The organism is Pseudomonas sp. B1-22, assembly GCF_050474425.1.
Classification (GTDB): Bacteria; Pseudomonadota; Gammaproteobacteria; order Pseudomonadales; family Pseudomonadaceae; genus Pseudomonas.
This window is the reverse complement of sequence record NZ_JBCHVH010000002.1, coordinates 892,524-1,002,965: the sequence shown is the minus strand read 5'-3', so window position 1 is coordinate 1,002,965 and position 110,442 is coordinate 892,524. Positions and strand designations below refer to the sequence as shown.

The window sequence follows — 110,442 nt, the reverse complement described above, 5'->3', positions numbered from 1 at the left end:
CCGGCATGATGTAACCGTGCTCGTTCAGGCACTTGTCGATCGAGGCGGTATAGATGAGCACGTCCGGATGCGCATCGTTGACTGCCTTGATCCCTTCCGGCGCCGCCACCAGCACCATGGCGCGGATGTCCTTGCTGCCGGCTTTCTTCAGCAGGTTGATGGTGGCGACCATGGAGCCGCCGGTGGCCAGCATCGGGTCGATGATCAGCGAGCGGCGCTCGGCGATGTCCGGCGCCAGCTTTTCCAGGTAGGTGTGCGCTTCGAGGGTTTCCTCGTTGCGCGCAACCCCGACGGCGCTGACCTTGGCGCCCGGAATCAGGCTGAGCACGCCGTCGAGCATGCCGATGCCGGCGCGCAGGATCGGCACCACGGTGATCTTCTTGCCGGCGATCTTCTCCACCGTAACGGGGCCGGCCCAGCCTTCGATCTCGTAGTTTTCCAGCGGCAGGTCCTTGGTCGCCTCGTAGGTCAGCAGGGCGCCTACTTCCTGGGCCAGCTCGCGGAAATTCTTGGTACTGATATCGTGACGGCGCATCAGTCCGATCTTGTGGCGGATCAGGGGATGACGAATCTCGAGTACGGGCATGGACGGGGTCTCCGGACGGGCTGGCAAAAAAATTGCGGTAGCGTAATGCATCCTAGCTATCTTGGGCCACGATTGTCGGGGACTTTCGTCCGCTGACCCTTGCCCCAGGGCACGCCGATAGGTACCTTTGCGCACTTTTTCACCGGAGAACCCCCAATGTCCGTCGATCTCGCGCACATTCGCCAAGTCATGGCCGAAGCCGACTGCCTGTACACCAATGCCGAGGTGGAAGCCGCCATCGCCCGCGTGGCCGAGGCCATCAACGGCTCCCTGGCCGAGACCAATCCGGTGGTGTTCTGCGTGATGAACGGCGGCCTGATCTTCGCCGGCAAGCTGCTGCCGCTGCTGAATTTCCCGCTGGAATCCTCCTACCTGCATGCGACCCGTTACCGCAACGAGACCACCGGCGGTGAGCTGTTCTGGAAGGCCAAGCCGGAAATCTCCTTCATCGACCGCGACGTGCTGATCATCGATGACATCCTCGACGAAGGGCACACCCTTTCGGCGATCATCGACTTCTGCAAGCACGCCGGTGCCAAGCGCGTGCACACCGCCGTGCTGATCGACAAGGACCACGACCGCAAGGCCCGCCCGGACCTGAAGGCCGACTACGTGGGGCTGTCCTGCATCGACCGCTACATCTTCGGTTACGGCATGGACTACAAGGGCTACTGGCGTAACGCTGCTGGCATCTTCGCCGTAAAAGGCCTCTGACGATGAGCGGGCCGCGTTTTCTCGACAGTGCGCTGTTCGACGAGGTCGCGGCCAAGGCCGCTGCCAGTCCACGGCGCCGGCAGAACCACAACTTCCATGAGCAGACCGAGCCTTGCCATCGCCTGCTCAATGCGCTGCAGCCGGACAGCTACATCCCGCCGCACTGCCATCGCCACCCGGACAAGGCCGAAAGCCTGCTGGTGGTGAAGGGCGCGCTGGGCCTGCTGATCTTTTCCGACAGCGGCGAACTGCTGACTACCCGCGTGCTGCGCGCGGGTGGCGAGTGCGTCGGCGCGGACCTGCCGCCAGGTACTTTCCACGCCATCGTGGCGCTGGAGCCGGACAGCGTCATGTTCGAAGCCAAGGCCGGCCCGTTCGTGCCGATGAGCGAGAACGAGCGTGGACAGTGGGCGCCGCGTGAGGGTGAGCCGGGCGCGGCCGAATACCTGGCGTGGATGCGCTCCCAATTCCCTGCCTGATTTTCGCACGCGCGTAGGAGCGGACTCCGTCCGCGATCGACTCACCGCCGCTCCTTTTTGTCAGGGTGTTAGGCGAACACATCGCGGACAGAGTCCGCTCCTACGCCAAGTCATGCATCGAGTAGCGTCGATGCATGCATGGGCTGATTCGCATTTTTGCCGATGCATGCCCCGCCTATCCTGCGACCCTCACTGATATCCGCCTGAGGTTCGCATGTCCCGTCTCCTTTATATCGATGGCCAATGGCAGGCCGCCGACAGCGGCGCCGTCCTGCGCCCGATCGCGCCCGCCACCCGTGAAGCGCTGCCGGAAGCCGCCTGTGCCGGCGCATCCGACGTGGAGCGCGCCGTCGCTGCCGCCAAGCGCGCTTTCGCCGACTGGCGCCAGACCTCGGCAGCCCAGCGCGCCGGTTACCTGCGCGCCTTCGCCGAGCAGCTCGACGCCCGCCGCGAAGCCCTGATCACCCTGCAGATGCAGGCCAGCGGCAAGCCGCGCCTGGAAGCCGAAATCGACATCGGCGACGCCATCGCCACCTTCGCCTACTACGCCGAGCTGGCCGACCAGCTGGACGCCCGGCAGAACGCCGAAGTCGCCCTGCCGGACGCCGGCTACCGCTCGCAGACCCGCTTCGAGCCCATCGGCGTGGTCGGCCTGATTGTGCCGTGGAACTTCCCGCTGGTGACCAGCGCCTGGAAAGTCGCGCCGGCACTGGCGGCGGGCTGCACCGTGGTGCTCAAACCCTCGGAAATCACCCCGCTGATCGAACTGGTGCTGGGCGAGGTCGCCGACGCCATCGGTCTGCCGGCCGGCGTGCTGAACCTGGTGCCGGGCCTGGCCGATGCCGGCGCGGCGCTGTGCAGCCATCCGGGCATCGCCAAGCTGTCCTTCACCGGCAGTAACGTCGTCGGTCGCAAGGTCATGGAAGCCGCCGCCGCGCGCACCCTGCCGGTGGGGCTGGAGCTGGGCGGCAAGTCGCCGATCCTGGTGTTCGAGGATTGCGACCTGGACGAAGCCGTGCAGTGGATCATCGCCGGAGTCTACTGGAACGCCGGGCAGATGTGCTCCGCCACCTCGCGCCTGCTGGTGCAGGCGTCCATCGCCGCGCCGCTGCTGGAGAAGCTGAAGGTTGCGGTGGAAGGCCTGCGCGTTGGCGATTCGCTACTGGGCGAGACCGACATGGGCCCGATGACCAGCGAAGCGCAGTACCGCAAGGTGCTCGACTACTTCGCGGTGGCCCGCGACGAAGGCCTGGCCTGCCTGACCGGCGGCGAAGCGACCGAGGGCTGGTTCATCCAGCCGACCGTGTACACCGACGTACCGGCGGACAGCCGACTGTGGCGCGAGGAAATCTTCGGCCCGGTACTCTGCGTGCGCACCTTCAGCGATGAGGCCGATGCCCTGCGTCAGGCCAACGACAGCGACTTCGCCCTGGCCGCCACCGTGTGCAGCGCGGACGTTGCGCGCGCCCAGCGCGTCGCCGAGAACCTGGAGGCCGGCAACGTCTGGCTGAACTCGCCGCAAGTGGTGTTCCCGCAGACCTCCTGGGGCGGTGGCAAGCGTAGCGGCATCGGACGCGAGCTGGGTCCGTGGGGCTTGTCGGCGTTCTTCGACATCAAGCACATCACCGTGCCGCGCTGATCGGTGCTGCTCCGTGCTCCAGGCGCAGGTCCTCCACCAGCGCCTGGAGCGCTTCGTTGTGCCCCGGTTCGTCACGCACCACCAGGCTGTGGGTGATGCCGTAGCCGAGGCTGTCCGGCAGCAGCGCACGCATCTCGCCCTGCTGCACCCAGCGCTCGGCGTAGTGGGTCGGCAGGTAGCCCAGGTGAGTACCGGCGCGTACCGCATGGAGTACCGCTTCCATATGCTGGGTGAAGGCGGTGCTGCGTTGCGGATCGGCCGGCAATTGCACGTCGGCTACCGCATAGCCGTGCTGAATCCAGTTGCAGCTTTCCAGCTCGGCGGCGTCCGTCACGTCCTTGCCGAACAGCGGATGCTCGCGCCCGCAGAACACCGCCACCCGTTCGTGGTACAGCGGCTCGTAGCGCAGGTTGGGCAGGCGCCGGCTGAAGCAGGCGATGGCCAGGTGCAGGCGGCCGCTGAGCACCAGGCGCTCCAGCTCGGTGGACGACTCGATGAGGAAGTGCAGGCGAACGTCCTGGTCGCGGCGATGGAAGCGCGCCAGGGTCTGGTGGATGCGCGCGCCGGGCAGGGTGGCGACGTTGTCGGCCATGCCCAGGTGCAGCTCGCCGACCAGACGCCCGGCCAATGACTGTACCTGATCGCGGAAGTCACCCAGCGCGGCGAACAGGTTCTGCGCGTAGTCCAGCACCCGCTCGCCTTTCTCGGTCAGGCGGAAACCGCTCTTGCCTCGCTCGCACAGGCGATAGCCCAGGCGGGTCTCCAGGCTGGCGATGTGCGTGCTGATGGTCGACTGGCCCATGCCCAGCTCGCCTTGCGCCGCGGAGAAGCCGCCGCAGCGCACCACGCAGGCGAAGATGCGCAGCAGGCGCAAGTCGAGGTCGGAGACGTTGTGCAGCATGGTCTGATCGGATCCTTTCGATGCGAGAGGTTGTTCATGTCGAAGGCTATCAATGTATCGGCGGCCATGCCATGCGCGCCTGTCGTGGTGCTTCGGGTGCGTGCTAGAGTGCTCGGCCCTGTTCCGCGGAGGTGATGATGTCCGTTCGCATTCCGGGCGCCGCGTTGGCGCTGGCGCTCTGTCTACCCCTCGCGGCGTTTGCCGCGCCGATGCACAGCCAGTTCCTGCCGCCGGACGATGCCGGCCTGCGCCAGGGCGAACCGGAGCAGCAGCAACTGCTGCAGGTTACCGAATACAGCGTGGTGCTGGGCAACCAGCGCCAATCCAACCAGCAGCCGATCCCGATCACCACGCCGTCGATAGTGCGCCTGAAAGGCAAGCCGCTGAACAAGGGTGCACAGATCAGCCAGGTGGTGATCAGCTTCGATGCCGAGGGCAAGAGCCTGAAAAAGCCGGTCTACGACGAGAAGACCCGCGTGCTCAGCCTCTACTACCCTCAGGCGTCCTATCCCAGGCTGCTCGACCTGCTGCGCAACGGCACCGTCTACGTGCAGTTCCTCAGCTACGGCAACGGCCATATCTGGGCCGACCTGCACACTGGGGCGGTGCGCGCGCGTTGAGCGGCGCCACCGCGCAGGGTTAAACTGCCCGACCGTGGTGCCCGGCCTGAGCCGATGCCGGCCGCGATTCCCGAGACAGCCGTAGAGAGAAGCGAGCGATGCGTAAAGACAAGAAGCAGGTGATTGGCGAAGAGATCAACGACGACGCCATCAAGCTGTTCCTCGACGTGGAACCGGCCGATGACACCCCGGCGTCCCTGCACAAGCTGGTCAAGGCCTACCGCGGCCTGCGTATCGACGACTTCGAGCGCTTCGTCGGCTTCTTCGTCGAGGCGGGTTACGACCTGTCCGCCAAGGATGCCCAGGGTAATGACTTCATTGCCCTGATCCAGGACCAGCGTCAGGCCGAGCCTTACATCGAAGTGATCAAGGCCGCTCGCGGCTGATCGGTTCGAGTCGCTGGAAAAGCCCGCCTTGTGCGGGCTTTTTCGTTTCTGCCGCCTCTGCAGCCCCTTGTAGGAGCGGGCGATGCCCGCGATCGCGCGCATGGCGCGCTCCTACAGTGGGGCACCGTCGTGCACCCCACCGCCGAATCCCCGCCTAGACTTCTTCCCAGAACGATAACGACAAGGCGAGGACGAAGCCGTGCAAGTACAGCCCTATCTGTTTTTCCATGGTCGCGCCGATGAGGCCATTGCCTTTTACCAACATGCTGTGGGTGCCCAACTGGGGGCACTGATGCGCTTTGAGGAGGCACCCGGCCCCTCGCCGGTACCCGACGGCTGGATGGACAAGGTGATGCACGCCAGCCTGCGCATCGGCGAAACCGAAATCTTCCTGTCCGATGGCCGGGGCGAACACAACGCCACCTTCAATGGATTTTCCCTGCACCTGTCGCTGCGCAGCGTGGTGGCGGCGGAGCAGGCGTTCGCCGCCTTGGCGGAGGAGGGGCGGGTGGACATGCCGCTGGAGAAGACCTTCTGGGCGCAGCGCTTCGGCATGCTCACCGACCGCTTCGGCGTCGGCTGGATGGTCAGCTGCCACTGACCCCCGCACGTGGAACGAACGCAGAAACGAAAAAGCCCGCCAGAAGGCGGGCTTTTTCATGAGCGCAAGGCTCAGGACGCGGCGACGATCTGCAGACGGTCGGCGGTCATCTGGTTGACTTCGCGGTAGACCTCGGCGTCGGTTTCCAGCTGCTTCTCGCGGGCCGGGAAGATCTCCTTGAGCTTCGCGGTCCACTCGGCCGACGTGTAGCGCTCGGGGAAGCAGCGCTCCAGCAGGCCCAGCATGATCGACACGGTCACCGAGGCGCCCGGCGAGGCGCCGAGCAGGGCGGCGATGCTGCCGTCCTGGGCCGCCACCAGTTCGGTACCGAACTGCAGGATGCCGCCTTTCTTCGGGTCCTTCTTGATGATCTGTACGCGCTGGCCGGCGGTTTCGAGGCGCCAGTCGGCCGGGTTCAGTTCCGGGTAGAACTTGCGCAGGGCTTCGATGCGCTGGTCCATCGACTGCATGACTTCCTTCACCAGGTAGCGGGTGAGGTCCATGTTGTCGCGGGCCACGGCGAGCATCGGCAGCAGGTTGCTGGTGCGTACCGAGAGCGGCAGGTCGAGGAACGAACCGTGGCGCAGGAACTTGGTGGAGAAGCCGGCGTAGGGGCCGAACAGCAGGGAGGTCTTGCCGTCGACCACGCGGGTGTCCAGGTGCGGTACGGACATCGGCGGGGCGCCCACTTCGGCCTGGCTGTAGACCTTGGCCTGGTGGTGCTTGACCACTTCCGGGTTGTCGCAACGCAGCCACTGGCCGCTCACCGGGAAGCCGCCGAAGCCCTTGCTTTCCGGGATGCCGGACATCTGCAGCAGCGGCAGCGCGCCGCCGCCAGCGCCGAGGAAGACGAACTTCGCCTTGACCTTGCGGGACTCGCCGGACTGGGTGTTCTTGATGTCCACCAGCCAGCCGTCGCCGTTGCGCTCCAGGCCCACGACCCGCTGGAAGTAGCTGACTTCGCTGCCTTCGCGGCTGGTGAGGTAGCCCAGCAGCTGGTTGGTCAGGGCGCCGAAGTTGACGTCGGTGCCGCTTTCCACGCGGGTCATCGCAACCTGCTCGTCGGCCGGGCGGCCGGGAATAGTCAGCGGGGCCCACTCGGCGATCTTCGCGCGGTCCTCGGTGTATTCCATCGAGGTGAAGGCGTGGTGCTGGCTGAGCAGCTCGAAACGCTTCTTCAGGAACGGAATGTCCTTGCCACGCACGAAGCTCATGTGCGGAACGGGGTTGATGAAGTTGCGCGGCGAACCGAAGGCATCCTTCCCGGCGAGGTAGGCCCAGAACTGCTTGGACACCTCGAACTGGGCGTTGATGTTCACCGCCTTCTTGATGTCGATCGAGCCGTCGGCGGCCTGCGGGGTGTAGTTCAGCTCGCAGAGGCCGGCGTGGCCGGTACCGGCGTTGTTCCACGGGTTGGAACTCTCGATGGCCCCGGATTCCTGCAGTTCGACGATCTCGAGCTTCACGCTAGGATCGACTTCCTTGAGCAGGACAGCCAGGGTTGCGCTCATGATGCCGGCGCCTACCAGCAACACGTCCATCGATTCGTAATCGTTCTGCGCCATTAACGCGTCTCCAAAAAACTATCAGCAGCCAGTTGTGACGGGGGCTTTTCAGCCGCCAGTCCGAATTCTTCTCAGGTCGCGTGCGACCATCCGCGAATGCCGGGAGCCGGGATTGGAGGAGGGGAAAGGTGCACCTTCGCTCGGCAATCCACGGCGGACGATCAGGGCATCCGCAAGTGCATCGGGTGGGCGCTTATGCGCGGCTTCCGGTGCCGAAAAAGCGATTCAGTGCTGCGGGGACAGACGTTAATGGTGCTGCTACCGACGCAAAACTCTTCATTGCTCGCCACACTCTCGTGAAGTAGTGAAAAACCTTCAAATCACGCTCTTTTGGAGGCGTGAAACTCAAAGGGGATCGTCGTTGCGGGCCGGTCCGGTCTCCGTACGGAGCGGGCGGCTGCATCCTTGCCAAGCGTTCTGCGCAACGAACGTTAAGCGCGACGGCCAGTGACCGAGGCGAGTGGCGACTCTCTTTGAGGGGTGGCAGAGGCGAGACACGGTGTGTCGGCATCGTGCGGGGCCCGATCTGGAGGCGTCCTTATAATCGGGGGGCGATTATAACGGCGAAACAGAAAAAAAGCCCTGCACCTTAGACTTTTTTCCTAGGGTTTACCCCTTGATTTGCATTTTTCGCCCCGCCTTGGTGCGCCTCGCCTCAAGGCGGGTCAATACGGCATGTGGCCGCGCCCGTCGGGAACCCTGAGAACGGGTTCCGCGTCCAATGGCCAGGCGCTATCTGCTCGCGCTGACGGCCGGTATACTGCCGGCCCATCGCCAACCCATGGAGAGATGAGCATGCTGCAACGCTTGTTGCTCAGCTTTATCGCTGCTGCCAGCCTGACCCTGACCGGCTGTGCACTCAGCCCGCAACAACTCAACCCGGACCCGGTGTTCAAGGGCCCCGTCGCTGCCGTTGGCCAGGGCCAGCCGGTGGTGGTCAAGGTCGTCGACGGTCGTCCCAGCACCGCGCTGGGTACCCGTGGCGGCCTGTATTCCGAAACCAGCCAGCTCACCGTGCGCAGCCAGGACCTGATTCCCAAGCTGCAACTGCAGGCCGAGACCGCCGTGCGCCTGCTGGGCTTCACGCCCTCGCCCAACGCCTACAACGCACCGCAGCTGACCCTGACCCTGACTGAGCTGAAGTACCAGTCGCCCAAGGAAGGCGTGTATGTCACCGAGGCCGACATCGGCGCCACCTTCCGTGTCGACGTGCAGAGCAGCGCGCGGCACTACAGTGGCCGTTACGGCGCAGCGCTGAACCAGCGCTTCGGCATGGCGCCCAACGAGCAGACCAACAGCAAGCTGGTGAGCGACGTGCTCAGCGATGCCCTGAACCGTGTGTTCCGCGACCCGAGCATCGGCCAGACGCTGAATCAGCGCTGATCGCTGCAAGCTCTGCGCGGAAATGAAAAAGCCCGGCCAATGCCGGGCTTTTTCATGGGCGGCTGAACGCTGTGCGATCAGGCTGCCTGGCGGTACGGGTCGACGTCGCAGAACGGCGCGCGCTCGTGCTGTTCCGGCAGGTCCAGGTGTTCGTGGCCACAGGCCTGGGTGTAGACCATCCAGTGGTCATCCTGCACGTTGAACGACAGTTCGATGACGACTGCCTCGATTTCTTCCAGGTGTTCGATCAGGTAGGTGTTTTCGTGAGGAACGATGTCGAGCATGACGAATCTCCTAGCGAAGGACCGGGTCGGTAAAACCGTAGAAGCCAATCGCGTGCCAAGGCGCGAGGGCGGTCTTAGACCATTTCTCGATAATTCTTACGCTCGTCGTAATTAAGCGTTACGCGCTGGCTGTGATGACTGGCCTGCGGATAAAATGCGCGACGATTGTTTCTCATCCATGACGGGCGATGCCCGTTCATCAGTAGGCTCACCCCCGGCTTTCCTTCGCGATAACTGGTGTGTAGTCCCCAAGCGGAGGTTGTGATGTCGCTGCAGGCGCTCTGGAATCTGCTCCAGGCCCATCCCGGTCGAATCGTGAACGACCTGGCCCTGTTCTTCGCCCTGGCCGGCGCCTGGCTGTTGCTGGCGACCCGTCGGCGCGAGCGCCTGGCCCTGGCGCGTCTGGCTTCCGAAAGCGAAGTGCAGCCGATACCGCTGGACAGCTTCCAGCCGACGTTGCGCCTGAACCGCTTCTTCTACCGCTTCGGCTTCGCCTGCATGGCGTTGGCGCTGGCGGTCAGCTGGTACAGCACGCGGCTGTGATCAGCCACCATTGAAAAAGGCGCCCGAGGGCGCCTTTTTTCATGCCTGCTTCAAGCGGTACTGGTTCAGTACCGGGTTGGCATATTGCAGGATCAGATGCGCGCGCTGCTCGGCGGGGCATTCCGCCAGGCGGCGCTCCCATTCGGTGCGCGCGCGGCGCAGCTCCTCGTCCTTGAACAGGCTGGCGGCGGTGGGCACCTGCAGCGCCGGATCGCGCAGCGCGGAGGCCTCGTAGGCCAGGTAGTGCACCGGAAACAGCCGATAGTTGCCGAGGATCTGCCGGTCCAATTCGGCGGCAAGCTGCTTGGTGTCGCTGAACTCCCCGGTGATCTGCTCGCCGAAGTTGATGTGCACCCGGCCCTTGTAGCCGGTGATGCCCTGCACGATGCTGCGGTCGTCCTCGCCCGGTGCTTTCGTGTATCCGCCGGTGGTGGCGCGGGTGTATAGCTCGCGGGCCTTGGCGGCGTCGCAGGGGTCGTATTCGTAGCTGATCGACACCGGAATCAGGTGCAGCTCGCGGATCACCTCGGCGAACGGCTCGTCCTTGCGGCTCATGTGGAACATCTTGAGGATCGCCGAATCGGTACGGTCATCTCCGTCCTTGGCGCGGCCTTCGGCCTGGGCGATCCAGATCGACTGGCCATCCTCGCGGATCGAGTGATTGATGTAGGCCGAGAGCTTCTGGTACGCCGCCAGCTTTTCGCGCCGGCCGGTGATCGAGCGGTGCACGATGAAGCTCTTGTTCAGGCGCATCAGGTCGCTGACGAACGGCTTCTGCAGCAGGTTGTCGCCGATGGCGATGCGCGGCGTCGGCAGCTTGGCGTGATAGATCGCGTAGTTGCAGAAGGCCGGGTCCATCACGATGTCGCGGTGGTTGGCGATGAACAGGTACGCGCAGCCGGGCTTCAGGCGCTCGACGCCGGAGTAGGTGACCCCGTCGGTGGCGTGCTCGATGGTGCGGTCGACGTAGGGCTCGATCTTGTCCTGCAGCGCGATGACGGTGCGGATGCCGGTGACTTCACGGGCCAGGCGATGAGCTATAAGAGGTCTGAGCAGCCAGCCGAGCGGACCGGACAGACGGGGGAAGCGGTAACGCGCCAGCGCGCCGAGGAAGGCGTCATCGCTCAGCAGGCGTTGCAGGACGGCCGGGACTTCGGCGTCGTTATACGGTCGGATGGCTTCGAACTCGCCCATCATGCTCTCTATGAATTTTTTGTGGGTATCACGGGCCAAGCCGCGAAGTAGACAGCTCGGAGGGTTGCCTGGGGACCGAACGGTCGAACCGGGCAGCCTGAAAGACCGCGCGATTATAAACGGAAGTCACAGGGGAACCAGCGATGCTCGAAAGTCAGGCCTATACCTGCCCCTATTGCGGCGAGCCGGCGGAGGCCGTGCTTGACCTTTCCGGTGGCGACCAGCGCTACTATGAAGATTGTCCGGTGTGTTGCCGGCCGATCCTGTTCCAGCTGTACACCGACGGTGTGGAGTGGTCCCTGGAAGTCCAGCGCGAGGACGACTGATGCAGCGAATCTACGAACCCGCCGACCTGATCGAAGCCGAACTGTTGGGTGGAATGCTGGCCAATGAGGGCATTTCGTCGCACCTGGGCGGGCGCCACCTGCTGGGCGGCATTGGCGAGCTGCCGGGCATGGGCCTGCTGCACCTGTGGGTCGAGGATGAGCATGCCGAACGGGCGCGGGCGCTGATCGCCGCGTACAATGCCGCGCAACCCCTTCCGGGGCCTGCCGATGACAACGAGGCTGGCCCTGGCGTCCTGCTGTGCTGATTGATCCTTCCCGCGCCCTGAACGACTGCCCATGACCAGCCGCTATGCCCTGTTCCGCTGGAACCGTGAACTTGCCCAGAGCGCCGGGTTTCCCGCGGACCTGCAGCCGCAGTGGAACCTCGCCCCCGGCGCCCGCGTGCTGATGCTGCGCGAAGAGGGCGGTGCGCGCTGCGCCGACCTGGCGCGCTGGGGCCTGACGCCGGCCTGGTTGAAGGACCTGTCGCGCACCCCGGCCCATGCCCGCGCCGAAACTATTGCCGAGCAGCCGATGTTCCGCGACGCCTTCGTCCAGCGCCGCTGCCTGCTGCCGGCCAACGGTTTCTACGAGTGGCGCGGCGTGCGCAAGCGGCCGCACTGGATATCCGGGGGCGGGTTGATCTGTTTCGCTGCAGTGTGGGAGGCCTATCCGGTGGAGGGCCATGTCTACTACAGCGTGGCGATGGTCACCCAGGCAGCCGGGGACATGCGCCGGCCGCTGATCCTCGATGAGGCGGAGCAGGCGCAGTGGCTGTCGAACGAGACGGACCGGGCGCGCTTGCTGGAGTTGCTGCAATTGCCCCTGGCGAAGTTGCGCGAGCAGGTGCTGGCGCACTTCGTCAACGATCCCGCGTGCAATGGGCCGGAGTGCCTGACGCCGGCTTGATGCTGGACGACATGTAGGGCGTATAACGTTCGACGTTATACGCCGTTTAGCCTTGGTTTCAGGGCGCGCCGAGTTTGGCCATGGCGCCGACGATAATCACGGTGAAACGGCGTACAACCGCGAACGGTTGTACGCCCTACGCCAGTCGCTTCACACCTTGAACTGATTCACCAACCGCCGCTGCTGCTCGGCCAGCTTGGTCAGCTCGGCGCTGGCCTGGGAGGCTTCGTCGGCGCCGCCGGCCACCTGGTTGGCGACCATGCCGATGTTGGTGACGTTGCGGTTGATGTCCTCGGCCACCGCGCTCTGCTCCTCGGCGGCGCTGGCGATCTGGGTGTTCATGTCGTTGATCACCGACACCGCCTGGGTGATCGACTCCAGCGCCTGGGCCGCTTCGCTGGCATGGCGCACGCTGTCGTCGGTCTTCTCCTGGCTCTGCTGCATCACCTGCACCACTTCGCGGGTGCCGTGCTGCAGCTGCTGGATCATCGACTGGATTTCCTCGGTGGCCTGCTGGGTCTTCTGCGCCAGGTTGCGCACCTCGTCGGCGACCACCGCGAAGCCGCGTCCCTGCTCGCCGGCGCGGGCCGCTTCGATGGCGGCGTTGAGCGCCAGCAGGTTGGTCTGCTCGGCAATGCCGCGGATGGCCACCAGGATCGCGTTGATGTTCTCGCTGTCGCGGGCCAGTGTCTGGACCACGCCCACTGCGCGGCCGATCTCATTGGCCAGTGCCTGGATCGCCGCCGAGCTGCTCTCGACGATGCGCTTGCCGTGGTGCGCGGCCTGGTCGGCGTGGTTGGCCGCTTCCGCCGCGTGGGTGGCATTGCGTGCCACGTCCTGGGCGGTGGCGGTCATCTCGTGGACGGCGGTGGCCACCAGCTCGATTTCCGCCAACTGCTGCTGCACGCCCTGGTTGGTGCGGATGGCGATGTCGGCGGTGTGTTCGGAGGAATCGCTGACGCGCTGCACCGAGGTCACCACCTGGCCGATCATGCCCTGCAGCTTGCCGAGGAAGGTATTGAAGCCCTTGGCGATGGAGCCCAGTTCGTCGGCGCGGTCGCTGGACAGGCGACGAGTGAGGTCGCCTTCGCCCTGGGCGATGTCGTCGAGCATGCCGACCAGCTGGCGCAGCGGGCGGGCGATGCCGTGGCCGACCAGCCAGATCACTGCCAGGCCGATGGCGGCGATCAGCAGGCCCACCAGGGTCATGCCGAGAGTGTCGCCGTCGCGCTGGGATTTCAGGTCGCTCTGCAACAGCTTCAGGTCGCCCAGTACGGCTTCCTGCGGCAGCTGCAGCATCAGGGTCCAGCGCGCGCCGGAATCGGCGATGGTGAAGGGCAGGAACAGTTCGATGTGGCCGTGTTCCTGGTCTACGGAGGTCAGCGGCTGGTCGAGGGTGAGCTTGCCCAGGTTGGCCACTTCATTGGCGTCCAGCACGCTGCTGGCCGGCTCGCCGAGCTTGGCCGGGTCCTTGGTGTAGGCGACCAGGCGGCCGTTGGTGGAGATCAGCGCCATCTCGCCGGCGCCCTTGTAGAGCTGGCTGTCAGCGGCCTTGAGCAGGTCCTGGATGAAGTCCAGCGAGAGGTCCACGCCGACACTGCCCTTGAATTGCCCCTTGACCATGATCGGTGCGTTGAACGAGGACATCAGCACCATCTTGCCGGCCATCTCGTAGGGCGCCGGGTCGACGATGCAGGGCTGGTGCTTCTCTTTCGGGCACAGGTAGTACTCGCCTTCGCGCACGCCGGTGGGCTGCATCTTCTGGCTTTCCAGGGTGTCGCCCATGGCTTCCACGGTCAGGCCGCCGTCCTTACGGTACCACCAGGGCATGAAGCGGCCGCTGGCGTCGTAGCCCGGCAGGCCGGCGTACTGGCTGTCGTTGCCGGCAAAGGCGTTGGGTTCCCAGCCGGCGAAGGCGTCGAGCAGCTTGGGGTTCTGCGCCACGGTCTGGCGCAACAGGTTGGACATGCCGGCACGGCCGATGCCCAGCAACGGCTGGCCGTTGGCGTCGGTCTCGTCGAGCAGGGCGTTGGTGTTGGCCAGGTCGCGCGCGACGGTGAGGGGATACTCCAGCTCGCGCTGGATCTGGCTGACCTGGCCACGGGCCATGGCCACCAGGCGTTCGTTGATCACCTGTTCGAGCAGGGCCTGGGTGCGCTCCTGCACCAACGCCTGGGTCCTGGAACCCGCGAACAGTGCATACAGCACCAATGCCGCGACCACCGCCAAGACGCTGGCCCCTGCCAGCGCCACCACGGAAAACTGGATCGACTTGAATTTCATACGGGTACCCGATGTCCCAGAGCCTGCGTGTGCCTGGTTATCGGCACGACCGGTCGGTTTCATTAGGCACTGCTTGTAATGGGTTGTAACGCCGTTGTATGCCGCCTGTTGCGGGGTAGTTGCCGGCCATCGGGGCGCGGCCTACCATGCGCGCTGTCTTTGGGTGATTGCACAGTTTCAGGAGAGCATATGCCCCGTCTTTTCCGTGTCGCCGGCCTGGCCGCAGCCCTGCTGTTGACCGCCTGCCAGCAGGTGAACACCACCAGCGGGGGCGTCGTCGGCGTCAACCGCCAGCAGACCATGTTCAGCATGCTGTCCAGCGCGCAGGTCGATCAGATGTACGCCCAGTCCTACCAGCAGACCCTTGGCGAGGCCTCCAAGGCGGGCAAGCTGGACGCCAGCAGCAGCGATGCCAAGCGGGTGAAGGCCATCGCCAGCCGGTTGATTCCGCAGACCGGCGCCTTCCGTCCGGACGCACCGTCCTGGAAGTGGGAAGTCAACGTGATCAAGAGCGATGAGCTCAACGCCAACTGCGGCCCCGGCGGCAAGATCATCGTCTACACCGGGTTGATCGATAAGCTCCATCTGACCGACGACGAACTCGCTGCGGTGATGGGCCACGAGATCGCCCACGCCCTGCGCGAGCACGGCCGTGAAGCCATGTCCCGCGCCTACGCCGAGCAGATGGGCCTGGGTCTCGGTGGCGCCCTGCTGGGTCTGGGCCAGGGCAGCGTCGACCTGGCGCACCAGGTGGTCGAATACAGCATGACCCTGCCCAACAGCCGGCAGAACGAGAACGAGGCCGACCTGATCGGCCTGGAATTGGCGGCCCGCGCCGGCTACAACCCCAACGCCGCGATGACCTTGTGGCAGAAGATGGGGCAGGCGGCCGGTGGCGAGGCGCCGCCGGAAATCCTCAGCACCCACCCGGCCGACAGCACCCGGATGGCGAACCTGAAGGCAGCCATTCCGAAGGTGATGCCGCTGTACGAGCAAGCCAAGGCTCGCTGATGGCCTGCCAGGAGCGGCGCGTGGTAGCGCCGCTGTGCAACGTGAACAGGGAGCGCCCGTGAAAATTGCTGTACTCGGAGCCACAGGGCTCCTGGGCCATCACGCCGCCCGCGCCATCAAGGCCGCGGGACACCAGTTGGTGCTGATCCACCGACCGTCATCGCAGATCCAGCGCCTGGCCTACCTCGAGCCGGAGTGCCGGGTGGCCGAACTCTTCGACCACCAGGGCATGGCCCGCGCGCTGAGCGGGCTGGACGCGGTGATCTTCAGCGCCGGCTACTACCCGGTGCGACCGCGACGCTGGCAGGAAGAAGTGGCCAGCGCCCTGGACCTGACCAACCATTTCTACGCCGCCTGCCTGCAGGCCAGGGTGCCGCGCATCCTCTACGTCGGCTCGGCCTTCGCTATGCCGTTGCACCCGCAGGGGCTGCCGGGGCATGAGGGGCTGTTCTACGAGGGCCTGCCTACCGGCAAGAGCGCCTATGTCATGTGCAAGTGGGCGCTCGACGAGCAGGCCCGCGAACAGGCGCGCGGCGGCTTGCCGGTGGTGATCGGGATTCCCGGCATGGCGCTGGGCGAGCTGGATATCGGCCCGACCACCGGCCGCCTGATCACTGCCATCGGCCATGACGAGATGCTTCACTACGTGCCCGGCCGGCGCAACGTCATCGACGCCGCCGAGGCCGGTCGTGGCCTGCTGCTGGCGCTGGAGCGCGGCCGGGTCGGCGAGCGCTATCTGCTCACCGGGCACAACATCGAGATGGGCGAGCTGACCGCCACCATTGCCCGCCTGCTCGGCAAGCCGGCGCCGACGCCGATGCCGCTGCACCGTGCGCGGGCCCTGGCGACCCTGGGACGCTGGCGCTACCGGCTGACCGGGAAGGTGCCGCTGCTGGACGATACGGCGATCGAGGTGATGGCCGGCGGACAGTTCCTCGACGGGCGCAAGGCGCGCGAGGAGCTGCGCTTCGAGTCCCATGTGCCGCTGGAGGATACGCTGGAGCGGGCGATTGCCTGGTTCCACGCCAACGACTATTTGTAACGCCCTGTAGGAGCGAGCTTGCTCGCGAACCGCACGGCGCCGAGCGGCCTCTGTTCGCGAGCAAGCTCGCTCCTACGAAAAGCTCAAAGGAAAAAGCCCGGCATTGCCGGGCTTTTTCATCTCAGGGCAGCGCCTTCTCGGCAAAGGGCCGGTTCTGCAGCCCCATCTGCGCGCGGAAGCTCTCCATGTCGAACATGGTACACAGTTCGAGGATTTCCCCGGTGCTGCTGAACACCCAGAAGCCCATGGCCGACAGGCTGAGGATCTTCTCGCTGGCCGGGTAGCCGAAGGCGGGGCGGGAGATGCTGCCCAGCAGGGTGCTCCAGGTGAACACCTTGTTGCCTTCGCGGATGCACTCTTCCACCACCACTTCCAGGTCCGGCATGGCCGAGCGGATCCCTTCCACCAGCCGGCGGTAGCCGGCGTTGTTCAGCGGTTGCGCGGTGAAGGCGCTCTTGTAGAGGAAGTCCGGGCTGTGCAGCTGCTCGGCCAGCGCCAGATGTCCCTTGTTCCAGACAAGGTCGATGTGCTGGCGGGCGAGCCTCTTGAGATCCTTCTCAGCCATGGTGTGTCCTGTGATTCCTGAAATACGGGGAGAATGGCACGCCACTGTGTATCGATCGTGAAACACAGGCATTGGCCGGCGCGCCAGGCTCCTCCGTGCTCAGGTCAGAGCACCCCGCCCAGTTGCAGCGCATGCCAGACGGCGGCCAGGCCGAGGACGGCGAAGGCGGCGGCGGCCAGGCGGCGGATCAGGTTCAGCGGCAGACGGTCGGCGGCGAAGTTGCCGGCCAGCACCACGGGCACGTTGGCGATCAGCATGCCCAGCGTGGTGCCCAGCACCACCAGCCAGAAGTGCGGGTACTGCGCGGCCAGCATCACGGTGGCGACCTGGGTCTTGTCGCCCATCTCGGCGAGGAAGAAAGCGATCAGGGTGGTGAGGAACGGGCCGAACTTCTTCAGCGCGCCTTCTTCGTCGTCATCCAGCTTGTCGGGAATCAGGGTCCAGGCGGCGACGGCCAGGAAGCACGCGGCCAGCACCCAGCTCAGGGTGGTTGCCGAGAAGAAGCTGGCGACCCAACTGCCCACGGCGCCGGCGGCGAAGTGGTTGGCCAGGGTGGCGGCGATGATCCCGGCGATGATCGGCCAGGGTTTGCGGAAACGCGCGGCGAGGACGAGCGCGAGCAGTTGCGTCTTGTCGCCGATTTCGGCCAGGGCAACGATCAGGGTTGGGACGAAGAGGGATTCCATCAGGCTTCCTAAGGGGGCGGGTCGACTAAGCACCATGACACGCGCCACCTGCCCGCCCCGGGTCAGGTTGCTCGTGTCATAGGTCTTGTCAAACCCGGGCCTGAGCGTTGCAGGCGGGTCGCACGCGCCATGGTCTGCGGACCAAGTGTGTTGACGCGTACCGGGCGAGCTGGGAGCTCGCGGGAGACTACTCCCCTAGGACGGGGCGCATTCTGCCCAAGTCGCAGGACTTGGGCAAGCCTGCAGGTCGGATCATTCGCGGTGGGAGCGAACGTCCATGTCCTCGTAGCGGATGAAGCGGGTGCCGTTCTTGAAGCGGTAGCCCAGCCAGATCGAGAGGAACAAGGGGATGGTGATGTAGGTGGCGACCAGCCCGGCCCAGTCCACGTGCTCGCCGACGAAGGCCTGGTAGTTCTGCCCCAGGGTGATGACCAGGCAGAGGGTGAAGGCGAACAGTGGGCCGAAGGGGAACCACTTGGCGCGGTAGGGCAGGCTGCGCAGGTCGCCGCCCTGCAGGACGAAGGCCTTGCGGAAGCGGTAGTGCGACACCGCGATGCCGAGCCAGACGATGAAGCCGCACATGCCCGAGGCGTTGAGCAGCCAGGTGTAGACGGTCTTGTCGCCGATGAAGCTGGTGAGGAAGCACAGCGCGCCGACGAAGGTGGTGGCCAGCAGCGCGTAGCGCGGCACCCCGCTGACGGACACCTGGCTGAACAGCCGCGGCGCCTTGCCGTGCAGGGCCATGGTGTAGAGCATCCGGGTCGAGGCGTACATGCCGGAGTTGCCGGCCGAGAGGATAGCCGAGAGGATCACCGCGTTCATCACGCCGGCTGCGGCAGCCAGGCCCGCACGCTCGAACAGCAGGGTGAAGGGCGAGGTGCTGATGTCGGTGCTGTCGGTCTTGAGCAGGTTCGGATCGGTGTAGGGAATCAGCATGCCGATGACGAAGATCGACAGGATGTAGAACATCAGGATTCGCCAGAACACCTGGCGGATGGCGATGGGAATGGACTTCTGCGGGTTTTCCGATTCGCCCGCGGCAACACCGATCAGCTCGGTGCCCTGGAAGGAGAAGCCGGCGATCATCGCCACCCCGATCATCGCCTGCAGGCCGCCGACGAAGGGCGCGTCACCGGTGGTGAAGTTGCTGAAGCCGGGACTGTCGACGCCGTGCATGATGCCGATGATGCTGGCCAGGCCGATGGCGATGAACACCACGACGGCGACCACCTTGATCAGCGCGAACCAGAACTCGCTCTCGCCGAAGCCCTTCACCGAGAAATAGTTGAGCATGAACATGATGCCCAGGAACACCACGCTCCAGTAGATACCGGGCACGTCGGGGAACCAGAACTTCATCACCAGCTGAGCCGCTACCAACTCCGCAGCGATGGTCACCGCCCAGTTGTACCAGTAGTTCCAGCCCATGGCGAAACCGAAGCCATCGTCGATGAAGCGGCTGCCATAGGTGCAGAAAGAACCGGAGTCGGGAATGTAGGCCGCCAACTCGCCGAGGCTGGTCATCAGGAAGAACACCATCAGGCCGATCAGCGCGTAGGCCATCAGCGCACCGCCGGGGCCGGCGGTGGCGATGGTGCTGCCGGAGGCGACGAACAGGCCGGTGCCGATGGAGCCGCCAATGGCGATCATGTTCAGGTGGCGGGGCTTGAGAGAGCGCTTGAGGTGATGCGGCTTCTCTTTCGGCCCCATGGCGAATGTCAGCTCGACATCGTCGTTGATTCTGCGATTCACGGGTGTCCTCGATCAGTCTGGGCGTGCAGCGGCGCGCCGGTCCATGGCTCGCTGCAGTGTAGTGCGGGCCTTGGGTCAGCGCCGCCGGGCACTGTAGATGCGGAAGCCGTCGGCCTCGGCCAGGGTCTGGCAGGGGCCGAGGTGCTGCTCGATCAGCGGCGGGTACTTCAGGAAACTGTTGGCCACCAGGCGCAACTCGCCGCCGGACGCCAGATGGCGGGCGGACTGGCGCAGCAGGTGTTCGGTGGCGGCATAGCTGGTGTGCACGCCCTGGTGGAAGGGCGGATTGCTGACGATGGCGGCGAGCCCGGTGGGCGCGGCGTCGATGCCGTCGCCGGCGATGACCTCGCCTTCCAGATGGTTGGCGGCCAGGGTCAGGCGGCTGCTTTCGATGGCGAAGGCGTCCACGTCCAGCAGGGTCAGGCGGCTCTGTGGATAACGTCGTTTGAGCGTGGCGCCGAGCACCCCGGCACCGCAGCCGAAGTCCAGCACGTGGCCGCTCGGCAGGCCGTCCAGTTGCTCCAGCAACAGCGCACTGCCGCGATCCAGACGGCCGTGGCTGAACACGCCGGGCAGGGTGACCACCTGCAGCGGGCCATCGGCCAGCGGCAGTTCATAGCGTTGCGCCAGGGCGTGCAGGTCGGGCGCGGCCGGAGCGCCGTCGATGTGCGCATGCCATAGCTGGCAGTGGCGCGCGCTGTCCAGCTTGCTGGCGCGGCCGAATTCGCCGAGCTGCTTGCTGGCGCGTTCGACGCCGGCGCGCTTCTCGCCGACCAGGTACAGCTCAGCGTGCGGCACGCAACTCGCCAGCGCGGCCAGCAGGTAATCAGTGAGTTCGCGGGACTTGGGCAGGAACAGCACGGCGGCATCGAAGGTGCCTTCCGGGGCTGTCGCGCCGAAGTGGCAGCGGCCCGAATAGCGGGCTTCGAGCTGGCTGGCCTCTCCGGCGTTCCAGCTCCAGCCCCGGGCCTGCGGCAGGTCGCCAAGCAGGGCGTCGGCGGGCAGGCCGGCGAGCAGGACGCGGCCCTGGAAGCGCTCGATCTGGCGCAGCAGCACTTCACTGGTGGGGGCGTTGGACATGCGGCCTCCTCGAAAAAAGGGCGGAAGTTTAACAGGGCTGCGTTGGCCGGGCCTAGGCGAGCCGCACCTCGCCGTTCTTCCAGAAGTCCTCGCCACGCAGCGCAAGGTGCCCCGCCGCGACCAGTTCGCGCAGGCGCCAGGCGGCCAGCAGGTCGCTGACGAACAGGCCCTCGACATAAGCCATGGTCGGGCCGATCACCGATTGCACCGGGCGCCAGGATTCGCTGGCGCTGTCCAGCAGGATGCGGTCGATGTGCGCGTAGTCGGTGCCGCTCAATTCGCCGTCCAGCCACAGGCGCAGCTCGGCGTTGGCGGCAAGGGCGCGTTGCCAGTCCTCGCCCAGGCATTGGCGTTCGGTGGCATCCACTTCATGGCTGGCGGCCAGGGCGTTGGCCAGTTCGTCGGGTTTGAGCATGGCGATGGCATGGCGGTCGTCGCAGCGGCACTGGCCACTGCCGGCACCGACGCTGCGCAGGGTGACCTGCGCGGGCAGCAGCGCGCAGATGCGGCGCAGCAGCAGTTGCTCGCTGGCGCTGTCGCCGTGCCAGAGGGTGACGATGCTGACGTCCGGGTTGCGCAGCCAGTTCGCGTCGGTGGCCAGCTCGATGGCGATCTCGCGCTCGCGCAGCACTTCGCCGCCCAGCTCATGCCAGAACGCGGCGCGTTGCTGGCAGGGTGGGTTATCCACATCGCTCAGCGGACCGACGGCCAGATCGTCCGGCATCACGCGGATTCTCTTCTCCACCAGTACGCCGGCTTCCACTGCCCGGCGCAGGGCATCGGCGGCGCCGTCGCCGCAGACCAGGTGCAGGCTCATGGCGCCACCACCCGGCGCGGCTCGCCGGCCAAGAAGCCGGCGGCGTTCTCGCTGAGCTGGCCGACGATGCGCTGCCGGGCCTCGCGGCTGCCCCAGGCGCTGTGCGGGGTGAGGATGAAGCGCGGCAGATCGGCAGCCAGCAGCGGGTTGCCATCTTTCGGCGGCTCGACACTGAGCACATCGAAGGCAGCGCCGCCCAGATGGCCGCGGCGCAGGGTGTCAGCCAGCGCCTGCTCGTCCACCAGGCCGCCACGGGCGGTGTTGATCAGGAAGGCGCCGGGTTTCATCAGGTTCAGTTCGCGCTGGCCGATCAGGTTGCGCGTGGCGTCGGTCAGCGGGCAGTGCAGGGTGAGGGCGTCGACCTGCGGCAGCAGCTCGTCCAGCGCCAGGCGGTCGGCGCGCGGCGGGCGGCCGGGCAGGGCGCCGAGCAGCACGCGCATGCCAAAGGCTTCGGCCAGCTTCGCCACCGCGCCGCCCAGCTCGCCGTGGCCGAGCAGGCCGAGGGTCTTGCCCTCCAGTTCGACGATGGGGAAGTCCAGCAGGCAGAACTGCGGTGCCTGTTGCCAGCGTCCGGCGCGGACGGCGGCCTGGTAGTCGGACAGGCGGGTGGCCAGGGCGAGCAGCAGCATCAGGGTGTGCTGGGCCACGGACGGGGTGCCGTAGCCCTGGCAATTGCAGACGGTCACGCCGTGCTGGCGCGCGGCGGCGAGATCGATGTTGTTGGTGCCGGTGGCGGCGACCAGGATCAGCTTGAGGTCCGGGCACTGCTCGAAGACTTCCGCGCCGATACGCACCTTGTTGCTGATCGCCACCTGCGCGCCTGCGAGCCGCTCGGCCACCTGTTCCGCGTCGCTGCGCCCGTGCAGGACCAGTTCGCCGAACGGCGCGCGCAGCGGCGCGAGGTCGAGGTCACCGAGGTCGAGGGAGGCGTGGTCGAGGAAGACGGCGCGAGTGCTGTTCACGGGTAGCTGTACCTTTGCAGTGATTCGGTGTGACGTAAGAGCCTGTTTACGATCTGCTGCGCGTCGGTATAGCTGCGTTAAAAACAGGCTCGGAAGCCGCTTGCGGCTAACGCACTTCAGTGCGGCCCCGAAGGGGCGAGCGAAGCGAGCAATGCTCATTTACAGCGCGTAAACTCCGCTTCCTCGCCTGTTTTTTCCTTGCTCTACTCTAGCTCGCGAGATCCTAAACAGGCTCTAAGGTAGTCAGCCTAACTGTTTTCCGAACGTTCTGCGGAGGCGCGATGTACTGGACGGAATTTCTCACCGTGGCATTCATCCACCTGCTGGCGGTGGCCAGCCCCGGTCCGGACTTCGCCGTGGTGGTGCGCGAGAGCGTGACCCACGGGCGCCGCGCCGGCACCTGGACGGCGCTGGGGGTGGGCAGTGCGATTTTCCTGCACGTCACCTATTCGCTGCTGGGCATCGGCCTGATCGTGTCGCAGTCCATCGTGCTGTTCAACGCGCTGAAGTGGCTGGCGGCGGCCTACCTGCTGTACATCGGCTTCAAGGCGCTGCGCGCGCGCCCGGCTGATCCTGCGGCGGCCGAAAGCATCGCCGCGCCGGTGGCACGCACCGCACGCGGGGCCTATGTCGCCGGCTTCGTCACCAATGGCCTGAATCCGAAGGCCACGCTGTTCTTCCTCTCGCTGTTCACCGTGGTGATCAACCCGCATACGCCGCTGCTGGTGCAGGCCGGCTATGGCGTCTACCTGGCCTGTGCGACGGCCGTGTGGTTCTGCCTGGTGGCGCTGTTATTCAGCCAGCAGCGCGTGCGCGCCGGCTTCGCCCGCATGGGCCACTGGTTCGACCGGGTGATGGGCGTGGTGCTGGTGGGTCTGGGGATCAAGCTGGCGTTTACCGAATTGCGCTGAGCGCGTGGGGTGACACTTTCGTCGTTGTCGGCGAAGGCCGGAGGTGCCGGCCCGATTCGCGGATAAGATCCGCTCCTACGAGAGCCGCGCAGGACTCAATCCGTAGGAGCGGGCCATGCCCGCGATCGCGCCCATGGGGCGCTCCTACAGGGAGCAGGTGCCCACGCCGGGTTCGGAGCGCATTGGCGCCGGGTGTAGGGCGGATAACGCCTCTGGCGTTATCCGCCAATGCGGCGGATAACCCGTTCCGGGTTATGCGCCCTACGGACTGGATGCAGGGCGATTTGGCCGGGCTCAGACCTTGATCTCCGCCAACTGCGCCAACGCCTGCAGGTACTCCCGCGGATTCTCCCCCAGCAATCGTCTGAACATCGCACTGAACGCCCGCCCACTGGTGTAGCCCAGCGCGGCGGCGACGCTCTGCACGCTCTCGCCGGCCAGCAGGCGCGGCAGCGCTTCGGTCAGACGCAGCTGCTGGCGCCACTCCGGGTAGCTCATGCCCAGCTCCTGGCGGAACAGCCGGGCCAGGGTGCGTGAGCTGGCGCCCACCTGCTGGCCCCAGTCCTCCAGGGTATGCGGGTGCTCCGGGTGTTTGAGCAGCGCCTTGCAGATCGCCTGCAGGCGGCGGTCGGACGGTAGCGGCAGGGCCAGCGGCAGGCGCTCCAGGGTGGTGATCTCCAGCAGGATCAACTGCTCCAGCAGCGGCAGCGCCGGCTCGTCCGGCCGCGCCTGCCAGCGGATGCAGCGCAGAATCATCTCCCGCAGTAATGGCGTGACCGCCAGCACGCAGCAGTCGCTGAGGTTCTGCGGGCAGGCGTCGCCGCGGATGAACAGGGTGCGCATGTGCACCTCGCCGGACATGTGGATCTCATGCCGAATGCCTGGAGGTATCCACACCGCGCGGGTCGGCGGGATGACCCAGGCGCCCTGGCGGGTAACCAGGCGCATCAGGCCGCGGGCGGCGTAGAGCAGCTGCGCCTGCGGATGGTCATGGGGCTCCACGTGGTGGCCGTCGACGTAGTCGAGGCCAACGGCGGCGAGGCGTGAGTGCTGGGGAATGTCGAGGTCCATGTCGGGTTCTATGACTTTTCTGTCAGGTCTGCGTTCTCCTGACAACCTAGCATGGACGCTCTTTCCGCCAAAACCGCGAGCCGACGCCATGTCCCGACCTCGAACGATCATCCGCTACGTCAACGCCGCCCACATCATCGACCACATGTTCATGCTGATCTTCCCGGCCGCCGTGCTGGGCATGACGCAGAGCTTCGGCCTGAGCTACGCGCAGATGATCGGCCTGTCCCTGGGCGGCTTCATCGCCTTCGGCGCCTGCTCGATCCCGGCCGGCTGGCTGGGCGACAAGTGGGACCGCCGGCACATGATGCAGCTGTTCTTCTTCGGCATCGGCGCGGCGTCGATTCTCACCGGGCTGTCGAATTCGGTGCCGCTGCTGGTCGCCGGCCTGACCCTGATCGGCGTGTTCGCCGCCATCTACCACCCGGTGGGCACGGCGATGCTGGTGGCCCACGCGCAGAACCGTGGCCACGAGATCGGCATCAACGGCATGTGGGGCAACCTGGGCGTGGCCTTCGCGGCCTTGCTGACCGGCTTCCTCACCGCGCACTTCGGTTGGCGTGCGGCATTCATCCTGCCGGGCGCCGTGGCGGTGCTGATCGGCATCGGTTTCGCCTGGCAGGTGCGCGCCGAGGCGCCGGTGGCGGTGACGCATCCGGCACCGCGCGGCCTGGGCGGACAGAAGCTGTCGATGCGCCGCGTATTCGGCGTGCTGGCGCTGGTGACGGCCACCGGCGGCGTGGTGTTCAACGCCAGCACCGTGACCTACCCGCGCCTGTTCCAGGTGCGTCTTGAAGAACTGCTGGCCTCGCCGGAAAGCCTCGGCGTGGTGGTCAGCCTGGCCTATGCCTTCGGAGCCGTGGCGCAGCTGATCATGGGCCGTCTGCTGGACCGCTTCAGCCTCAAGGGGCCGTTCCTGATCATGACCTTCTGCCAGGGCCCGTTGCTGGTGGCGCTGGCCTATGCCGAGGGCTGGCCGGTGGCGGTGGTCGGTGCGCTGTTTATGTTCGCAGTGTTCGGCCAGGTGACGGTGAACGATGCGATGGTCGCCAATTTCGTCGCGCCGCAATGGCAGGCGCGGGTGTTCGCCCTGCGCTACTTCGTGTCCTTCGGCGCCAGCGCAGCGGCGATCCCGCTGATCAGCTACATCGAGCCGCGCCAGGGATTGACCGGGTTGTACCTGATCCTGGCGGTGCTGGGGGCGGTTACCTTCCTCGCGGCGGTGGTGTTCCCACGTACGGCACCGCATGCGCCGAAGGTGGTCACGGCCTGAAACGAAAAAGGGGCGCCGAGGCGCCCCTTTCTCATGCCGGATTGAAAATCAGACCAGCTCGATCGCCACCGCGGTGGCTTCGCCGCCGCCGATGCACAGCGAGGCCACGCCGCGCTTGCCGCCTTTCTTCTGCAGGGCGTTGATCAGGGTGATGATGATCCGCGAACCGGTGGAGCCGACCGGGTGGCCCTGGGCGCAGGCGCCGCCGTAGACGTTGACCTTGGCGTGGTCCAGGCCGTGTTCGCGCATGGCGAGCATGGTGACCATGGCGAAGGCTTCGTTGATCTCGAACAGGTCCACGTCGTCCTTGCTCCAGCCCGCTTTCTTGAACAGGTTGGTCATGGCGCCGATCGGAGCGAGGGTGAACTCGGCCGGGTCCTGGCTCTGGGTGGCGTGGGCAACGATCTTCGCCAGCGGTTTCAGGCCACGGCGCGCGGCTTCTTCAGCGGTCATCAGGACCAGCGCGGAGGCGCCGTCGGAGATGGAGCTGGCGTTGGCGGCGGTGATGGTGCCGTCCTTGCGGAACGCAGGCTTCAGGCCCGGAATCTTGTCCAGGTTGGCGGTCAGCGGCTGCTCGTCGTCCTTCACCACGGTCTCGCCCTTGCGGGTGGTCACGGTGACCGGAACGATTTCCGAGTCTAGCGAACCGTCCTTGATGGCGGCCTGGGCGCGCTTGAGCGATTCGATGGCGTAGGCGTCCATTTCCTCGCGGGTCACGCCGTACTTGTCGGCGGTTTCCTGGGCGAAGGAGCCCATCAGGCGACCGGTGCGGGCGTCTTCCAGGCCGTCGAGGAACATGTGGTCCTTGATCTCGCCGTGGCCCATGCGCAGGCCGGTGCGGGCCTTCTCGATCACGTAGGGCGCGTTGGACATGCTTTCCATGCCGCCAGCGACCATCACGTTGTTGGTGCCCGCCTTGAGCAGGTCGTGGGCCAGCATCACGGCCTTCATGCCCGAGCCGCAGAGCTTGTTGATGGTGGTGCAGCCGGTGGCGGCCGGCAGGCCGGCATTCAGCGCCGCCTGGCGGGCCGGGCCTTGCTTGAGGCCGGCGGGCAGCACGTTGCCCATGATCACTTCCTGCACGTCCTCGGGCTGGATGCCGGCACGGGCGATGGCTTCGCGGATGGCGACGGCGCCCAGTTCCACGGCGGGAACGCCGGACAGGCTGCCCTGGAAGCCGCCCATGGGAGTACGGGCGCCGCTGACGATGACGATCTCGGACATGAATCTACCTCTTCGCTCTTGTTGTAGGAGCTCGCGTATGACCGGCTGCGCGTCGGCAGGACTGCGTGGAAGCAAGCCATACCCGGGCTCCGGGTAAGGGGGCCGATCGTGAACGATCGGGCGGGGTGGATTCTACCGCGTGACCGGATGTGGCCAAAGAGTCATCGGCAAATCACTCTTTTGACTGATGAACGGACAGGGGGAGGCCTCTAGAGTCGCAATCATCCCGATGTATTCCTTCTAGAAATCCAGCCGTGAGAGTGCCCCGCCATGCTGAAAACCCGTGTCATCCCTGCTGCACAGAATGCCTACCAGTACCCGTTGCTGATCAAGAGCCTGCTGCTGTCGGGCAGCCGTTATGAAAAGGGCAGGGAGATCGTCTATCGCGACAGCGTGCGCTACAGCTATGCCACCTTCAACGAGCGCGTGGCGCGGCTGGCCAACGTGCTGACCGAGGCCGGGGTGAAGGCTGGCGACACCGTGGCGGTGATGGACTGGGACAGCCATCGTTATCTGGAATGCATGTTCGCCATCCCGATGATCGGCGCGGTGTTGCACACCATCAACATCCGCCTCTCGCCCGACCAGATCCTCTACACCATGAACCACGCCGACGACCGCTTCGTGCTGGTCAACAGCGAGTTCGTGCCGCTCTACCAGGGCATCGCCGGCCAGCTGACCACGGTGGAGAAGACCCTGCTGCTCACCGATGGCGCCGACAAGACCAGCACGCTGCCCAACTGCGTGGGCGAGTACGAGACCCTGCTGGCCGCCGCCAGCCCGCGCTACGCCTTCCCCGATTTCGACGAGAACTCGGTGGCGACCACCTTCTATACCACCGGTACCACCGGCAACCCCAAGGGTGTGTATTTCACCCACCGCCAGCTGGTGCTGCACACCCTGGCGATGGCCTCGACCATCGGCAGCCTGGACAGCATCCGCCTGATGGGCACCGATGACGTGTACATGCCGATCACCCCGATGTTCCACGTCCACGCCTGGGGCGTGCCTTACGTGGCGACCATGCTGGGCGTGAAGCAGGTGTATCCGGGCCGCTATGAGCCGGAGCTGCTGTGCAAGCTGATCCGCGAGGAGAAGGTGACCTTCTCCCACTGCGTGCCGACCATCCTGCAGATGATGCTCAACGCCGCCAGCGCCAAGGACTACGACTTCGGCGGGTTGAAGATCATCATCGGCGGCAGCGCGCTGAACCACGCGCTCTACGACGCCGCCAAGGCCCGCGGCATCCAGCTGACCGCCGCCTACGGCATGTCCGAGACCTGCCCGCTGATCTCGTGCGGCTATCTCAACCAGGAACTGCTCGCCGGCAGCGAGGACGAACGCACCACCTACCGGATCAAGGCGGGCGTGCCGGTGCCGATGGTGGAAGCGGCGATCATGGACGAGCACGGCCAGTTCCTCCCGGCCGACGGCGAATCCCAGGGCGAGCTGGTGCTGCGCGCGCCCTGGCTGACCCAGGGGTACTTCCAGGAGCCGCAGAAGGGCGAGGAACTCTGGGCCGGCGGCTGGATGCACACCGGTGACGTGGCGACCATCGATGGCATGGGCTTCATCGACATCCGCGACCGCATCAAGGACGTGATCAAGACCGGCGGCGAGTGGTTGTCGTCGCTGGAGCTGGAGGACCTGATCAGCCGTCACCCGGCCGTGCGCGAAGTTGCCGTGGTCGGCGTACCCGATCCGCAGTGGGGCGAGCGTCCGTTCGCCCTGCTGGTGCTGCGCGACGGCCAGTCGCTGGACGCCAAGGGATTGAAGGAACATCTCAAGCCTTTCGTCGAGCAGGGGAATATCAACAAGTGGGCGATTCCCTCGCAGATCGCCGTTGTTACTGAAGTTCCCAAGACCAGCGTCGGCAAGCTCGACAAGAAGCGTATCCGGGTAGACATCGCCCAATGGCAGGAGGCGGGCAGCGCCTTCCTCTCCATGGTTTGAGTGACGACCGGTTGGTCAGTGCGTGAAGCGTCCGTGCCAAGCAAGCGCTTGGCACGGCGCAGGCCAGTGATGACGGTGCTTCCGGCCCTTGCGACCGTCTAGTCGGGGCCTTCGTAGGAGAAATCACACTTTAGAGGGATCAAGGTGTGTAACGCCGTCGATATAGTCGCCGCTACTCATAACAAAAATCACATGGAGTAGCGTCGATGAAAACCATGCAACATATCTGGCGTCTGGCGCGTTTGCCGCTTGCCGTCAGCCTGGCTTCTACGCTGGCGACCCCCGCTTCCGCCGTCACTTTCAACATCGGGGAAATCGAAGGCTCGTTCGACTCGTCGCTGTCCGTGGGGGCCAGCTGGTCGACGCAGAATCCGAACAAGAATCTCATCGGCGTCAACAACGGCGGCAAGGGCCTGTCCCAGACCTCCGACGACGGCCACCTGAACTACAAGGCCGGCGAAACCTTCTCGAAGATCTTCAAGGGCATCCACGACCTCGAACTGAAATACCAGGACACCGGCCTCTTCCTGCGCGGCAAGTACTGGTACGACTTCGAGCAGAAGGATGAGAACACCGACTTCAAGCCGCTCAGCGACGACAACCGCAAGGAAGCCGCCAAGGCCTCCGGTTCCGAACTGCTCGACGCCTTCGTCTACCACAACTACACCATTGCCGAGATGCCGGGCACCGTGCGCCTGGGCAAGCAGGTGGTGAACTGGGGTGAAAGTACCTTCATCCAGAACGGCATCAGTGTGATCAACCCGTTCGACGTGACCGCCTTCCGCCGTCCGGGCTCCGAGATCAAGGAAGCCCTGGTACCGGTGAACATGTTCTACATGTCGCAGAACCTCACCGATAACCTCTCCGCCGAAGGTTTCTACCAGCTGGAGTGGGACCAGACGGTGGTCGACAACTGCGGCACCTTCTTCTCCCAGCCGGACGTCGTTGCCGACGGCTGTACCCAGAACCTGGCGGTACTGACCAACAACGCCTCCTCGATCCGTACGTTGAACGCCATTCTCGGCCCGAACCTGGCGGTGACCCCGTCGCCGTGGGACGAAGGCCTGGTGGTGCAGCGCGGTCCGGACCGCGACGCCCGCGACAGCGGCCAGTACGGCCTGTCGCTGAAGTACTTCGCCGACTCCCTGAACACCGAGTTCGGCGGCTACTACATGAACTACCACAGCCGTCTGCCGATCTTCAGCGGCAAGGGCGCCGACGCCTCCAAGGTGGCGCAGATCAACCAGCTGATCACCAACATCGCCGCCATCAGCCCGACCCTGGCCGCCCAGGCCGGCGCCGCCGCCATGGCCGGTAACTCCAGCTACTTCATCGAGTACCCCGAAGACATCCATCTGTATGGCCTGAGCTTCTCCACCACGCTGCCCACCGGCACCGCCTGGCAGGGCGAGATCAGCTACCGTCCGAACGCCCCGGTACAGCTGAACACCACCGATATCCTGTATTCCGGCCTGGATCCGGTGGCCATCGGCGGCAACCATGTCTACAACAACGCCTCGGTGCTCAACGGCAGCGCCGGCGAGGACCTGCACGGCTATCGCCGCAAGGAAATCACCCAGCTGCAGACCACCTTCACCCACTTCTTCGACCAGGTCATGGGCGCCGAGCGTCTGACCCTGGTGGGCGAGGTCGGCTGGACCCACGTCGGCGGCCTGGAAAACCAGAGCAAGGCGCGTTATGGCCGCGACCCGGTATTCGGCCCCGGCCCGCTGGCCGGCAGCCTGAACGGCATGGCGACCTGCGAAGCGCTGAACGCCTCCACCCTGGGTACCCCCAACGCCAACAACGTCAGCCGCAACTGCGAAAGCGACGGCTTCACCACCGCCGATTCCTGGGGCTACCGCGCCCGTGCGATCTGGGACTACAACGACGTCTTCGCTGGTGTGAACCTCAAGCCGAACTTGGCCTGGCAGCATGACGTGGACGGCTACTCGCCCGGCCCCGGCGGCAACTTCGAGGAAGGCCGCAAGGCGGTCAGCATGGGCGTCGACGCCGACTACCTGAATACCTACACCGCGAGCCTGGCCTACACCACCTACTTCGACGGCAAGTACTCCACCGTCGACGACCGTGATTTCGTCAGCTTGAGCTTCGGGGTGAACTTCTAAACCGGTCGTTCAACCGGTCTCCGGCCCGCTTCCGTGGCGGGCCATCCGCCGGTCGGTCCAACCGGCCGGCGGTGCAGCAGATACAACCCGCGACCCGTCCCGCAAGGGGCGGCCACCGCGGAGGGCACAGACTCAACGAGGACGATAAACGAATGAGAACAACAAAGATCCTGCTGCACACTGGCGCCCTGGCGCTCAGCCTGCTGGCCTCCCAGGTGATGGCGGCCGTCTCCGCCGACGAAGCGGCCAAGCTCGGCACCACCCTGACCCCGATGGGCGCGGAAAAGGCCGGCAACGCCGACGGCAGCATCCCGGCCTGGACCGGCGGTCTGCCCAAGAACGCCGGCAGCGCCGACAGCAAGGGCTTCCTCTCCGATCCGTTCGCCAGCGAGAAGCCGCTGTTCACCATCACCGCGCAGAACATGGACCAGTACAAGGCCAAGCTGACCCCCGGCCAGCAGGCCATGTTCAAGCGCTACCCCGACACCTACAAGATGCAGGTCTTCCCGTCGCACCGTACCGCCACCGTGCCGGACAGCGTGCTGGCGGCGACCAAGAAGAACGCCACCACCACCACCCTGGTGCAAGGCGGCAACGGCCTGCAGAACTTCCAGACCGCCAACCCCTTCCCGATTCCGAAGGATGGCCTGGAAGTCATCTGGAACCACATCACCCGCTACCGCGGCGGCCACGTGCGTCGTCTGGTGACCCAGGCCACTCCGCAAGTGAACGGCTCCTACTCGCTGGTGTACTTCCAGGACGAGTTCGTCTTCCGCACCGACCTGAAGGACTACGACGCCAGCAAGCCGAGCAACGTGCTGTTCTACTTCAAGCAGCGCGTCACCGCGCCGGCGCGCCTGGCCGGTAACGTCCTGCTGGTGCACGAGACCCTCGACCAGGTGAAGGAGCCGCGCCTGGCCTGGCTCTACAACGCCGGCCAGCGCCGCGTACGCCGCGCCCCGCAGGTGTCCTACGACGGTCCGGGTACCGCCGCCGACGGTCTGCGTACCTCCGACAACCTGGACATGTACAACGGTGCGCCGGACCGCTACGACTGGAAACTGGTGGGCAAGCAGGAGCTGTACATCCCGTACAACAACTACAAGCTCGACGATCCGAAGCTCAAGTACGCCGACATCATCAAGCCCGGCCACCTGAACCAGGACCTGACCCGCTACGAGCTGCACCGCGTGTGGCACGTGACCGCCACCCTGAAGCCGGGCGAGCGCCACATCTACGCCAAGCGTGACTTCTACATCGACGAGGACACCTGGCAGGCCGTGGAGATCGACCACTACGACGGTCGCGGAACCCTGTGGCGCGTGGCCGAGGCGTTCAACCAGTACTACTACAACTACCAGGTACCGTGGTACACCGCCGAAACCCTGTATGACCTGCTGTCCGGTCGCTACCTGGTGCTGGGTCTGAAGAACGAGGAGAAATCCGCCTACGACTTCAACTACAGCGCTTCGGAAAGCGACTTCACCCCGGCAGCGCTTCGCCAGGAAGGCGTTCGCTGATCCCCCGATCCCCACGGGTGGTTCCGCGGTGAGAAAAGACCGGCCTTCGGGCCGGTTTTTTTATGGGCGATCATCTGTCAGATGAATGGGAAGGCTGAATGTCGGAAGACTTCTGGTCATCTTGTGGGCAACGGTAACAAAATCGGCTTCAAATACCGCCCGTGAGCGGCTAGGCTCCGTCCCAACAGAAACAAGAGCTAGAGCAAGAGCCAGGCTGATGACCGACTTCTCGACTCTGCCACGACTGACCGAGGTTCCCGCCAGCACGGGGGGCAGCCGTTTCTTCCGGCCGCCGCTGCCGCATGGCCACGTCTCGCGTTCGCGCTTGTGCGAACGCATGGCGTCCGGGCTGGAGGGCCGGCTGATTCTGGTGTCTGCACCGGCGGGGTTCGGCAAGAGCTCGCTGGCCATCGAGTTCTGCCAGACACTGGAGAGCCAATGGCGCAGCCTGTGGCTGGGGCTCAGTGCCAGGGACAGCGATCCGGGGCGTTTTCTCGAACGCCTCCTCGAAGGCCTGCGCCTGCACTTTCCCACGCTGGGCGAAGAGGCGCTGGGCATCCTGAAGATGCGCCAGCGGCACCAGCCGTTCGCCTTCGAAGCCTGGCTCGACGACCTGCTCGATGAACTGGTGGACAGCCTGTCCGTCGAACGCCCGCTGCTTTTGGTGCTCGACGACTACCACCTGGCCCAGGGCGCGGTGCTCGACCGCTGCCTGCAATTCCTCCTCAACCACCAGCCGCCCGGCCTGGTGCTGCTGGTCACCAGCCGCCAGCGACCCGACTGGCACCTGGCGCGCCTGCGTCTGTCGCGGCAACTGCTGGAATTCAACGAACAGGACCTGCGCCTGACCGCCGAGGAAACCGCGCGGCTGGTTTCCGCCAACGGCGCGCAGCTGGACGACAACGCCCTGGACAATCTGGTGGAGCGCAGCGAGGGCTGGATCGCCGGCCTGCGTCTGTGGCTGCTGGCGCACGGCGACGAACTGGCGGCAAAAGCCCCCGATCTTTCGGTGCATGGCGCCGAGGAGCTGATCCGCGATTACCTGCTGGAAGAAGTGATCGACAAGCAGTCGCCGGAGGTACAGGTCTTCCTCTACCAGACCGCGCGCTTCGAACGCTTCTCCGCCGAACTCTGCGATGCCCTGCGCGATACCCACGACAGCGCGTCGATCCTTCGTCACCTGCAGCAGCACCAGGTGTTCCTGGTGCCGCTGGACGAGCAGGGCCAGTGGTTCCGCTACCACCACCTGTTCTCCGACTTGCTGCTTGCAAGGCCTCTACCCGGCTCCGGCCCTTCGGCAGCGGCGCTGCATCTGCGCGCCTGCCGCTGGTTCAGCGCCCAGGGATTGTTCGACGAGGCCGTGGAGCAGGCCCTGCGCGCCGGCCACCCGGAAGTCGCGGCGAACCTGGTGCAGAGCCTGTCCGAGGAACAATTGCTGGCCGAGCAGAACGTCGCCACGCTGCTGCGCTGGAAGATGGACCTGCCTGACAGCCTGCTGGCCAGTACGCCGCGCCTGATCGTGCTGTACAGCTGGGCCCTGGCGCTGGCCTGCCAGCTGGATGCCGCCGAGGAGTTGGCGCTGCAACTGTCACGCTTCCTGCCGGCTGCCGACCCGGACACCCAGCGCGACCTGATGGCCCAATGGCAGGCGCTGGCCGGTGTGGTCGCCCGTGGCCGCGGCGACATCGCGAGCGCCGAGCGACACTGCGGGGAAGCCCTGCAAGGACTCGGGCCGGAGCGCTTCGGCCCGCGCCTGCTGTGCCTGTCGACCCTGAGCAACCTGGCCATCGTCCGTGACGACCTGTGGCGCGCCCGCAGCCTGAACCGGGATGCCCTGGAGCTGGCGCAACGCTTCGGCAATCCGCTATTCGAGGCCATGGTGCATTACGACCGTGCCCGCGTCCTGCAGGCGCGCGGCGAGGTACTGCGCGCCGAAGAGGAAGTGCGCCTGGGGTTGGCGCGACTCTCCGGGCTGTCGGGGCAGCGCCGCTACGCCGTGCGCGGACGGCTGATGCTCTACCAGGGCTACCTGCGCAGCCTCGCGCTGCAGCCGGACGAAGCGCGCAAGTGCCTGAAGGCCGGGATCGAGGAAGCCCGCGCCTGCCGGGACATCAGCCTGGTCATCGGTTTCTGCGTGCTGGCCAGCCTGGAAGGGCGGCTGGGCAACTACACCCGCGCCTTCGCCCACCTGGCCGAGGTCGAGCGGATGATGCATGTATGGGATGTGCCGCCGGTCTACTACCTGTCGGCCATTACCCTGATCAAGTGCGAGCTCTGGCTCGGCCAGGGGCAGATCGAACTGGCCTCTGCCTGGCTGGAGCGCCTGCGCGACACCTATATCGGCGACGAACCGGCCACGCCGCCGGAGTGTTCGCCGCAATTGCCGCGCAACGTGGAAATGCTCCAGTCCCAACTGGAGCGCCGCGAAGGTCGGATGGCCGATGCGGAAGCGCGGCTGCGCGCTGTGGCCAGCGGCGCCCTGCAAGGCGGTGCGCAGTTGCAGGCGCGCTTCGCCCAGGGCCAGCTGGTCGCCTTGCTGCTGCAGGACGGTCGCGAGCGCGAGGCCTCCTTCGAGCTGGGGGAATGCCTGAATGGCCTGGCCGTGGGCCTGCTGATCCCGATGCATGAAGTGCTGCTGCAGCATCCGGAATGGCTGCGTGAGCAATTGACTGTACGGGCTTCTTCGCCGGCCATAGAGGCCCTGCGCGAATGTCTGCCGGCCCCGCCGGAACGCTGTGCGGTACTCACCGATTGCCTGAGCGGCCGCGAACTGGCGGTGCTGGAACTGATTGCCCAGGGCTGTTCCAACCAGGAGATCAGCGAGCGCCTGTTCATCTCGCTGCACACAGTCAAGAGCCACGCCCGGCACATCAACGACAAGCTCGGCGTGGAACGCCGCACTCAGGCGGTGGCGCGGGCCAAGGAGATGGGGTTGTTGCGCTAGGAGTCCTGGCTCAGGTTCGCAGAGACTGGCGTAGGAGCAACTGTGTTTTGAGCTATTCGCTGTGCTCCCCCTTCGGGCTGCACTGAAGTGCGTTCAGCGCAAGCGCTGTCCCGCGTTCGCGGGAGTGAGGGGGGAATTCGCGTTCCCCTGCGTCATCCCCGCGAACGCAGGGACCCAGAAAGCAGTGTAGGAGCGGACTCTGTCCGCGATTGGCCTGAGGCGGCTCAGCGGGTGGGAAGCGATCGCGGACGGAGTCCGCTCCTACGCAAGCCGGTCCGTGTAGGAGCGGGCCTGGCTCGCTCCTACAGGTAACTGCTCGGACAGGAGTGGCGCGTGTTGCGCCAGGCTCACATCCCCTTCTTCTTCTCCGGCTCCGCCGGCGCACTCAGGTCCAGCCCCTTGGGCACCGCCTGCCCCTTGGCCGGAGCCGCCAGCTGCTTCTGCACGTCATCCTGGATCGCCTGCAATACCGGCAGCAGATCGCGCATGTTCTCGCGCACTTCCGCATAGGCATGCTTCTGCGCCAGTTCGTCCACGCGCATCAGCAACTGCGCACGGACGTCCGCCGGCAGGTGGATGAACAGCTCGGGCATCTGCTTGGACAACTCGGCGCTGTAGAGCACCAGATCCTGGCGGTCGAACTGGGCGGTGAGGCCGAGGTAATCCAGGGCGCTGCTGGTGAGCATCGAAGCGGCGGCCTTGGCTTCCTGCATGCCTTGCAGGCGCACCGGGTTGCGCTGCTCGTTCTGCGCCAGGGTCATCCAGAATTCCACCGTCAGGTTGAACAGGATCGCCTGCTCGCGCAGCGAGTAGCTCATCAACCCCAGCGCCTCGGCGCCATAGGGCTGCTTGGCTGCGCGGAAGTTGAAGTACAGGCGCATCAGTTCCTTGAGCTTGAACAGCACCTCGCGCGCCTCGTTCTGCCGCAGCTCCAGCGGGGCATAGATGTTCAGCTGCGGACGGAAGTTCTCCTCGCTGACCATGCGCTGATAGATCGGCCCGGTGAACTCGCCGCTGCGCCGGGGCAGGCCGTTGGCCTGGGTTTCGTCGATCTTCTTCAGCGCGTCGATCAGCAACTGGTAGTCGGCGCTGGTCCAGGGGCGTTTGATGTCGGGGATCTTCTGCCCGAGGTAGTACAGGTCGGCGCTGAAGGCGGGGCGGCAGAGAACCAGCAAAAGGATGGCCAGCGGCCAGAGCAGACGGCGTGTTAGGTTCGGCACGAACGGGCTTTCCTTGCGCGGGGGAGCGGTCGGCCTAGGTTATCGGGGCCCGGGGCTGGCGTCATCCCGCGCCTTGGTTGGGTGAAGGGGGAAGGGGCGATGGAATCGGCAGCAGTCAGCGCGGTCTTCGAGGACCTGGGCGGCTTTGGCGCGGTGGCGCGTCAGGCCGGCGAGGGCGAGGGGCCGCTGGTGGGGCACCTGCAACGGGCCAATATCCAGTTGGCGAGCATCCCGGTGTTCGTCGCCAAGGGATTGGCCGATACCACGGTGAACGATCTGCTGGACGCCGCCCAGGTGTCGCGACGTACGTTCTACAAGTACTTCCAGGGCAAGCTCGACGTGCTCGAAGGCATCTACCGCACGGCGGTGCAGTTGCTGCTGATGCGCTTTCGCGAGATGCGCACCGACGCTGGCAGCACCGACGCCTGGCTGCGGGCGATGGTCGAGCGCTTCTTCGACTACCACCTGGCGGTGGGACCGATCATCCGCCTGATGCACGAGGAAGCCTTGCGCACCGATTCGCCCCTCGCCGCCCACCGCGCCGAAGCGCATCGGGAGTTGCGCGCATTGCTGGAAGAGCGTTTCCAGGGCGAAGGCGTGCAGCACGCGGTGCTCACCTACCAGGCGCTGATCTGGGCGCTGGAGTCCACCTCGCTGGAGCTGCTGGGCAAGGGCGGTGACATGCCGCTGGGGGAGGTCAAGCAGGTGATCGGTGACCTGTTGGTGACGACGCTCTGCTCACGCACTACCTAGGTTGGGCGCGCAGGCGAACGGGTTGTGGTGTGATCGGTATCCGAGAACAACAAGCACGGGAGTCACTCGTCCATGTCCGCCACCCTGTCTCTGCAACCGCCACTGGCCGAGGGCCTGGCCCGCTACGGTTTCGGCGCCCTGTCGCTGGCCGCGCTGAAGAGTCGTTACGCCGCGCCGGAAACCGGTTCGCGCTTCATCAACGTCGATGGCTTCGACATCCATTACCGTGACGAAGGCAGCCGCGACAAGCCGGTGCTGGTGATGGTCCACGGCGTGATGGCCTCGCTGCACACCTGGGACGGCTGGGTCGCCGAGCTCTCCGAACACTTCCGCATCGTTCGCCTCGACGTACCGGGTTTCGGCCTCACCGGCGGCGGCAGCGACCGCGAGTACAGCGGGGAGCGCCTGGTGAAGGTGTTCGGCATGTTCCTGGATCGGCTGGACCTCAAGCACGTCTCCATCGCCGGCAACTCCCTGGGCGGGTACATCGCCTGGAACTACGCGCTGGCCCAGCCGCACCGGGTGGAGCGGCTGATCCTGATCGACCCGGCCGGCTACTACATGCAGAAGGTCCCGCTGATGATCGCCAGTGCGGTGTTGCCGGGCGCCGGCATCCTGATGCCGATGTGGATGCCGCGCGCGCTGGTGGCCCAGGGCATCAAGGAAGTCTATGGCGATGCGCGCAAGATCAAGCCGGGAGTGATCGACCGCTACTACGACATCAGCCGCCGTCCGGGTAACCGCCGGGCGATGATCGATATCTTCCGTGTGCTGGTGAAGGCCAATCGCGAGGAATTGACCGGCACCCCGACCCGCGTGGCGGAGCTCAAGGTGCCGACGATGCTGATGTGGGGCGAACGCGACCGCTGGATTTCGCCGCGTCACGTGCCGATGTGGCAGCGCGACGTGCCGGGGATCGAGGTGAAGGTCTATCCGGGCGTGGGGCATATCCCGATGGAGGAGATTCCCCAGGAATCGGCGGCGGATGCGCTGCGCTTCCTGCATGCCTGAGCGATGAGTCGTGAAAGAAAGAGCCCGGCCAAGCGCTGGGCTTTTTCATGGGCGGTGCTTTCGTAGGAGCGGACTTCGTCCGCGATTTTTACCCGCTGGAATTCATGTCATTTGGGGATACTACGCATCGCGGATAAATCCGCTCCTACAAGGTAACTCCGTCGCAAAGCGTAGGAGCGCCCCATGGGCGCGATCGCGGGCATGGCCCGCTCCTACAGGGAGCGCTGGGGCGTCATGTAGGACGTACAACCGTTCGCGGTTGTACGCCGTTTCACCTTGCCTTGCATTGGCACCCTGGCGCTTCCGTAGGAGCGGACCTTGTCCGCGAAACCGGCCGGCAGGCCGGCGTTCCTGGAAGGCACCGCTATCGCGGTGATCGCGGAGAAGCTCCGCTCCTACGAGAGCCGAAACGACGGAGCTGACCTGTAGGAGCGCCCCATGGGTGCGATTCGCGGGCCTGGCCCGTGCTTCCGGTGAGCGCCAGAAACAACACCGCCCCGACAATGCGGGGCGGCGTTCAATACGGCAAACCTGTCAGCCGGCGTGCGCCAACGGCTGCGGATCGTACTCCCGGCGTACCTCGTGCAGCAGCTCGAGGTTGTTGTGCTGCCAGGGATGGAAGTCGTCCTTGAAGAAGTCCAGGTACTCGCGCACCAACGGGCGGAATACGCCGTGCTTGCCCCAGCTCCACTTCAACCCGTCGCGCCAGACCCGCCAGTTCCACAGCAGGCCGTCCTTGCGCAGCATGTGGGTGAGCCCGCGGAAGGTGTCGAGGACGAAGAAGAAAGTCGCCATCAGCATCGCCCGGCGCAGCAGCTTGCGGCTGCCGCAGACCTGGTTGTAGACGTCGAAGGCTACCGCCTTGTGCTCGGTCTCCTCCAGCGCGTGCCAGCGCCACAGGCGCTGCATCACCGGGTCGGCGCCCTCCATGGTGCGCGGGTCGTTGAGCAGCCCGTTGGCCATGATCGCGGTGATGTGTTCCAGCGCGGCGGTGGCCGCCAGCTGGCGCTTGGCGGGGAATTTCTTCTGGGTGTAGCGGATGCGTGCCTGGGCCAGCTTCTCGATGCGCGTGATGTCGTAACCCTGGTCGCGCAGGCGCTGGCTGTACACCAGGTGCTCGCGGCTGTGGTGGCCTTCCTGGCCGATGAAGCCACGGATCTGCTCCTTGAGCACCGGATCGGTGATGTCCTCGCGGAAGTGCCGCACCGAGTCGATGAAGAAGCGCTCGCCGTCGGGGAACAGCACCGACATCGCATCGAACAGATGGGACCTGAAGGCGTCCCCGCCATGCCAGTGACGCGGCAGCGGATCGGGCAGTTCGAAGTCCATATGCCGGGGCTTGATTTCCAGTCCCTCGGGGGTGGTGCTGGCCATGGCGGCTCCATTGTTGTGGTTGTCCATGGTCAGTACTGTGGGCTTGTAGGCAAAGCGTCACAAGGTTATTGTCTGCCAACTTTCCGGTCATATCCGGCCAGCGGTCGACACAAGAAAAACGATGAAACAACCGCTCAATTTCACCGCCGAACTGGTGCCCGTCGCCTATGCGCAGGCGCTGCTCGATCTTGCCGAGGAACTGGGCGTGCCGCGCGCGCGCCTGTTCGAACTGGCCCGCGTGCGCCCCGAGGTGCTTGAAAGCCCCAACGCGCGCCTGTCCTTCATCGACTTCAACCTGCTCGCCGGCACCGCGCTGTCGCACTGCAACGAGCCGGCCTTCGGCCTGCTGCTGGGGCAGCGGCTGAACGTCTCCACCCACGGCATCCTCGGCTACGCCGTGCTCTCCAGCGCCAACCTCGAACGCGCCATCGGCTTTGCCCTGAAGTACTACCGCGTGCTCGGCCTGGCCTACGACCTGGAGATGGTGGAGGACGACGGCGTGTCCTACCTGCGCGCCAGCGAGTCGATCCCACTCGGGCCCATGGGGCGTTTCGCCGCCGAGGGGCTGATGACCAGCCTCTACACCATCGCCCGCTTCCTGGTCGGCGAACCGCTGCAGGGCGTCAGCGTCGGTTTTGGCCATCCCGCGCCGGCCTATGCCGGGCGTTATGCCGAGGTGTTCGGCGGCGAGGTGTCGTTCGACCAGCCGTTCCATTTCATTGGCCTGCCCAGCGAATACCTGGCGCGGCCCATGGCCCTGGCCAATCCGGCCACGGTGCAGATGTGCGAGCAGCAGTGCGAGGCGCTGCTGGCTACGCTGGACGTACAGGAAGGTTTGCTCACCCGCATCCGCCGCCTGCTGCTGGCGCGCCCCGGCGAGTTCCCCGATCTCGAGACCGTGGCCGCCGAATTACACACCAGCGGCCGCAGCCTGCGTCGACATCTTTCGAACCTGGGCACCACCTACCAGGAAGTGCTCGACGACGTGCGCAAGCGCCTGGCGCTGCAGTACCTCACCACCACGCATTTGCCGCTCTACGAAATCGCCCTGCTGCTGGGGTTCAACGATCCGTCGAACTTCCGCCGCGCGTTCAGGAAATGGACCGGGAAGCTGCCCACGGACTATCGCCGGGACGATTGACCCACCGCTCGCCAGGGCAGGGCGGAATCGGCGAAAATGCCGTTCCGCCCAAGCCATCGAGTGACCCCGTGATGAGTGAGCAGCCCGCGCTGATCCGCGAAACCTTCCCCGTCGGCCCGTTGCAGTGCAACTGCACCATCATTGGCGACCCGCTGACGAAGAAGGCCATCGTCGTCGATCCGGGCGGCGACCACGAACTCATCCTGCAGCGCCTCGATGCGCTGGGGCTGAAGGTGGTCAGCATCATCCACACCCACGCGCACCTCGATCACTTCCTCGCTTCCGGGCAGATGAAGGAGAAGACCGGCGCCACCCTGCACCTGCACAAGGACGACCAGTTCCTCTGGGACAACCTGGAGATGCAGTGCCGCATGTTCGGCGTGCCCTACACCCCGGTGCCTTCCCCGGACCAGTGGCTGGCGGACGACGAGGAGCTGGCCTGCGGCTGCGGCGTGGCCCTGCACACGCCCGGTCATACACCAGGCTCCATGAGCTTCTGGTTCCCCAGGGACAAGCTGCTGATCGCCGGCGACACCCTGTTCCGCCGCAGCATCGGCCGCACCGACCTGTGGGGCGGCGACTACGACACGATCGAGCGCTCCATCCGCGAGCGCCTGTACTCGCTGGACGAGGAGGCCACCGTGGTGACCGGCCACGGTCCGGATACCTGTCTGGGTGACGAGATGCGCGAAAACCCGTTCATTCGGGCCTGATGGCGCGCCTTAAGGAAAATTGAATCTTTTCGCTGTTGTATGATCTAACCAGCGCCCAATCGGGCGATTTCGTTATCCAGGAGTCTTCCTTCATGTTCACTGCACGTAGTCTGTCCATGGTCGCGGCTGCCACCGTCCTCGCTCTCATGGCCGGTTGCGCCTCCCAGAATCCCTATGATCCCAACACCCAGGCCCCGGCCGAGGGTGGCATGAGCAAGACCGCCAAGTACGGTGCGCTGGGTGCGCTGGCCGGCGCCGTCGCCGGTGCCGCGATCAACCACGACAACCGTGGCAAGGGCGCGATGATCGGCGCCGCCGCCATCGGTGCCGCCGCCGCGGGCTATGGCTACTACGCCGACAAGCAGGAAGCCAAGCTGCGCCAGCAGATGCAGGGCACCGGCGTACAGGTCGAGCGCCAGGGCGATGACATCAAGCTGATCATGCCGGGCAACATCACCTTCGCCACCGACTCGGCGAACATCGCCCCGTCCTTCTACACCCCGCTGAATAACCTGGCCAACTCCTTCAAGGAGTTCAACCAGAACAGCATCGAGATCGTCGGCTACACCGACAGCACCGGCAGCCGCCAGCACAACATGGACCTGTCCCAGCGCCGTGCGCAGTCGGTCGCCGGTTATCTGACCTCCCAGGGTGTCGACGCGTCCCGTGTGAGCACCCGTGGCATGGGCCCGGACCAGCCGATCGCGTCCAACGCCGACGCCAACGGCCGCGCGCAGAACCGCCGCGTGGAAGTGAACCTGAAGGCCCTGCCGAACGCACAGACCCAGCAGTACCAGCAGTAAGCACCGCCCATGAAAAAGCCCGCCGATTGGCGGGCTTTTTCGTTGCTGCAGACATCGGGGCGGAGCGGGCCATGCCCGCGATCGCGCGCATGGCGCGCTCCTACAGGGTGATCCGGCGTCAGGCCTTGGCCGCCGGGAACTCCCGATGCAACTGCGCCAGCAACTGGTCCTTGCGCTCCCACAGCTGGTTCACCCACAACTGGAACTCGGCGCGGTAGCCCTCGTCCTGGTCGTAGCTCTTGCCGACGAACTGGCGCGGGATCTCCAGCTCCTCGAAACGCACCACCACTTCGCGCAGCTTGCCCGACAGCAGGCACCAGAAGGTCGGGCGGCCGTCGGGGTAGTGGATGGTGACGTTCACCAGGGTGCGCAGCTGTTCGCCCATGGCGTCGAGGACGAAGGCGATGCCGCCGGCCTTGGGCTTGAGCAGGTGCTGGAAGGGTGAGGCCTGCTCGTCGTGCTTGGCCGGGGTGAAGCGGGTGCCTTCGAGGAAGTTGAAGATCGACACCGGAATGCGGCTGAACTTGGCGCAGGCCTTGCGGGTGGTTTCCAGGTCCTTGCCTTTCTTCTCCGGATGCTTGGCCAGGTAGGCCTTGGTGTAGCGCTTCATGAAGGGGAAATCGAGCGCCCACCAGCACAGGCCGATGATCGGAACCCAGATCAGCTCCTGCTTGAGGAAGAAGCGCAGCAGCGGCACCCGGCGGTTGAGCTGGTACTGCAGGACGAGGATGTCGACCCAGCTCTGGTGGTTGCTGGTGACCAGGTAGGAGTGCTCGTACTCCAGGCCTTCCAGGCCCTTCACGTTCCAGCGGGTGTCGCGGACCAGGTTCATCCAGCCCTTGTTGCAGCCGATCCAGCCTTCGGCGATCAGGCTCATGATCTTGCTGCAGACGCGTTGCGCCGCGGCGAATGGCAAGAGGATCTTCACCAGGGTCATGCTGAACAGCAGGGTTGCCCAGCACAACGTGCTGACGAACAGGATCAGGCTGGCGAGGATGCCGCGCAGGGTGGCGGGGAGGAAACTCAACATCGAGGAATGGTCCTTGTACGTGGGCGCCCGGTCCACCGGGCGCGTGAAGCGTTCTCGGGCACATCCTCGTGCCGGGTTGTCAGCCGTCCCTGCCGCTGTCGGCCTGGATCGCGGTCAACGCGATGGTGTAGACGATGTCGTCCACCAGCGCGCCGCGCGAAAGGTCGTTCACCGGTTTGCGCAGGCCCTGCAGCATCGGTCCGATGCTGACGCAGTCGGCGCTGCGCTGGACGGCCTTGTAGGTGGTGTTCCCGGTGTTCAGGTCGGGGAACACGAACACGTTGGCGCGTCCGGCCACTGCGCTGTCGGGCGCCTTCTGGCGGCCGACGCTGGCGATGGCGGCGGCATCATACTGCAAGGGGCCATCAATCAACAGATCGGGGCGTTTTTCCCGCGCGATGCGTGTGGCTTCGCGTACTTTGTCGACATCTGCACCCGTTCCCGAGTCGCCGGTGGAGTAGCTGATCATCGCCACCCGCGGAGTGATGCCGAAGGCCTGCGCGGAGTCGGCACTTTGCAGGGCGATCTCCGCCAGGTCACTGGCCGAAGGATCGGGATTCACCGCACAGTCGCCATAGACCACCACCTGGTCGGGCAGCAGCATGAAGAACACCGAGGACACCAGGTTGTAGCCGGGCGCGGTCTTGATCAGCTGCAGCGCCGGGCGGATGGTGTTGGCGGTGGTGTGGATGGCGCCGGAGACCAGGCCGTCCACTTCGTCCAGGGCGAGCATCATGGTGCCCAGCACCGTGTTGTCTTCCAGTTGCTGCTCGGCCATCGGCGCGTTCAGGCTCTTGCCCTTGCGCAGTTCGACCATGGGTTCGACGTAGCGGCTGCGCACCAGGTCCGGGTCGATGATCTCCAGGTCCTCGGGCAGCACGATGCCCAGCATCTGCGCCACGGCGTGCACGTCGTCGGGCTTGGCCAGCAGCACGCAGCGGGCGATGCCGCGGGCGTGGCAGATCGAGGCCGCCTGCACGGTGCGCGGCTCGCTGCCCTCGGGCAGGACGATGCGCTTGCCGGCGCGGTTGGCGCGCTGGGTCAGCTGGTAGCGGAACACCGGCGGCGACAGGCGCAATTCGTGGGGCGCGCCGCAGCGGTCCTTCAGCCATTCGAAGTCGATATGGCCGGCGACGAACTCGGTGACGCGCTCGGCGCGCTCGCGGTCGTCCACCGGGATTTCCTTGTTCATCCGGGTCAGGTCGCCGGCGGTGTCGAAGGAGCCGGTCTTCACCGTCAGCACCGGCAGGCCGCTTTGCAGGGCACTGCGGCACAGCTCCATGATCCGTGCGTCCGGGGTCAGGCCCGAGCACAGCAGCAGGCCGGCCAGCGGCACGCCGTTCATGGCCGCAAGGCACGCCGCGAGGATGATGTCGTCGCGGTCGCCCGGCACCACCACCAGCACGCCGGGCTTGAGCAGGTGCACGGTGTTCGGCGCCGAGGGCGCGCAGAGGATGATTTTCTGCACGCGGCGTTGTTCGTAGTCGCCGGCGTTGAGCACGCTGGCGTCCAGCAGGTCGGCCACGTCGCGGGTGCGCGGGGCGTTCATCTCGTCCTGCCAGGGAATGCAGCCGAGCAGGCGCACGTCGCCTTCGCGCAGCAGCGGCGAGTGCTCCTTCAGGCGCTCGCCGAACAGCCGCGCGGCAGCCTCGGCGTCACGCGGTGCGTCGTCGCTTTCGCCGCCGCGCACCTTGTTCACGATCAGGCCGAGCAGGTGCGGGTCGCGCGGGCCGCCGAACAGCTGGGCGAGGATCTCGATGCGGTCGGAGAGCTCCTTCACCGTCTCGTTGTCCGGCGCGGAGACCAGGATCACCTCGGCGTCGACGCTGCGCGCCAGGTGCCCGTTGATGCGCGCGGCATAGCTGGCGTGCTTGGTCGGCACCATGCCCTCGACGATCATCACGTCCTTGCCTTCCGCCGCCTGGTTGAACATCCCGACGATGTCTTCCAGCAGCTCGTCGAGCATGCCGTCGCCGAGCATGCGCTCGACCTTGGCCAGGGACAGCGGGACAGGGGCTTCCAGGCCGTGGGTGCGGGCGACCAGCTCGCTGGAGCGCTCCGGACCGTCGTCGCCGGCGTGGGGCTGGGCGATGGGCTTGAAGAAGCCGACTTTCAGGCCAGCGCGTTGCAGGGCGCGGATCAGCCCCAGGCTGGTAGACGTCAGGCCGACACCGAAACCGGTCGGCGCGAGGAAGAAGGTGTGCATCCGGGCTCCTTAAGCCGTGCGGGGGAGGGCGCTGCCCTTGTGGGGCAACGCCTTTGAACAGTATTTCGAATCTTCAGTCGAGGACCGCCAGGGTGTCGAGTGCGATCTGCCGTTCCTCGTTGGTAGGGATCACCAGCACGCGGGGGTGGCCGGGCAGGTGGATCGGTCCGCCGACACCGCCTACACAGCGGGCGTTGGCTTCGCCATCGAGTTCGAGGTTGAGCACGTGCAGGTGCTTGACCGTCAGGTTGCGCACCAGCGCCGAGTTCTCGCCGATACCGCCGGTGAAGATGATGCCGTCCAGGCGCGGCAGCGCACAGGTCAGCGAGGCCAGCGACTTGGCCAGTCGGTAACAGAATACTTCGATGGCCAGCGCCGCGCCGGCGTGGCCTTGCTCGCGGGCGTGCTCCAGGGTGCGCATGTCGTTGGACAGCCCCGACAGGCCGAGCAGGCCGCTGTCGTGGTTGAGCATGTGGTCGATCTTCTCCAGGCTCCAGCCCAGGGTGCGCGCCAGGTGGCTGTGCAGGTTCGGGTCGACGTCGCCGGAGCGGGTGCCCATCATCAGGCCCTCCAGCGGGGTCAGGCCCATGCTGGTGTCGCGGCTCTGGCCGTTGGCGATGGCGCAGGTGGAGCTGCCGTTGCCCAGGTGCGCCGACAGCCAGTTGCTGTCGCCCACCGCCAGCCCGCTCATCTCGGCCGCCTTGTGGCTGACGTAGCGGTGGCTGGTGCCGTGGAAGCCGTAGCGGCGCACGTGCTGCTCGCGGTACAGCGGCTCGGGGATGGCGTAGCGGTAGGCGCGCTCGGGCAGGCTCTGGTGGAAGGCGGTGTCGAACACGGCGATGTGCGGCAGGTCCGGGTAGAGCGCCATGGCGGCGTCGATGCCGAGCAGGTTGGCCGGGTTGTGCAGCGGCGCCAGGGGCGAGGTCTCGCGGATCGCACCGAGCACCTCATCCGTCAGGCGCGAGGCCTGGGTGAAGCGTTCGCCGCCGTGCACCACGCGATGGCCGATGGCGTGCAGCTCGCCCTGGGCGGCCTCGTTCACCAGCGGCAGGAGGCGGGCGAGGGCGGTCTTGTGGTCGCCGCCGGGCAGTTCCAGGGTCTGCGGTTGCGCATCGCCTTCGCCTTGCCAGCGCAGGCTGGCGCCGTTGGCACCGAGGCGTTCGGCCAGGCCGTGGAGGATGAAGTCGTCGCGCCCCTCTCGAACCAGGGCGAATTTGATCGAAGAACTGCCGCAGTTGATCACCAGGATGTTGCGTGCCGGCATGCCTACTCCTTGTCGCTGTTCTGTTCCTTGGCGCACCAGCCGCAGGGGAAGAGCCGGCCGATCTGCGCTTGACGTTGCTGCGGGTCCAGCACCCAGGGCCGGGATTGCCAGGGCGGCTGGTGCCGCAGGTGCTGGGTGTGTCCGCAGGACAAGACTGCCACCCAGTACCCGTCTTCATCCTGATGAAAGTCAAGCAGGCGCGGGGCGTCCGCGTTGTCCCGTCCGTCCGTCTTCGGGTCGCATTCGGGGGCGTCGCAGCGTAAACTTGCGCGCTCAACTTCTATATCAGATAGGTTTCGAACCATGCAGATCGCGGCCAACAAGGCGGTTTCCATCGACTATACCCTGACCAACGACGCAGGTGAGGTCATCGACAGCTCCGCCGGCGGCGCTCCGCTGGTCTACCTGCACGGTGCCCACAACATCATCGCCGGCCTGGAAAAGGCCCTGGAAGGCAAGCAGGTTGGCGACGAGCTGGACGTCACCATCGAGCCGGCCGACGCCTATGGCGAGTACAGCGCCGAACTGGTCGCCACCCTGACCCGTGAAATGTTCGAAGGCGTGGACGAGCTGGAAGTCGGCATGCAGTTCCACGCGTCGGCTCCGGACGGTGGCATGCAGATCGTCACCATCCGCGACATCGACGGCGACGACGTGATCGTCGACGGCAACCACCCGCTGGCCGGCCAGCGCCTGAACTTCAAGGTGAAGGTGGTCAACGTGCGTGACGCTTCCGCCGAAGAAGTCGCCCACGGCCACATCCATGGCGAAGGTGGTCACCACCACTGATCGCTTCCGCCGGTCGCACGCTGACCGGTGAAGCCATCATTGAGCTGCTACGCTCAATCTGAGGAAGGCGCCTTCGGGCGCCTTTCTCATGCAACCTGATCTACTGCAACAAGGCCAGGGCATTTTTCCCGCATCGATTGGGAATGCGCAGAAGACGGACGCGCTGTCCGCCCTGCTGCGCGGGCACGTTGTGCCTACTTCTTCAAGGAGCAAGCAATGAGCGCTGTTCACGGTCTGACGCTGCAAGGGCTCGACGGCCAGGATCTGCCGCTGGCCCCGCTCAAGGGCAAGGTCGTGCTGGTGGTCAACGTCGCCTCGAAATGTGGCCTGACCCCGCAGTACACCGGTCTGGAGAAGCTCTACCAGCAATACAAGGATCAGGGTTTCGTGGTGCTCGGCCTGCCGTGCAACCAGTTCGCCGGGCAGGAGCCGGGCAACGAAGCCGAGATCCAGTCGTTCTGTTCGCTGAACTACGGGGTCAGTTTCCCGATGTCCTCCAAGCTGGATGTCAACGGCTCGGAACGCCACCCGTTGTACCGGCTGCTGGCGGGCGAGGGGGCCGAGTTCCCCGGTGACATCACCTGGAACTTCGAAAAGTTCCTGCTCGCCCCGGACGGTCGCGTGCTGGCGCGCTTCAGCCCACGTACCGCGCCGGAAGACCCCGCACTGGTGCACGCCATCGAGAAGGCGCTGGGCGCCTGATCCTCCGGCGGGAGAGGGCGCTTGCGCCAATCCCGCCGGCATTTCTCCCCTGCGTATTGTTCCGGACTCAGCGCGACGGCTTAATCGGGTGACCTGATACCGGAGCCCGCCATGAGCTGTTTCGCCGCCGAGTCCTCCTGCCTGCCGGCAACCCCCGATGCGTTGCGCGCATTGATCGAGCAGCGCCGCGCGGTGCGGCGTTTCCTCGATGAGCCGGTGCCGGACGCCGTGCTGCGCGACTGCCTGGAACAGGCGGTGCTCGCACCCAATGCTTGCAACCTGCAGCCGTGGAGCTTCCAGGTGATCCGCGATGCCGACCTGCGCCGCCGCCTGGTGCCGGTATGCCTGGGGCAGAATGCCGCGCGCACGGCGCCGGTACTGATCGCCGTGCTGGCGCGGCCAGACACCTGGCGCGAGTCCTGCGCGGCGGTGATCGAGCAGTGGCCGGAACCGCAGGTGCCGGAGAAGGTGCGGGACTTCTATCAGCGCACCGCGCCCTTCCAGTACAACCAGGGCGCCTTCGGCTGGCGCGGGCTGTACAAGCGTGCGCTGTACTCGGTGGTCGGCCTGCGCCGCGCGCTGATGCGCCAGCCCAACAGCCACGCCGAAATGCGCCTGTGGGCGGTGAAGTCCACCGCGCTGGCGGCGCAGAACCTGATGCTTGCCCTGCAGAGCCACGGCTTCGCCAGCTGCCCCATGGAAGGCTTCGACGAGGTGCGGCTGCGCAAGGTGCTGCAGATTCCCCGCCGCGCCGTGCCGATCATGCTGCTGGCGGTGGGGCGCGCTGCCGACAACGGCGTCTACAACCCGCGCCTGCGCTTCCCGCTGGAGCAGCGCGTCAGCTGGCACTGACCGCGTCGGGGCGGGTCAGCACGCCCATGCGCCCGCCGCCGAAGGACCAGTCGTCCGCCTCGCTGGTGGTGACCTGCACCATCACATCCTCGCTGGCGATGCCCAGGCGTTCGCCCAGCAGCGCATTCAAGCGCCGGTAGAACGCCTGCTTGGTCTGCGAGTCGCGGGGGCGGCCGATGGTGATGGCGATCAGCACGAAGTCGTCGCTGCGCGGCCCGCCGAGGTAGCCGCGGTCGTAGACGAATTCCTCAGGCCCATGCTGGTGGATCATCACGAACTGATCGTTTGCCGGCACGTTGAAGGCCTCGTGCATGGCGTCGTAGACGGTATCGGCGAGTTCGCGCAGGTATTCGGGTTGCTTGCCCTTGCGCAGGGAGATGCGGACGGTAGGCATGGCGCCGTTCCTCGGTGGGTGATTGACGAGTTCAGGCTAGCCCGGCAAGTTGATTCGGAAAATCGGGAAATATTTGACCGATAGTTCGATTAACCGGGATGGTTGCCATGCCTCGTATCAACTTCGATCTGGACGTGCTGCGCACCTTTGTCACCGGCATCGAATTGGGCAGCTTCGCCCGCGCGGCAGATCGCATGGGGCGCTCGACCTCGGCCGTCAGCGCGCAACTCAAGAAGCTGGAAGAGCAGGCCGGCACGCCGGTGCTGCGCCGCGAAGGCCGCGGCATGGCGCTGACCGAGGCGGGCGAGACGCTGCTGGCCTACGCCCGCCGCCTGCTGGAACTGAACGACGAAGCTGCCGGTGCCTTGCGCGGCGGCACGCTGGAAGGCCGGGTGCGCCTGGGCTTGCAGGAGGACTTCGGCGAAACCCTGCTGCCCGCCGTGCTGGCTCGCTTCGCCCGCGCCCATCCCAAGGTGCGGATCGAGGTGCGCACGGCGCGCAATCAGCAATTGATCGAAGGCGTGCGCAACGGCGAACTGGACCTGGCGCTGGCCTGGGAAACCGGCGAGCGTACGGCGCACATGGAGCGCATCGGCGCCGTGGCGCAGTGCTGGATCGGCGTACCCGGCAGCGTGCCGGCGCCCGGTGTTGAGCCGCTGCCGCTGGTGATGCTGGAAGCGCCCTGCCTGCTGCGCAGCGCGGCGACGGCGGCGCTGGACCGCGCCGGCATTGCCTGGCGCGTGGCCTTCACCAGCGCCGGGCTGTCGGGCATCTGGGCGGCGGTGGCGGCGGGGCTGGGCGTTGGCCTGCGCACACCCATCGGCCTGCCGGCCAGTATCGAGCGGCTCGACCCCAAGCATGCCGGTCTGCCGGCCATGGCGCCGTTGGGGCTGTGCCTGCATCGCGGCGAGGCCGAGCCGGAGGCGGTGGTGGCGCGCCTGCGCGAATTGCTCTGCGAGGGTGTCGCCGAGCTGCTGGAAAACCCGGCCAATCGCTGATCCGTTTCTAAGGGAAAATCACCGCGATCAATGATGCTGGGAAAAGCGAGACGACCGGTCATATTCTCGCTCCCCATGAACAGCATCCGACTCGACAAACGCGACCTGATCCTCGCCAAGGGCTCCCTGGCGATGACCCGTTGCGGCTACCACGGCACCGGCGTGCAGGACATCGTCCAGGCCGCCGGCATCCCCAAGGGCTCCTTCTATCACTACTTCGAGAGCAAGGAAGACTTCGCCCTGCAGGCCCTGGAGCACCTTTACGCACCGCGCCTGGCCCGCTACGCCGAGGCTCTCGGCAATCCGGTGCTGGGGCCGCGTGCGCGCATCATCACCTATTACCGCGAGCTGCTGGCGCACTTCTCCCGCCAGGAGAAACTCGAATTCCATTGCTTCATCGGCAGCCTCAGTTTCGAGATGGCCGAGCTGTCGCCGGCCATCACCGAGCGGGTCGACGGCATCCTCCAGCAATCCATCGACATCCTGCGCGACTGCCTCGCCGAGGCCCAGCGCGCCGGTGAACTGCCGGCTGCGGAGAATGTCGAGCAACTCGCCGAGTTCATCGGCAACGCCTGGCAGGGCGTGCTGGCGCGGCTGAAGGTCAGCGCCTCGCTCAAGCCCCTGGAACGCTTCATCGAGCGCCTGGAGTACCTGCTGCAGGCCTGAACCTGTTTTCCACACCCCTACACCCAAAGACGAGACGACCGGTCGCCTGGCCGTCATGGAGACTTCAATGACCGCATCCGTAGACACCCTGTTCTCGCCCTTCCGCCTGGGCGGCCTGGAACTGCCCACGCGCATCGTGATGGCACCGATGACCCGCAACTTCACCCCGGGCGGCGTGCCCCACGCCCAGGTGGTGGAGTACTACCGCCGCCGCGCCGCCGCCGGCGTCGGCCTGATCGTCACCGAAGGCACCACGGTCAACCACAAGGCCGCCAACGGTTACCCGAACGTGCCGCGCTTCCACGGTGAAGACGCCCTGGCCGGCTGGAAGCAGGTGGTCGACGCCGTGCACGCCGAAGGCGGCAAGATCGTCCCGCAGCTGTGGCACGTCGGCGCGGTGCGCCGCCTCGGCACCGAGCCGGACGCCAGCGTTCCGGGCTACGGCCCTAGCGGCAAGGTCAAGGACGGCACCGTGCTGGTCCATGAAATGACCAAAGAGGACATCCAGGAAGTCATCGCCGCGTTTGCCCAGGCCGCCCGCGACGCCAAGGCCATCGGCATGGACGGCGTGGAAATCCACGGCGCCCACGGTTACCTGATCGACCAGTTCTTCTGGGACGGCAGCAACAAGCGCACCGACGAATACGGCGGCAGCCTGGCCAACCGTTCGCGCTTCGCCATCGAGCTGATCCAGGCCGTGCGCGCAGCCGTCGGCCCCGACTATCCGATCATCTTCCGCTTCTCCCAGTGGAAGCAGCAGGACTACAGCGCCCGCTTGGTACAGACCGCCGAGGAGCTGGAAGCCTTCCTCAAGCCGCTGTCGGACGCCGGTGTGGATATCTTCCACTGCTCCACCCGCCGCTTCTGGATTCCGGAGTTCGAAGGCTCCGACCTCAACCTGGCCGGCTGGACCCGCCAGCTCACCGGCAAGCCGACCATCACCGTCGGCAACGTCGGCCTGGATGGCAGCGAGTTCCTGGCCTTCTTCGGCAACACCGAGGAAGTCGCCCAGCCGTCGGGCATCGATGGGCTGCTGGAGCGCCTGAACAAGGAAGAGTTCGACCTGGTCGCCGTCGGTCGCGCCCTGCTGGTCGATCCGGACTGGGCGGTGAAGGTGCGTGATGGCCGCCTGGCCGACATCAAGCCGTTCAGCCGTGATGCGCTGATGTCGCTGGCCTGAGTCGCGACGCGGTGATGTGAAAAGCCCCTGGCGCCCTCGGTGCCAGGGGCTTTCTTGTTATTGCGGAGTCCCCTGTAGGAGCGGGCCATGCCCGCGATCGCGCGCATGGCGCGCTCCTACAGGTCAGCTCCGTGGCTTTGGCTTGTGTAGGAGCGGATCTTATCCGCGATTCGCCGGCAGGGCCGGCGCTGGTGCAGGCGGTCGGCCCCTGTGTTTCCTGATGGCATAGCTCTCCTGCGTCGTAGATTTCGCGGACAGGGTCCGCTCCTACGAGAGCAGCGCTTCTCCGCGAACATTCAGCGCGGCAAACCCCATTGTAGGAGCGGGCCATGCCCGCGATCGCGCGCACGGCGCGCTCCTACAGGCCGGGTCCTCTGCACGGCAATCTGCGTTCTGGTTATGACTTCCCATAAGTCGTATGAATGCTCTGAAAGCCCCGTCCTAGGCGTTTACAAATCTTTTCCGAACCCACCTTTCCGCTTGCTGACTTCATGGTCCGAAACGGGCATTGTATGACCGCGTTCACACAACAATAGGCCGGGATACGGCCATAGGAGTAAGCCATGCGGATCGGCTTGGTGGTCGATGCGACCTGCGACCTGCCCCCCGAATTTCTCGCGGCCAACAACATCCGCGTCCTGCCCATCGGCATCCGCCTGGGCGAGCGCCGTATCGTCGATGATCGCGATCCCGACACCACCCTCACGTTCTACTCCCAGGATCTGCCCAAGGTCGGCCCCGAGGACGGCAGCGAGCCGCTGACGCCCGCGCAGACCCACGACTGGTTCCTGGAACAACTGGTCACCGACTTCGATTACGTCATCTGCCTGACCGTCACCAGCCAGCGCAGCCCGATCTTCGAGCATGCCACCCAGGCCTCCTTCAGCCTGCTGCAGAGCTACAAGGAACGCCGCAGCGCCGCCGGCATCGCCGGGCCGTTCGCCTTGCGGGTGATCGACAGCCAGACGGTGTTCGCCGGCCTCGCCGTGCTGGCCGCCGAAGGCGTGCGCCTGCTCGGCGAGGACCAGCACCCCAACGCCGTGCGCACCCGCCTGGAACAACTCAGCCAGCAGATGAACACCTTCCTGGTCGCCAGCGACCTGGGGCACATCCGCCGCCGGGGCTTCCAGAAGGGCGACCGCAGCAGCATCGGCGATCGTCTGCGCGGCGCCTTCCTCGGCATCGGCTCGATGCTCGACATGAAGCCGGTGCTGAGCCTGGTGCAGGGCGAGGACAAGCCGGTCTCGGTGTCGCCCAACTACGAGAAATCCGCCGAGCGCCTGCTCAACTTCGCTCGCGCGCGGGTCGAGGCGGGTGAGCTGCTGGCGCCGCAGATGTGCCTGAGCTATGCCGGCGATCCGTCGGCGCTGCGCGACCTGCCGGGATTCTCCGCACTGGAAGCGGCCTGCCAGGCCAGGGGAATTCAGGTGCACCTGGCGATGCTCAGCCCCACCGGCGGCATCAACCTGGGCGCGGGCGCCATGAGCCTGTCGTTCGCGGCGCCGCCGATACCCTTCGCCTGAGTCTCATTTGTGCACGGAGGACCCGCCCACCGGCCTGAGGCCGGTGGCGGTCTTTCCGTGCAGCGTCAGGCGGCAGGCTTCCTGTAGATAACTTTCGAATCGCTCCACCACGGCATCCCAGGCCTGATGCCCCGCGTGGTGGCGGGCGTTCAGGCGCACCCGGCGCAGACGCTCGGGGTCGCCCAGTAGCCAGCTGGCCGCCTCGAAGAAGCCCTGGTTGTCGCCGGGGCTCGCCAGCGTGCCGTTGTGCCCGTGGCGGATGTGCTGCCCCGCTGCCGCCTGGTCGAAGGCCACCACGGCCAGCCCCGAGGCCAGGGCTTCGAGTACGACGTTGCCGAAGGTTTCCGACAGGCTGGGAAACAGGAACAGGTCGCCGCTGGCGTAGTGACGCGCCAGTTCCTCGCCGCGTTGCAGGCCGCAGAAAACCGCTTCGGGCAATTCCTTCTGCAACTGGGCGCGCTGCGGGCCGTCGCCGACGATGACCAGGCGCAGCTTGAGCTGCGGGTGTGCCGCACACAGTGCGCGAAAGCTGCTGCCCAGCAGCGACAGGTTCTTCTCCGCCGCCAGCCGGCCCACGTGCAGCACGGCGATATCGCGTTCGGCCAGACCCCATTCGCGGCGCAGCACATCGTCGCGGCGAGCGGGGTTGAACAGCTGGCTGTCGACGCCGCGCGACAGTTGCGCCAGGCGTTCGAAGCCGCGCCGCTGCAATTCCAGCGACTGGCTGACGCTGGGCACCAGGGTCTGCTGGGTGCGGTTGTGGAACCAGCGCAGGTACAGGGTCACCAGACGCATCAGCGGGCCGAAGCCGTAGTGCGCGCTGTACTGCTGGAAATTGGTGTGGAAGCCGCTGATCACCGGAATCCGCAGGCGCCGCGCGGCGCGCAGCGCGGCCAGGCCCAGGGGGCCTTCGGTGGCGATGTAGAGCACGTCGGGACGCAGCCCCTGCCAGTGGCGCAGCAGCTTGTGCAGGCAGGACTGCCCCCATTGCAGCCCCGGGTAGCCCGGCAGCGGCCAGCCCCGGGTCAGCACCAGTTCGGCGTCGCTATGGCGGCTGCCGTCGCATTGCTGCCGTGGCCGCACGACCTGGATCTGATGGCCCAGGCGCAACAGCCCCGCAGCCAGTCGGCCGAGGGTATTGGCGACGCCGTTGATTTCCGGCGGAAAGGTTTCGCTGATCAGCGCGATGCGCAGAGGATTTTTCGTCATGTCCGCAGTGTCATGGCGCGCAGTGGCGCGCCGATGACGCGGCGATGATCGAAATATGACAGCCGCCCGGAGGCGGCTGGTGGTCAGCGCGTCAGCGCCTTGTCGCCACCCTCGCGCACCCAGAACAGCACCGCGCCGGCCACGGCGGCGGGCATGGCGACCAGGTTGACCACCGGGATCAGCAGGGCGAGGTAGGTGATGCCACCGAAACCCATGCACGCCCAGCGCTTGCTGCGCAGCCAGGCGAGCATCTCGTTCCAGCCCAGTTTGTGGTTGTCCGCCGGGTAGTCGATGTACTGCACGGCCATCATCCACACGCCGAACAGCAGCCACAGCGGTGCGGCGATCAGGTTCAGGCCGGGGATCAGGCTGAGGATGAACAGGCCGATGGCGCGCGGCAGGAAGTAACCGAGCTTGCGAAGCTCGCGGCCAATGGTGCGCGGCACCATGGCCATCAGTTCGGTCCAGCTGAATTCGGGGAAGTCGTCGGTGCCGCGCACCACCACTTCGACCTTTTCCGCGAGGAAGCCGTTGAAGGGCGCGGCGATCAGGTTGGCGATCAGGGTGAAGGTGAAGAACACGATCAGCAGCACCAGCGCGACGAACAGCGGCCAGAGGATGAACTGCAGGAAGCTCAGCCAGTCGGGCAGGCTGGGCATCAGGGCGTCGACCCAGTGGCTGAACTCGCTGACCGCAAAGCCGATCAGGCCGATGAAGAGGATGAGGTTGATGCTCAGCGGCAGCAGCACGAACAGCCGCAGGCCAGGGCGCATCATCAGTTTCAGGCCTTCGCTCAGGTATTGCGGGCCGCTCAGGTTGGGCATGAGGCTCTCCAGGGGACTCTCCAAAGGTAACGCGGCTGCGACCTTAACAGACCCGGCAAAGGGCCGGCGAGCCGTGTGTTTTGCCGGGTATGTGGCGGCTCATGTGGCGCTGTAGCGCTGGCAGCGGTTGCGTTCCTGCTTGGCCTGGTACATGGCGACGTCGGCGGCGCGGGTAAGGTCCTCGGCGTCGTCGGCGTCCTGTGGATAAAACGCGATGCCGATGCTCGGGGTGACGAAGTCGATGGTCTGGCTGCTCAGTTCGTAGGGGCTGCCCAGCACCTGCAGCAGGCGCATGCCGAGGCTTTCGGCCTGCGGCGGCTCAGCGTTTTCCAGGAGTACGGCGAACTCGTCGCCACCCAGGCGGTAGGCCTGGTCCGGCTGGCGCAGGCTGTTATGCAGGCGCTCGCCGACGGCGGCCAGCAGGGCGTCGCCGGTGGCGTGGCCGAAGCGGTCGTTGACCTGCTTGAAGCGGTCCAGGTCGATGTACAGCAGGGCGACCCGTTCGCAACGGATTATCGCCGCCGGCAACTGCTCGTCGAACGCCTTGCGGTTGCCCAGGCCGGTCACGGCATCGCGGAAGGCGAGGTCGATCAACTGGTTCTGGTAGGCGACATGCTGGCTGATGTCGCGCAGGATGCCGCGGAATCCGCCAAACACGCCTTGATTGTCGCGGATCGCCGAGCAGCGCGTCTCGCAGTTGAGCAGGCGGCCGTCGCCGCATTTGAAGGGCGCGGAGAAGGTGGTCTCGCGCTGGTCGTCGCGCACCTGGATATAGAGCGCCTGGGCGCGCCGGGCGTCTTCCGCGGGCAGCAGCAGGCTGTAGTGACGGCCGACGAGGTCTTGCGCCGAATAGCCGAGCATCCGGCACAGAGCGGCGTTGACGGTGAGCAGGATGCCCTTGTGGTCCATCTCGAAGTAGCCGTCGCGGATCGCATCGAGGATCGCCCGGTCCCGCGCTTCGCTCTGCTCCAGGCGGTCGAGCATGTGGTTCATCTCGCCGGCGAGCTGGCCGAGCTCATCCTCACCCAGGCTGCCGAGACGCTGCTGGTTGTCGTCCGGACCGATGCTGGACACTTCGCGGTTGAGCGTGCGCACGCGGCGGATGATCCAGAGTTCCAGCGCCAGGTAGGCCAGCAGCAGGGCGACGGCCAGCAAGGCCATGGCCAGGTAGAGGAACAGGCGGATGGACTGCCGGCCTTGCAGGTACAGCGGCCTGGGGCTGCTGACTTCGATGCGCATCTGCGGCTGGCCCTTGGAGTTCAGGTAGAGCAAGGACATCTGCTGGGTGTTCTTGCCCAGCAGTTGGCGCGGGCTGAGCAGTGTGGCACCGCGGTTGTTGGGGATGTTCAGCGGCCGCCAGGTGCTGTCGGAGCTGGCATCGCTGGTCAGGCGCAGGTGCGCACCCATCTGGTCTTCGAGTCCGGCCATGCGCCGCTTGTCGAACAGCACGCCGGCGATCATCGCGCCAGCGGGTTCGGCGTGACCGTCGGTGTCGCTGATTGGATAGCTGAGCAGCAGTTGCGGTACGCCGTCGATCTGCACGAGCTGATCGATGCTGTGCCGCGTATCGCCCGCGACGTCGAGGGCGCCGAGCTCGATGGCGGTCTTCAGGATGTCGCGCTGCAGCGTCTCCGGATTGGTCGCGGGCGCGCCGGGAATGCGTTCGGAGAGATTGTCGAGCCCCCATTGCTGGCCAACGATCCGGCCCTGGCGGTCGACGTACAGCACATAGTCGAAGCCGAGAAAGCCGAGCATGTCGATATCGAGGTTTTCCGTGACGAACTTCGGATCGGGGGTGTGCATGAAGGCGTAGCTGGCGTCCCACCAGGCATAGCTGCGCACGATATCGAGGTAGCGCTGCTTCTCGAAGGCGATGCGCTTGTGGACGATGCGAACCTCATCGGCCAGGCGCTGGCGGTCGCCGCGGTCGAAGCGGTCGAGCAGGATGCTGTCCGACAGCATCCACACCCCGGCGAGGCTGGCGGCGAACAGGGGCAGGAACAGCAGAAGCAGGCGTGCGCGAAGATTCATGGGGTGACTGTTGATCATGGGATTTGCTTGAGTCTAGACAGCCCTTCGGTGGATGCCGTTGACATAGGCATGGCCTATGGATGGCATTGAGATTGGCCATTTCTACAGGACGCCGGCACAGCGGTAAGCTGCGCGCCATGTCTAATCGCACGGGTTCGAGAGCCAATCCGGAACACCTTGACGCATGTCAAACCGGCCAGGGCGAATCCGGAACTGCCTGACTTATCTCAAGGGTACTTGGAAAATCTGCAGGACAATGGGTTCCGTGGTTCAGGCCACGCCGCATTGCCGAAGGTCTCCAGGTCATGCGGTCCCGCGCGAGAAACCTTTCAGAGGAGCTGCCGTTCCTCCCAACCTTCCCCCTGGTATTTGGCAGCTCCCTTTTCTTTGTCCGGCGTTCTTCAACCGAACGCCGTTCTTCGACTGAACATCAGGAGGCTGCAATGTCCGGGAATCGTCACGCGCGGGTCATCATTCTGGGTTCCGGTCCGGCCGGTTACAGCGCCGCGGTCTATGCCGCCCGCGCCAACCTCAAGCCGCTGCTGATCACCGGCCTGCAGGCCGGCGGCCAGCTGACCACCACCACCGAGGTCGACAACTGGCCGGGCGACCCGCACGGGCTCACCGGCCCCGCGCTGATGCAGCGCATGCAGGAGCATGCCGAACGCTTCGAGACCGAGATCGTCTTCGACCACATCCACGGTGTGGACCTGGCCGGCAAGCCCTTCGTGCTCAAGGGCGACAGCGGCACCTACACGGCGGATGCGCTGATCATCGCCACCGGCGCCAGTGCGCGCTACCTCGGCCTGCCCTCGGAAGAGAAATTCATGGGCAAGGGCGTGTCCGCCTGCGCCACCTGCGATGGCTTCTTCTACCGCAACCGCGAAGTGGCGGTGGTGGGCGGCGGCAACACCGCCGTGGAAGAGGCGCTGTACCTGGCCAACATCGCCAGCAAGGTCACTCTGGTGCACCGCCGCGACAGCTTCCGCGCCGAGAAGATCCTGCAGGACAAGCTGCGTGCCCGCGTCGCCGAGGGCAGGATCGAGCTGCGGGTGAATGCCCAGGTCGACGAAGTGCTGGGCGATGCCATGGGCGTCACCGGCGTGCGCCTGCGCCACAACGACGGCGAGACCTCGGAGTTGAAGGTGGATGGCCTGTTCGTCGCCATCGGCCACACGCCCAACACCTCGCTGTTCGAGGGCCAGCTGGAATTGAAGGACGGCTACCTGGTGGTCAATGGCGGCCGCGAGGGCAATGCCACGGCGACCAACATTCCCGGTGTGTTCGCCGCCGGTGACGTGGCCGATCATGTCTACCGCCAGGCCATCACCTCCGCTGGCGCCGGCTGCATGGCCGCGCTGGACGTGGAACGTTACCTGGATTCCCTGTAACGGCCCGAAGTGCCGGCGTGCAGGAAGAGGCCCCGCTTGCGGGGCCTTTTTCTTTCCCGCTCGGCGAGGAGGGATGTTCTTGGCAGACCGTATAACGCATCAGCGTTATCCACCGCTGTGATCGGCGTACGGGTGCAGACCGTGGCGCGTGAAATGAAAAAGCCCCGCATCGGCGGGGCTTTTTCATTTCACGGGGCAGCTTCAGCCGCGACGTGACAGCGGCTGGCGCTCGAAGTTGACGCCGGCCAGGCCGGTGCTCTGCAGGGCGCGGATGTTGGCGTGGTCGGTGCCCTCGGGGTTCTCACGCACGGCGCGGTAGTGCTCGCCGAACGCCAGCAGCGACTCTTCCTGGCTCAGGCCTTCGAGGATGGCGAAGCCCAGGGTCTTGCAGGAGCCTTCGTTCTGCCCGGCGGGGTTTTCCACGGTGCCGTTGCTGAACGCGCTGGGGGTGTAGCTGTAGTGCTCGGCGATGTACGCCAGGGTATCGGTGAACAGGTGCTGCTCGCTGCGCAGGCGCGCGCGAAAATCGTTGAGGGTCATCAAGGCAAACTCGTTAGTGCTTTTTCGCGTGATCGAAGGCCGTCTGCTGGGCTGGCGACGCTTCCGTCTGATACTTGGCCTTCCATTCGGCGTAAGGCATGCCGTAGATCTCTTCGCGGGCCTGGTCGGGGCTGACGTCCAGTCCCATGTCGTCGGCCGCGGCCTTGTACCACTTGGACAGGCAGTTGCGGCAGAAGCCGGCAAGATTCATCAGGTCGATGTTCTGCACATCCTTGCGGGTGCGCAGGTGCTGCACCAGGGTGCGGAACGCAGCGGCCTCGAGTTCGGTACGCTGTTCGTCGGTCAGGTTCATGGGCTCGGTCATGGCGTGTCTCTCATTGGGCGCATCAGAGGCGCATGGCGGGGCTGGCGCGATTCTATAGAGCGGGGCGATCGGCCAGCAACGCCCGTTGGCCGACTGGCACGGGCGTACAGCTTGTGCGACCGGCCGGTCAGCGCTGGGCGGCCAGCGCGATGGACACCGATTCGGCAAAACGCAGGGCGTGCGGCTTGTCGACTTCCACTTCAGCGTAGTGCACCGCCGGGTTGCTCATCACCAGGTCGAGCAGTTCCTGGGTCAGGCGTTCGAGCAGGGCGAAGCGGTTCTCTTCCACGTGGGCGATGATCGCCTTGGTGATGGTGCGGTAGTTCAGCGCATGCTCGATGTCGTTGACCTGCACCGCGTCACCGGCCGGGTAGAGGATGGTGAGGTTGATCAGCACGTCCTGCTTGTTGAGGATTTCCTCTTCCTTGATGCCGATGTAGGTGCGCACGCGCAGATCCTTGACCCGGATTCGCGCCATGCCTGGCTGCAGCTGCGTCATTTCACTTGCTCCGTCCGATCAGTTTCAGGAATTCCTGGCGGGTGGTGTTGGAGTCGCGGAAGGCGCCGAGCATCACCGAGGTGTTCATCACCGAGTTCTGTTTCTCCACCCCGCGCATCATCATGCACATGTGCTGCGCCTCGATCACCACCGCGACGCCCGCGGCACTGGTGACCTGGGCGACCGCCTCGGCAATCTGCCGGGTCAGGCTTTCCTGGATCTGCAGGCGCCGCGCGAACATGTCGACGATGCGCGCGACCTTTGACAGGCCCAGCACCTTGCCGGTGGGAATGTACGCCACATGCGCCTTGCCGATGAAGGGCAGCAGGTGATGTTCGCACAAGGAGTAGAGCTCGATGTCCTTGACGATCACCATTTCGTCATTGTCCGAGGCGAACAGCGCGCCGTTGACGATTTCCTCCAGCGTCTGCTGGTAGCCGTGGCAGAGGTACTGCATGGCCTTGGCCGCACGCTTGGGCGTGTCGAGCAGGCCCTCGCGGTCGGGGTCTTCGCCGAGCCCCTTGAGAATCTCACGGTACTGGTGAGACAGGTCTTCGATCATGGTGGGAGTTCCTCGCGCCCGCGCCGGGCGGGTCATTTGAGGTGCCGGCCGCCGTTGACGGTCAGGGTGGTTCCGGTCACGTAGGGGCTGTCGAGCAGGTAGCGCACGCTCTGGTAGATCACGTCCGGGCCGGGCTCGATGGCCATGGCGGATTTCGCCAGGGTGCGGGCGCGGTAGGCGTCGTCGTCGCCTTCGTTGAACAGGATCAGTGCCGGCGCGATGCCGTTGACCTTGATGCGGGGTGCGAGGCTGGCGGCGAAGGACAGGGTGAGGTTGTCCAGGCCGGCCTTGCTGGCGCAGTAGGCGATGCGATTGGCGCTGCCCTTGCGGGCGACGTCGTCGGAGAGGTGGATGATGTCCGCCGGGGCGCCGCGTTCGGCCGCATCGCGTTCGAGCAGTGACGCGCAGCGCAGGTTGATCAGGTAGGGCGCGAGCATGTGCAGGCGGAACAGTTCGTCGAAGGCATCGGCCTCATGGCCGGGCTCTTCGGTGATCCAGGCCGAGGCGTTGTGGACGATCGCGCGCAGGCGGTCGGTGCGGGACTTGAGCGCGTCGATGAAGGCGAGGATGCCGGCTTCGTCGGCCAGTTCCGCATGCAGGCAGGTGGCGCCCAGCTGGCGCAGTTCGTCGACGCCGGGCTTTTCCTGGCGATAGGTCGCAATCACCGGGTAGCCGTCCTGCAGCAGGCGTTTCGCGCAGTGCAGGCCGATGCGCTGGCTGGCGCCGGTGATCAGGATGGGAGCCGGGGTGTTGCCCATGCGCGCCTCGTGAAGTCGGGGGAAACGCCGCGCCGGGGAATATCCGAGCGGCCGGGTAGGGCAAAACTATACCAGCCCCGGCGCGGCCGGGCACGGATGGGGCATAATGGGAGGCCTTGTCTTGCCCTGTGGGAGTGATCATGAAAGTCGCCATTCTGTCCGGCTCGGTCTACGGCACCGCCGAAGAGGTTGCGCGCCACGCCAAGCGCCTGCTCGAAGCGGCCGGTTTCGAAGCCTGGCACGACCCGCGCGTGACCCTCGACGGCCTGCTGGCCTTCGGTCCCGAGGCGCTGCTGGTGGTGACTTCGACCACCGGCATGGGCGAGTTGCCGGACACCTTCCAGCCGCTGTACTACGCCCTGCGCGACCGCCTGCCGAACTGGCGCGACCGTCCGGGCGGCGTGATCGCCCTGGGCGATTCCAGCTATGGCGACACCTACTGCGGTGGCGGCGAGCTGGTGCGCGAGCTGCTGGTGGAACTGGGCATGCGCGAAGTGGTGCCGATGCTGCGCCTGGACGGCAGCGAAACGGTGGACCAGGAGACCGATTCCGAGCCCTGGATCGCCGAGTTCATCGCCGCGCTGAAAGCCTGATGCATCCCCGCGCCCGCTACCTGATCGACACCCTCGGCCTCGCCCCGCATCCCGAGGGCGGCTTCTATCGCCGGGTGTTCGATTCGACCCTGATGGGCGCTGATGGTCGCCAGCAATCTTCGGCGATCTTCTTCCTGTTGCCTGGCGGCACGGTCAGCCGCTGGCACCGTGTCGATGCCGATGAGCTGTGGCATTACCACGAGGGCGGGCCGTTGGAGCTGCTGGTGGCCGAACAGCCGGACGCCCCTGTACGCATCGAGCGCCTCGGCCCCGTGAGCGAGGGCAGCCTGCCGCAACGGGCGGTGCCCGCCCACGCCTGGCAGGCCGCCCGCTGCCTGGGGGATTACGTGCTGGTGGGGTGCACCGTCTCGCCGGCGTTCGAGTTCGCCGGGTTCAAATTGTTGTCGGATGACGCGCAGGCGCAGCTTGAGTGGCCGCAGCTCGTCGGGGAGTTTCCCGAGCTGCTGTAAGTCCGTTCGCGAGCAAGCTCGCTCCTACGAAGAGCATGCCGGCGCGGACCTGTAGGAGCGAGCTTGCTCGCGAACCGCATCACGCCTTGTTCGCCGGATGCAACGGCATCTCCCGCATCAGTTCCAGCCATGCCTTTGCCGCATTCGACAGGTAGGCGTCGCGCCGCCAGATGAAGCTGATGTCCCAACGCAGGTCCGGCTGGCTCATCAGCACCCGCGCCACCCCCGGACGCTCCAGTTCCTCGGCCACCACCCGTGGCAACAACACCACGCCCTGGCCGGCGGCGACCAGCGCGCCGAGGAAGTCCGCCTGGCCGCTGCGGCCACCTTCCTTCGGCTCGAAACCCAGCTCGCGGCAGGCACGCAGCAGCCGGTCATTCAGGGTGAAGCTCTGCTGGTAGAGCAGGAAGGGCGTGTCGGCCAGCTCCACCAGGCTCAGGCTCCCCCGTGTGGCCAATGGGTGATCGGCGGGGAGCAGGGCGTCCAGCGGTTCATTGCAGAACGGCTGATAGTCGAAGGCCGGGTCTTCCGGGGTGAGACCGCCGCCCAGTTCCAGCTCGCCGCTGTAGACCAGCTCTTCCATGGTCTTGCTGCCGCCCTCGATCAGGTGCACGGCGATGTTCGGGTAGCGCCGCCGGTACTCGGCGAAACGCCCGGCGAACAGCGCGTCGGCCCCCAGCAGCGGCAGGCCCAGGCGCAGCTCGCCACTTTGCAGGTGAGTGAGGTCGTCCAGTTCGGTGAGCAGCTCGCGGCGCAGACGCAGCATGTCCTCGGCGCGGCGCAGCACCACCTCGCCGGCGGCGGTCAGGCGGATGTGCGGGCCGCTGCGTTCCAGCAGTTGCACGCGCAGGCTCTGTTCCAGCTGGGCGACCTGCTTGCTCACTGCCGACTGGCTGGCGTTCAGGTGCACGGCGGCCTGGGTGAAGCTGCCCTGGCGCACCACTTCGGCGAAGGTGCGCAGCTGCTTGAATTCCATTCTGGAATGGCTCCGATTCGATCTATTCGCTTTGGGGATGATAGGCGCGGGCGTAGGCTTTGCACCATTCCCGAAGCATTTCTGCTTCCCCAAACACGTCGAGATCGCCGCCATGTTTCGCCGCGCCGCCCGCCTGATTTTCGAACTCGCCGTCCTGGCCGCCTTCTGGTGGATCGGCGGCTGGATCGCCACGCTCACCGGCCTGCCGCTGCCGGGCGGGGTGATCGGGCTGGCGCTGCTGCTGGTGCTGTTCGCCTGCGGGGTGATCCGCCCGACTCTGCTGCAGGGCGGCGCCGGCGTGCTGCTGGCGGAGATGCTGCTGTTCTTCATCCCCGCGCTGATGAGCCTGCTGGACTACGGCCCGCTGCTGCGCAGCGAGGGCTGGAAGATCCTGCTGGTGATCACCGCCAGCACCGTGCTGGTGATGCTGGCCACCGCGCTGGCGGTGGAGTGGATGTGCCACTGGAGGTCGCGCCATGAATCTCGATAAGCAACCGCTGTTCTGGCTGGCCGCCACTCTGGGCGGCTACCTGCTCAGTCGCCTGCTGTACCGCCGTTACCAGCAGTACTGGTTGTCGCCCATCGTGTTCGTCCCGGTGCTGCTGTTCGCCCTGGCGATCCCGATGCGCGCCACCTACGCCGACTACGCCCGCGACACCAACTGGCTGGTGGCGCTGCTCGGCCCGGCCACCGTGGCTTTCGCCATCCCGATCTGGCAGCAGCGCGCCTTGCTCGCCCGCCACTGGCCGGCGCTGCTGACCGGCATGCTCGCCGGCTCGACCATGGCCATCGGCAGTTCCTGGGCGCTGGCCCATGCGCTGTCGCTGGACGGCCAGGTGACCCTGTCGCTGCTGCCGCGCTCGATCACCACGCCGTTCGCCATGGAGATGTCCCATGACCTTGGCGGCGTGCCGGCGCTGACCGCCGCCTTCGTGATGATCACCGGGGTGTTCGGCGCCCTGGTCGGCGGTGTGCTGATGCGCCTGCTGCACCTGCGTTCGGCCCTGGCCCGCGGTGCGTTGCTGGGCGTCGGCGCCCACGGCGCGGGCACCAGTCGGGCCTATGAGTTCGGCGGTGAGGAGGGTTCGGCGGCGGGCCTGCTGATGGTCCTCACCGGCCTGTTCAACCTGCTGCTGGCGCCAGTCCTGGCGTACTGCCTGTGACCGGATGAGGCCGGGCGTTTCTGCTCTTCGTTGTCGGGCCGGGGCGTGGGCTACCCACGTCCCGGCTTATGGCGCGTCATTCGGCAGGCCATGCCGGAGACGACTGTCAGCTCCGTGACAGTCCACGGCCCGCTGTGCTGGCTAGACTGCTGCCTCGCATAACAACAATGAAGAGGGTTCGACCATGCACGCCGCACACCCGCTGCCCACCGCGAACGTCAAGGACCAGGTCTCCGCCGCCGAATGGCAGACCCGCGTCGACCTCGCCGCCTGCTACCGACTGATCGCCTTGCATGGCTGGGACGACCTGATCTTCACCCACATTTCCGCCAAGGTGCCCGGCACCGAAGACTTCCTGATCAACCCCTTCGGCATGATGTTCCACGAAATCACCGCGTCCAGCCTGGTGAAGGTCGATCTCGCCGGCAAGAAGCTGATGGATAGCCCCTACGAGATCAACCCCGCCGGCTACACCATCCATAGCGCCGTCCACGAGGTCCGCCACGACGTCGACTGCGTGCTGCACACCCACACCGCGGCCGGCATCGCCGTATCCGCGCAGAAGCAGGGCCTGCTGCCGATTTCCCAGCAGTCGCTGTTCGTGCTGTCGAGCCTCGCCTACCACGGCTACGAGGGCGTGGCGCTGAACCACGACGAGAAGGCCCGCCTGCAGGCCGACCTGGGCGAAGCCGGCTTCATGATCCTGCCCAACCATGGCCTGATGACCTGCGGACCGAGCATCGCCGACACCTTCCTGATGATGTTCATCCTGCAGCGCGCCTGCGAAATCCAGGTGCTGGCCCAGGGCGGCGGCGCCGAACTGATCATGATCCCGCAGCAGATCCTCGACGGCGCCATGGCCATGGCCGCCGGCGTCACCCGCAGCAAGCAGGGCCTGGGCGGCGCGCTGGCCTGGCCGGCGCTGCTGCGCAAGCTGGACCAGCAGAACCCCGGCTACCGCGACTGATGGCGCTGGACGGCATCGCCCTGCGCGACTGGCGCGCCCAGGGCAGTTCCTTCACCTTCCGCGGCCACCCTATTCGCTACTGGAGCGCCGGCAGCGGCGAGCCATTGCTGCTGATCCACGGCTTTCCCACGGCGTCCTGGGACTGGCACTACCTGTGGCGTGCGCTGGCCGAGCGCTACCGGGTGATCGCCTGCGACATGCTCGGCTTCGGCGACTCCGCCAAACCACGTGGCCACGACTACCGCATCCTCGAACAGGCCGACCTGCAGCAGGCATTGCTGGTGCAGCTGGACGTGTACGAACCGGTGCACCTGCTGGTGCACGACTATGGCAACAGCGTCGGCCAGGAACTGCTGGCGCGGCATGAGGAGGGCGGATTCGCCCTGGCCTCCTGCGTGTTCCTCAATGGCGGCCTGTTTCCGGAAACCCACCGCGCGGTGCTGTCGCAGAAACTGCTGCTCAGCCCCTTGGGCGGCCTGTTCGCCCGGCTGTTCGATCGCCGGCGCCTGGCGCAGAACTTCGCCAGGGTGTTCGGCCCCGCGACGCAGCCCTCGGAGGCGGAGCTGGATGCCTTCTGGGAGCTGATCCGCCATAACGATGGCCCGCGGGTGATGCACCGGCTGATCCACTACATCCTCGACCGCCGCGAGCACCGCGAACGCTGGGTCGGCGCGATGCAGCGCACGCGGGTGCCGCTGCGGGTGATCGACGGGCCGGTGGACCCGATTTCCGGCGCGCACATGGTGGCGCGCTACCGGGAATTGATCCCGCAACCGGACACCGTCGAGCTCCCAGGCATCGGCCATTACCCGCAGGTGGAAGCGCCGGAGCAGGTGCTACAGCACTATCTGGCGTTCCGACAGGAACGGGTTCGACAGGTACAGACCGATCTGTCGAGAGATTCAGAACGAGCCGATAGCTGAACTCCATGTGGCGGCGGTAGCTTCCCCGGCTTTGTCCAGCCGGAGGCCGCTGCCATGCCACTCAGATCCGTCATTCCCGTCCGTCAGCCGCAGGGTTCGCTGCTGTACCGGGCGCTGCTGCACCTGCGCCGGGATTTCGCCTTCGTCGCCGTGCCCGTGCTGTTGCTGCTGGTGGGTGTCTGCGCCGCCGGCTGCTATTACGCCTGGATGATGCAGGACTGGGTGCCCGCCGCCCTGGGCGCCCTGGCGCTGTTGCCGGCCTTCGGCCTGCTGCTGTTCTGGAGCGAGTACGACTGGTGGCTGTTCAAGCTCGGCCCGCGCGACGAACTGAACCTGCCGATCCGCTGATCATCCCCCGGCCTTATTGGGCAACATTCGCCCCAATCGTCTTGCTTGTGACCGAATCGTGACTGCCGGACACTCCGGAAAAAACAGACCTGCCTGGAGTCCGACCATGAGTGATGCCCTGCGTTTCGACGGAAGAGTCGTGATCGTTACCGGAGCCGGCGGCGGTATCGGCCGCGCCCACGCCCTGCTGTTCGCCAAGCACGGCGCCAAGGTGGTGGTGAACGACCTGGGCGGCAGCACCCACGGTGAAGGCGCCAACGCTTCGGCCGCCGACCGCGTGGTGGCGGAAATCCGCGAAGCCGGCGGTACCGCCATCGCCAACCACGACTCGGTGACCGACGGCGAGAAGATCGTCCGCCAGGCCGTGGAGGAATTCGGCCGCATCGACGTGGTGGTGAACAACGCCGGCATCCTGCGCGACAAGACCTTCCACAAGATGGAGGACGCCGACTGGGACCTGGTCTACAAGGTCCATGTCGAGGGCGCCTACAAGGTGACCCACGCCGCCTGGCCGTTCATGCGGGAGCAGGGCTATGGCCGGGTGATCTTCACCTCCTCCACCTCCGGCATCTACGGCAACTTCGGCCAGAGCAACTACGGCATGGCCAAGCTCGGCCTGTACGGCCTGACCCGCAACCTGGCCATCGAGGGCCGCAAGAACAATATTTTCGTCAACGCCATTGCCCCCACCGGCGGCACCCGCATGACCGAAGGCCTGATCCCGCCGCAGGTGTTCGAGCAGCTCAAGCCCGAGCTGGTCAGCCCGCTGGTGGTGTACCTGGGCAGCGAAGCCTGCCAGGAGACTTCCGGCCTGTTCGAAGTGGGCGGCGGCTGGATCGGCAAGGTGCGCTGGGAGCGCAGCCTGGGCGTGGGCTTCGACCCGCGCGAGGGCTTCAGCGTCGAGGATGTGGCGGCCAACTTCGCGCAGATCTGCGATTTCGAGAATGCCGCACATCCGAAGGACAACGTCGAAGCGCTGCGCGAAATGATGGCGAACCTGCAGAAATACGCCGGTTGATCCGGCCAGCCTGACCGGCGGAACGGCCAGCGGGGCTGTTCCGCGGCGGCGGACGCAGTAAGGTGGAAGGGCCGGCTCAGAGTCGGCCCTTTGCTTTTCTGCCTCGATGCCCAAGGAGTTCGCCATGAGCGTGATAATCGAGAGGAACGGCCCGGTCACCACCCTGGTGATCGCCCGTCCCGCGGTACGCAATGCCGTGGACCTGCCCACCGCCCAGGCGTTGGCCGATGCCTTGCGCGATTTCGAGCAGGACGAGGAGGCTCGGGTCGCGGTGCTCACCGGTGCCGGCGGTACCTTCTGCGCGGGCGCCGATCTGGCGGCGGTGGCTGAGGGCGGCGAGCGGCGCAATCGCCTGGAAAATGAAGGCGACGGTCCGATGGGTCCCAGCCGGATGCAGTTGTCCAAGCCGCTGATCGCCGCCATCGAGGGTTACGCCGTGGCCGGCGGGCTGGAGCTGGCGTTGCTGGCTGATATGCGGGTGATGGCCGAGGACGCCGTTTGCGGCGTGTTCTGCCGGCGCTTCGGCGTGCCGCTGATCGACGGCGGCACCGTGCGCCTGCCGCGCATCATCGGCCAGGGCCGGGCGCTGGACATGATCCTCACCGGCCGCCCGGTGGGCGCGCAGGAGGCGCTGACGATGGGCCTGGCCAACCGCGTGGTGCCGCGCGGGCAGGCGCTGGAGGCGGCAGAGGAGCTGGCGCGGGAGATCGCCGAGTTCCCCCAGCGTTGCATGCTGGCCGACCGGGCGAGCGTCTTCACGCAGTGGACCCTGTCCTTCGATGTGGCGATGGCCAATGAATTCCAGGGCGGGCTGGCGGTGATCCAGAGCGGCGAGACGGTGGAAGGGGCGCAGCGCTTCGCCGATGGGGAAGGGCGGCACGGGGAGTTTTGAGAGGCGTGCGGAAAACAATGCTGCGCTTTTTTGTAGGAGCGAGCTTGCTCGCGAACCTGGCGTGCGCCGCTGATCGCGGACGGAGTCCGCTCCTACGTAGGCGCGATATGTCGGCATTTCCCTGTTGGAGCGGAGTCATCCGCGATGGATTTCGCGGATAGGATCCGCTCCTACGAGAGCCACGTCTTTCCGTAGGAGCGGACTCCGCCCGCGATGCGGCGAGCTGTATCGGCGTACAACCGCGAACGGTTGTACGCCCTACGGTACGCCGATCAATCCCGCTGGATGATCACATAGGTCTTGCGCACGGTTTCCTGGATGTCCCACACGCCCAGGCTGTTCTGCGGCAGCAGGAAGGCATCGCCGGCCTGGAAGGCGATGGTCTCGCCGCCGTCCGGGGTGAAGGTGCCACGGCCGGAGATGAAGTGGCAGAACTCCTGCTCGACGATCTGCCGGCGCCAGCGGCCGGGGGTGCATTCCCAGATGCCGGTTTCCACGCCATCGGTGCGTTCGATGGATTCCACGCGGGTCTCCGACACCGGTTCGCCCAGCGGCACGGCGACCGGGTTGGCTTCACCGAGTTCGGCGTGCAGGGTGTTCTTCAGGTGGGTCAGTTTCATTCGGGGCTCCAGTGGGTTGCTCATAACAGCTGATCAGCCGACCTTCCAGGTCATCAGGCCTTCCATGGTCGCGGCGACTTTCTCCGCCAGGCGGCGGCGCCACGGGGCGCTGTGCGGGTTGGCCAGCACTTCGTCTTCGTGCACGAAACTGCGGATGATCGCGTTGTAGCCCAGCCAGCGGCAGGGCTCGGGCTCCCAGCCGCGCAGGCCGTCCTGCAGGCTGCGGTCGTCGATCACCCAGGGCTGGCGGGTCAGTTCGCTGTGCTGGCCGAGGATCAGATCGGCGAGGGTGCGGCCGCCCAGGTTGGTGGCGCCGACGCCTTCGCCGCCGTAGCCGCCGGAGAGGGCGATACCGTTGCGCCGGTCGATCAGCATGTGCGGGTGGAAGCGCCGCGACATGCCCAGGTTGCCACCCCAGGTGTTGGTGATGCGCACGTCCTTCAGTTGCGGGAAGAGTTCGCCGAACAGGTAGCGGCGCAGGCCCACTTCATCGTCGGTCAGGCTGAAATCGGTGCGCAGCTTGCCGCCGAAGCGGTAGCCGCCACGGGCGCCAAAGGCCAGGCGGTTGTCGGCGGTGCGCTGGCCATAGGTGACCTGGCGGCTGAATTCGCTGAAGGCCTGGCCTTTTTCCAGGCCGATCTCGGCCCAGACCGATTCCGCCAGCGGCTCGGTGGCCACCAGCAGGCTCTGCACCGGCAGCTGGTAATTGCCCAGCGGCGGCAGGTCGGCGGCATAGCCTTCGATGGCCGGCACCACCCAGTGCGCCTTCAGCTCGCCCCGGTCGGTGCGCAGCAGGCCCGGCGCCCAGTGGGTCACGCGGCTCTTCTCGAATATCTGCACGCCCTGGCGCTCCACGGCGCGGGCCAGGCCACGGACCAGCTTGGCGGGTTGGATGGTGGCGCAGTGCGGGGTGTGGATGGCGCCCAGTGCGCTGGGAATGCGCAGTTGCTCGGCGAGCTGGCTGGCGCTCAGCCAGCGGTAGTCGTCCTCGGTCAGGCCCTCGGCATGCAGGTGCGCGAGGTAGTCGCGCAGGCGGCGCTCCTGTTCCGGGTAGCGCGCGGCAGTGTAGAGCACGCCGCCCTTGCGGTAGTCGCAGTCGATGCCTTCGCGTTGCAGAACGCGGCCGACTTCATCGGGGATGTCGTGCAGCAGGTCGTAGGAGGCGCGGCGCTGTTCCGGCGACAGGCCGGCCAGCAGGCGATCCTCGCCGAGGAGGTTGCCCATCAGCCAGCCGCCGTTGCGGCCGGAGGCGCCGAAGCCGGCGGTCTCCGCTTCGACGATGGCGATCTTCAGCTGCGGCGCACGCTGCTTCAGGTAGTAGGCGGTCCACAGTCCGGTGTAGCCGGCGCCGGCGATGGCCACGTCGACATCCAGCGAGCCTTGCAGGGCAGGGCGCGGGACGAGGTCGTCGTCCAGTTGGTTCATCCACAGACTGATATGACGCCATGCCGACATAGACGACTCCGGAGGGGAAGTGGGGGGAATGTCGTCAAGCCTAGAGGTGGCGCGGGGTTCTGTCGTCTGCGCGGGTACGCGGGGAGTGCCCGCGCACCCGCTGGCAACTGGCGGTCAGGCGTCGTTCTGCTCGTCGCGCAGGCGCTTCAGGTATTCGCGCGGGGACTGCCCGGTGTGCTGGCGGAAGCAGCGATAGAAGGCCGACAGCGAGTTGAAGCCGGCGGAGAAGGCCAGCTCGTCGATGCGCGCCGGCAGCGGCGGCCGCAGCTGGGCGAGCAGGTGGGTCAGGCGCGTCTGGTTGACGTACTGGTAGAAGCTCAGGCCCATCACCTGGTTGAGCAGGTAGGAAATCTGGTTGCGGGTGTAGCCGGTGGCGGTGGCCACCTGGGTCAGGTCCAGGTCCGGGGCGAGGTACGGCTGGCTCTTGCTGAAGTAGTGCTCCAGGTCGCTGGCCAGTTGGCTCAGCTGGCGCGGCGAGAGGCCCAGGCGGCTGGTGGCCGGGCGCGGGTCGCTGGCCTGCGAGCGGTTTTCGGCGCCCTCGCGCACCACCGAGGCGTATTCGTTGATGCGCCAGATCAGGCCGTCGCGCACGGTGATCGCTTCGCTGGAGTGGAAGGTCGCCAGGCGCCCGCTGAGGGTGAAGGCGATGCGGTACTGGATGAACGCGGTATCGCCATCCACGCGGATGCGGTCGATGTGGGCGAGGAACTCTTCCGGGCGGCTGGGCATGGTGCCCTGCACATAGTCGCGCAGGTCGGCAAAGCCCAGGGTACGGTTCTGGAAGAAGTCGTTGTACTCCACCTGCGGATGGTAGAGCGCGAGCACCGCATCGAGGTCGCGGTGCTTCCAGCATTGGTGATAGCGCAGCACCACCTCGCGGGTCTGTTCGGTGAGATGGCTGTCGGTGGGGCGTTGGTCGATGGCTTGCATAGGTTGCCAAGTCTGCCCCAGAGCGCGGCGTTCGGGTAGTGGCAATGGCCGATGCACTATCCAGATGCTCGATGGCCCGTCATTGCCTGCGCCAATGTCGCCTGAAGAGCCCCGTGGCAGAGCGGGGATTCACTCTTTCGGGCGACACCTCGAATACCACCTTGGAGCGCTTACTCCCCCTCGGGGGCCTGAGTAGGGTGTAGCCACCTCGACACCATCAGGAGAGCCGCATGACAACAAAAACAAGGCGCGGATTCTTCCAACCGCAACTGCTCGCCACCGCTGTCGCCCTGGGATGCGCCACCCAGGCTCAGGCCATCAACTTCAACATTGGGGAAATCGAAGGACAGTTCGATTCCAGCCTGTCCGTGGGAGCCAGCTGGAGTACCCAGAGTCCCAAGCAGGACCTGATCGGTTCCGCCAACGGCGGCCACGGTATGACCCAGACCAACGACGACGGGCGCCTGAACTTCCGCAAGGGCGACACCTTCTCGAAGATATTCAAGGGCATCCACGACCTGGAGCTGAAGTATGGGGACTTCGGCGTCTTCACCCGTGGCAAGTACTGGTACGACTTCCGCCTGGAGGACGAAGACACCGATTGGAAGCCGATCTCCAACAGCGGCCGCAAGGAGGGCGCCAAGTCGTCCGGGGCGCAGCTGCTCGATGCCTTCGGCTACTACAACTATTCCATCGCCGACATGCCCGGCACCGTTCGCCTGGGCAAACAAGTGGTGAGCTGGGGCGAGAGCACCTTCATCGGCAACAGCATCAATGCCATCAACCCCATCGACGTCTCCGCCTTCCGCCGGCCCGGTTCGGAAATCAAGGAAGGCCTGATCCCGGTGAACATGCTCTACATGTCGCAGAGCCTCACCGATTCGCTGTCCGTGGAAGGCTTCTACCAGCTGGAGTGGGACCAGACGGTGCTGGACAACTGCGGCACCTTCTTCTCCACCACCGACGTGGCGGCCGACGGCTGTAATACCAACTACAACATCCTCGACAAGAACACCGTCACCGCGCTGAACGCCCCGGCGACCAAGGCGCTGCTCAATTCCCTGGGCGTCACCGTGACGCCCGAGGGCCTGATGGTGCCGCGCGGTGCCGACCGCGATGCCCGTGATTCCGGGCAGTGGGGCCTGTCCATGCGTTGGCTGGGCGATGATGTCGAGTACGGCGCCTACGCCATGAACTATCACAGCCGTACGCCCATCGTGAGCATGCAGAACGCCAGCGCCGCCGACATCGGCAACGCCCTGCGCGCCATCGGCGCGGGTGCCCCGGCACTGGCCCAGCCGATCCTGCTGGGACGTGGCCACTACTTCCTCGAATACCCCGAGGACATCCGCCTGTACGGCCTGAGCTTCTCCACCACGCTGCCCACCGGCACCGCCTGGCAGGGCGAGTTCAGCTTCCGGCCGAACATGCCGCTGCAGCTCAATACCACCGACCTGACGCCGTTGCTGGCCACCACGGTTGCCGGCGGCTTCGCCAGCGGCGGCGTGGCGGGCGCCCTGGCCCAGGCCGAGCAGGTCAACCACGGCTATATACGCAAGGACGTGAGCCAGGCGCAGACCACCTTCACCCACTTCTTCGACCAGGCCATGGGCGCCGACCGCGTCACCCTGGTGGGTGAAATCGGCGTGACCTACGTCGGCGGCATGACCGACAAGGTCGGCGAACGCTACGGCCGCGACTCGGTGTTCGGCGTGCCGGAGAACGCGGTGGCCGATGCCCAGTACGGCAGCGGCGGTTTCTATACCTCGTCCTCCTGGGGTTACCGCGCCCGCACCATCTGGGACTACAACAACGTGTTCGCCGGGGTGAACCTCAAGCCGAACATCGCCTGGTCCCATGACGTGCACGGCTACGGCCCGGTCTTCAACGAAGGCAGCAAGGCCGCCAGCGTCGGCCTCGACGCCGAGTACCAGAACACCTACACCGCGAGCCTGAACTACACGAACTTCTTCGGCGGCGATTACAACACCATCGTCGACCGCGACTTCGTTTCGCTCAGCCTCGGCGTGAACTTCTGACCCGCCTGACCCAAGGAACCGACGTATGAGAACGACAAGAATCCTTCAATGCGGCGCGTTGGCGTTGAGCCTGCTGTCCTGCGGGGTGATGGCCGCGGTCTCCGCCGACGAGGTGGCGAAACTGGGCAGCAGCCTGACGCCCATGGGCTCGCAGAAGGAAGGCAACGCCGACGGCAGCATCCCGGCCTGGACCGGCGGCATCGCCCGCGACGCCGGCAAGGTGGACGCCAAGGGTTTCCTTTCCGATCCCTTCGCTGGCGAGAAACCGCTGTTCACCATCACCGCGCAGAACGTGGACCTGTACAAGGACAAGCTTTCCGCCGGCCAGCTGGCGTTGTTCAAGCGTTATCCGGATACCTACAAGATCCCGGTGTACAAGACCCACCGCAGCTTCGCGCTGCCCGATGAGGTCTACGGCGCGATCAAGCGCAGCGCCGAGTTCGTCCAGCCGATCAACGACGGCAACGGCCTGGAGAACTTCGACAAGAGCCGCTACTACGCCTTCCCGATTCCGAAGAACGGCGTGCAGGCGCTGTGGAACCACCTGACCCGCTACCACGGCGGCAACATCTCCCGCGTGGTGGTGCAGGTGGTGCCGCAGACCAACGGCAGCTACACGCCGATCCGCTTCGAGGAGTCGATCGCGGTGCCGCAGAGCATGGCCGAGCAGGACGCCAGCAAGACCGGCAACATCCTCACCTATTTCAAGCAGGAGGTGACCGCCCCGGCACGCCTGGCCGGCAACGTGCTGCTGGTCCACGAGACCCTGGACCAGGTGAAGGAGCCGCGCCTGGCGTGGATCTACAACGCCGGCCAGCGCCGCGTGCGCCGTGCCCCGCAGGTGGCCTATGACGGCCCGGGCACCGCCTCCGACGGCATGCGCACCTCGGACAACTACGACCTGTTCTCCGGCGCCCCGGACCGCTACGACTGGAAGCTGGTGGGCAAGCGCGAGATGTACATCCCCTACAACAGCTACCGGCTGAACTCGCCGCAGCTCAAGTACGACGACATCGTCAAACCCGGCCATATCAACCAGGACCTGACCCGCTACGAACTGCACCGCGTGTGGGAAGTGGTGGGCACCCTGAAGTCCGGCGAGCGCAACATCTACGCCACCCGCCACTTCTACCTCGACGAGGACAGCTGGCAGATCGCCGAGTCCGAGCTGTATGACGGCCGCGGCCAGTTGTGGCGCGTGGGCGAGGGCCACTCGATGACCTTCTACCCGGAACTGGCCACCGGCTACGCCGCCGAGTCGCTGTACGACATCCTCGCCGGCCGCTACGTGACCTTCGGCCTGAACAACGAGGAGAAGCGCGGCTACCAGTTCGGCAACAAGGCCAGCATGGCCGACTTCACCCCGGCGGCGCTGCGCAATACCGGCGTGCGCTGATCCACTGCTGTGCTCCTTGCCCGGTGCCTCATGCGAGGCGCCGGGTTTCTTTTTTCACGGCTGCGCGGGGCTGACACCACTCGCGCTATGACGTGGCATGAATATGGCTGATGGTTCTTTGCCCGCCGCGCGCCCAGGCATAGGCTGGCTCGCAGCAAATGGCCGGAAGAAGCCCATGTCGACATTCGCCCTGCACAGCGCGGCGCTGCCGCGACTGCCTCGCCAGCACCTGTCCCGTGAACGCCTGCACGCCAGCCTGTGCGCCGCCGAATGCCGCCTGCGCCTGCTGGTGGCGCCACCGGGTTGCGGCAAGACGGTGCTGCTCAGCGAGTGCGCGCGCCGGGCGCCGGCCGGCATTCGCGTGGTCTGGTTGAGCTTCGGTGGGCGGATGCTGGAGCCGGCGCAGTTCTGCGAGCGGCTGGCGGAAGCCCTGGGGGTGCTGCGCGGCGACGAAGATGCATTGAGCGCATGGCTGGAAACCACCAGCGAGCCGATCTGGCTGATGCTCGACGATTACCCGCGCACGCCGGATACGGAACTGGACGACTGCTTCGACCGCCTGCTCGCCGTGGCCTCACCGCAGGTTGGCTGGTGGCTGGCCAGCCGGCGACGGCCGAAGTGCAACCTGACCCGCCTGCTGCTCGAAGGCGAGCTGCTGGAGCTGGACGCCGCCAGCCTGGCGCTGACCCAGGGCGAACTCGACCGCTATCTGCACCTGTCGGGCCTGGAGTGGCCCCAGGCCCAGCGCGAAGCCCTGCATGAATCGACCCGTGGCTGGTTCGCCGGTATCCGCTTGCGCCTGCTGAGTCTCGCCGGCGATACCCTGGTGCCGTGCGCGGCCCAGGTGGCGGAGAGCGGCGGCGCGCTGTTGCAGGACTATCTGCAACGGGAGGTGCTGACCACCTTGCCGGCGTCGCTGGCGGAAATCCTCTGCGCGTTGGCGGTCATTCCCCGCTTTGGCCCGGATCTCAGCGACTACCTGTTCGATGCGCCCGGCCAGGGAGTGGAAGGCCTGCTCGCCTGGGGCGCGCTGATCGAGCCGGTGGACAACACCCGGCACCGGTTCCAGGTGGCGCCGATGCTGGCGCCGACCCTGGCGCGCCTGTCGCGCTGGCCGGCGGCGATGCTGCATCGCCGGGCCTGCCAGTGGTTCAGCCAGTCCGGCGACCTCCACGCTGCGTTCGAACACGCCTTGCTCGCCGAGCAGCCGGACGAGGCGGCAAGCCTGCTGCAACGCTTCACCGAAGAACACCTGCTGCATGGGCGTAACATCGAACGGGTGCTCACGCTGCGCGACATGCTCCCGGACGAGCTGCTGTGCAGCACGCCGCGCCTGTTGGTGCTCAACGCCTGGACCCTGTTGTTCGTCGGCCGGCTGGACGACGTCGAGGCGCTGCTTGCCGGGTTCACCCGCTTTCTGCCGATGCCCGGTGAGCGCCGCCAGCGCGCGCTGGTCGCACAGTGGCAGGGGCTTGCCGGAGTGCTGGCCCATGCCCGTGGCCGCGCCAGTTCCCGCGAGCAGCTGCGCGAGGCGCTGGAGTACCTGCCGGAAGACGCTTGGGCGCAGAAGCTGATCTGCCTGTCGGCGCTGACCCAGCAGGCCCAGGCCGGCGGCAACCTTGCCGAAGCCCGTCTGCTCAACCGGGACGCGCTCAGGCTGGCACGGCTGCACGGCAGCCTGACCTTCGAGGCGCTTCTGGAGCTGGACCGTGCCCAGTGGCTGGAGCAGCGCGGCGAATTGCAGCGTGCCGACGCCCTGCTGGCGCGGGTGCAGGATTACCTGGATGAGGTCAGCGTGACCGGCAATGCCATGGCCGGGCGCGTTGCCCTGCGGCGGGGCTGGTTGAGCCTGCGCCAGGGGCGTAACGAGGAAGCGCGCGAGCTGTTCATCGCCGGCCTCACCGAAACCCGTCGCAGCCATGATCCTAGCCTGGTCTACGGCCTCACCGGCATGGCCTGGCTGGATGCGCTGGATGACGACATCGACGGCGCGTTCAACCGTCTGCTGGAAGTCGAGCGACTCATGCAACTGCAGCATGTACCCGAGGCCATGTATCGCGGTTGGCTGCTCCTGCTCAGCGGCGCCCTGAGCCTGCGCCAGGGGCGGGCAGGGCAGGCGCGCGAGGTGTTGCTGCGGGTGGCCTCGCGCTGCCGCACGGATCGCCTGAACCCACCGGCCGCCACGCCCGACCTGATCCTGCAGGTGGAGAGCTACCTGGCACTCGCGGAACTCTACGAGGGTGATGTCGAAGGTGCGCAGCTGCGCCTTTCCGCGATGCTGCCCGACCTGCTGCGGCAGGGGCGTAATACCCTGGCCTGCGATGTCTGGCTGGCGCTGGCCGAAGCCCGTTACATCGCCGGCAATGTGGAAGGCGCGCGCGCGGCGCTCAATGAAGGCGTGGCACTGGTGCAGCGCTTCGGCCTGCTCGCCACGCTGCGGGAAACCCAGCGCCGCCAGCCGGGGTTGTTCGGCCTGCGCCCCTGTTCCGGCGAGGAGCCTGTGCACAGCCTGCTCAGCCTGCGCGAGCTCTCGGTACTGGAGCTGATCGCGCGCGGCTGTTCGAACCTGGAAATCGGCGAGCGCCTCTACATCTCGCTGCACACGGTGAAGACCCACGCCCGGCGGATCAACGGCAAGCTTGGCGTCGAGCGGCGCACCCAGGCGGTGGCGCGAGCGAAGGAGCTGGGTTTACTGAAGGTCTGAGTGCTGGCTCGCGAGATCGTAATCAGGCTCTGTAGCAGCTCAGTGCAGGGCCTTGGGCGGCACGCTGATCTCCGCCAGGCGCTGGGCCAGTTGCAGGTGCTCGGCGGGGTCGTCGCTGAGCAGCATCGCTCGCTCCAGGTCGTAGCGTTCGGCCTGTGGGCATTCCAGCGCGTGATAGAGATCGGCGCGGGCCAGATGATCGCTGGCGGTCGGCTCGCCCAGCTCCAGCACGCGCTGGGCATCCTTCAGCGCCGCCAGCGGCTCGCCAACGCCCAGGTGCAGTTGCCGCAGGTTGCGCGACAGGCGCTGCAGCATTTCGGCGGCGCTGGCGGTTTGCAGGTGGGCGGCGGACAGCTCCGCCTTCGGGCCCAGCTGGCGCACCAGCAGGTCCCGGCAGTCGCGGGTGTAGAGGCGGCGGCCGGTGGCCGGGTCGAGCAGGTGATCGGCGCCGGGGACACGCAGCAGGAAGCGTCCGGGGAAGTTCACGCCGACCAGGGTTATGCCTTGCCGGCGCGCCAGCTCCAGGGCGATCAGCGCCAGCGACAGCGGCTGGCCATGGCGGCGTTGCAGCACCCGGGGGAGCAGGGCGGCGCGGGGTTGCAGGGGGAACTCGTCGTCTTCGGCAAAACCCAGCTCGCTCAGGCGGCGCAACAGCGCCTGGGCCCGCTCGGCGTCGGTGGTGGCAGCCAGTAGCGCCACAGCGACCTGATGCGCCAGGCTGTCGAACAGGCGGCGTGACTGTTCCGGGCTCTGGTGCGGTTCGTGCTCGGCGGCGATCCACAACGCCGCTTCGAACAGGGCCGGTGGGTCCTGGGCAAGACAGGCGAGGCAGGCTTCACGCGGGTTCATGGCGTTCTCCGGCTGACCCTGCGGTTTTAACCGTTGCGGGCCGCGCTCGTCCAGTCTCCCGCGTCGCCGCCGAACGCGCGGATGGATGTCACTGCCTATACTGTTAGGGCCCCGGAACAAGGGGACCCGGTCAACAGCAAGGGAGCGCCGCCATGTTTGCCATGATGGAAGCCACCCGGCTCGAGTCGCTGCATCTCGCCCAGGACCCGGCCACGGGACTCAAGGCCATCATCGCCATCCACAATTCCCGGCTCGGGCCGGCGCTGGGTGGCTGCCGTTATCTGCCCTATCCCAGCGAGGATGCCGCCCTGCGCGATGCCGCGCGGCTGGCCCAGGGCATGAGCTACAAGGCCGCGCTGGCCGGATTGCGCCAGGGCGGCGGCAAGGCGGTGATCATCCGCCCGCCCCACGTACCCAATCGTGGTGAGCTCTTCGAAGCCTTCGGCCGTTTCATCGACTCCCTCGGCGGCGCCTACATCACCGCGGTGGACAGCGGCACCTCCAGCGCGGACATGGACTGCATCGCCCAGTACACCCGGCATGTCACCAGCACTACCACCGGCGGCGACCCTTCGCCGCACACCGCCCTGGGCGTGTTCGCCGGCATCCGCGCCAGCGCCCAGGCGCGCCTGGGCAGCGATGACCTGGACGGCCTGCGGGTTGCCATCCAGGGACTGGGGCATGTGGGGTATGCGCTGGCCGAACACCTGGCTGCCGCGGGGGCGGAGCTGCTGGTGAGCGATATCGATTCGGGGAAGGTGGAGCTGGCAGTGGAACAGCTGGGCGCACGCCCGGTGCCCAACGAGGCGCTGCTCACCACGCCCTGCGACATCCTCGCGCCGTGCGGGCTGGGCGGGGTGCTCACCTCGCAGGTGGTTGGCCACCTGCGCTGCTCGGCGGTGGCGGGAGCGGCGAACAACCAGCTGGCGAATCCCGACGTGGCCGACGAACTGGAAGCGCGGGGAATCCTCTATGCGCCGGACTATGTGATCAATTCCGGCGGGCTGATCTACGTCGCGCTGCAGCACCAGGGCGAAGCGCTGCCGACCATCACTGCGCACCTGTCGCGGATCGCCGAGCGGCTCACCGAGGTGTATGCCCACGCCCAGGCCGATCACCTGTCGCCGGCGCGGGTGGCCGACAAGTTGGCCGAGCGGATTCTCTACGGGGAGTATTCGGGGCACTGATGCGGCCAACTGTGGCACATCGTAGGGCGTACAACCGTTCGCGGTTGTACGCCGTTACACCGCGCGCATCGGCGGTGCGCTGGCCAAGCCCGGAGTGCCTTCAGTCAGCGGCTTCGTGCCGGGTCTGGAGTGCGCGGAGATCAAGGTCAAACGGCGTATAACGTCGAACGTTATACGCCCTACGAACTAGCCCTTGTCCGCGAAATCCATCGCGAATGAATCTGTGGTTACAGGTAACCCCGGACTATTGCGCCTACGTAGGAGCGGACTCCGTCCGCGATGCTTTCGGTGTTTCTGCGCCGCATCGGCGTGTACTGGGAGATTTTGTTTCGCCCCCTCGGGCGAGTCCCTTTTGGGGCCCAAAAGGAACCAAAAGGCCTTGCCCCATCATCCGGGTCCCGCTTCGCGGGACTCCCCTCGCTCCATCGGAGTTTCAGGGGCACGCGTCGACGGGCCATCCCTGGCCCGACGACGCTCTCGCGGCATCCATGCCGCTCAACCCCTGAAACTCCGATTCCACTCGGCCTCCTGAAGGGGCGCTCCGGCGTGTACGGATATTTCTCTGGAAGTCTTTAAAGCCAGAGCCATGCGGTGCATGTGCTCTCGTAGGAGCGGACCTTGTCCGCGAAATCCCTCGCGGATTAATCCATTTCCAGCGGGAACACCGGTGCTTTGCGCCTGCGTACCGCGATGGACCGCCTCACTCCTCGGCAGCCGCCTCGCTGAAGAGCTCGTTCAACGCATCCGGCTGGTTCTTGAACGCACGGGCGAAGGCGTCGCGGTTCCTGGCCATGAAGATGCCGATCTCCTCGACCTGGTCCTCCTTGAGCGAAGGCACCGCCTTCTGCAGTACCTCAGCCAGCGTTTCCGCCAGCTCCAGCATCTTGTCGTGCCGGTCGGCTTCTGCCTTATCCATGAACAGGCGCTCCGGATCGCGGCTGCTGCGGTACACCACTTCGACGGCCATTCATCACCTCGTAAGCCTTCTCTTGTTGGGGGAGTGGAAATTACTGTTTATTTATACAGTAAAATGATTGCGCAATGCTACTGCCCATGCGCGAACCATTCGTCAGAGACTAGACGCAGAGAAGAGGGATGCCGGTATTCGGCCACCATCGGCGGTGACCCAATGTGGTGCGCGCGCGCCCTGAAGACACGCGCAACCGCTCCGACGTGACCGGCGCAAGGCGCCGTCAGTCAGAACTTTCAGACGAGAAGAAGTTGGCTTAGGAGGCGATCAGCAGGCTATGGCCGCCCTGGGCCATCGACGCCAGCATTTGTGGCACGAGCGGGCCGTGCTCGACGGCGATGCCGAAGCGGACGCTCTGGATGACGCGCTGTAGCTGTTCCGGGTCCTGCAACTGGCTGCTGCGGATCATGCGACGCGCGGCGACGCCGTCCTCGGTGGAAAGGGTGAGGACGATACTGCCGTCGAGCCGTTCGAGGCTGAAGTTGACGCGGTACTGCTGCTGGAAGGCGTCGGTCAGTACCTGAAAGGGGCTTTCCATGAATCGGTCCTGCCTGTTGTGGGCGTGCTTCTGGATTGACCGGAGGCCCACCGGAAAAGTTCGCCGTCATGTTGCCGCAGCACGGCGCGGGCATGACTGCCCAAGATCAATGGCGTAGTGCTTGCAGGCTTCGGGCAGCAGGTTCACGCGAAGAATCCTTCAAGAAACGGAGATGTAACCCATGAAACTGGACTGGGCCGAGCGCCTGCGAGAACGGATGCACGGCTGTGCCGAATCCCTGGGCAACCTGCTGGTGGAAGGCTTCCACTACCTGGCGCTGTTCGCCATCGGCGGTACGGTGTTCTGGTCGGCGGCGCTGGCCTTCGGCGAGATGGTGAGCAAGGGCCATGCGAGCATCGACGACATCCTGCTGCTGTTCATCTACCTGGAACTGGGCGCGATGGTCGGTATCTACTTCAAGACCAACCACATGCCGGTGCGCTTCCTGATCTACGTGGCGATGACCGCGCTGACCCGCCTGATGATCGCCGACATCCAGCACAACCACGTGCCGGACGACGGCATCATCCTGGTCTCGGTGGCCCTGTTGCTGCTGGCGCTGGCGATCCTGGTGGTGCGCTATGCCTCCTCGCGCTTCCCGTCGCCGGCCTCGCCGCAGCGTGGCGGCGAGCGTGATCTGATCAGCGACGACGAGCGCTGATCGCACCGGCGACTGATCCCGGTCCGCCGTAGCGCGGCCGGATGCACTACCATCGGTGCATCCGGCCGCCGAGGAAGACCGAGCCCATGAAGGGATGGAAGCTGTTCGCACCCCTGCTGATCCTGGTGATCATCGCCATTACCCTGTACCTGCGCCTGCACACCCAGCCCCTGCTGCTGCAGGGCGAGGCGGACGCCACCGACGTGATCGTCGCCTCCAAGGCCAAGGGGCGGGTCGAAGTGCTGCACGTGCGGCGCGGCGACGATGTGAAGCAGGGGCAACTGCTGATCTCCCTCAGCAGCCCGGAGCTGCAGGCCCAACTGGATTCCCTGCGCGCCGCGCGCAACCAGGTGCAGGCCAATCTCGACGAATCCCTCCACGGTACCCGCGAGGAAACCCTCCGTGCCCTGCAGGCCAGCCTGTCCCAGGCCCAGGCCGAGATGCGCAACGCCGACCTCGAATATCAGCGCAACCAGGAACTGGCTGGCCGCGGCTTCGTGTCCCAGGCGCAGCTGGACCTGTCCCGCCGTGGCCGCGATGTGGCGCGCAACCGCGTCGCCGAGGCCCAGGCCAATCTCGACCAGGGCAACCAGGGCGACCGCGAGGAACGCCGCCGTGCGCTGGAAGCGGCGGTGCGCCGGGCCGATGCGCAGATCCTCGAACTGCAGGCGCAGACCGACGACCTCAACGTGGTGGCGCCGGTGGACGGTGAAGTCGGGCCGATCCCGGCGGAGCAGGGCGAGCTGGTGAACGCCTACAGCCCGTTGCTGACGCTGGTGCGGCTGTCCGACAGCTATTTCGTGTTCAACCTGCGCGAAGACATCCTCGCCGACGTGAAGAAGGGCGATGAAGTGGCGATTCAGGTGCCGGCCCTGAAGAACCTCGAGGTGAAGGCCAAGGTCAGCTACATCGCACCGCTCGGCGACTTCGCCACCAAGCGCGCGACCCGCGCCACCGGCGACTTCGACCTGAAGACCTTCGAAGTGCGGCTCTACCCGGAGAAACCGGTGGACGGCCTGCGCCCCGGGATGAGCGCGCTGTGGCACTGGCAGCAGTAAGGCGCAACCTGCAGCGTTTCGCCCAGGCCTTCGGCAGCGAGACGCGCATTGCCCTGCGCAGCTGGACCATCCACTGGCTCGGCTGGCTCTGGCCGCTGCTGCTGTTCGTGGTGATCAGCGGGGTGTACCAGGCCGGGACCCTGCTGGACATGCCGGTGGCGGTGGTCGATGCCGACCACAGCCACCTGTCGCGGCAGATCGTCCGCGAGCTGGACGCCGGCTCCCACGCCAAGGTCGAGGTGCTCGGCGGCGGTCTGCAGGAGGGATTGCGCCGCCTGCGCATGGCCGACGACTACGCGCTGCTGTACATCCCCCGCGACTTCGAGGCGGACGCGCTGGCCGGCCGCCAGCCCACCGCCGAGCTGTACTACAACTCGCTGTTCTATTCCGCCGGCTTCTACTCGACCCAGGACTTCAGCGGGCTGATGAGTTCGGTGAATGCCGAGCTGCGCCCGCGCCTGGCCGCCGGCATGGATCGCCCGATGCCGGCGCTGGCGAGCATCGCCGTATCCTATGAGAGCCTGTTCAACGCCAGCGGCAACTACATCTACTTCCAGCAGTTCGCCGCCATCGTCCACCTGCTGCAACTGTTCGTGATCGTCGCCACCGTCCATGTGCTGGCCCGCGAGGCGCCGGAGCTGCGCGCCTCGTCGCCGCACATCCTCCGTGCCCAGGCCCTCGGCGTGCGCCTGCTGGGTAAGCTGGCGCCCTACACGCTGCTGTTCAGCACACTGCTGATGGTGGAGCTGTTCCTGCTGGTGGAGCTCAATGGCGCGCGGATCAACGGCAATCCCTGGTGGATGCTGGCGATCACCTTCTGCTACGTGGCGGCGGCGCAGAGCCTCGGGCTGGTGCTGTTCATCTTCACCGCCAACCGCTTCAGCGCCTACTCGCTGATCGGCCTGCTGATCGGCCTGGCACAGACCTACTCCGGCGTGCTGCTGCCGGAGCTGGCAATGCCGCCGATCGCCCGGGTGATCGCCGAGGCCGAGCCGCTGACCCACACCCTCCACGGCCTGTTCGACCAGTTCCTGCGCAAGGCGCCGGCCGAGTCCGGGCTCTACACCTGCTGCAAGCTGCTGCTCTACCCGCTGATCGCCTACATGATCGCCAAGATGCGCCTGCGCCGGCGCCTCGACCTGAGCCCGGCGTAAGGAGCGCGCATGGAAAACTTCTGGAGCGTCTTCCGCGAATCCCTGGTGAACATGCTGAGCAAGCCGCTGTGGCTGATGATGGTGCTGTCGGTGGCGCTGACTACCTTGCCCTACGCCCACCGCACCATGAACGACCTGCCGGTGGCGGTGATCGACATGGACCACAGCGCCGTGTCCCGCGAGCTGGTGCGCCTGCTCGATGCCGCGCCGAAGATCGCCACCCTCGGCTACGACCAGTTGCCCGAGGCGCAGCACGACCTGGCCTGGCGCAAGCTGTTCGCCATCGTGGTGATCCCGCTGGACTTCGAGAAGCGCGTGCTGCGTGGCGAGGCGGTTACCGTGCCGATCTTCGGCGACGCCACCAACCGCATGGCCAACGGGCAGATCCAGCAGGACATCAGCGCCACCTACACCGAGCTCTCGCTGCGCTACAACCGCGAGCGGCTGATGCGTAATGGCTTCTCCGAGACCCAGTCGAACGTCCTGCTGCAACCGGCGGTCGGCCAGCTCACCGACCTGTTCAACCCCGGCACCAGTTTCGCCGCCATCGTCCTGCCGGGGCTGGTGACGCTGATCCTGCAGCACAGCCTGCTGCTTTCCTGCACGCGGGTGAACCTCAACCTGCGCGGTGGCACCCCGCGTTCGCTGCGCCAGCCGACCTCCACCCGCTTCGGCCGCTACGCCGCGCAACTGCTGATCTGGACCGTGCTGGCGATGCTCTTCTACGTGATCTGGCCGTGGATGATGGGCTACCGGCAGACCGCCTCGTTCTTCATGCTGATGGGGCTGGTGCTGCCCTTCCTGCTGGCGGTGATCGCCATGAGCGAGTTCATCGCCGAGCTGCTGCCCTCGGAAGAGGCGGTCTACCTGACCATGACCTTCATCACCCTGCCGCTGTTCTACATGGCCGGCTTCACCTGGCCGCCCCAGGCCATGCCGCAGTGGGTGCAGTTGCTGGCCGACGCGATCCCCTCCACCTGGGCGATCCGCGCCGTGGTGGAAATGAATCAGATGAGCCTGCCGTTATCGGCGGTGGCTGACAGGATTCTCATCCTCTTTGCCATGGCCGCGGCTTATGGAGTGCTGGGTACACTGATCTACCAGTACCGCAACTGGCGCTGGGACCAGCTCAAGGGCTGGTAGAGCGCCCTTTCGTTATCGAGAAGGAGTTTCGATATGAAGCCGTGCCTGACCTGGCCACTGCTGCTGGCGAGTCTGCTCAGTGGCTGCGGGTCCTACCACACGCTGCGCAGCGACGATGTGGTCAATGCCAGCGATCTGCGGCTCAAGGGTACCTATTGCGGGGCCATTCCGCGGGTGTACGGCGGCGTGGTCTGGGATGCCTGCCAACTGTACGGCGAGCCGCCGACTGATACGCCGAGCAAGACGCCGGATACGCCGGCCAACGCGACTATCGGCCCGCAGGTCCTGCCCATGCTGGACATGGCTTTATCCGGTGTCGTCGATACCCTGGCCTTGCCCTATACCGTCTATCGCCAGAACCGCGATGGCAGTATCGAACTGCGTAAGGATTGAGTGATGCATCCGCCGCCCAACGCGGGCGGTCATTCGTTGACAGGGAGTTGAACCATGATCGTTCGCTTGATGGTCGCGCTGCTGATCGCAGCGAGCATTGCGGGGTGCGGGTCGGTCCGGACGCTGTCCAGCGACAATGTCGCCAAGGTCGATGATCTGGAACTCAAGGGAACTGCCTGCGGCGACACGCTGCCTCGGGTTTACGGTGGCGTGGTCTACAACATCTGCGTGTTGAGCGGCAATGGTCATGAGCGTGGTGGGCCGCTCTATCGTTTCGGCCTGATGGAGTATCCGGCGCCCGTCATCGATATGGGCTTGTCCGCGGTGGCCGATACCCTGGTGCTGCCGTACACGCTGTACCGCCAGAATCAGGACGGCAGTATTCAGATGCTCCGAGAGTAGCCCGTCTAGAGTGAGTGTTTCGGATCATTCGAGGAACGCTGTGATGAACCCATTGAACGGCAAGGTCGCAGTAGTCACCGGCGCCGCCAGCGGCATTGGCAAGCAGATTGCCCTGACCCTGGCCCAGGCCGGTGCAGCAGTAACCATCGCCGACCTGCAGCAGGACGCTGCCCAGCGCGTGGTGGATCAGATCGAAAACGCTGGCGGCAAGGCCCTGGCGGTAGCGATGGATGTCACCGACGAGCAGGCGGTGGGCAGTGGTATCGACCGTGTCGTCGCCACCTTCGGCAGCATCGACATCCTCGTTTCCAACGCCGGCATCCAGATCGTCAATCCCTTGCAGGACTTCGCCTTCGCCGACTGGAAGAAGATGCTCGCCATCCACCTCGACGGCGCCTTCCTTAGCACCCGCGCCGCGCTGCGCCACATGTATCCGGCCAAGCGCGGTGGCGTGGTGATCTACATGGGCTCGGTGCACTCCCACGAGGCCTCGCCACTGAAGTCCGCCTACGTCACCGCCAAGCACGGACTGCTCGGCCTGGCGCGCACATTGGCGAAGGAGGGCGGGCCGCACGGCGTGCGTTCCCATGTGGTCTGCCCCGGCTTCGTGCGTACGCCGCTGGTGGAGAAGCAGATTCCCGAGCAGGCGAAGGAGCTGGGCATCAGCGAGGACGAGGTGGTGAAGAAGGTCATGCTCGGCGGCACCGTGGACGGCGAGTTCACCACCGTTGAGGATGTGGCGCAGACCGTGCTGTTCCTCGCCAGCTTCCCGTCGGCGGCGCTCACCGGGCAGTCGGTGCTGGTCAGCCATGGCTGGGGGATGCGCTGAGCGATTCCCGCAAGTTGCGCTTTTCGTAGGAGCGGACTCCGTCCGCGATCAAGCCTGTGAGATGCGGTTCGCGAGCAAGCTCGCTCCTACAGGAAGTGCATCGTAGGGCCGAGGAGGCGCCTAGCCCTTGCTCGCGAACAGAATTCCCCCGCACCGTCGCCTGCACCTTGCCTACGGCCCTTGCCGTGAAGGCCCGTCCATGGCATCTTTGCGCAAATGATAAGTTTTCGCATTTGAGGTTCTGTTTCACCCGAGCCTCGATGCAGGACGTTCGCGCGCAGGGGGCTCCCGTGACGTCAGCCACACAGCATTCACAGGTCGGCGAGCTCTATGCCGGTCATCACTCCTGGCTACTCGGCTGGCTCTATCGCCGCCTGGAGTGCCGCCACCAGGCGGCGGACCTGGCGCAGGACACCTTCGTCCGCCTGCTCGGTCGCAGCGAACTCAAGGGCCTGCATGAGCCCCGTGCCTTCCTCGCCACCGTCGCCCGTGGGCTGATGGTCGATCACTTCCGCCGCCAGAGCCTGGAGCGCGCCTGGCTCGACAGCCTGGCGCAGCACCCCGAGGCCGAAGCGCCGTCCGCCGAGGAGCGGGCGATGGTGCTGGAGACCCTGATGGAAATCGACCGCCTGCTCGATGGCCTGCGGCCGGTGGTGCGCAGCGCATTCCTGCTGTCGCAGCTGGACGGCCTGACTTATCCACAGATCGCCGAGCGCCTGGGCGTTTCCCTGAGTTCGGTGCAGCAGTACATGACCCAGGCCTTCGGTCATTGCTACCAGGCGCTCTATCCATGAACCGCAGCGGCACCCTCGATGCCGCGTCGCGCCTGGAGCATGCGGTGGTGGAGCAGGCCATCGGCTGGCGCGTGCGCCTGGCCTCCGGGCTGGCTGCCGCCGACGAGGTCGCTGCCTGCCAGCGCTGGCGGGCGTCCGATCCGGCCCATGAGCAGGCCTGGCAGCGCCTGGAATTTTTCGACGGGCGCCTGGGTGGCGTGGCACCGGCCGTGGCCAGCCGCTCGCTGCGTCGCGCGGCGGTCGATCCGGCGCGGCGGCGGGCCTTGAAGAGCCTGCTGCTGCTTGCCGGCAGCGCGGCGGTGGTGGGCAGCGGCAGCTTCGGCCTGCGCGATTCATCCTGGCTGGCACAGCAGCGCACCTCGGTCGGCGAGCGCCGGCGCATTGCGCTGCCCGATGGCGGCTGGTTGCAGCTCAATACGGACAGCGCTGTGGATATCGTCTACGACCCACAGCAGCGCCGGGTGCGCCTGTACAGCGGCGAGATGCTGGTGCAGACCGCTCCGGACAGTGCACGCCGCACCTTCTGGGTGGACACGCCGCTGGGCCGTCTGCAGGCGCTGGGTACACGCTTCGCCGTGCGCCTGGATGGCAGCGATGCGCGGCTGTCCGTGCAGGAGGGCGCGGTGGCTGTCACGCCGGCACTGCGCGATGAGCCAGCCGAGGTGATAGTTGCCGGCCGCCAGGTGCGCTTCGACCGCACGGGGCTGTATGGCGAGACGGCGCTGGATGCCGATTCGCTGGCCTGGAGCGACGGCTATCTGGTGGCACGACAGTGGACGCTCGGCCGCCTGTGCGCGGAGTTGGCGCGCTACCGCCCCGGCGTGCTGCGCTGCGATCCGGAGGTGGCGAACCTGGCGATCTCCGGTGTGTTCCCGCTGGACCAGCCGGAGCAGGCCATCGCCGCCCTGCAACGTAGCCTGCCGGTACGGGCGCAGTATCGGACGCGCTGGTGGGTGACGCTGGTGCCGTTGGCTTGAGTCCTTGGATTCCGGGGGCGCTGTTCCTGTAGGAGCGCCCCATGGGCGCGAATCGCGGGCATGGCCCGCTCCTGCAGGTTCAGACCGCCTTGGGCAAGGGCGCGAACAGCGCGTCGATATCGGCGTCGTCGAGCTGCCAGTCGGAGCCGGTGCCTTCGAGGATGCCGGCGGCCAACGCCGCCTTGTCGCGTTGCAGCAGCTGGATCTTCTCTTCCACCGTGCCACGGGCGATCAGCTTGTAGACGAACACCGGCTTGTCCTGGCCGATGCGGTAGGCGCGGTCGCTGGCCTGGTTCTCGGCGGCCGGGTTCCACCAGGGGTCGTAGTGGATCACGGTGTCGGCGGCGGTCAGGTTCAGGCCTACACCGCCGGCCTTCAGGCTGATCAGGAACAGCGGCACGCGGCCTTCCTGGAAGTCCTTCACCGGCGCGCGGCGGTCGCGGGTGTCGCCAGTGAGCAGGGCGTATTCCAGGTTGCGCTCGGCCAGCGCCTCGCCGATCAGCGCGAGCATCGAGGTGAACTGCGAGAACACCAGTACGCGGCGGCCTTCGGCGAGCAGCTCTTCGAGCATGTCCAGCAGGTACACCAGCTTGCCTGAGGTCACCGCGCGCGCGGATTTGCCGGTGGGCGGCGGAGCCTCCTTGTTCACCAGGCGGATGTCGCAGCACACCTGGCGCAGCTTCAGCAGCGCCTCGAGGATGATGATGCGGCTGCGTGCCAGACCGCGGCGGGCGATCTCGTCGCGCACCTTGCGGTCGAGCGCCAGGCGCACGGTTTCGTAGAGGTCGCGCTGTGCCTCGCTGAGTTCGATGTGCTGGATGAATTCGCTCTTGGGCGGCAGCTCCGAAGCTACCTGTTCCTTGGTGCGGCGCAGCAGGAAGGGACGGATGCGCGCGGCCAGGTGGCTCAGGCGGCCCTGGTCGCCGTGGCGCTCGATGGGGGTGCGGTAGTCGATGGCGAACTGCCGGGCATCGCCCAGCCAGCCGGGCAGCAGAAAGTGGAACAGCGACCACAGCTCGCCCAGGTGATTCTCCAGCGGAGTGCCGGTCAGGCACAGGCGGTTGCGCGCCTGCAGGTGGCGCGCGGCCTGGGCCGCCTTGGTGCCGGCGTTCTTGATGTTCTGCGCCTCGTCGAGGATCAGCAGGTGGTACTCGTGCTGCGCGAGCTTCTCCGCATCGCGCGGCAGCAGGGCGTAGGTGGTGAGGATCAGGTCGTGCTCGGCGATCCTGGCGAACGCCTTGCGCCGGCCGGCGCCGTGCAGGGCGAGCACGCGCAGGTCGGGGGTGAAGCGCTCGGCCTCGTCCAGCCAGTTGGGGATCAGGCTGGTGGGCATGATTACTAATGCTGGGCTGGTCAGGCGCCCGGCCTGTTTCTCCAGCAGGATGTGGGCGAGCGACTGCAGCGTCTTGCCCAGGCCCATGTCGTCGGCGAGGATGCCGCTGGCGCCGACTTCGCGCAGGGTCTGCATCCAGCTCAGGCCTTCGTGCTGGTAGGCGCGCAGCTCGGCGTTGAGGCCCTCGGGAATCGCTGCCGGGCGCGCGCGGTAGTCGCGCAGGCGGTGGGCGATTTCGCGCAGCTGCTCGCCGCCTTCCCAGGCCAGTGGCAGTTCTTCCAGTTCGGAGAGGCGCGAGGCGTCGGCCGCGCCCATGCGCAGGCGGCGCACCGGAGGCAGGTCGCCGATATAGAACTCCGACAACGTGCCGAGCATCGGCTTGAGCTTGCCGAACGGCAGCGATACCCGCAGTGGGCGGTCCGAGGCGGTCTGCCAAGTGTGGATCGGCGTGCGCCCGGCATCCAGGCGTAGCACCAGTTGTTCGTCGTCGGCGTGGCGGGCGAGGGCGACCGGGTCGAGCAGCGCCGGCATGCGTCGGATCAGTTCGATCAGCGACGGCAGCAGGCTGATGCGACGGCCGTCCACCTGGATGCCCAGCTCCAGATCGAACCATTGGCGGTCCTCGGTTTCCTCGATCTCCGCGTACCAGTCTTCCACCGGCGAAATGTCGAAGACGAACTCCGGGCGCACATCGATTTCCCAGCCCTGCTCGCGCAGCTGCGGCAGGCCTTCGCGCATGAACGCCTGCCAGGCGCTGTCGTCGGGCAGCTCGAACATTTCGCCGGCACTGTCCTCCAGCGCATCGCTGCGCCGCATCGCCGGCTTGAAGCCCAGTTCGCGCAGGTCCAGGCGCCAGGCCTGTTCCAGCTCCAGCTGGCGGCTGACGCGCACGATCCGGTCATCGCGGAATACCCGGATCTCGCGGCCCGAGCGCGGGGTGACGCTGCCGGAGACCGGCATGTCGTCATACAGGAAGGCCAGCGCGGCGCGGTGCCGGGAGATGTTCTGCATGCGCCCGCTGCGCAGATCGAACCCGCTGTGCACGTGGCTGCCCAGGGTCAGGCGTGGCCGTGGCGCGAATTCGTCGCGCTCCACGGCAGGCAGTGGAGATTCGGCGGGTGGCTTCATCCGAGTTTCCTTCCGGCGATCCAGCCGAGTACGCAAACGCCCGATGATACCGCGATTTATCTCAGGCGTGACGCGGAAGGAAACCAACGGTCAGTCAGCGGGCGAAGCGTTTGGCTCCGGCGACGCACAGCACCACGGCGACGGTGGCGCCGGCCATCAGCGGACTGATCTGCTCGTGCAGCAGCAGGCCGGCCAGTGCCAGGCCGAAGAACGGCTGCAGCAATTGCAGCTGGCCGACCGCGGCGATGCCGCCGGTGGCCAGGCCGTGGTACCAGAAGAAGAAGCCGATCAGCATGCTGAACAGCGACACGTAGCCCAGGCTCAGCCAGGCCGGCCAGCTGGCGCCGCTGAAGGTTTCCGGCTGGGTGTACCAGGCCAGCGGCAGCATCAGCGGCAGGGACAGCACCAGCACCCAGCAGATCACCTGCCAACTGCCCAGGTGCCGGGCGATGCGCCCGCCTTCGGCGTAGCCCAGACCACAGACGGCAATGGCGGCGAGCATCAGCAGGTCGCCGGTCAGATTGCCCGCGCCGCTCTGCGATAGCGCGAAGCCGGCCACCACGGCGCTGCCCAGCAGCGAGCACACCCAGAACGCCGGGCGTGGCTGTTCGCCGGCGCGCATCACGCCGAACAGCGCGGTGGCCAGCGGTAGCAGGCCGACGAAGACGATGGCGTGGGCCGAGTTGACGTGCTTGAGCGCCAGGGCGGTGAGCAGCGGGAAGCCGACTACCACGCCGCCGGCGACCACCAGCAGGGGGATCAGGTCCTTGCGCGCCGGCAGCTTCTGCCGCAGCAGGATCAGGATCGCCGCCGCCAGCAGGCCGGCGATGCTGGCGCGGGCGAGGGTGAGGAAGGTCGGGTCGAAGTCGGCCACCGCCACCCGCGTGGCCGGCAGCGAGCCGCTGAAGATGAGGACGCCGAGGAAGCCGCTGAGCCAGCCGCCGAGATTGCGGTTCATGGCGAGAGTGTTGTTCATGATGGTCCATCCAGCAGGAGAGCGAGCATCGAGGATGCGCCGGGACCCGCCGAGCGGCCAGTGACAGAAAGGTACAATTTTCGCAAACTGTCCGTAAATTATCCCGGTACACATTATCCTGGGCAGGTGAGGGCAGCATGGGCAGGCCAAAGAGCACGCGGGTCGATTCGGTGATGCACCATGTGCGCGAGCGCCTGGCCGCAAGGGCGCTGGTGCCGGGGGAGCGGCTGCCGTCGATCCGCCAGTTGGCCGAACAGTTGGAGGTGTCCAAGACCACGGTGGTCGAGGCCTATGACCGCCTCGCTGCCGATGGCGTGATCGCCGCCCGGCGCGGCTCCGGCTTCTATGTCAGCGGCCATGCGCCGCCCCTGTCGCTGGCGGAGATCAGCCCGGCGCTCGATCGCAGCATCGATCCCCTGTGGATATCCCGTCAGTCGCTGGAAGCCGCCGACACCTCGCTCAAGCCTGGCTGCGGCTGGCTGCCGCCGTCCTGGTTGCCGGAAGACGAGCTGCGCCGCGCGCTGCGACAGATCGCCCGGGCGCCGCAATCAAGCCTGCTGGAGTACGGCCGCCCCTACGGCCATTCCGGCCTGCGCGAACAACTGGCGCGGCGCCTGGCCGACTACGGCGTGCCGGTCGGCCCGCAGCAGGTGGTGCTCACCGACAACGGCACCCAGGCCATCGACCTGGTCTGCCGCTTCCTGCTGGAGCCGGGCGATTGCGTGCTGGTGGACGACCCCGGCTACTTCAACTTCCAGGCCCTGCTGCGTGCCCACCGCGTGCAGGTGGTCGGCGTGCCCTACACGCCGACCGGGCCGGACGTGGCCGCCATGGCGACCCTGCTGGAGCAGCACCGCCCGCGCCTGTACATCACCAACTCTGCCTTCCATAACCCCACCGGCGCGGTGCTCTCGCCCCTGGTTGCCCATCGCCTGCTGAAGCTGGCCGAGGCCCATGACCTGCTGATCGTCGAGGACGACATCTTCGGCGACTTCGAACACGAGAGCGCGCCGCGCCTGTCGGCCTTCGACGGGCTGGAGCGGGTGATCCAGGTCGGCAGCTTCTCCAAGACGCTGTCGGCCTCGGTGCGCTGCGGCTACATCGCCACCAAGCCGGAGTGGTGCGAGCGCCTGGTGGACCTGAAGCTGGCCACCAGCTTCGGCAACAGCCCGTTCAGCGCGGAAATGCTCCATGAGTTGCTGCGCAAGGGCAGCTACCGCCGGCATCTGGACAGCCTGCGCGCACGCCTCGCCGACGCCATGGGCGAGACGCTGCAGCGCCTGCGCGCGCTGGATATCCAGCCCTGGCTGGAGCCGCGCGGCGGCGTGTTCATCTGGGCCAGCCTGCCGGGCGGGCTGGATGCCGCCGAGGTGTCCCGTGCGGCGCTGGCGGACAACCTGGTGTTGGCGCCGGGCAACGTCTTCAGCCTCAGCCAGAGCGCCACCGGCTTCCTGCGCTTCAACGTCGCCCAGTGCCTGTCGCCACGGGTATTCGAAGGGTTGGAAAAAGCCATGGAGCGGGCGCGGGGACGCTGACAGAAAATATTTTCAGAACGGTCTGCAAGTTTTCCTTCGTCGTTCGGCCTCTGTGCAGTCCCGCTTGATCTGCACAAGGAAATTCCATGCCCGCCGTCCCCACCGCGCGCCAGCGTCCGCTGTCTCATGCCCTGCGTATCGCCGCGCTCGGCCTGGCCGCCAGCCTGCCGCTGCTGCCTTGCTCTTCCGTCCTGGCCGCGTCCTCCGCGCAGCACTTCAGCGTGCCCGCCGGCAGTCTGGAAGACGCGTTGAATGCCTACGCGCGTCAGGCCGGCGTGCTGCTGAGCTTCGATCCGACGCTGACCCGTGGCCTCGGCAGCCAGGGGCTGGCCGGCGACTATCCGGTGGACACCGGCTTCGCCGTGCTGCTGTCGGGCAGCGGCCTGTCCGCTGAAATCAGCGCCGACGGCAGCTACCGTCTACAGCGCAGTGCCATCGAAGGCGCGCTGGAAATGAACGCACAGACCATTACCGGCGAGGCCGAGGAAGACCCCAGCGGCCCGGTGCGCGGTTATGTCGCCAAACGCAGCCTCACCGCGACCAAGACTGACACGCCAATCCACGAGACGCCGCAGTCCATCTCCGTGGTGACCCGCGAGCGCATGGAGGCCCAGGCCGTTCACTCGGTGAACGAGGCGCTGCGCTACACGCCGGGTGTGTCGTCCTACGGCTCCAACAACCGCTCGGACTGGTACACCGTGATCCGCGGCTTTTCGCCCACCACCTACCAGGACGGCCTGCAGTTGCCCAACACCATCAACCTCGCCAGCTGGATGGTCGACCCTTACATGCTGGAGCGCGTCGAAGTGCTGCGTGGCCCGGCTGGCGTGCTCTACGGCCAGGGCGATCCGGGCGGGGTGATCAACCAGGTGTCGAAGCGCCCCAGCCCAATCGCCAGCCATGAACTCCAGGTGCAGTACGGCAGCGACGCGCGCAAGCAACTGGGTCTCGACAGCACCGGCGCGCTGGATGACGCCGGGGTATGGAGCTACCGCGTGGTGATGGTCGGCCACGAGGACGACATCCGCGATACGCCCTGGGAAGACAAGCGCCTGGCCCTGGCGCCGTCGCTGAGCTGGCAACCGGACGAGGATACCCGCCTGACCGTCATGGCCAGCTACCTGAAGGACGACACCAATGCCCAGGACAATTTCCTGCCGGCGGTGGGCACGGTGGAGCACAGCCCCTACGGCAGGATCCGCCGCAGCCTGTTCACCGGCGACAAGCATTTCTCCAGGTACGAGAAGGAGCAATACAGCCTCGGCTACGAGTTCGAGACGCGTCTGAGCGATGTCTGGCAGGTTCGCCAGAACCTGCGTTACGCCCATCTCGATCTGAACGACAACATGGTCTACGGCGTCGGCACCACCGGCTACTGGGGCATGGAAGGTGGCGACGACCGCACACTGCTGCGCTATGCCGGTATCGAGAACCCCGAATACACCCGCTGGACCCTGGACAACCAGGCCCAGGCTGACTTCAACACCGGCTGGCTGCGCCACACCCTGCTGCTCGGCCTGGACTGGCAACGGCAGAAGACCGAGGACCCGCAGGCCTACGTGCTGACCACGCCGCTGGACCTCTACGGCGGCCCGTCCTACGGCCCGGTGGACCCGTCCGCCTTCACCCCGGACGACTGGACCTACACCGACCAGACCCAGCGCCAGACCGGCCTGTACCTGCAGGACCAACTGCACTTCGACGACCACTGGGTGCTGTCCCTGGGCGGCCGCTACGACTGGGCCAGTTTCACCACCGACACCCGCAGCACGACGAGCAGCAGCCATGCCAGTCAGAAGGACGAAGCCTTCAGCGGCCGGGTCGGACTGGTCTATCTCGCCGACAACGGCCTGGCGCCCTACATCAGCTATAGCGAGGGCTTCACGCCCAATGCCGGCGCCGACTACTACGGCAAACCCTTCGACCCGACCAAGGCCAGGCAGTACGAAGCAGGCGTGAAGTTCCAGCCCACGGGCTCGGACAGCTCGGTGACCGCCGCGGTGTTCGAGATCACCCAGCGCGACGTGGTCACCCCCGACCCGGACCCGAGCCACGTCAACAGCAACGTGCAGACCGGCGAGGTGCGTTCCCGTGGCCTGGAGCTGGAGGGCGTGGCGAGCCTCAGCGACGCGCTGAACCTGGTTGCGACCTACACCTACCAGGACGTGAAGATCACCCAGGCCAATGACGCCAGCGACGGCAAGACGCCGGTCAGCATCCCGACCCCGCGCAACCTGGCCTCGCTGTGGGCCGACTACACATTGCGCGACGGCGAGCTGAAGGGGCTCGGATTCGCCGCCGGTGCCCGCTACAACGGCCGCAGCCCGGGGGCCCCGGACAACTCGCTGAACGTGCCCAGTTACACCCTGCTCGACGCCGCCGTGCACTACGAGACCGGCCCCTGGCGCTTCGCGGTCAACGCCACCAACCTCACCGACCGCGAGTACATCGCCGGCTGCTACGACGCCACCCGCTGCATCTACGGCAACGGTCGCATCGTCACCGGGACCGCGACCTACCGCTGGTAAGCAGGCAGCCCGACATGGCGATCTGCCACGGCTCCAGCTATGTGGATGCGGGACGGGCTGTAGGGATTTTGAACGGTCGTACGTGTTGATCGGAAAGAGATGACTTCACGGGCAAAAAGAGTGGATAAGTCGGGCGGCTGCGAGGCTCTAGGATAATTGCTTCAGCGCCCCGGAGACGGGTACCTCGGGGTGATAACGACGATTAGAAAACTGAGGACTTTCCATGGCCCAGCCGTGCCAGCTGTATCTGAAGGTCGCCATCAGCCGACCGAATCTCGAGGCTTTCCTGCACAGCGAGGCGGACTCGGCGTCCTGCTTCGACGACTTCGAGCAATGGCTCGATATCAACCGACGCTGGCGAGGAAACATGACCTGGCACGAGCTGTGCGAACTGGGGCAGGGCACCACGGCGCAGGCCTGGGTCGACGGCTGGAGCCGGCACCTGCGCTCGCCGGCCTGGAACCTCTATGACGAGGCGACCCAGACCTGGACCCTGGCGGTACTGGAGTTCGCCGAAAGCCGCGAGTGGGTGATCGGTGCGCTCAACGTGCTGCGGCGGATCGCCGATTTCAAGGACCTGCCAGGGCCGGATCACCTGCTGATATACGAATACCTGTTCGAGCAGGGCAATGTGGTCGCCGCCGTGGAGCTGCTTCCCGGCCAGTCACGCATTCTGCCGCACGATCCACCGGCGGGACTCACCGTCGAAGCCGACCGGGTAATGGGGCGCCTGCTGCGGGCCATGGACGTCAGCGGGGCCTATGCCGTGCAGCGGATAGCCGACACAGCTGCTGACAAAGATACCGACTGATTTCTTTTAATTGAGAAGCAATATCATATAATTCTGCTTTTCAATCACGCCTCCAGGGAACCGCCCGGGAGGCTTCGCAGGATTCACCCGCATGTCTGCTTCTCCGCGCTCCCAAGGGTTGAGTGGTACCCAGGCCGGCGCCATCACCGCGCGCATCCTGAGTGCCGTGGTCGGCGGTTACGCCCTGGCCTACAGCGCCACGGCCTTCCTCAGTGTCTACCTGCCGATGCCGCGTCCGGACCGCGTGTCCCTGGCCAGCCTGGCCTGCTTCATCGTCTGGGTCGCGGCGATCCTCTACGCCTTTGGTGCTCGCAGCCCCTGGCGTGCCGTCTGGGTGCCGGCAGCGCTGAGCCTGGTGCTCGGGCTGGCGGCTTTTCTTCCCACCGGTTACGGAGTGCGCCCATGAGCCTGCGCCAATCCATGTCCGGGCTGCACACCTGGAGTGGCCTGCTGGTCAGCTGGGTCCTGTTCGTGGTGCTGTTCTCCGGCACCCTGGCGGTGTTCGACAAGGAACTGAGCCGCTGGATGCTGCCGCAACTGCAGCCGCTGGAGTCGATCCAGGTGGGCGCCGACCAGGTCCGCGACCTGATCGTCGAACGCGCGCCCCGGGCCCATGGTTACTGGATGCTGCCGCCGAGCGAGCGCATGCCTTATTGGACCGCGGGCTGGGAGCCGGAAGGCGTGGGCGAGTTCCAGTCCTTCCTGGTCGATGCGCACAGCGGCGAGGTGCTGCCGCGCACCGTCGGCGGCAACTTCTTCTTCGAGCTGCATTACGAACTGCACGGCGGCGTCATCGGGCTTTACGTGGTCGGCGTGGCCGGCCTGTTCATGCTGGTGGCGCTGGTCAGCGGGGTGATAGTGCACCGGCGCATCTTCAAGGACTTCTTCACCCTGCGGCCGAAGGCTGCCAGGCAGCGTGCCTGGCTCGATGCGCACAATGTGCTGGGCGTACTCGGCCTGCCGTTCCACCTGCTGATGGCCTACACGGGGCTGGCGATCTTCATCACCTTCTATATGACCGCCGGCATCCAGGCCGCCTACAAGAACGACATGGAGCGCTTCGAGCATGAAGTACAGGGGGCTTTCGAGCGCGAGGAACTGGGCAAGCCGGCCAAGCCGCCGAAGTCCATCGATCGCATGATCCTCAAGGCGCGCGAGGCCTGGGGCGACGACAGCGCCGTAGGCTGGATCAACGTCGAGCATCCCAATGACGCCGCGGCGATGGTCCAGGTGCGCCGGGCGGTGGACCGCAGCATGGTGAACGACCAGCGCACGGTGTCGTTCGACTCCGGCACCGGGGCGCTGCTGCATGTGCAGCCGCCCTATACCCCCGGCTATCACACCTACGCCTGGCTGACCGGGCTGCACATGGCGCAGTTCGGCAATCATCTGCTGCGGGTGATGTATTTCGTCCTCGGCCTGGTGGGATGCACCATGGTCTTCGGTGGGCTGCAGGTCTGGGTGAGCAAGCGCGAGGCACGCGGCCACCGGGGCGTAGCAGTGGTGCGGGTACTCAATGGCGCGGTGTGCGGCGGCCTGCCGTTGGCCTCGCTGGCGCTGTTGGCGGCGTCGCGACTGCTGCCTGCCGAGATGGTTGGCCGTGAGCGCTGGGAGGCGATGGCGTTCGTGGTAGCCTGGTTGCTGGCGCTGGCCCATGCGCTGTGGCGCCGTGGCGGGCGGGGCATGGCTCGCGAGCAGTGCGGCGCGCTGGCCGCGTTGGCACTGTTGCTGCCGGTACTTGGCCTGTTCGGGCCCGAGCCCGGCCGACTGACAACCCGTATCGCCGAGGGTGACTGGTTGATGGCGGGGGTCGAGCTTGGTTTTCTGGTGACGGGCGTACTGTGCGCCTTCCTGGCCTGGCGCCTGGGCCGGGAACGCGCCGAGCCCGTGCGTGTGCGTCGTGGCCGTACCGAGGAGTTCGCCTGATGTTACTGGTGTTTGGTCTCAACCTGCTGGCATTGGCGGCGGCCTGCCTGTCGCTCGCTCGGCATCACCGGGATCTGTTCGGAAGTGCGCCGTCGGATGTCCGTGTGCTTCTGTTGCGGGGTGTCGCGCTGGTGGATGGTGCGTTGGCGTTGGCCTTTGCGATTCACCGCATGGGGATTGAGCTAGGTGTCGTGTATTGGGCGTGCCTGTTGATGATCGCGGGTGCGGTTCTTGTACTCTTGCTGGCCTGGCGGCCGCGTTGGACGTTGCCAACGGCGGCGGTGATGCCGGTGATTGGCGGGGTTTTGGCGGTGATAGGCTGACGCTGGCCTGATCGGCTGATCGCGGACGGAGTCCGCTCCTACGCAGGCGCAATGCGCCGGTGTTCCCCTGTGAAAATGAATTCATCCGCGAGGGATTTCGCGGACAAGGTCCGCTCCTACTGGGACGGCCCCATGCTCTGGCTTTAGCTCTTGAGGACTTCCAGAGAAACATCCGCGCGTGCCGGAGCGCCCCTTCAGAAGGCCGAGTGGAATCGGAGTATCAGGGGTTGAGCGGCATGGATGCCGCGAGAGCGCCGTTGGGCCATGGATGGCCCGTCGACGCGTGCCCCTGAAAGTCCGATGGAGCGAGGGGAGTCCCGCGAAGCGGGACCCGAATGATGGGGCAAGACCTTTGGTTACTTTCTGTCGTTTGAGAAAGTAACTCGCCCGAGGGGGCGAAACAAAATCTCCCAGTACACGCCGAAGCGGCGCAGAAACACTGTACGAGACTACGAAGAGCAAGGGCATCGCGGACAAAGTCCGCTCCTACGGCGCTGATGTCCTGGAGATCGCGGGCAGGTACAGGGCCGACCGCCTATTCCTCGAACGCCGCCCGATACTCCCCCGGCGTCCCACCCATCACCGACCGGAACCGATTGGCGAAATGACTGGCACTGGAGAACCCGCACGCCAGCGCCACCTGTGCCAGCGGCTGCCGGGTATCGCGCAGCAGGCGCTGCGCCAGGGCCACGCGGCGGGCCAGGACGTACTGGTGCGGCGGCATGCCGAAGCTTTCGCGGAACATTCGCGCGAAGTGGTATTCCGAGAGCGCCGTCTGCATCGCCAGCTCCCCCAGCGACAACGGCTGGTCCAGGCGCTGCTCGATGTATTCGGCCACGCGCCGGCGCATCGCCGGCGCCAATCCGCCTTTCAACCGCAGCCCTTCACGCAGTCCCACCTGGTTGAGCAGCAGGTGGTCGATCAGATCGTGGGCCACGCTGCTGGTGCGGATGCGCTCGCCCGGCTCCTGCCAGTCCAGTTTCACCAATTGGCGGAAGCGCGCCGCCTGCTGCGGGTCGTCGAGGAAGGTGCGTTCGTGCAGTTGCAGCTCGCGCGGCTCGCGGTCCAGCAGGCGGATACAGCCCAGGGCGAACTGTTCCTGGCCGATGTACAGGTGGGCCAGGCGGATGTCGCCGTTGACGATCCAGGCCGACTCCGAGCCGGCGGGCATCACGCACAGCTTGTCCGGCGCGCCCTTGCTGCCAGGGGCACCACGGCGGAAGGTGCCGGTGCCGTCATTGAGGTAGCACGACAGCGTGTGGTGGCTGGGCGCGTGGTAGTCGCGGGCGTCGTGGCTGTTGCTCCAGATCGCCGCCGACAGCCCGTCGCCCAACTCGGCGCAACGCTCCAGGCGGGCGTTGGGCGACGAGTTCATCGACTGGAAGACTTCGAGTGCTTCGATGGCGGTCATGGACGTTCCTCTGCTGCGTCCAACTCTACCCGCGCGGGCGCGCGTTGCCAGCCCGGTTGTCGCAATAAGCGCAAGAATCTGCAAGCCGGCGCCGGGGCAGGGCGGGAGACTGTTTCCCTGCCACCCGGAGACCGTCATGAACCTCTCGCTCTACCTGCTCACCGTACTCATCTGGGGCACCACCTGGATCGCCATCAAGCTGCAGGTCGGCGTGGTCGCCATTCCACTGTCCATTGCCTACCGCTTCAGCCTGGCGGCGCTGGTGCTGTTCGCCCTGCTGCTGCTCTCGCGGCGCCTGCAACCGCTGGGCCGCCGCGGGCAGGCAATCTGCCTGGCGCAGGGGCTGTGCCTGTTCTGCGTGAACTTCCTGTGCTTCTACACCGCCAGCCAGTGGGTGCCCAGCGGGCTGATCGCCGTGGTGTTCTCCACCGCCACCCTGTGGAATGCGCTGAACGCGCGGATCTTCTTCGGCCAGCGCATCGCGCCGAACGTGCTGGCGGGGGGCGCCCTGGGACTGGCGGGTCTGGTGCTGCTGTTCTGGCCGGAACTGTCCCGCCACAGTGCCGGCCGCGAGACCTACTACGGACTGGGCCTGGCCCTCGCCGGCACCCTCTGCTTTTCTGCGGGCAACCTGCTGTCCAGCCTGCAGCAGAAAGCCGGGTTGCGCCCGCTGTCGACCAACGCCTGGGGCATGCTCTATGGCTCGCTGATCCTGCTGGCGATCTGCCTAGTGCAGGGCGTGCCCTTGACCTTCGATACCAGCAGCCAGTACGTCGGCTCGCTGCTGTACCTGGCAATTCCCGGTTCGGTGATCGGCTTCACCGCCTACCTCACCCTGGTCGGGCGCATGGGGCCGGAACGCGCCGCCTACTGCACCGTGCTGTTCCCGGTGGTGGCGCTGAACGTTTCAGCCTTCGCCGAAGGCTATCAGTGGAGCCTGCCGGCGCTCGCCGGGCTGGGGCTGGTGATGGCGGGGAACGTGCTGGTGTTCCGCAAGCCCAGGCCGGCGCTGCAGCCCGCGCGGGTGTGAGGAGGACGCTCAGGCCTGCTCACGCCCCGGCGGCGGCGGAGCTCGTTCGTCAGCGAACCGCTATACATGCCTTGAACGAGCTGCTCCGTTCTGAAAGGCGTTGCGCTCAGCGTTCAAGCGCATTTTCTGGTCACGTTATGCCGATCTGACAGTCTGGATAAGTAGTATCCGGTTGCGTCTGGGTTTCTTTCGGAAATATCCAGCGATTTTCCTAGACCAGATGAACTTGTCCTTGGCCTTCATATTGCTATCATATCGCCCCCTCGACGACTCTTTGACCATGGAAAAGTTCCCATGGCCTGGCAAATCATATTGAAATGCCTGGCTATGCAAGGATGCGCTACGCAATGAATGACTATGTTGCTCCACCCCGCAGAGATGCTGAAATCGACCTTCTGGCCCTGTGTGGCTCCCTCTGGACGTACAAGTTCCTGATCCTGGGAGTGACGCTTTTCATCTTCGCTTGTTCCACGCTGTACGCGATGCTGGCGACGCCTGTATACCAGGTGGAAAGCGTGCTTCGGCCCGTAGCGCTCAAGCACCTCGATGAGCTCAATGGCACGAAACTGATGGAATTGAGTCCTGCCAATGCATTGCAGCAGGTGGGTGTGGCGCTGGAGTCCTACAGCATTCGTCTGCAGTTCCTCCGTGATAATCCGGAGTTGACCGCTGCGCTGCAGATTGGCGATGAGCCGCTTGAGCAGGTGCTCGAGCGACTGAACCGTGACGGATTTACCGTGCTGCGCCCTGACCTGAAGAAGGCGCCGGATAGCTCACCCTTTGTAGGGCTACGTTTTGCCTTCCCCGCCGGTGTCGACGGCGTTGCAATCGTCAACGGACTGGTTGGTGCCGCGGTGGAGCGGGAGCGCCAGCGAATCCAGGATGATTTCAGCGTTCTCCTGGCTAACCGCCTGGCACAGGTCGAGAGCAAGATCGCGGCGCAGCGGGCAGCCTATGACGCCGACAAAGAAGCCAAGATCGCGGTCCTTCTGGAGGCCGATCGCCTTCAGAAAGTTCAGCTTGAGGACGAACTCCGAGCGCTTCGCCAGCAGTTGCTGGTTCGGCGGCAGAATCGCATCAAGCAACTCAATGAGGCGATTCAGATCGCTGAACGGCTGCACATTACCAAGCCGACCACACCTTCTGCCTTGGGCGATAGCCAACGGGAAACCCAGGGGAGCATCTTCCGGACCGAGGTCAATAATCAGCAGATACCGCTCTACTTCATGGGGGTGGAAGCCCTGGAGGCTGAGCGATCTGCCTTGATTGCCCGACAGTCCGATGATTTTTCCGAGCCGCGTATTTCCGAGATTCAGAAACAGCTGACACTGCTCGCCCATAACCGCGAGGTCGAAGTGCTGCGGGACCGCGCGAACGAAGAACTGTTTCTTGCGAATCTTGCTGCACTCACCGAGCAGAGGGCCAGGCTGGAGCATATGAAAGTCGATTTCTCCAAACTGCAGCTGGTGCAGCTCGATCAGTCTGCTACCACGCCTTCGGCGCCGGTGCGGCCTCGCAAGCTGCTGATCATGGCGCTCGGCCTGATCATCGGTGCGGCGTTTGGCGTGGGCGCCGCGCTCGTCGCCGTGCTGAGAAGAGGAAGGCCGGTGGTGCGCGAGGAGCGCAGTCTGGCTCTGAGTTATTCCTGATGATGTCCGTGCGTTGCCCACTACATATCCCTGGTTGTTTCGGGAAATGTGGTGGGCAACGCAACGAATCGGTAAGTCGGCATGGGCGCCCATGCCATGGACGCTGTTTTGCAGATGACGCCGTGGCGTAGCTTGATCGGGTTCGCCTGATCGGTCGTGGTGTCCGCGTCAGCCAGGCAGGAATGGGCGAAGGCGACACCCCTGCCGAGCGTCTACTGCGCTCTCATCGAAGGCCATCGCCTCATTCCATCCTGAGAAAAGCCGCCGCTGGTCAGTCTTTCCACACCTGCGGATTGACCAGGTTCTTCGGCCGCTCGCCGCGCAGCGCGGTCTCGAAGTTGTCCAGCGCGCACTCGGCCATGGCGCGGCGGGTGTCGAAGGTGGCGGAGCCGATGTGCGGCAGGGTCACGGCGTTGGGCAGGGCGAACAGTGGCGATTCAGCCAGCGGTTCCTTCTCGTAGACGTCCAGGCCGGCGGCGAGGATGCGTTTTTCCTGCAGGGCTTCCACCAGCGCGGCTTCGTCGATCACCTGGCCGCGGGCGATGTTGACCAGGATGGCGCTGGGCTTCATCAGCTCCAGCTCGCGCTTGCCGATCAGCTTGCGGGTCTGCTCCGACAGCGGTACCACCACGCAGACGAAGTCCGCCTCGCCCAGCAATTCGTCGAAGCCGCAGAAGCGCGCGCCCAGTTCCTGTTCCAGTTCCGGCTTGCGGCTGTTGCCGTGGTAGAGCACGTCCATGTTGAAGCCGAAGCGCCCGCGGCGGGCGATGGCGGCACCGATGCGGCCCAGGCCCAGGATGCCGAGCTTTCTGCCGTACACGTCGACGCCAAACTGCGGGGTGTCCACGGTGCGCTTCCACTGACCGGCCTTGGTCCAGGCGTCGAGTTCGGCGGTGCGCCGGGCGGTGGCCATGATCAGCGCAAAACCCAGGTCCGCGGTGGTTTCGGTGAGTACGTCGGGGGTGTTGGTCAGCGGGATGCCGCGCTGGTTCAGGTAGGCCAGGTCGTAGTTGTCGTAGCCGACCGAGACGCTGGAGATCACTTCCAGCTGGCCGGCGTTGGCCAGTTGCTTCTCGCCCAGCGGACGGCCCACGCCGATCATGCCGTGGGTGGTCGGCAGGGCGGCGGCGAACTGGTCGTTCACATCGCCCAGCTTGGGGTCGAGCACGGTGACGTTGAACTGGCTGCGCAGGCGATCGAGGTGTTCCGGGGCAAGGCGGCTGAATACGAAGACGTTCTTTTTCATGGTGCTCGGACGGCTGGGGATCAATGAAGGGGCTAACCCTATCATTGCCGGACTGGGGCGGGGCAGGGCTGGCGTGCGCGTCGGGCGGTTATCGAACGGCTCGGTTGCTCTTGTAGGAGCGAGTTTGCTCGCGAAAGGATTTCCCGGCGACCTCGGTGCAATGCGGTTCGCGAGCAAGCTCGCTCCTACAAGGGGATTCTGGAGATTTCGGAGCGGGGGAATAAGGAGTTGCGGGCAAGTTCGCTCACACCGGGGTAAGGAGTTACATCGAGCGAACTTGCCCGCAAACGCGAGAAACAGATCAGGGCGTGACGCTGGCGACGCCCGCCCCATCGGCCTGGAGCACGCCAGGCAGGTTTTCCCGCAGGTAGGCGACCCAGGTCTTGATCTTCGCATCCAGGTACTGCCGCGACGGATACAGCGCGTAAACGTTCAGCTGCTGCAGCTTGTAGTGCGGTAGCACGCGCACCAGCGAGCCGTTGCGCAGGCCGTCGACGGCCGAGTAGACGGGCAGGGCGGCAATGCCCATGCCGGAGCTGATGGCCTCGGTCATGGCGTCGCCGACGTTCACCTGGAAGGGCGAAGTACCCAGGGTAATCATTTCCTGGCCGTTGGGGCCATCGAACAACCACTTGTCCAGGGGTAGTACTGGACTGATAAGTCGCAGGCAGTCGTGCTCGATCAGCTCCGAGGGCGTTTTCGGCGCCCCGCGTCGCGCCAGGTACTCGGGCGAGGCGCAGAGGATGCTGTAGGTCTCGCCGATGCGCTGGGACACCAGGCCCGAGTCCGGCAGCTCCGAGGCGACCACGATGGCCACGTCGAAGCCTTCGTCGAGCAGGTCCGGCACGCGGTTGGCCATGGTCAGCTCGAAGGTCACTTCCGGGTGCAACTGGCGGTAGTGGGCGATGGCGCGGATCACGTAGTGCTGGCCGATGCCGGTCATCGAGTGCACGCGCAGACGGCCGGCGGGGCGGGCATGGGCGTCGCTGGCCTCGGCCTCGGCTTCCTCGACGTAGGCGAGGATCTGCTCGCAGCGCAGCAGGTAGCGCTGGCCGGCCTCGGTAAGGGCGATGCGCCGGGTGGTGCGGTTGAGCAGCCGCGCCTGGAGGTGCGATTCGAGGTTGGCCACCGCGCGCGATACGTAGGCGGTGGTGGTGTTCAACTGCTGCGCGGCGGCGGTGAAGCTGCCGGTTTCCGCGACGCAGACGAACGCTCGCATGGTCTGCAATGTGTCCATGGGGGCCTCGTCAGTGGGAGCGGCGTATTGTCACACGGATGAAGACATACATTGTTTCATTTTCGGTAATAAACAATCACAAATCAGCCGTCTTATCCGTTTCCTTCCGCCTCCCTAGAATTCAATCGCCGCAATTGGCTCTGCCGGCATCTCGACGCCGGTCCCACGCTGAAAAGCTAGATCACTTCCAGGACCCTCACTGTGTCGCGTCACCTCGTGAAAGGACTGACGTTCGTCGGCTCCTTTGTCATTTTTTCAACAATCGCCGGATGTATCAGCACCGATGGCATCGCCCCGCAGGAACAACGCCTGGGCGACACCGAGCTGGCCACCGACGCCGCCATTGCGCACGCCAACCGGGAAGCCGGCTGGCCGGCCGAACAATGGTGGCGCGCCTATGGTGATCCGCAGTTGAATGTCTGGGTGAAGACCGCGCTGGAGGGCAGCCCGACTCTGGCCCAGGCCGAGGCGCGGGTACGCATGGCGCTGTCCATGGCCGGCGTCGCCGAATCCGCCGAGTCGCCGCAGGTCAATGCCGACGCCTCGATTACCCGCCACCGCTGGCCGACCGACTACTTCTACGGTCCGGGCGAGCTGGCCGACACCACCACCTTCAACAACAACGCCGCCCTGGGCTTCAGCTATTCGCTGGACCTCTGGGGCCGTGAGCGCAGCAACACCGAGCGCTACCTGGACATCGCCAAGATGACCGCCGCCGAGGCGCGCATGGCCCAGCTGGAGCTGGAGAGCAACATCGTCCGCGCCTATATCCAGCTGTCGCTGCAGTACGCGGAACTGGACATCGGCAAGGCCATGCTCAAGCAGCAGCAGGACATCCTGGCCCTGGCCCAGCGCCGCCTGGCCGGTGGCATCGGTACCCACTTCGAAGTCAGCCAGGCGGAGACCCCGCTGCCGGAAACCGAGCGCAAGATCGAGTCGGTGGACGAGGAAATCCAGCTGACCCGCAACCAGATTGCCGCCCTGGCCGGCAAGGGTCCCGGCGCCGGCGCTTCAATCCAGCGTCCGAGCCTGAAGCTCGCCGCAGGACCGGGCCTGCCCAGCAAGCTGCCAATGGAGCTGCTCGGCCATCGCCCGGACGTGGTCGCCAGCCGCTGGAAGGTCGCCGCGCAAGCCAAGGGCGTGGACGTCGCTCGCGCCGAGTTCTATCCCAACGTCGACCTGGTCGCCAGCATCGGCTACAGCGCGGTGGGTGGCGGCGTGCTGGAATTCCTCAACGGCGAGAAGTTCACCTACGGCGTCGGCCCGGCCATCTCGCTGCCGATCTTCGACGGCGGTCGTCGTCGTTCGCAGCTCGGCCAGGAATCGGCCGGCTACGATGCCGCCGTGGCGCAGTACAACCAGACCCTGGTCAATGCCCTCAAGGGCATCTCCGACCAGTTGATCCGCATGCACTCCATGGAGCTGCAGCAGGGCTTCGCCGAGAAGTCCGTGGCCTCCGCCCAGCGCACCTACGACATCGCCACCAAGGCTTACCGTGGCGGCCTGACCGACTACCTCAACGTGCTCAACGCGCAGACCCGCCTGTTCCAGCAGCAGCTAGTGGAGCAGCAGGTACGCGCCGCGCGCCTGGCCACCCATGCCGGCCTGGTGGTCGCCCTGGGTGGCGGCCTGATGGAGGTCCAGGAAGGGCCGAAGGATTCGAAGATGGTGCCCGACACCGTCGATGTCCGCGCGGTCAGCGAGCGCTGAGATGGCCGCTGACAACTACACCACCGCCCGCCCGCTGGCGCCGCTGGACGCCCTGCGCCGCGCGCTGCTGGAGTGGGGGCGCAGCGACGGCGTCACCTGGATCTACATCGCCAAGGTGCTGCTCGCCTCGCTGCTGACTCTGTGGCTGGCGATGCGCCTGGAGCTGCCGCAACCGAGCACGGCGACCATCACCGTGTTCATCGTCATGCAGCCGCAGAGCGGCCAGGTGTTCGCCAAGAGCTTCTACCGGATCATCGGCAGCCTGATCGGCCTCTCCGTGATGGTCGCGCTGATCGCCATCTTCGCCCAGGAGCGGGTGCTGTTCCTGCTCGTCTCGGCGCTGTGGATCGGCCTGTGCACCGTGGGCGCCGCGCGCTACCGTGACTTCCGCTCCTATGCCTGCATGCTCGCCGGCTACACCGCCACGCTGATCGGCCTGCCCGCCACCCTGCACCCCGAGGCCGCGTTCATGTCGGCGATCTGGCGGGTGCTGGAAATCTGCCTGGGCATCGTCTGTTCCACCGTGGTCAGCGCCACGCTGTTCCCGCAGACCTCCGCCACTGCCATGCGCAGCGCGCTGTACCAGCGCTTCGGCGCCTTCGCCGGCTTCGTCCTGGACAACCTCGGCGGCGGCGAGCGGCCGAAGTTCGAGGCCGCCAACGTCGCCTTTGCCTCCCAGGCCGTGGGCCTGGAAGCGCTGCGCAGCGCCACCCGCTTCGAAGACCCGCACATGCGCCTGCGTTCCGGCCGCCTGTCGCGCCTGAACAACGAGTTCATGGTTCTCACCACCCGCTACAACGCGTTGCACCAGCTGCTCGAGCGCCTGCGTGTGCAGGAGGCCGAGGCGGTACTGCGGGCCTTGCAGTCATGCCTGGACGAGCTGGCCCAGGTGCTCGCCCCCTGGCGCGGCCAGTCGGTCACCGAGCGCGATGCCGAACGCCTGGCCGTGCAGCTCGAAGGCCATCGCTCGCGGATGATGCAGTGCATCCGCAGCGGTCGTGCGCAACTGCTCGCCGAGCAGGACGATCCGTCCGCGCTGCTGGACTACAACACCGCCGGCGAACTGCTCTACCGCCTGGCCGACGACCTCTACGACTACGCCCTGACCCACGCCTCCCTGGCTGCCCACAAGCACGAGCGGGAGAACTGGAAGCATGGCTTCTCGCCCAAGGCCAACCTGGTCGCCTCGCTGGTGGCCGGCGGGCGCACCGCGCTGATGGTGCTGATGTTCGGCCTGTTCTGGATCGAGACCGCCTGGCCCAGCGGCAGCACCTTCGTGCTCAACGCCGCCGCCGTCGCCGCGCTGGTCTCGGCCGCGCCCGATCCGGCGAAGCTGGCCATGCAGATGGCCGTGGGCACCTTCTTCGCGGCGATCCTCGGCTTCTCCGAAACGTTCTTCGTGTTCCCCCACCTCGACGGTTTCGCCCTGCTGGCCTATGCCCTGGCACCAGTGTTCGCGGTAGGCGCGTTCCTCTCGATCAAACCCAAGTACGCCGGCTACGGCCTGGGCCTGCTGGTGTTCTTCAGCTTCGGCGCGATCCCGGCCAACCTCACCGTCTACGATCCGGGCCGCATGCTCAACGAATACATCGCCCTGGTGCTGTCGCAGAGCCTGGCCGCGGTGATGGTCGCGGTGATCATGCCGCCGACCAGCGCCTGGCTGTGGCGGCGCCTGGAGAAGGATTTGCGCCTGCGGGTGGTGGAAGCCATCAGCGGCAAGCTCGACGGCCTGGTGTCGTCCTTCGAGAGCGGCACCCGCGACCTGCTCAACCAGGCCTATGGCGCGGCCGCGCGCAGCCCGCAGATGCAGCGCCGCCTGCTGCGCTGGACCTTCGTGGTGCTGGAGATCGGCCATGCGGTGATCGAGCTGCGCGCCGAACAGGAAGCCCTGCCGGACGAGCCCTGCTACGCGCAGTCGTCGCCCTGGCGGCAGTCGATCCGCGCCATGGGCCGTGCGCTGATCCGCCTGTTCGTCAAACCCGGCGAAGCCAACCGCGAGCGTGCCCTGGCCGCCGTGGAGCAGGCCATCGACTGCGTGA

105 protein-coding genes and 1 riboswitch (2 of these 106 running past the window's edge) are annotated in these 110,442 nt (G+C 66.1%); of the genes, 64 read left to right on the top strand and 41 right to left on the bottom strand.

Features of this window, described 5'->3' with window-relative positions:
* Positions 1-586 carry the 5' portion of a uracil phosphoribosyltransferase gene (upp, locus tag ACQ5BL_RS11460; protein WP_207886006.1) on the bottom strand. It extends 53 nt beyond the left edge of the window, so 586 of the gene's 639 nt are visible here — the first part of the coding sequence; the start codon lies at positions 584-586; the stop codon falls past the left edge of the window.
* A 156-nt stretch (positions 587-742) separates the two neighbouring features.
* Between upp and ACQ5BL_RS11455 the strand changes: the two genes are divergently transcribed.
* The 3 genes from ACQ5BL_RS11455 to ACQ5BL_RS11445 all read left to right on the top strand — a co-directional run bounded on the left by ACQ5BL_RS11455 (position 743) and on the right by ACQ5BL_RS11445 (position 3,418).
* Positions 743-1,300 carry a hypoxanthine-guanine phosphoribosyltransferase gene (locus ACQ5BL_RS11455; protein ID WP_207886005.1) on the top strand — a complete coding sequence of 186 codons (558 nt, stop codon included), beginning with the start codon at positions 743-745 and terminating at the stop codon, positions 1,298-1,300.
* A gap of 2 nt (positions 1,301-1,302) precedes the next feature.
* The gene (locus tag ACQ5BL_RS11450; RefSeq protein ID WP_243806480.1) at positions 1,303-1,779 is read left to right on the top strand and encodes a WbuC family cupin fold metalloprotein; all 477 of its coding nucleotides are present in this window, start codon (positions 1,303-1,305) and stop codon (positions 1,777-1,779) included.
* 214 nt (positions 1,780-1,993) lie between these two features.
* Entirely contained in the window at positions 1,994-3,418 is a 1,425-nt protein-coding gene (locus ACQ5BL_RS11445; protein WP_243806478.1) for an aldehyde dehydrogenase family protein, read from the top strand.
* On the opposite strand, the gene ACQ5BL_RS11440 is transcribed toward ACQ5BL_RS11445, so the two are convergent.
* Positions 3,402-4,319 (bottom strand): LysR family transcriptional regulator, encoded by a 918-nt coding sequence (locus ACQ5BL_RS11440; RefSeq protein WP_243806476.1) that lies wholly within the window; start codon positions 4,317-4,319, stop codon positions 3,402-3,404. The two genes, ACQ5BL_RS11445 and ACQ5BL_RS11440, sit on opposite strands and share 17 nt — an antisense overlap.
* Positions 4,320-4,456: 137 nt before the next feature.
* Between ACQ5BL_RS11440 and ACQ5BL_RS11435 the strand changes: the two genes are divergently transcribed.
* The 3 genes from ACQ5BL_RS11435 to ACQ5BL_RS11425 all read left to right on the top strand — a co-directional run bounded on the left by ACQ5BL_RS11435 (position 4,457) and on the right by ACQ5BL_RS11425 (position 5,926).
* Complete coding sequence (locus tag ACQ5BL_RS11435) at positions 4,457-4,939, top strand: hypothetical protein (protein ID WP_243806474.1); 483 nt, start codon at positions 4,457-4,459, stop codon at positions 4,937-4,939.
* A 98-nt stretch (positions 4,940-5,037) separates the two neighbouring features.
* Positions 5,038-5,325 carry a PA4642 family protein gene (locus ACQ5BL_RS11430; protein ID WP_205337322.1) on the top strand — a complete coding sequence of 96 codons (288 nt, stop codon included), beginning with the start codon at positions 5,038-5,040 and terminating at the stop codon, positions 5,323-5,325.
* A 199-nt stretch (positions 5,326-5,524) separates the two neighbouring features.
* On the top strand, positions 5,525-5,926 hold the full coding sequence (locus ACQ5BL_RS11425) for a VOC family protein (RefSeq protein WP_243806472.1): 402 nt from the start codon (positions 5,525-5,527) through the stop codon (positions 5,924-5,926).
* 71 nt (positions 5,927-5,997) lie between these two features.
* Here the strand turns inward: ACQ5BL_RS11425 and mqo are convergent, their stop codons facing one another.
* Positions 5,998-7,491: a malate dehydrogenase (quinone) gene (mqo, locus tag ACQ5BL_RS11420; RefSeq protein ID WP_243806470.1), complete on the bottom strand. Its 1,494-nt coding sequence runs from the start codon at positions 7,489-7,491 to the stop codon at positions 5,998-6,000.
* Positions 7,492-8,286: 795 nt separating this feature from the next.
* Between mqo and ACQ5BL_RS11415 the strand changes: the two genes are divergently transcribed.
* Positions 8,287-8,874, top strand: a complete 588-nt coding sequence (locus tag ACQ5BL_RS11415; RefSeq protein ID WP_207885998.1) for a YajG family lipoprotein — start codon at positions 8,287-8,289, stop codon at positions 8,872-8,874.
* A gap of 77 nt (positions 8,875-8,951) precedes the next feature.
* Here the strand turns inward: ACQ5BL_RS11415 and ACQ5BL_RS11410 are convergent, their stop codons facing one another.
* Positions 8,952-9,158 carry a hypothetical protein gene (locus ACQ5BL_RS11410; protein ID WP_207885997.1) on the bottom strand — a complete coding sequence of 69 codons (207 nt, stop codon included), beginning with the start codon at positions 9,156-9,158 and terminating at the stop codon, positions 8,952-8,954.
* A 264-nt stretch (positions 9,159-9,422) separates the two neighbouring features.
* Between ACQ5BL_RS11410 and ACQ5BL_RS11405 the strand changes: the two genes are divergently transcribed.
* Positions 9,423-9,701, top strand: a complete 279-nt coding sequence (locus tag ACQ5BL_RS11405; RefSeq protein WP_207885996.1) for a hypothetical protein — start codon at positions 9,423-9,425, stop codon at positions 9,699-9,701.
* A gap of 39 nt (positions 9,702-9,740) precedes the next feature.
* On the opposite strand, the gene ACQ5BL_RS11400 is transcribed toward ACQ5BL_RS11405, so the two are convergent.
* Positions 9,741-10,898 carry a 1-acyl-sn-glycerol-3-phosphate acyltransferase gene (locus tag ACQ5BL_RS11400; protein ID WP_243806468.1) on the bottom strand — a complete coding sequence of 386 codons (1,158 nt, stop codon included), beginning with the start codon at positions 10,896-10,898 and terminating at the stop codon, positions 9,741-9,743.
* Between the two features lie 140 nt (positions 10,899-11,038).
* Between ACQ5BL_RS11400 and ACQ5BL_RS11395 the strand changes: the two genes are divergently transcribed.
* The 3 genes from ACQ5BL_RS11395 to ACQ5BL_RS11385 are packed head-to-tail and all read left to right on the top strand — an operon-like array spanning position 11,039 to position 12,130.
* Positions 11,039-11,221, top strand: a complete 183-nt coding sequence (locus tag ACQ5BL_RS11395) for a CPXCG motif-containing cysteine-rich protein (RefSeq protein ID WP_207885994.1) — start codon at positions 11,039-11,041, stop codon at positions 11,219-11,221.
* Positions 11,221-11,487 carry a DUF2007 domain-containing protein gene (locus ACQ5BL_RS11390; protein WP_207885993.1) on the top strand — a complete coding sequence of 89 codons (267 nt, stop codon included), beginning with the start codon at positions 11,221-11,223 and terminating at the stop codon, positions 11,485-11,487. Before ACQ5BL_RS11395 ends, ACQ5BL_RS11390 begins: the two co-directional genes overlap by 1 nt.
* A gap of 31 nt (positions 11,488-11,518) precedes the next feature.
* Positions 11,519-12,130 carry an SOS response-associated peptidase gene (locus ACQ5BL_RS11385; RefSeq protein ID WP_243806466.1) on the top strand — a complete coding sequence of 204 codons (612 nt, stop codon included), beginning with the start codon at positions 11,519-11,521 and terminating at the stop codon, positions 12,128-12,130.
* 150 nt (positions 12,131-12,280) lie between these two features.
* Here ACQ5BL_RS11385 and ACQ5BL_RS11380 read toward each other — a convergent pair whose 3' ends face one another.
* Positions 12,281-14,413: a methyl-accepting chemotaxis protein gene (locus tag ACQ5BL_RS11380; protein ID WP_243806464.1), complete on the bottom strand. Its 2,133-nt coding sequence runs from the start codon at positions 14,411-14,413 to the stop codon at positions 12,281-12,283.
* 189 nt (positions 14,414-14,602) lie between these two features.
* Between ACQ5BL_RS11380 and ACQ5BL_RS11375 the strand changes: the two genes are divergently transcribed.
* Positions 14,603-15,424, top strand: coding sequence for a M48 family metallopeptidase (locus tag ACQ5BL_RS11375; protein WP_207885990.1), 822 nt, complete (start codon positions 14,603-14,605; stop codon positions 15,422-15,424).
* Positions 15,425-15,458: 34 nt separating this feature from the next.
* On the top strand, positions 15,459-16,466 hold the full coding sequence (locus tag ACQ5BL_RS11370; protein WP_207885989.1) for an NAD-dependent epimerase/dehydratase family protein: 1,008 nt from the start codon (positions 15,459-15,461) through the stop codon (positions 16,464-16,466).
* Between the two features lie 121 nt (positions 16,467-16,587).
* On the opposite strand, the gene ACQ5BL_RS11365 is transcribed toward ACQ5BL_RS11370, so the two are convergent.
* From ACQ5BL_RS11365 to ACQ5BL_RS11340, 6 genes are all read right to left on the bottom strand, one after another.
* Complete coding sequence (locus ACQ5BL_RS11365; protein ID WP_243806462.1) at positions 16,588-17,031, bottom strand: ketosteroid isomerase-related protein; 444 nt, start codon at positions 17,029-17,031, stop codon at positions 16,588-16,590.
* A gap of 104 nt (positions 17,032-17,135) precedes the next feature.
* Positions 17,136-17,717 (bottom strand): TMEM165/GDT1 family protein, encoded by a 582-nt coding sequence (locus tag ACQ5BL_RS11360; protein WP_207885987.1) that lies wholly within the window; start codon positions 17,715-17,717, stop codon positions 17,136-17,138.
* A 90-nt stretch (positions 17,718-17,807) separates the two neighbouring features.
* Positions 17,808-17,925: riboswitch (yybP-ykoY riboswitch) on the bottom strand.
* Positions 17,926-17,969: 44 nt separating this feature from the next.
* The gene (locus ACQ5BL_RS11355; protein ID WP_207886092.1) at positions 17,970-19,427 is read right to left on the bottom strand and encodes an amino acid permease; all 1,458 of its coding nucleotides are present in this window, start codon (positions 19,425-19,427) and stop codon (positions 17,970-17,972) included.
* A 117-nt stretch (positions 19,428-19,544) separates the two neighbouring features.
* Positions 19,545-20,549 (bottom strand): class I SAM-dependent methyltransferase, encoded by a 1,005-nt coding sequence (locus tag ACQ5BL_RS11350; protein WP_243806460.1) that lies wholly within the window; start codon positions 20,547-20,549, stop codon positions 19,545-19,547.
* A gap of 52 nt (positions 20,550-20,601) precedes the next feature.
* Positions 20,602-21,366, bottom strand: coding sequence for a DUF1835 domain-containing protein (locus ACQ5BL_RS11345; protein ID WP_243806459.1), 765 nt, complete (start codon positions 21,364-21,366; stop codon positions 20,602-20,604).
* Positions 21,363-22,328 (bottom strand): 2-hydroxyacid dehydrogenase, encoded by a 966-nt coding sequence (locus ACQ5BL_RS11340; protein ID WP_243806457.1) that lies wholly within the window; start codon positions 22,326-22,328, stop codon positions 21,363-21,365. Before ACQ5BL_RS11340 ends, ACQ5BL_RS11345 begins: the two co-directional genes overlap by 4 nt.
* A 281-nt stretch (positions 22,329-22,609) precedes the next feature.
* Between ACQ5BL_RS11340 and ACQ5BL_RS11335 the strand changes: the two genes are divergently transcribed.
* Positions 22,610-23,239: a LysE family translocator gene (locus ACQ5BL_RS11335; RefSeq protein WP_243806455.1), complete on the top strand. Its 630-nt coding sequence runs from the start codon at positions 22,610-22,612 to the stop codon at positions 23,237-23,239.
* Positions 23,240-23,533: 294 nt separating this feature from the next.
* Here the strand turns inward: ACQ5BL_RS11335 and ACQ5BL_RS11330 are convergent, their stop codons facing one another.
* Positions 23,534-24,310 carry an AraC family transcriptional regulator gene (locus tag ACQ5BL_RS11330; RefSeq protein WP_243806453.1) on the bottom strand — a complete coding sequence of 259 codons (777 nt, stop codon included), beginning with the start codon at positions 24,308-24,310 and terminating at the stop codon, positions 23,534-23,536.
* 88 nt (positions 24,311-24,398) lie between these two features.
* Between ACQ5BL_RS11330 and ACQ5BL_RS11325 the strand changes: the two genes are divergently transcribed.
* Entirely contained in the window at positions 24,399-25,583 is a 1,185-nt protein-coding gene (locus ACQ5BL_RS11325; RefSeq protein ID WP_207885981.1) for an MFS transporter, read from the top strand.
* Between the two features lie 48 nt (positions 25,584-25,631).
* On the opposite strand, the gene ACQ5BL_RS11320 is transcribed toward ACQ5BL_RS11325, so the two are convergent.
* Positions 25,632-26,807, bottom strand: coding sequence for a thiolase family protein (locus ACQ5BL_RS11320; RefSeq protein ID WP_207885980.1), 1,176 nt, complete (start codon positions 26,805-26,807; stop codon positions 25,632-25,634).
* A gap of 270 nt (positions 26,808-27,077) precedes the next feature.
* Between ACQ5BL_RS11320 and ACQ5BL_RS11315 the strand changes: the two genes are divergently transcribed.
* From ACQ5BL_RS11315 to ACQ5BL_RS11300, 4 genes are all read left to right on the top strand, one after another.
* Positions 27,078-28,760: a fatty acid--CoA ligase gene (locus ACQ5BL_RS11315; RefSeq protein WP_207885979.1), complete on the top strand. Its 1,683-nt coding sequence runs from the start codon at positions 27,078-27,080 to the stop codon at positions 28,758-28,760.
* Between the two features lie 206 nt (positions 28,761-28,966).
* Complete coding sequence (locus ACQ5BL_RS11310) at positions 28,967-30,889, top strand: DUF1302 domain-containing protein (RefSeq protein ID WP_243806451.1); 1,923 nt, start codon at positions 28,967-28,969, stop codon at positions 30,887-30,889.
* Positions 30,890-31,041: 152 nt separating this feature from the next.
* Positions 31,042-32,409 carry a DUF1329 domain-containing protein gene (locus ACQ5BL_RS11305; protein WP_243806449.1) on the top strand — a complete coding sequence of 456 codons (1,368 nt, stop codon included), beginning with the start codon at positions 31,042-31,044 and terminating at the stop codon, positions 32,407-32,409.
* Positions 32,410-32,626: 217 nt separating this feature from the next.
* Positions 32,627-35,353, top strand: a complete 2,727-nt coding sequence (locus ACQ5BL_RS11300) for a LuxR C-terminal-related transcriptional regulator (RefSeq protein ID WP_430293125.1) — start codon at positions 32,627-32,629, stop codon at positions 35,351-35,353.
* A 347-nt stretch (positions 35,354-35,700) separates the two neighbouring features.
* Here the strand turns inward: ACQ5BL_RS11300 and ACQ5BL_RS11295 are convergent, their stop codons facing one another.
* Positions 35,701-36,573 (bottom strand): hypothetical protein, encoded by an 873-nt coding sequence (locus tag ACQ5BL_RS11295; protein WP_243806445.1) that lies wholly within the window; start codon positions 36,571-36,573, stop codon positions 35,701-35,703.
* 99 nt (positions 36,574-36,672) lie between these two features.
* Between ACQ5BL_RS11295 and ACQ5BL_RS11290 the strand changes: the two genes are divergently transcribed.
* Together ACQ5BL_RS11290 and ACQ5BL_RS11285 are read left to right on the top strand one after the other, a co-directional pair.
* A complete protein-coding gene (locus ACQ5BL_RS11290; protein WP_243806443.1) occupies positions 36,673-37,326 on the top strand; it encodes a TetR/AcrR family transcriptional regulator in 654 nt (217 codons plus the stop codon).
* Between the two features lie 72 nt (positions 37,327-37,398).
* A complete protein-coding gene (locus tag ACQ5BL_RS11285) occupies positions 37,399-38,337 on the top strand; it encodes an alpha/beta fold hydrolase (RefSeq protein WP_243806441.1) in 939 nt (312 codons plus the stop codon).
* A 534-nt stretch (positions 38,338-38,871) separates the two neighbouring features.
* Here the strand turns inward: ACQ5BL_RS11285 and ACQ5BL_RS11280 are convergent.
* Positions 38,872-39,711, bottom strand: coding sequence for a metal-dependent hydrolase (locus ACQ5BL_RS11280; protein WP_243806439.1), 840 nt, complete (start codon positions 39,709-39,711; stop codon positions 38,872-38,874).
* Positions 39,712-39,832: 121 nt separating this feature from the next.
* Between ACQ5BL_RS11280 and ACQ5BL_RS11275 the strand changes: the two genes are divergently transcribed.
* From ACQ5BL_RS11275 to ACQ5BL_RS11265, 3 genes are all read left to right on the top strand, one after another.
* Entirely contained in the window at positions 39,833-40,852 is a 1,020-nt protein-coding gene (locus tag ACQ5BL_RS11275) for an AraC family transcriptional regulator (protein ID WP_243806437.1), read from the top strand.
* 71 nt (positions 40,853-40,923) lie between these two features.
* On the top strand, positions 40,924-41,565 hold the full coding sequence (locus ACQ5BL_RS11270; protein WP_243806434.1) for an MBL fold metallo-hydrolase: 642 nt from the start codon (positions 40,924-40,926) through the stop codon (positions 41,563-41,565).
* Positions 41,566-41,657: 92 nt separating this feature from the next.
* Positions 41,658-42,368 carry an OmpA family protein gene (locus tag ACQ5BL_RS11265; RefSeq protein WP_243806432.1) on the top strand — a complete coding sequence of 237 codons (711 nt, stop codon included), beginning with the start codon at positions 41,658-41,660 and terminating at the stop codon, positions 42,366-42,368.
* Positions 42,369-42,486: 118 nt separating this feature from the next.
* On the opposite strand, the gene ACQ5BL_RS11260 is transcribed toward ACQ5BL_RS11265, so the two are convergent.
* The 4 genes from ACQ5BL_RS11260 to ACQ5BL_RS11245 all read right to left on the bottom strand — a co-directional run bounded on the left by ACQ5BL_RS11260 (position 42,487) and on the right by ACQ5BL_RS11245 (position 47,203).
* A complete protein-coding gene (locus ACQ5BL_RS11260; RefSeq protein WP_243806430.1) occupies positions 42,487-43,398 on the bottom strand; it encodes an acyltransferase in 912 nt (303 codons plus the stop codon).
* A gap of 79 nt (positions 43,399-43,477) precedes the next feature.
* Positions 43,478-45,604 carry a phosphate acetyltransferase gene (gene pta / locus ACQ5BL_RS11255; protein WP_243806428.1) on the bottom strand — a complete coding sequence of 709 codons (2,127 nt, stop codon included), beginning with the start codon at positions 45,602-45,604 and terminating at the stop codon, positions 43,478-43,480.
* A gap of 73 nt (positions 45,605-45,677) precedes the next feature.
* Positions 45,678-46,868: an acetate kinase gene (locus tag ACQ5BL_RS11250; protein WP_243806426.1), complete on the bottom strand. Its 1,191-nt coding sequence runs from the start codon at positions 46,866-46,868 to the stop codon at positions 45,678-45,680.
* A gap of 2 nt (positions 46,869-46,870) precedes the next feature.
* Positions 46,871-47,203 (bottom strand): DUF3565 domain-containing protein, encoded by a 333-nt coding sequence (locus tag ACQ5BL_RS11245; RefSeq protein WP_243806424.1) that lies wholly within the window; start codon positions 47,201-47,203, stop codon positions 46,871-46,873.
* On the opposite strand from ACQ5BL_RS11245, the gene ACQ5BL_RS11240 reads away from it, so the two are divergent.
* From ACQ5BL_RS11240 to ACQ5BL_RS11230, 3 genes are all read left to right on the top strand, one after another.
* A complete protein-coding gene (locus ACQ5BL_RS11240; RefSeq protein WP_243806422.1) occupies positions 47,172-47,657 on the top strand; it encodes an FKBP-type peptidyl-prolyl cis-trans isomerase in 486 nt (161 codons plus the stop codon). The genes ACQ5BL_RS11245 and ACQ5BL_RS11240 overlap by 32 nt on opposite strands.
* A gap of 216 nt (positions 47,658-47,873) precedes the next feature.
* A complete protein-coding gene (locus tag ACQ5BL_RS11235; RefSeq protein WP_243806420.1) occupies positions 47,874-48,359 on the top strand; it encodes a glutathione peroxidase in 486 nt (161 codons plus the stop codon).
* A gap of 111 nt (positions 48,360-48,470) precedes the next feature.
* Positions 48,471-49,211, top strand: a complete 741-nt coding sequence (locus ACQ5BL_RS11230; protein ID WP_243806418.1) for a nitroreductase family protein — start codon at positions 48,471-48,473, stop codon at positions 49,209-49,211.
* Here ACQ5BL_RS11230 and ACQ5BL_RS11225 read toward each other — a convergent pair.
* The gene (locus tag ACQ5BL_RS11225) at positions 49,198-49,605 is read right to left on the bottom strand and encodes a tautomerase family protein (RefSeq protein WP_243806416.1); all 408 of its coding nucleotides are present in this window, start codon (positions 49,603-49,605) and stop codon (positions 49,198-49,200) included. The genes ACQ5BL_RS11230 and ACQ5BL_RS11225 overlap by 14 nt on opposite strands.
* A gap of 107 nt (positions 49,606-49,712) precedes the next feature.
* On the opposite strand from ACQ5BL_RS11225, the gene ACQ5BL_RS11220 reads away from it, so the two are divergent.
* The 4 genes from ACQ5BL_RS11220 (at position 49,713) to ACQ5BL_RS11205 (ending at position 53,972) form a co-directional block, all read left to right on the top strand.
* Complete coding sequence (locus tag ACQ5BL_RS11220; protein ID WP_243806414.1) at positions 49,713-50,603, top strand: LysR substrate-binding domain-containing protein; 891 nt, start codon at positions 49,713-49,715, stop codon at positions 50,601-50,603.
* A gap of 75 nt (positions 50,604-50,678) precedes the next feature.
* Positions 50,679-51,269, top strand: a complete 591-nt coding sequence (locus tag ACQ5BL_RS11215; RefSeq protein ID WP_243806412.1) for a TetR/AcrR family transcriptional regulator — start codon at positions 50,679-50,681, stop codon at positions 51,267-51,269.
* 67 nt (positions 51,270-51,336) lie between these two features.
* Entirely contained in the window at positions 51,337-52,449 is a 1,113-nt protein-coding gene (locus ACQ5BL_RS11210) for an NADH:flavin oxidoreductase (protein WP_207885958.1), read from the top strand.
* A gap of 563 nt (positions 52,450-53,012) precedes the next feature.
* A complete protein-coding gene (locus tag ACQ5BL_RS11205) occupies positions 53,013-53,972 on the top strand; it encodes a DegV family protein (RefSeq protein ID WP_243806410.1) in 960 nt (319 codons plus the stop codon).
* 3 nt (positions 53,973-53,975) lie between these two features.
* On the opposite strand, the gene ACQ5BL_RS11200 is transcribed toward ACQ5BL_RS11205, so the two are convergent.
* The 3 genes from ACQ5BL_RS11200 to ACQ5BL_RS11190 form a co-directional block, all read right to left on the bottom strand.
* On the bottom strand, positions 53,976-55,181 hold the full coding sequence (locus ACQ5BL_RS11200) for a glycosyltransferase family 4 protein (RefSeq protein WP_430293124.1): 1,206 nt from the start codon (positions 55,179-55,181) through the stop codon (positions 53,976-53,978).
* 83 nt (positions 55,182-55,264) lie between these two features.
* Positions 55,265-56,005: a sulfate transporter CysZ gene (cysZ, locus tag ACQ5BL_RS11195; RefSeq protein WP_243806408.1), complete on the bottom strand. Its 741-nt coding sequence runs from the start codon at positions 56,003-56,005 to the stop codon at positions 55,265-55,267.
* 99 nt (positions 56,006-56,104) lie between these two features.
* The gene (locus tag ACQ5BL_RS11190) at positions 56,105-58,036 is read right to left on the bottom strand and encodes a sensor domain-containing diguanylate cyclase (protein WP_243806406.1); all 1,932 of its coding nucleotides are present in this window, start codon (positions 58,034-58,036) and stop codon (positions 56,105-56,107) included.
* A 443-nt stretch (positions 58,037-58,479) separates the two neighbouring features.
* On the opposite strand from ACQ5BL_RS11190, the gene trxB reads away from it, so the two are divergent.
* Positions 58,480-59,427, top strand: coding sequence for a thioredoxin-disulfide reductase (trxB, locus tag ACQ5BL_RS11185; protein WP_207885952.1), 948 nt, complete (start codon positions 58,480-58,482; stop codon positions 59,425-59,427).
* Positions 59,428-59,628: 201 nt separating this feature from the next.
* On the opposite strand, the gene ACQ5BL_RS11180 is transcribed toward trxB, so the two are convergent.
* The 5 genes from ACQ5BL_RS11180 to folM form a co-directional block, all read right to left on the bottom strand.
* Positions 59,629-59,967, bottom strand: coding sequence for a HopJ type III effector protein (locus ACQ5BL_RS11180; protein WP_243806404.1), 339 nt, complete (start codon positions 59,965-59,967; stop codon positions 59,629-59,631).
* A 13-nt stretch (positions 59,968-59,980) separates the two neighbouring features.
* Positions 59,981-60,292 (bottom strand): DUF1244 domain-containing protein, encoded by a 312-nt coding sequence (locus tag ACQ5BL_RS11175; RefSeq protein ID WP_243806402.1) that lies wholly within the window; start codon positions 60,290-60,292, stop codon positions 59,981-59,983.
* Positions 60,293-60,419: 127 nt separating this feature from the next.
* A complete protein-coding gene (gene folX / locus ACQ5BL_RS11170) occupies positions 60,420-60,791 on the bottom strand; it encodes a dihydroneopterin triphosphate 2'-epimerase (protein WP_207885942.1) in 372 nt (123 codons plus the stop codon).
* 1 nt (position 60,792) lies between these two features.
* Complete coding sequence (folE, locus tag ACQ5BL_RS11165; protein ID WP_243806400.1) at positions 60,793-61,353, bottom strand: GTP cyclohydrolase I FolE; 561 nt, start codon at positions 61,351-61,353, stop codon at positions 60,793-60,795.
* Between the two features lie 32 nt (positions 61,354-61,385).
* Positions 61,386-62,111 (bottom strand): dihydromonapterin reductase, encoded by a 726-nt coding sequence (gene folM, locus ACQ5BL_RS11160; protein WP_243806398.1) that lies wholly within the window; start codon positions 62,109-62,111, stop codon positions 61,386-61,388.
* A gap of 140 nt (positions 62,112-62,251) precedes the next feature.
* On the opposite strand from folM, the gene ACQ5BL_RS11155 reads away from it, so the two are divergent.
* Together ACQ5BL_RS11155 and ACQ5BL_RS11150 are read left to right on the top strand one after the other, a co-directional pair.
* A complete protein-coding gene (locus tag ACQ5BL_RS11155) occupies positions 62,252-62,704 on the top strand; it encodes a flavodoxin (protein ID WP_207885939.1) in 453 nt (150 codons plus the stop codon).
* Positions 62,704-63,174, top strand: coding sequence for a cupin domain-containing protein (locus tag ACQ5BL_RS11150; protein ID WP_243806396.1), 471 nt, complete (start codon positions 62,704-62,706; stop codon positions 63,172-63,174). Before ACQ5BL_RS11155 ends, ACQ5BL_RS11150 begins: the two co-directional genes overlap by 1 nt.
* 79 nt (positions 63,175-63,253) lie before the next feature.
* Here the strand turns inward: ACQ5BL_RS11150 and ACQ5BL_RS11145 are convergent, their stop codons facing one another.
* Positions 63,254-64,150, bottom strand: a complete 897-nt coding sequence (locus ACQ5BL_RS11145) for a LysR family transcriptional regulator (RefSeq protein WP_243806394.1) — start codon at positions 64,148-64,150, stop codon at positions 63,254-63,256.
* Positions 64,151-64,262: 112 nt separating this feature from the next.
* On the opposite strand from ACQ5BL_RS11145, the gene ACQ5BL_RS11140 reads away from it, so the two are divergent.
* From ACQ5BL_RS11140 to ACQ5BL_RS11110, 7 genes are all read left to right on the top strand, one after another.
* The gene (locus ACQ5BL_RS11140; RefSeq protein ID WP_243806391.1) at positions 64,263-64,640 is read left to right on the top strand and encodes a CidA/LrgA family protein; all 378 of its coding nucleotides are present in this window, start codon (positions 64,263-64,265) and stop codon (positions 64,638-64,640) included.
* Entirely contained in the window at positions 64,627-65,313 is a 687-nt protein-coding gene (locus tag ACQ5BL_RS11135; protein WP_207885935.1) for an LrgB family protein, read from the top strand. The genes ACQ5BL_RS11140 and ACQ5BL_RS11135 overlap by 14 nt, the downstream gene beginning before the upstream one ends.
* 184 nt (positions 65,314-65,497) lie before the next feature.
* Positions 65,498-66,280: a class II aldolase/adducin family protein gene (locus tag ACQ5BL_RS11130; protein ID WP_207885934.1), complete on the top strand. Its 783-nt coding sequence runs from the start codon at positions 65,498-65,500 to the stop codon at positions 66,278-66,280.
* Positions 66,280-67,203 carry an alpha/beta fold hydrolase gene (locus ACQ5BL_RS11125; RefSeq protein WP_243806389.1) on the top strand — a complete coding sequence of 308 codons (924 nt, stop codon included), beginning with the start codon at positions 66,280-66,282 and terminating at the stop codon, positions 67,201-67,203. The genes ACQ5BL_RS11130 and ACQ5BL_RS11125 overlap by 1 nt, the downstream gene beginning before the upstream one ends.
* Positions 67,204-67,257: 54 nt before the next feature.
* Positions 67,258-67,551 (top strand): hypothetical protein, encoded by a 294-nt coding sequence (locus ACQ5BL_RS11120; RefSeq protein WP_243806387.1) that lies wholly within the window; start codon positions 67,258-67,260, stop codon positions 67,549-67,551.
* A 106-nt stretch (positions 67,552-67,657) separates the two neighbouring features.
* Positions 67,658-68,569, top strand: coding sequence for an SDR family oxidoreductase (locus ACQ5BL_RS11115; RefSeq protein ID WP_207885931.1), 912 nt, complete (start codon positions 67,658-67,660; stop codon positions 68,567-68,569).
* A 124-nt stretch (positions 68,570-68,693) separates the two neighbouring features.
* Entirely contained in the window at positions 68,694-69,461 is a 768-nt protein-coding gene (locus ACQ5BL_RS11110) for a crotonase/enoyl-CoA hydratase family protein (RefSeq protein ID WP_243806385.1), read from the top strand.
* 272 nt (positions 69,462-69,733) lie between these two features.
* Here the strand turns inward: ACQ5BL_RS11110 and ACQ5BL_RS11105 are convergent, their stop codons facing one another.
* From ACQ5BL_RS11105 to ACQ5BL_RS11095, 3 genes are all read right to left on the bottom strand, one after another.
* Entirely contained in the window at positions 69,734-70,081 is a 348-nt protein-coding gene (locus tag ACQ5BL_RS11105; RefSeq protein WP_207885929.1) for a cupin domain-containing protein, read from the bottom strand.
* Between the two features lie 33 nt (positions 70,082-70,114).
* A complete protein-coding gene (locus tag ACQ5BL_RS11100) occupies positions 70,115-71,536 on the bottom strand; it encodes an NAD(P)/FAD-dependent oxidoreductase (RefSeq protein WP_243806383.1) in 1,422 nt (473 codons plus the stop codon).
* 114 nt (positions 71,537-71,650) lie between these two features.
* Complete coding sequence (locus ACQ5BL_RS11095; protein WP_207886091.1) at positions 71,651-72,403, bottom strand: AraC family transcriptional regulator; 753 nt, start codon at positions 72,401-72,403, stop codon at positions 71,651-71,653.
* Positions 72,404-72,696: 293 nt separating this feature from the next.
* Here ACQ5BL_RS11095 and ACQ5BL_RS11090 point away from each other — a divergent pair, with 293 nt between their 5' ends.
* From ACQ5BL_RS11090 to ACQ5BL_RS11080, 3 genes are all read left to right on the top strand, one after another.
* Complete coding sequence (locus ACQ5BL_RS11090) at positions 72,697-74,505, top strand: DUF1302 domain-containing protein (RefSeq protein WP_207885927.1); 1,809 nt, start codon at positions 72,697-72,699, stop codon at positions 74,503-74,505.
* A 25-nt stretch (positions 74,506-74,530) separates the two neighbouring features.
* Positions 74,531-75,901: a DUF1329 domain-containing protein gene (locus ACQ5BL_RS11085; RefSeq protein WP_243806382.1), complete on the top strand. Its 1,371-nt coding sequence runs from the start codon at positions 74,531-74,533 to the stop codon at positions 75,899-75,901.
* A 175-nt stretch (positions 75,902-76,076) separates the two neighbouring features.
* Positions 76,077-78,605, top strand: coding sequence for a helix-turn-helix transcriptional regulator (locus ACQ5BL_RS11080; protein ID WP_243806380.1), 2,529 nt, complete (start codon positions 76,077-76,079; stop codon positions 78,603-78,605).
* 39 nt (positions 78,606-78,644) lie between these two features.
* On the opposite strand, the gene ACQ5BL_RS11075 is transcribed toward ACQ5BL_RS11080, so the two are convergent.
* A complete protein-coding gene (locus tag ACQ5BL_RS11075) occupies positions 78,645-79,454 on the bottom strand; it encodes a SirB1 family protein (protein WP_243806377.1) in 810 nt (269 codons plus the stop codon).
* Between the two features lie 152 nt (positions 79,455-79,606).
* Here ACQ5BL_RS11075 and ACQ5BL_RS11070 point away from each other — a divergent pair, with 152 nt between their 5' ends.
* Positions 79,607-80,641 carry a Glu/Leu/Phe/Val dehydrogenase family protein gene (locus tag ACQ5BL_RS11070; RefSeq protein ID WP_243806375.1) on the top strand — a complete coding sequence of 345 codons (1,035 nt, stop codon included), beginning with the start codon at positions 79,607-79,609 and terminating at the stop codon, positions 80,639-80,641.
* Positions 80,642-81,341: 700 nt separating this feature from the next.
* Here ACQ5BL_RS11070 and ACQ5BL_RS11065 read toward each other — a convergent pair.
* Complete coding sequence (locus ACQ5BL_RS11065) at positions 81,342-81,608, bottom strand: YebG family protein (protein ID WP_243806373.1); 267 nt, start codon at positions 81,606-81,608, stop codon at positions 81,342-81,344.
* A gap of 259 nt (positions 81,609-81,867) precedes the next feature.
* The gene (locus ACQ5BL_RS11060; RefSeq protein WP_243806371.1) at positions 81,868-82,149 is read right to left on the bottom strand and encodes a DUF3509 domain-containing protein; all 282 of its coding nucleotides are present in this window, start codon (positions 82,147-82,149) and stop codon (positions 81,868-81,870) included.
* 181 nt (positions 82,150-82,330) lie between these two features.
* On the opposite strand from ACQ5BL_RS11060, the gene ACQ5BL_RS11055 reads away from it, so the two are divergent.
* From ACQ5BL_RS11055 to ACQ5BL_RS11015, 9 genes are all read left to right on the top strand, one after another.
* Positions 82,331-82,810, top strand: coding sequence for a phosphate-starvation-inducible protein PsiE (locus ACQ5BL_RS11055; RefSeq protein ID WP_243806369.1), 480 nt, complete (start codon positions 82,331-82,333; stop codon positions 82,808-82,810).
* An 86-nt stretch (positions 82,811-82,896) separates the two neighbouring features.
* Complete coding sequence (locus ACQ5BL_RS11050) at positions 82,897-83,868, top strand: HlyD family secretion protein (protein ID WP_207885920.1); 972 nt, start codon at positions 82,897-82,899, stop codon at positions 83,866-83,868.
* A complete protein-coding gene (locus ACQ5BL_RS11045) occupies positions 83,850-85,022 on the top strand; it encodes an ABC transporter permease (RefSeq protein ID WP_243806367.1) in 1,173 nt (390 codons plus the stop codon). The genes ACQ5BL_RS11050 and ACQ5BL_RS11045 overlap by 19 nt, the downstream gene beginning before the upstream one ends.
* A 9-nt stretch (positions 85,023-85,031) precedes the next feature.
* On the top strand, positions 85,032-86,165 hold the full coding sequence (locus tag ACQ5BL_RS11040) for an ABC transporter permease (RefSeq protein WP_243806365.1): 1,134 nt from the start codon (positions 85,032-85,034) through the stop codon (positions 86,163-86,165).
* Between the two features lie 33 nt (positions 86,166-86,198).
* Positions 86,199-86,558: a YceK/YidQ family lipoprotein gene (locus tag ACQ5BL_RS11035; protein WP_243806363.1), complete on the top strand. Its 360-nt coding sequence runs from the start codon at positions 86,199-86,201 to the stop codon at positions 86,556-86,558.
* A gap of 54 nt (positions 86,559-86,612) precedes the next feature.
* A complete protein-coding gene (locus tag ACQ5BL_RS11030; RefSeq protein ID WP_243806361.1) occupies positions 86,613-86,960 on the top strand; it encodes a YceK/YidQ family lipoprotein in 348 nt (115 codons plus the stop codon).
* 43 nt (positions 86,961-87,003) lie between these two features.
* Positions 87,004-87,789, top strand: a complete 786-nt coding sequence (locus ACQ5BL_RS11025) for a 3-hydroxybutyrate dehydrogenase (protein ID WP_243806359.1) — start codon at positions 87,004-87,006, stop codon at positions 87,787-87,789.
* A 260-nt stretch (positions 87,790-88,049) separates the two neighbouring features.
* A complete protein-coding gene (locus tag ACQ5BL_RS11020) occupies positions 88,050-88,583 on the top strand; it encodes a sigma-70 family RNA polymerase sigma factor (protein ID WP_430293123.1) in 534 nt (177 codons plus the stop codon).
* Positions 88,580-89,560: a FecR domain-containing protein gene (locus ACQ5BL_RS11015; RefSeq protein WP_243806355.1), complete on the top strand. Its 981-nt coding sequence runs from the start codon at positions 88,580-88,582 to the stop codon at positions 89,558-89,560. The genes ACQ5BL_RS11020 and ACQ5BL_RS11015 overlap by 4 nt, the downstream gene beginning before the upstream one ends.
* Positions 89,561-89,639: 79 nt before the next feature.
* On the opposite strand, the gene ACQ5BL_RS11010 is transcribed toward ACQ5BL_RS11015, so the two are convergent.
* Both ACQ5BL_RS11010 and ACQ5BL_RS11005 read right to left on the bottom strand, forming a co-directional pair.
* Positions 89,640-91,670 (bottom strand): DEAD/DEAH box helicase, encoded by a 2,031-nt coding sequence (locus ACQ5BL_RS11010; RefSeq protein WP_243806710.1) that lies wholly within the window; start codon positions 91,668-91,670, stop codon positions 89,640-89,642.
* 445 nt (positions 91,671-92,115) lie between these two features.
* Positions 92,116-92,997, bottom strand: a complete 882-nt coding sequence (locus ACQ5BL_RS11005) for a DMT family transporter (protein WP_243434664.1) — start codon at positions 92,995-92,997, stop codon at positions 92,116-92,118.
* A gap of 137 nt (positions 92,998-93,134) precedes the next feature.
* Here ACQ5BL_RS11005 and ACQ5BL_RS11000 point away from each other — a divergent pair, with 137 nt between their 5' ends.
* The 6 genes from ACQ5BL_RS11000 (at position 93,135) to ACQ5BL_RS10975 (ending at position 100,120) form a co-directional block, all read left to right on the top strand.
* Positions 93,135-94,532, top strand: a complete 1,398-nt coding sequence (locus ACQ5BL_RS11000; protein WP_243806353.1) for a PLP-dependent aminotransferase family protein — start codon at positions 93,135-93,137, stop codon at positions 94,530-94,532.
* A gap of 86 nt (positions 94,533-94,618) precedes the next feature.
* Complete coding sequence (locus ACQ5BL_RS10995) at positions 94,619-97,060, top strand: TonB-dependent siderophore receptor (protein WP_243806352.1); 2,442 nt, start codon at positions 94,619-94,621, stop codon at positions 97,058-97,060.
* Between the two features lie 223 nt (positions 97,061-97,283).
* Positions 97,284-97,871, top strand: a complete 588-nt coding sequence (locus ACQ5BL_RS10990; RefSeq protein ID WP_243806350.1) for a hypothetical protein — start codon at positions 97,284-97,286, stop codon at positions 97,869-97,871.
* A gap of 91 nt (positions 97,872-97,962) precedes the next feature.
* Positions 97,963-98,277: a DUF3649 domain-containing protein gene (locus ACQ5BL_RS10985; protein ID WP_243806348.1), complete on the top strand. Its 315-nt coding sequence runs from the start codon at positions 97,963-97,965 to the stop codon at positions 98,275-98,277.
* Positions 98,274-99,797 (top strand): PepSY-associated TM helix domain-containing protein, encoded by a 1,524-nt coding sequence (locus ACQ5BL_RS10980; RefSeq protein WP_243806347.1) that lies wholly within the window; start codon positions 98,274-98,276, stop codon positions 99,795-99,797. The genes ACQ5BL_RS10985 and ACQ5BL_RS10980 overlap by 4 nt, the downstream gene beginning before the upstream one ends.
* Entirely contained in the window at positions 99,797-100,120 is a 324-nt protein-coding gene (locus ACQ5BL_RS10975) for a DUF3325 domain-containing protein (protein WP_243806345.1), read from the top strand. The genes ACQ5BL_RS10980 and ACQ5BL_RS10975 overlap by 1 nt, the downstream gene beginning before the upstream one ends.
* 535 nt (positions 100,121-100,655) lie before the next feature.
* On the opposite strand, the gene ACQ5BL_RS10970 is transcribed toward ACQ5BL_RS10975, so the two are convergent.
* Entirely contained in the window at positions 100,656-101,531 is an 876-nt protein-coding gene (locus ACQ5BL_RS10970; protein ID WP_243806343.1) for a helix-turn-helix domain-containing protein, read from the bottom strand.
* Between the two features lie 136 nt (positions 101,532-101,667).
* On the opposite strand from ACQ5BL_RS10970, the gene ACQ5BL_RS10965 reads away from it, so the two are divergent.
* Positions 101,668-102,561 (top strand): DMT family transporter, encoded by an 894-nt coding sequence (locus ACQ5BL_RS10965; protein ID WP_207885905.1) that lies wholly within the window; start codon positions 101,668-101,670, stop codon positions 102,559-102,561.
* A 347-nt stretch (positions 102,562-102,908) separates the two neighbouring features.
* Positions 102,909-104,210: a Wzz/FepE/Etk N-terminal domain-containing protein gene (locus ACQ5BL_RS10960; protein WP_243806342.1), complete on the top strand. Its 1,302-nt coding sequence runs from the start codon at positions 102,909-102,911 to the stop codon at positions 104,208-104,210.
* 271 nt (positions 104,211-104,481) lie between these two features.
* Here the strand turns inward: ACQ5BL_RS10960 and ACQ5BL_RS10955 are convergent, their stop codons facing one another.
* Together ACQ5BL_RS10955 and ACQ5BL_RS10950 are read right to left on the bottom strand one after the other, a co-directional pair.
* Positions 104,482-105,456: a 2-hydroxyacid dehydrogenase gene (locus ACQ5BL_RS10955; RefSeq protein WP_243806340.1), complete on the bottom strand. Its 975-nt coding sequence runs from the start codon at positions 105,454-105,456 to the stop codon at positions 104,482-104,484.
* Between the two features lie 301 nt (positions 105,457-105,757).
* Positions 105,758-106,693 (bottom strand): LysR family transcriptional regulator, encoded by a 936-nt coding sequence (locus tag ACQ5BL_RS10950; protein WP_207885902.1) that lies wholly within the window; start codon positions 106,691-106,693, stop codon positions 105,758-105,760.
* A gap of 201 nt (positions 106,694-106,894) precedes the next feature.
* On the opposite strand from ACQ5BL_RS10950, the gene ACQ5BL_RS10945 reads away from it, so the two are divergent.
* A complete protein-coding gene (locus tag ACQ5BL_RS10945) occupies positions 106,895-108,403 on the top strand; it encodes an efflux transporter outer membrane subunit (RefSeq protein ID WP_430293122.1) in 1,509 nt (502 codons plus the stop codon).
* A 1-nt stretch (position 108,404) separates the two neighbouring features.
* A protein-coding gene (locus tag ACQ5BL_RS10940) for an FUSC family protein (protein WP_243806339.1) crosses the window boundary here: on the top strand, positions 108,405-110,442 show its 5' portion. Its footprint extends 155 nt past the window's final position; only the first 2,038 of its 2,193 coding nucleotides appear in the window; its start codon is at positions 108,405-108,407; its stop codon lies off the right edge, out of view.

Coding starts and splice junctions, on each gene's coding strand:
- ACQ5BL_RS11455 (WP_207886005.1), top strand. CDS start 743: ATGTCCGTCGATCTCGCGCACATTCGCCAAGTCATGGCCGAAGCCGAC.
- ACQ5BL_RS11450 (WP_243806480.1), top strand. CDS start 1,303: ATGAGCGGGCCGCGTTTTCTCGACAGTGCGCTGTTCGACGAGGTCGCG.
- ACQ5BL_RS11445 (WP_243806478.1), top strand. CDS start 1,994: ATGTCCCGTCTCCTTTATATCGATGGCCAATGGCAGGCCGCCGACAGC.
- ACQ5BL_RS11440 (WP_243806476.1), bottom strand. CDS start 4,319: ATGCTGCACAACGTCTCCGACCTCGACTTGCGCCTGCTGCGCATCTTC.
- ACQ5BL_RS11435 (WP_243806474.1), top strand. CDS start 4,457: ATGTCCGTTCGCATTCCGGGCGCCGCGTTGGCGCTGGCGCTCTGTCTA.
- ACQ5BL_RS11430 (WP_205337322.1), top strand. CDS start 5,038: ATGCGTAAAGACAAGAAGCAGGTGATTGGCGAAGAGATCAACGACGAC.
- mqo (WP_243806470.1), bottom strand. CDS start 7,491: ATGGCGCAGAACGATTACGAATCGATGGACGTGTTGCTGGTAGGCGCC.
- ACQ5BL_RS11415 (WP_207885998.1), top strand. CDS start 8,287: ATGCTGCAACGCTTGTTGCTCAGCTTTATCGCTGCTGCCAGCCTGACC.
- ACQ5BL_RS11410 (WP_207885997.1), bottom strand. CDS start 9,158: ATGCTCGACATCGTTCCTCACGAAAACACCTACCTGATCGAACACCTG.
- ACQ5BL_RS11405 (WP_207885996.1), top strand. CDS start 9,423: ATGTCGCTGCAGGCGCTCTGGAATCTGCTCCAGGCCCATCCCGGTCGA.
- ACQ5BL_RS11400 (WP_243806468.1), bottom strand. CDS start 10,898: ATGATGGGCGAGTTCGAAGCCATCCGACCGTATAACGACGCCGAAGTC.
- ACQ5BL_RS11395 (WP_207885994.1), top strand. CDS start 11,039: ATGCTCGAAAGTCAGGCCTATACCTGCCCCTATTGCGGCGAGCCGGCG.
- ACQ5BL_RS11390 (WP_207885993.1), top strand. CDS start 11,221: ATGCAGCGAATCTACGAACCCGCCGACCTGATCGAAGCCGAACTGTTG.
- ACQ5BL_RS11385 (WP_243806466.1), top strand. CDS start 11,519: ATGACCAGCCGCTATGCCCTGTTCCGCTGGAACCGTGAACTTGCCCAG.
- ACQ5BL_RS11380 (WP_243806464.1), bottom strand. CDS start 14,413: ATGAAATTCAAGTCGATCCAGTTTTCCGTGGTGGCGCTGGCAGGGGCC.
- ACQ5BL_RS11375 (WP_207885990.1), top strand. CDS start 14,603: ATGCCCCGTCTTTTCCGTGTCGCCGGCCTGGCCGCAGCCCTGCTGTTG.
- ACQ5BL_RS11365 (WP_243806462.1), bottom strand. CDS start 17,031: ATGGCTGAGAAGGATCTCAAGAGGCTCGCCCGCCAGCACATCGACCTT.
- ACQ5BL_RS11360 (WP_207885987.1), bottom strand. CDS start 17,717: ATGGAATCCCTCTTCGTCCCAACCCTGATCGTTGCCCTGGCCGAAATC.
- ACQ5BL_RS11355 (WP_207886092.1), bottom strand. CDS start 19,427: ATGGGGCCGAAAGAGAAGCCGCATCACCTCAAGCGCTCTCTCAAGCCC.
- ACQ5BL_RS11350 (WP_243806460.1), bottom strand. CDS start 20,549: ATGTCCAACGCCCCCACCAGTGAAGTGCTGCTGCGCCAGATCGAGCGC.
- ACQ5BL_RS11345 (WP_243806459.1), bottom strand. CDS start 21,366: ATGAGCCTGCACCTGGTCTGCGGCGACGGCGCCGCCGATGCCCTGCGC.
- ACQ5BL_RS11335 (WP_243806455.1), top strand. CDS start 22,610: ATGTACTGGACGGAATTTCTCACCGTGGCATTCATCCACCTGCTGGCG.
- ACQ5BL_RS11330 (WP_243806453.1), bottom strand. CDS start 24,310: ATGGACCTCGACATTCCCCAGCACTCACGCCTCGCCGCCGTTGGCCTC.
- ACQ5BL_RS11325 (WP_207885981.1), top strand. CDS start 24,399: ATGTCCCGACCTCGAACGATCATCCGCTACGTCAACGCCGCCCACATC.
- ACQ5BL_RS11320 (WP_207885980.1), bottom strand. CDS start 26,807: ATGTCCGAGATCGTCATCGTCAGCGGCGCCCGTACTCCCATGGGCGGC.
- ACQ5BL_RS11315 (WP_207885979.1), top strand. CDS start 27,078: ATGCTGAAAACCCGTGTCATCCCTGCTGCACAGAATGCCTACCAGTAC.
- ACQ5BL_RS11310 (WP_243806451.1), top strand. CDS start 28,967: ATGAAAACCATGCAACATATCTGGCGTCTGGCGCGTTTGCCGCTTGCC.
- ACQ5BL_RS11305 (WP_243806449.1), top strand. CDS start 31,042: ATGAGAACAACAAAGATCCTGCTGCACACTGGCGCCCTGGCGCTCAGC.
- ACQ5BL_RS11300 (WP_430293125.1), top strand. CDS start 32,627: ATGACCGACTTCTCGACTCTGCCACGACTGACCGAGGTTCCCGCCAGC.
- ACQ5BL_RS11290 (WP_243806443.1), top strand. CDS start 36,673: ATGGAATCGGCAGCAGTCAGCGCGGTCTTCGAGGACCTGGGCGGCTTT.
- ACQ5BL_RS11285 (WP_243806441.1), top strand. CDS start 37,399: ATGTCCGCCACCCTGTCTCTGCAACCGCCACTGGCCGAGGGCCTGGCC.
- ACQ5BL_RS11280 (WP_243806439.1), bottom strand. CDS start 39,711: ATGGCCAGCACCACCCCCGAGGGACTGGAAATCAAGCCCCGGCATATG.
- ACQ5BL_RS11275 (WP_243806437.1), top strand. CDS start 39,833: ATGAAACAACCGCTCAATTTCACCGCCGAACTGGTGCCCGTCGCCTAT.
- ACQ5BL_RS11270 (WP_243806434.1), top strand. CDS start 40,924: ATGAGTGAGCAGCCCGCGCTGATCCGCGAAACCTTCCCCGTCGGCCCG.
- ACQ5BL_RS11265 (WP_243806432.1), top strand. CDS start 41,658: ATGTTCACTGCACGTAGTCTGTCCATGGTCGCGGCTGCCACCGTCCTC.
- ACQ5BL_RS11260 (WP_243806430.1), bottom strand. CDS start 43,398: ATGTTGAGTTTCCTCCCCGCCACCCTGCGCGGCATCCTCGCCAGCCTG.
- pta (WP_243806428.1), bottom strand. CDS start 45,604: ATGCACACCTTCTTCCTCGCGCCGACCGGTTTCGGTGTCGGCCTGACG.
- ACQ5BL_RS11250 (WP_243806426.1), bottom strand. CDS start 46,868: ATGCCGGCACGCAACATCCTGGTGATCAACTGCGGCAGTTCTTCGATC.
- ACQ5BL_RS11240 (WP_243806422.1), top strand. CDS start 47,172: ATGCAGATCGCGGCCAACAAGGCGGTTTCCATCGACTATACCCTGACC.
- ACQ5BL_RS11245 (WP_243806424.1), bottom strand. CDS start 47,203: ATGGAAACCGCCTTGTTGGCCGCGATCTGCATGGTTCGAAACCTATCT.
- ACQ5BL_RS11235 (WP_243806420.1), top strand. CDS start 47,874: ATGAGCGCTGTTCACGGTCTGACGCTGCAAGGGCTCGACGGCCAGGAT.
- ACQ5BL_RS11230 (WP_243806418.1), top strand. CDS start 48,471: ATGAGCTGTTTCGCCGCCGAGTCCTCCTGCCTGCCGGCAACCCCCGAT.
- ACQ5BL_RS11225 (WP_243806416.1), bottom strand. CDS start 49,605: ATGCCTACCGTCCGCATCTCCCTGCGCAAGGGCAAGCAACCCGAATAC.
- ACQ5BL_RS11220 (WP_243806414.1), top strand. CDS start 49,713: ATGCCTCGTATCAACTTCGATCTGGACGTGCTGCGCACCTTTGTCACC.
- ACQ5BL_RS11215 (WP_243806412.1), top strand. CDS start 50,679: ATGAACAGCATCCGACTCGACAAACGCGACCTGATCCTCGCCAAGGGC.
- ACQ5BL_RS11210 (WP_207885958.1), top strand. CDS start 51,337: ATGACCGCATCCGTAGACACCCTGTTCTCGCCCTTCCGCCTGGGCGGC.
- ACQ5BL_RS11205 (WP_243806410.1), top strand. CDS start 53,013: ATGCGGATCGGCTTGGTGGTCGATGCGACCTGCGACCTGCCCCCCGAA.
- ACQ5BL_RS11200 (WP_430293124.1), bottom strand. CDS start 55,181: ATGACGAAAAATCCTCTGCGCATCGCGCTGATCAGCGAAACCTTTCCG.
- cysZ (WP_243806408.1), bottom strand. CDS start 56,005: ATGCCCAACCTGAGCGGCCCGCAATACCTGAGCGAAGGCCTGAAACTG.
- ACQ5BL_RS11190 (WP_243806406.1), bottom strand. CDS start 58,036: ATGAATCTTCGCGCACGCCTGCTTCTGCTGTTCCTGCCCCTGTTCGCC.
- trxB (WP_207885952.1), top strand. CDS start 58,480: ATGTCCGGGAATCGTCACGCGCGGGTCATCATTCTGGGTTCCGGTCCG.
- ACQ5BL_RS11180 (WP_243806404.1), bottom strand. CDS start 59,967: ATGACCCTCAACGATTTTCGCGCGCGCCTGCGCAGCGAGCAGCACCTG.
- ACQ5BL_RS11175 (WP_243806402.1), bottom strand. CDS start 60,292: ATGACCGAGCCCATGAACCTGACCGACGAACAGCGTACCGAACTCGAG.
- folX (WP_207885942.1), bottom strand. CDS start 60,791: ATGACGCAGCTGCAGCCAGGCATGGCGCGAATCCGGGTCAAGGATCTG.
- folE (WP_243806400.1), bottom strand. CDS start 61,353: ATGATCGAAGACCTGTCTCACCAGTACCGTGAGATTCTCAAGGGGCTC.
- folM (WP_243806398.1), bottom strand. CDS start 62,111: ATGGGCAACACCCCGGCTCCCATCCTGATCACCGGCGCCAGCCAGCGC.
- ACQ5BL_RS11155 (WP_207885939.1), top strand. CDS start 62,252: ATGAAAGTCGCCATTCTGTCCGGCTCGGTCTACGGCACCGCCGAAGAG.
- ACQ5BL_RS11150 (WP_243806396.1), top strand. CDS start 62,704: ATGCATCCCCGCGCCCGCTACCTGATCGACACCCTCGGCCTCGCCCCG.
- ACQ5BL_RS11145 (WP_243806394.1), bottom strand. CDS start 64,150: ATGGAATTCAAGCAGCTGCGCACCTTCGCCGAAGTGGTGCGCCAGGGC.
- ACQ5BL_RS11140 (WP_243806391.1), top strand. CDS start 64,263: ATGTTTCGCCGCGCCGCCCGCCTGATTTTCGAACTCGCCGTCCTGGCC.
- ACQ5BL_RS11135 (WP_207885935.1), top strand. CDS start 64,627: ATGAATCTCGATAAGCAACCGCTGTTCTGGCTGGCCGCCACTCTGGGC.
- ACQ5BL_RS11130 (WP_207885934.1), top strand. CDS start 65,498: ATGCACGCCGCACACCCGCTGCCCACCGCGAACGTCAAGGACCAGGTC.
- ACQ5BL_RS11125 (WP_243806389.1), top strand. CDS start 66,280: ATGGCGCTGGACGGCATCGCCCTGCGCGACTGGCGCGCCCAGGGCAGT.
- ACQ5BL_RS11120 (WP_243806387.1), top strand. CDS start 67,258: ATGCCACTCAGATCCGTCATTCCCGTCCGTCAGCCGCAGGGTTCGCTG.
- ACQ5BL_RS11115 (WP_207885931.1), top strand. CDS start 67,658: ATGAGTGATGCCCTGCGTTTCGACGGAAGAGTCGTGATCGTTACCGGA.
- ACQ5BL_RS11110 (WP_243806385.1), top strand. CDS start 68,694: ATGAGCGTGATAATCGAGAGGAACGGCCCGGTCACCACCCTGGTGATC.
- ACQ5BL_RS11105 (WP_207885929.1), bottom strand. CDS start 70,081: ATGAAACTGACCCACCTGAAGAACACCCTGCACGCCGAACTCGGTGAA.
- ACQ5BL_RS11100 (WP_243806383.1), bottom strand. CDS start 71,536: ATGTCGGCATGGCGTCATATCAGTCTGTGGATGAACCAACTGGACGAC.
- ACQ5BL_RS11090 (WP_207885927.1), top strand. CDS start 72,697: ATGACAACAAAAACAAGGCGCGGATTCTTCCAACCGCAACTGCTCGCC.
- ACQ5BL_RS11085 (WP_243806382.1), top strand. CDS start 74,531: ATGAGAACGACAAGAATCCTTCAATGCGGCGCGTTGGCGTTGAGCCTG.
- ACQ5BL_RS11080 (WP_243806380.1), top strand. CDS start 76,077: ATGTCGACATTCGCCCTGCACAGCGCGGCGCTGCCGCGACTGCCTCGC.
- ACQ5BL_RS11075 (WP_243806377.1), bottom strand. CDS start 79,454: ATGAACCCGCGTGAAGCCTGCCTCGCCTGTCTTGCCCAGGACCCACCG.
- ACQ5BL_RS11070 (WP_243806375.1), top strand. CDS start 79,607: ATGTTTGCCATGATGGAAGCCACCCGGCTCGAGTCGCTGCATCTCGCC.
- ACQ5BL_RS11065 (WP_243806373.1), bottom strand. CDS start 81,608: ATGGCCGTCGAAGTGGTGTACCGCAGCAGCCGCGATCCGGAGCGCCTG.
- ACQ5BL_RS11060 (WP_243806371.1), bottom strand. CDS start 82,149: ATGGAAAGCCCCTTTCAGGTACTGACCGACGCCTTCCAGCAGCAGTAC.
- ACQ5BL_RS11055 (WP_243806369.1), top strand. CDS start 82,331: ATGAAACTGGACTGGGCCGAGCGCCTGCGAGAACGGATGCACGGCTGT.
- ACQ5BL_RS11050 (WP_207885920.1), top strand. CDS start 82,897: ATGAAGGGATGGAAGCTGTTCGCACCCCTGCTGATCCTGGTGATCATC.
- ACQ5BL_RS11040 (WP_243806365.1), top strand. CDS start 85,032: ATGGAAAACTTCTGGAGCGTCTTCCGCGAATCCCTGGTGAACATGCTG.
- ACQ5BL_RS11035 (WP_243806363.1), top strand. CDS start 86,199: ATGAAGCCGTGCCTGACCTGGCCACTGCTGCTGGCGAGTCTGCTCAGT.
- ACQ5BL_RS11030 (WP_243806361.1), top strand. CDS start 86,613: ATGATCGTTCGCTTGATGGTCGCGCTGCTGATCGCAGCGAGCATTGCG.
- ACQ5BL_RS11025 (WP_243806359.1), top strand. CDS start 87,004: ATGAACCCATTGAACGGCAAGGTCGCAGTAGTCACCGGCGCCGCCAGC.
- ACQ5BL_RS11020 (WP_430293123.1), top strand. CDS start 88,050: ATGCAGGACGTTCGCGCGCAGGGGGCTCCCGTGACGTCAGCCACACAG.
- ACQ5BL_RS11015 (WP_243806355.1), top strand. CDS start 88,580: ATGAACCGCAGCGGCACCCTCGATGCCGCGTCGCGCCTGGAGCATGCG.
- ACQ5BL_RS11010 (WP_243806710.1), bottom strand. CDS start 91,670: ATGTTCGAGCTGCCCGACGACAGCGCCTGGCAGGCGTTCATGCGCGAA.
- ACQ5BL_RS11005 (WP_243434664.1), bottom strand. CDS start 92,997: ATGAACAACACTCTCGCCATGAACCGCAATCTCGGCGGCTGGCTCAGC.
- ACQ5BL_RS11000 (WP_243806353.1), top strand. CDS start 93,135: ATGGGCAGGCCAAAGAGCACGCGGGTCGATTCGGTGATGCACCATGTG.
- ACQ5BL_RS10995 (WP_243806352.1), top strand. CDS start 94,619: ATGCCCGCCGTCCCCACCGCGCGCCAGCGTCCGCTGTCTCATGCCCTG.
- ACQ5BL_RS10990 (WP_243806350.1), top strand. CDS start 97,284: ATGGCCCAGCCGTGCCAGCTGTATCTGAAGGTCGCCATCAGCCGACCG.
- ACQ5BL_RS10985 (WP_243806348.1), top strand. CDS start 97,963: ATGTCTGCTTCTCCGCGCTCCCAAGGGTTGAGTGGTACCCAGGCCGGC.
- ACQ5BL_RS10980 (WP_243806347.1), top strand. CDS start 98,274: ATGAGCCTGCGCCAATCCATGTCCGGGCTGCACACCTGGAGTGGCCTG.
- ACQ5BL_RS10975 (WP_243806345.1), top strand. CDS start 99,797: ATGTTACTGGTGTTTGGTCTCAACCTGCTGGCATTGGCGGCGGCCTGC.
- ACQ5BL_RS10970 (WP_243806343.1), bottom strand. CDS start 101,531: ATGACCGCCATCGAAGCACTCGAAGTCTTCCAGTCGATGAACTCGTCG.
- ACQ5BL_RS10965 (WP_207885905.1), top strand. CDS start 101,668: ATGAACCTCTCGCTCTACCTGCTCACCGTACTCATCTGGGGCACCACC.
- ACQ5BL_RS10960 (WP_243806342.1), top strand. CDS start 102,909: ATGAATGACTATGTTGCTCCACCCCGCAGAGATGCTGAAATCGACCTT.
- ACQ5BL_RS10955 (WP_243806340.1), bottom strand. CDS start 105,456: ATGAAAAAGAACGTCTTCGTATTCAGCCGCCTTGCCCCGGAACACCTC.
- ACQ5BL_RS10950 (WP_207885902.1), bottom strand. CDS start 106,693: ATGGACACATTGCAGACCATGCGAGCGTTCGTCTGCGTCGCGGAAACC.